The sequence below is a fragment of the Psychrobacter proteolyticus genome (assembly GCF_038155145.1).
GTDB classification, from domain to species: domain Bacteria; phylum Pseudomonadota; class Gammaproteobacteria; order Pseudomonadales; family Moraxellaceae; genus Psychrobacter; species Psychrobacter proteolyticus_B.
Map to the genome: position 1 here is coordinate 1 of NZ_JBAKAY010000004.1, position 115,343 is coordinate 115,343.

At 43.1% G+C, this 115,343-nt stretch carries 88 protein-coding genes, 5 tRNA genes and 1 other RNA gene (1 of these 94 running past the window's edge); 34 read left to right on the forward strand and 60 right to left on the reverse strand.

Translation table 11 applies throughout. The annotated features are described in order from the left end of the window. Positions 1 to 312 precede the first annotated feature (312 nt). From V6252_RS05965 to V6252_RS06010, 10 genes are all read right to left on the reverse strand, one after another. A complete protein-coding gene (locus tag V6252_RS05965; protein ID WP_227673252.1) occupies positions 313 to 630 on the reverse strand; it encodes a DUF6122 family protein in 318 nt (105 codons plus the stop codon). Positions 631 to 839: 209 nt separating this feature from the next. After that, positions 840 to 914 (reverse strand) — tRNA-Thr (locus tag V6252_RS05970). A gap of 103 nt (positions 915 to 1,017) precedes the next feature. Continuing rightward, positions 1,018 to 1,091: transfer RNA gene (locus V6252_RS05975), tRNA-Gly, on the reverse strand. An 84-nt stretch (positions 1,092 to 1,175) separates the two neighbouring features. Beyond that, positions 1,176 to 1,259: transfer RNA gene (locus V6252_RS05980), tRNA-Tyr, on the reverse strand. Positions 1,260 to 1,326: 67 nt separating this feature from the next. Further along, positions 1,327 to 1,402, reverse strand: a tRNA-Thr gene (locus V6252_RS05985). A 192-nt stretch (positions 1,403 to 1,594) separates the two neighbouring features. Then, a complete protein-coding gene (trpE, locus tag V6252_RS05990) occupies positions 1,595 to 3,091 on the reverse strand; it encodes an anthranilate synthase component I (protein ID WP_341609739.1) in 1,497 nt (498 codons plus the stop codon). Positions 3,092 to 3,265: 174 nt separating this feature from the next. Next, positions 3,266 to 4,582 (reverse strand): FHA domain-containing protein, encoded by a 1,317-nt coding sequence (locus V6252_RS05995; protein WP_341609740.1) that lies wholly within the window; start codon positions 4,580 to 4,582, stop codon positions 3,266 to 3,268. A 157-nt stretch (positions 4,583 to 4,739) separates the two neighbouring features. Next, the gene (locus V6252_RS06000; RefSeq protein ID WP_341609741.1) at positions 4,740 to 5,591 is read right to left on the reverse strand and encodes an RsiV family protein; all 852 of its coding nucleotides are present in this window, start codon (positions 5,589 to 5,591) and stop codon (positions 4,740 to 4,742) included. Between the two features lie 202 nt (positions 5,592 to 5,793). Then, a complete protein-coding gene (locus V6252_RS06005) occupies positions 5,794 to 7,389 on the reverse strand; it encodes a peptide chain release factor 3 (protein WP_057758477.1) in 1,596 nt (531 codons plus the stop codon). 205 nt (positions 7,390 to 7,594) lie between these two features. After that, entirely contained in the window at positions 7,595 to 8,497 is a 903-nt protein-coding gene (locus tag V6252_RS06010; RefSeq protein WP_341609742.1) for a hypothetical protein, read from the reverse strand. A gap of 268 nt (positions 8,498 to 8,765) precedes the next feature. On the opposite strand from V6252_RS06010, the gene V6252_RS06015 reads away from it, so the two are divergent. From V6252_RS06015 to V6252_RS06030, 4 genes are all read left to right on the forward strand, one after another. After that, positions 8,766 to 9,179 carry an Ohr family peroxiredoxin gene (locus tag V6252_RS06015; protein WP_057758473.1) on the forward strand — a complete coding sequence of 138 codons (414 nt, stop codon included), beginning with the start codon at positions 8,766 to 8,768 and terminating at the stop codon, positions 9,177 to 9,179. A gap of 266 nt (positions 9,180 to 9,445) precedes the next feature. Beyond that, complete coding sequence (gene polA, locus V6252_RS06020) at positions 9,446 to 12,424, forward strand: DNA polymerase I (protein ID WP_341609743.1); 2,979 nt, start codon at positions 9,446 to 9,448, stop codon at positions 12,422 to 12,424. Between the two features lie 364 nt (positions 12,425 to 12,788). Beyond that, positions 12,789 to 13,247, forward strand: a complete 459-nt coding sequence (locus V6252_RS06025) for a hypothetical protein (protein ID WP_341609744.1) — start codon at positions 12,789 to 12,791, stop codon at positions 13,245 to 13,247. A gap of 296 nt (positions 13,248 to 13,543) precedes the next feature. After that, entirely contained in the window at positions 13,544 to 13,927 is a 384-nt protein-coding gene (locus V6252_RS06030) for a hypothetical protein (protein ID WP_341609745.1), read from the forward strand. 114 nt (positions 13,928 to 14,041) lie between these two features. Here the strand turns inward: V6252_RS06030 and hemH are convergent, their stop codons facing one another. Next, complete coding sequence (hemH, locus tag V6252_RS06035; protein ID WP_341609746.1) at positions 14,042 to 15,061, reverse strand: ferrochelatase; 1,020 nt, start codon at positions 15,059 to 15,061, stop codon at positions 14,042 to 14,044. Positions 15,062 to 15,556: 495 nt separating this feature from the next. On the opposite strand from hemH, the gene metX reads away from it, so the two are divergent. From metX to V6252_RS06055, 4 genes are all read left to right on the forward strand, one after another. Beyond that, entirely contained in the window at positions 15,557 to 16,900 is a 1,344-nt protein-coding gene (gene metX, locus V6252_RS06040; protein WP_341609909.1) for a homoserine O-acetyltransferase MetX, read from the forward strand. Beyond that, positions 16,897 to 17,505, forward strand: a complete 609-nt coding sequence (metW, locus tag V6252_RS06045) for a methionine biosynthesis protein MetW (RefSeq protein WP_057758464.1) — start codon at positions 16,897 to 16,899, stop codon at positions 17,503 to 17,505. Before metX ends, metW begins: the two co-directional genes overlap by 4 nt. A gap of 413 nt (positions 17,506 to 17,918) precedes the next feature. Beyond that, the gene (locus V6252_RS06050) at positions 17,919 to 18,500 is read left to right on the forward strand and encodes a tetratricopeptide repeat protein (protein ID WP_057758462.1); all 582 of its coding nucleotides are present in this window, start codon (positions 17,919 to 17,921) and stop codon (positions 18,498 to 18,500) included. 228 nt (positions 18,501 to 18,728) lie between these two features. Beyond that, positions 18,729 to 19,802: a rhodanese-related sulfurtransferase gene (locus tag V6252_RS06055; RefSeq protein ID WP_425355859.1), complete on the forward strand. Its 1,074-nt coding sequence runs from the start codon at positions 18,729 to 18,731 to the stop codon at positions 19,800 to 19,802. A 133-nt stretch (positions 19,803 to 19,935) separates the two neighbouring features. Here V6252_RS06055 and serA read toward each other — a convergent pair whose 3' ends face one another. Further along, positions 19,936 to 21,162 (reverse strand): phosphoglycerate dehydrogenase, encoded by a 1,227-nt coding sequence (gene serA, locus V6252_RS06060; RefSeq protein ID WP_341609747.1) that lies wholly within the window; start codon positions 21,160 to 21,162, stop codon positions 19,936 to 19,938. A 336-nt stretch (positions 21,163 to 21,498) separates the two neighbouring features. On the opposite strand from serA, the gene V6252_RS06065 reads away from it, so the two are divergent. Continuing rightward, positions 21,499 to 22,935 carry an FAD-binding oxidoreductase gene (locus tag V6252_RS06065; protein WP_341609748.1) on the forward strand — a complete coding sequence of 479 codons (1,437 nt, stop codon included), beginning with the start codon at positions 21,499 to 21,501 and terminating at the stop codon, positions 22,933 to 22,935. A 92-nt stretch (positions 22,936 to 23,027) separates the two neighbouring features. Here the strand turns inward: V6252_RS06065 and V6252_RS06070 are convergent, their stop codons facing one another. Further along, positions 23,028 to 23,657, reverse strand: coding sequence for a BLUF domain-containing protein (locus V6252_RS06070; RefSeq protein WP_201568524.1), 630 nt, complete (start codon positions 23,655 to 23,657; stop codon positions 23,028 to 23,030). A 537-nt stretch (positions 23,658 to 24,194) separates the two neighbouring features. Between V6252_RS06070 and V6252_RS06075 the strand changes: the two genes are divergently transcribed. The 4 genes from V6252_RS06075 (at position 24,195) to lspA (ending at position 30,528) form a co-directional block, all read left to right on the forward strand. Further along, positions 24,195 to 25,832: a carbon-nitrogen hydrolase family protein gene (locus V6252_RS06075; RefSeq protein WP_102094613.1), complete on the forward strand. Its 1,638-nt coding sequence runs from the start codon at positions 24,195 to 24,197 to the stop codon at positions 25,830 to 25,832. A gap of 186 nt (positions 25,833 to 26,018) precedes the next feature. After that, positions 26,019 to 26,567, forward strand: a complete 549-nt coding sequence (locus V6252_RS06080; RefSeq protein ID WP_341609749.1) for a protein disulfide oxidoreductase — start codon at positions 26,019 to 26,021, stop codon at positions 26,565 to 26,567. Positions 26,568 to 27,017: 450 nt separating this feature from the next. Next, on the forward strand, positions 27,018 to 29,879 hold the full coding sequence (gene ileS / locus V6252_RS06085; RefSeq protein ID WP_341609750.1) for an isoleucine--tRNA ligase: 2,862 nt from the start codon (positions 27,018 to 27,020) through the stop codon (positions 29,877 to 29,879). Continuing rightward, a complete protein-coding gene (lspA, locus tag V6252_RS06090) occupies positions 29,872 to 30,528 on the forward strand; it encodes a signal peptidase II (RefSeq protein WP_341609751.1) in 657 nt (218 codons plus the stop codon). Before ileS ends, lspA begins: the two co-directional genes overlap by 8 nt. A gap of 137 nt (positions 30,529 to 30,665) precedes the next feature. Here the strand turns inward: lspA and V6252_RS06095 are convergent, their stop codons facing one another. Next, a complete protein-coding gene (locus tag V6252_RS06095) occupies positions 30,666 to 31,334 on the reverse strand; it encodes a cold shock and DUF1294 domain-containing protein (RefSeq protein ID WP_341609752.1) in 669 nt (222 codons plus the stop codon). Positions 31,335 to 31,517: 183 nt separating this feature from the next. Here V6252_RS06095 and V6252_RS06100 point away from each other — a divergent pair, with 183 nt between their 5' ends. Beyond that, on the forward strand, positions 31,518 to 32,015 hold the full coding sequence (locus tag V6252_RS06100) for an FKBP-type peptidyl-prolyl cis-trans isomerase (protein ID WP_057758447.1): 498 nt from the start codon (positions 31,518 to 31,520) through the stop codon (positions 32,013 to 32,015). A gap of 65 nt (positions 32,016 to 32,080) precedes the next feature. Then, a complete protein-coding gene (locus tag V6252_RS06105) occupies positions 32,081 to 33,121 on the forward strand; it encodes an aldo/keto reductase (RefSeq protein ID WP_341609753.1) in 1,041 nt (346 codons plus the stop codon). Positions 33,122 to 33,294: 173 nt separating this feature from the next. Here the strand turns inward: V6252_RS06105 and V6252_RS06110 are convergent, their stop codons facing one another. Then, positions 33,295 to 34,095 (reverse strand): lysophospholipid acyltransferase family protein, encoded by an 801-nt coding sequence (locus V6252_RS06110; protein WP_201578967.1) that lies wholly within the window; start codon positions 34,093 to 34,095, stop codon positions 33,295 to 33,297. A 306-nt stretch (positions 34,096 to 34,401) separates the two neighbouring features. On the opposite strand from V6252_RS06110, the gene hflX reads away from it, so the two are divergent. The 4 genes from hflX to V6252_RS06130 all read left to right on the forward strand — a co-directional run bounded on the left by hflX (position 34,402) and on the right by V6252_RS06130 (position 38,638). Further along, on the forward strand, positions 34,402 to 35,829 hold the full coding sequence (gene hflX, locus V6252_RS06115; protein WP_057758442.1) for a ribosome rescue GTPase HflX: 1,428 nt from the start codon (positions 34,402 to 34,404) through the stop codon (positions 35,827 to 35,829). A 375-nt stretch (positions 35,830 to 36,204) separates the two neighbouring features. Then, entirely contained in the window at positions 36,205 to 36,639 is a 435-nt protein-coding gene (locus V6252_RS06120; RefSeq protein ID WP_057758440.1) for a hypothetical protein, read from the forward strand. A 16-nt stretch (positions 36,640 to 36,655) separates the two neighbouring features. Continuing rightward, positions 36,656 to 37,345, forward strand: coding sequence for an LrgB family protein (locus V6252_RS06125; RefSeq protein WP_101204237.1), 690 nt, complete (start codon positions 36,656 to 36,658; stop codon positions 37,343 to 37,345). Positions 37,346 to 37,831: 486 nt separating this feature from the next. Beyond that, on the forward strand, positions 37,832 to 38,638 hold the full coding sequence (locus tag V6252_RS06130) for a lytic transglycosylase domain-containing protein (RefSeq protein WP_179799031.1): 807 nt from the start codon (positions 37,832 to 37,834) through the stop codon (positions 38,636 to 38,638). Between the two features lie 171 nt (positions 38,639 to 38,809). On the opposite strand, the gene tsf is transcribed toward V6252_RS06130, so the two are convergent. The 10 genes from tsf to V6252_RS06180 all read right to left on the reverse strand — a co-directional run bounded on the left by tsf (position 38,810) and on the right by V6252_RS06180 (position 52,408). After that, on the reverse strand, positions 38,810 to 39,691 hold the full coding sequence (gene tsf / locus V6252_RS06135; RefSeq protein WP_057758434.1) for a translation elongation factor Ts: 882 nt from the start codon (positions 39,689 to 39,691) through the stop codon (positions 38,810 to 38,812). A 360-nt stretch (positions 39,692 to 40,051) separates the two neighbouring features. Beyond that, a complete protein-coding gene (rpsB, locus tag V6252_RS06140) occupies positions 40,052 to 40,843 on the reverse strand; it encodes a 30S ribosomal protein S2 (protein WP_057758431.1) in 792 nt (263 codons plus the stop codon). 464 nt (positions 40,844 to 41,307) lie between these two features. Beyond that, positions 41,308 to 41,757 (reverse strand): chemotaxis protein CheX, encoded by a 450-nt coding sequence (locus V6252_RS06145; protein ID WP_102091536.1) that lies wholly within the window; start codon positions 41,755 to 41,757, stop codon positions 41,308 to 41,310. 35 nt (positions 41,758 to 41,792) lie between these two features. Beyond that, entirely contained in the window at positions 41,793 to 42,242 is a 450-nt protein-coding gene (locus tag V6252_RS06150) for a chemotaxis protein CheX (RefSeq protein WP_057758427.1), read from the reverse strand. A gap of 30 nt (positions 42,243 to 42,272) precedes the next feature. Continuing rightward, complete coding sequence (locus V6252_RS06155) at positions 42,273 to 42,635, reverse strand: response regulator (protein ID WP_341609754.1); 363 nt, start codon at positions 42,633 to 42,635, stop codon at positions 42,273 to 42,275. Between the two features lie 61 nt (positions 42,636 to 42,696). Continuing rightward, positions 42,697 to 44,883: an ATP-binding protein gene (locus V6252_RS06160; RefSeq protein ID WP_341609755.1), complete on the reverse strand. Its 2,187-nt coding sequence runs from the start codon at positions 44,881 to 44,883 to the stop codon at positions 42,697 to 42,699. A gap of 12 nt (positions 44,884 to 44,895) precedes the next feature. Further along, a complete protein-coding gene (locus tag V6252_RS06165) occupies positions 44,896 to 45,756 on the reverse strand; it encodes a substrate-binding periplasmic protein (protein ID WP_341609756.1) in 861 nt (286 codons plus the stop codon). A 355-nt stretch (positions 45,757 to 46,111) separates the two neighbouring features. After that, a complete protein-coding gene (locus V6252_RS06170) occupies positions 46,112 to 47,371 on the reverse strand; it encodes a multidrug effflux MFS transporter (protein WP_341609757.1) in 1,260 nt (419 codons plus the stop codon). A gap of 356 nt (positions 47,372 to 47,727) precedes the next feature. After that, positions 47,728 to 48,540, reverse strand: a complete 813-nt coding sequence (locus tag V6252_RS06175) for a crotonase/enoyl-CoA hydratase family protein (RefSeq protein WP_341609758.1) — start codon at positions 48,538 to 48,540, stop codon at positions 47,728 to 47,730. 223 nt (positions 48,541 to 48,763) lie between these two features. Then, the gene (locus tag V6252_RS06180) at positions 48,764 to 52,408 is read right to left on the reverse strand and encodes a hybrid sensor histidine kinase/response regulator (protein ID WP_341609759.1); all 3,645 of its coding nucleotides are present in this window, start codon (positions 52,406 to 52,408) and stop codon (positions 48,764 to 48,766) included. 592 nt (positions 52,409 to 53,000) lie between these two features. Here V6252_RS06180 and cysM point away from each other — a divergent pair. The 6 genes from cysM (at position 53,001) to V6252_RS06210 (ending at position 61,261) form a co-directional block, all read left to right on the forward strand. Beyond that, on the forward strand, positions 53,001 to 53,972 hold the full coding sequence (gene cysM, locus V6252_RS06185) for a cysteine synthase CysM (RefSeq protein ID WP_425355860.1): 972 nt from the start codon (positions 53,001 to 53,003) through the stop codon (positions 53,970 to 53,972). A 142-nt stretch (positions 53,973 to 54,114) separates the two neighbouring features. Further along, positions 54,115 to 54,939, forward strand: coding sequence for a 3'-5' exonuclease (locus V6252_RS06190; protein ID WP_057758412.1), 825 nt, complete (start codon positions 54,115 to 54,117; stop codon positions 54,937 to 54,939). Between the two features lie 62 nt (positions 54,940 to 55,001). Further along, entirely contained in the window at positions 55,002 to 56,573 is a 1,572-nt protein-coding gene (gene rlmD / locus V6252_RS06195; RefSeq protein ID WP_425355861.1) for a 23S rRNA (uracil(1939)-C(5))-methyltransferase RlmD, read from the forward strand. A 423-nt stretch (positions 56,574 to 56,996) separates the two neighbouring features. After that, positions 56,997 to 59,534 carry a bifunctional (p)ppGpp synthetase/guanosine-3',5'-bis(diphosphate) 3'-pyrophosphohydrolase gene (locus V6252_RS06200; protein ID WP_341609760.1) on the forward strand — a complete coding sequence of 846 codons (2,538 nt, stop codon included), beginning with the start codon at positions 56,997 to 56,999 and terminating at the stop codon, positions 59,532 to 59,534. Between the two features lie 55 nt (positions 59,535 to 59,589). Then, positions 59,590 to 60,531 carry a bifunctional DNA-formamidopyrimidine glycosylase/DNA-(apurinic or apyrimidinic site) lyase gene (mutM, locus tag V6252_RS06205; protein ID WP_341609761.1) on the forward strand — a complete coding sequence of 314 codons (942 nt, stop codon included), beginning with the start codon at positions 59,590 to 59,592 and terminating at the stop codon, positions 60,529 to 60,531. A 289-nt stretch (positions 60,532 to 60,820) separates the two neighbouring features. Beyond that, positions 60,821 to 61,261, forward strand: a complete 441-nt coding sequence (locus V6252_RS06210) for a hypothetical protein (protein WP_341609762.1) — start codon at positions 60,821 to 60,823, stop codon at positions 61,259 to 61,261. Positions 61,262 to 61,373: 112 nt separating this feature from the next. On the opposite strand, the gene mscL is transcribed toward V6252_RS06210, so the two are convergent. The 3 genes from mscL to V6252_RS06225 form a co-directional block, all read right to left on the reverse strand. Next, positions 61,374 to 61,829, reverse strand: a complete 456-nt coding sequence (mscL, locus tag V6252_RS06215) for a large conductance mechanosensitive channel protein MscL (RefSeq protein ID WP_179799041.1) — start codon at positions 61,827 to 61,829, stop codon at positions 61,374 to 61,376. A gap of 280 nt (positions 61,830 to 62,109) precedes the next feature. Then, positions 62,110 to 63,960 (reverse strand): translational GTPase TypA, encoded by a 1,851-nt coding sequence (gene typA, locus V6252_RS06220; protein WP_057758402.1) that lies wholly within the window; start codon positions 63,958 to 63,960, stop codon positions 62,110 to 62,112. Positions 63,961 to 64,309: 349 nt separating this feature from the next. After that, positions 64,310 to 65,605, reverse strand: coding sequence for an OmpA family protein (locus tag V6252_RS06225; RefSeq protein WP_341609763.1), 1,296 nt, complete (start codon positions 65,603 to 65,605; stop codon positions 64,310 to 64,312). Between the two features lie 584 nt (positions 65,606 to 66,189). Between V6252_RS06225 and V6252_RS06230 the strand changes: the two genes are divergently transcribed. Continuing rightward, complete coding sequence (locus V6252_RS06230) at positions 66,190 to 66,918, forward strand: GspH/FimT family pseudopilin (RefSeq protein WP_341609764.1); 729 nt, start codon at positions 66,190 to 66,192, stop codon at positions 66,916 to 66,918. A 20-nt stretch (positions 66,919 to 66,938) separates the two neighbouring features. On the opposite strand, the gene V6252_RS06235 is transcribed toward V6252_RS06230, so the two are convergent. The 19 genes from V6252_RS06235 to coaD form a co-directional block, all read right to left on the reverse strand. After that, positions 66,939 to 67,712, reverse strand: a complete 774-nt coding sequence (locus V6252_RS06235) for a pyridoxine 5'-phosphate synthase (RefSeq protein ID WP_341609765.1) — start codon at positions 67,710 to 67,712, stop codon at positions 66,939 to 66,941. A gap of 67 nt (positions 67,713 to 67,779) precedes the next feature. Continuing rightward, positions 67,780 to 68,586, reverse strand: a complete 807-nt coding sequence (gene recO, locus V6252_RS06240) for a DNA repair protein RecO (protein ID WP_341609766.1) — start codon at positions 68,584 to 68,586, stop codon at positions 67,780 to 67,782. A gap of 63 nt (positions 68,587 to 68,649) precedes the next feature. Further along, the gene (gene era / locus V6252_RS06245; RefSeq protein WP_057762330.1) at positions 68,650 to 69,615 is read right to left on the reverse strand and encodes a GTPase Era; all 966 of its coding nucleotides are present in this window, start codon (positions 69,613 to 69,615) and stop codon (positions 68,650 to 68,652) included. 346 nt (positions 69,616 to 69,961) lie between these two features. Continuing rightward, complete coding sequence (rnc, locus tag V6252_RS06250; RefSeq protein ID WP_341609767.1) at positions 69,962 to 70,759, reverse strand: ribonuclease III; 798 nt, start codon at positions 70,757 to 70,759, stop codon at positions 69,962 to 69,964. A 102-nt stretch (positions 70,760 to 70,861) separates the two neighbouring features. After that, positions 70,862 to 71,254: a DUF4845 domain-containing protein gene (locus tag V6252_RS06255; protein WP_341609768.1), complete on the reverse strand. Its 393-nt coding sequence runs from the start codon at positions 71,252 to 71,254 to the stop codon at positions 70,862 to 70,864. 131 nt (positions 71,255 to 71,385) lie between these two features. Next, the gene (lepB, locus tag V6252_RS06260; RefSeq protein WP_341609769.1) at positions 71,386 to 72,288 is read right to left on the reverse strand and encodes a signal peptidase I; all 903 of its coding nucleotides are present in this window, start codon (positions 72,286 to 72,288) and stop codon (positions 71,386 to 71,388) included. A 102-nt stretch (positions 72,289 to 72,390) separates the two neighbouring features. Next, positions 72,391 to 74,190, reverse strand: coding sequence for a translation elongation factor 4 (gene lepA, locus V6252_RS06265; RefSeq protein ID WP_101204270.1), 1,800 nt, complete (start codon positions 74,188 to 74,190; stop codon positions 72,391 to 72,393). A gap of 363 nt (positions 74,191 to 74,553) precedes the next feature. After that, positions 74,554 to 75,795, reverse strand: coding sequence for a capsule biosynthesis protein (locus V6252_RS06270; RefSeq protein ID WP_341609770.1), 1,242 nt, complete (start codon positions 75,793 to 75,795; stop codon positions 74,554 to 74,556). A 145-nt stretch (positions 75,796 to 75,940) separates the two neighbouring features. After that, positions 75,941 to 78,424, reverse strand: coding sequence for a capsular polysaccharide biosynthesis protein (locus tag V6252_RS06275; RefSeq protein ID WP_341609771.1), 2,484 nt, complete (start codon positions 78,422 to 78,424; stop codon positions 75,941 to 75,943). A 75-nt stretch (positions 78,425 to 78,499) separates the two neighbouring features. Further along, positions 78,500 to 80,272 carry a polysaccharide biosynthesis/export family protein gene (locus tag V6252_RS06280; RefSeq protein WP_341609772.1) on the reverse strand — a complete coding sequence of 591 codons (1,773 nt, stop codon included), beginning with the start codon at positions 80,270 to 80,272 and terminating at the stop codon, positions 78,500 to 78,502. A 55-nt stretch (positions 80,273 to 80,327) separates the two neighbouring features. Then, a complete protein-coding gene (locus tag V6252_RS06285; RefSeq protein ID WP_341609773.1) occupies positions 80,328 to 81,443 on the reverse strand; it encodes a capsule biosynthesis protein in 1,116 nt (371 codons plus the stop codon). Beyond that, complete coding sequence (locus tag V6252_RS06290; protein WP_341609774.1) at positions 81,412 to 82,083, reverse strand: ABC transporter ATP-binding protein; 672 nt, start codon at positions 82,081 to 82,083, stop codon at positions 81,412 to 81,414. Before V6252_RS06290 ends, V6252_RS06285 begins: the two co-directional genes overlap by 32 nt. A gap of 14 nt (positions 82,084 to 82,097) precedes the next feature. Beyond that, positions 82,098 to 82,910, reverse strand: a complete 813-nt coding sequence (locus V6252_RS06295) for an ABC transporter permease (RefSeq protein ID WP_341609775.1) — start codon at positions 82,908 to 82,910, stop codon at positions 82,098 to 82,100. 226 nt (positions 82,911 to 83,136) lie between these two features. Then, positions 83,137 to 83,213 (reverse strand) — tRNA-Met (locus V6252_RS06300). A 121-nt stretch (positions 83,214 to 83,334) separates the two neighbouring features. Then, positions 83,335 to 83,701: RNase P RNA component class A (rnpB, locus tag V6252_RS06305), an RNA gene on the reverse strand. 74 nt (positions 83,702 to 83,775) lie between these two features. Further along, positions 83,776 to 84,492: a dethiobiotin synthase gene (bioD, locus tag V6252_RS06310; protein ID WP_341609776.1), complete on the reverse strand. Its 717-nt coding sequence runs from the start codon at positions 84,490 to 84,492 to the stop codon at positions 83,776 to 83,778. Next, on the reverse strand, positions 84,489 to 85,829 hold the full coding sequence (gene bioA, locus V6252_RS06315) for an adenosylmethionine--8-amino-7-oxononanoate transaminase (protein WP_341609777.1): 1,341 nt from the start codon (positions 85,827 to 85,829) through the stop codon (positions 84,489 to 84,491). Before bioA ends, bioD begins: the two co-directional genes overlap by 4 nt. A gap of 55 nt (positions 85,830 to 85,884) precedes the next feature. Beyond that, on the reverse strand, positions 85,885 to 86,133 hold the full coding sequence (locus V6252_RS06320) for a YfhL family 4Fe-4S dicluster ferredoxin (RefSeq protein ID WP_021814308.1): 249 nt from the start codon (positions 86,131 to 86,133) through the stop codon (positions 85,885 to 85,887). A gap of 95 nt (positions 86,134 to 86,228) precedes the next feature. Beyond that, positions 86,229 to 86,747 carry a pantetheine-phosphate adenylyltransferase gene (coaD, locus tag V6252_RS06325; protein WP_102078894.1) on the reverse strand — a complete coding sequence of 173 codons (519 nt, stop codon included), beginning with the start codon at positions 86,745 to 86,747 and terminating at the stop codon, positions 86,229 to 86,231. Positions 86,748 to 86,998: 251 nt separating this feature from the next. Here coaD and smpB point away from each other — a divergent pair, with 251 nt between their 5' ends. Beyond that, positions 86,999 to 87,475: an SsrA-binding protein SmpB gene (gene smpB, locus V6252_RS06330; RefSeq protein WP_057758370.1), complete on the forward strand. Its 477-nt coding sequence runs from the start codon at positions 86,999 to 87,001 to the stop codon at positions 87,473 to 87,475. A 179-nt stretch (positions 87,476 to 87,654) separates the two neighbouring features. Here the strand turns inward: smpB and rarD are convergent, their stop codons facing one another. Continuing rightward, positions 87,655 to 88,668: an EamA family transporter RarD gene (gene rarD, locus V6252_RS06335; protein ID WP_341609778.1), complete on the reverse strand. Its 1,014-nt coding sequence runs from the start codon at positions 88,666 to 88,668 to the stop codon at positions 87,655 to 87,657. A gap of 242 nt (positions 88,669 to 88,910) precedes the next feature. Here rarD and V6252_RS06340 point away from each other — a divergent pair, with 242 nt between their 5' ends. Then, positions 88,911 to 89,378 carry an Lrp/AsnC family transcriptional regulator gene (locus V6252_RS06340; protein WP_101204277.1) on the forward strand — a complete coding sequence of 156 codons (468 nt, stop codon included), beginning with the start codon at positions 88,911 to 88,913 and terminating at the stop codon, positions 89,376 to 89,378. A gap of 162 nt (positions 89,379 to 89,540) precedes the next feature. Continuing rightward, the gene (locus V6252_RS06345; RefSeq protein ID WP_341609779.1) at positions 89,541 to 90,305 is read left to right on the forward strand and encodes a hypothetical protein; all 765 of its coding nucleotides are present in this window, start codon (positions 89,541 to 89,543) and stop codon (positions 90,303 to 90,305) included. Positions 90,306 to 90,439: 134 nt separating this feature from the next. On the opposite strand, the gene V6252_RS06350 is transcribed toward V6252_RS06345, so the two are convergent. Together V6252_RS06350 and V6252_RS06355 are read right to left on the reverse strand one after the other, a co-directional pair. Further along, positions 90,440 to 91,072: a hypothetical protein gene (locus V6252_RS06350; protein WP_341609780.1), complete on the reverse strand. Its 633-nt coding sequence runs from the start codon at positions 91,070 to 91,072 to the stop codon at positions 90,440 to 90,442. A 10-nt stretch (positions 91,073 to 91,082) separates the two neighbouring features. After that, the gene (locus V6252_RS06355; protein ID WP_341609913.1) at positions 91,083 to 92,366 is read right to left on the reverse strand and encodes an ammonium transporter; all 1,284 of its coding nucleotides are present in this window, start codon (positions 92,364 to 92,366) and stop codon (positions 91,083 to 91,085) included. A 648-nt stretch (positions 92,367 to 93,014) separates the two neighbouring features. Here V6252_RS06355 and V6252_RS06360 point away from each other — a divergent pair. From V6252_RS06360 to V6252_RS06370, 3 genes are all read left to right on the forward strand, one after another. Next, complete coding sequence (locus V6252_RS06360) at positions 93,015 to 95,474, forward strand: YgiQ family radical SAM protein (RefSeq protein WP_341609781.1); 2,460 nt, start codon at positions 93,015 to 93,017, stop codon at positions 95,472 to 95,474. Between the two features lie 329 nt (positions 95,475 to 95,803). Beyond that, positions 95,804 to 96,214 (forward strand): hypothetical protein, encoded by a 411-nt coding sequence (locus tag V6252_RS06365; protein WP_134292608.1) that lies wholly within the window; start codon positions 95,804 to 95,806, stop codon positions 96,212 to 96,214. A 436-nt stretch (positions 96,215 to 96,650) separates the two neighbouring features. Then, a complete protein-coding gene (locus V6252_RS06370) occupies positions 96,651 to 97,214 on the forward strand; it encodes a hypothetical protein (RefSeq protein ID WP_341609782.1) in 564 nt (187 codons plus the stop codon). Positions 97,215 to 97,628: 414 nt separating this feature from the next. On the opposite strand, the gene ligA is transcribed toward V6252_RS06370, so the two are convergent. The 6 genes from ligA to V6252_RS06400 form a co-directional block, all read right to left on the reverse strand. After that, positions 97,629 to 99,629 (reverse strand): NAD-dependent DNA ligase LigA, encoded by a 2,001-nt coding sequence (ligA, locus tag V6252_RS06375; RefSeq protein WP_341609914.1) that lies wholly within the window; start codon positions 99,627 to 99,629, stop codon positions 97,629 to 97,631. A gap of 365 nt (positions 99,630 to 99,994) precedes the next feature. Then, positions 99,995 to 101,011: a cell division protein ZipA C-terminal FtsZ-binding domain-containing protein gene (locus V6252_RS06380; RefSeq protein WP_341609783.1), complete on the reverse strand. Its 1,017-nt coding sequence runs from the start codon at positions 101,009 to 101,011 to the stop codon at positions 99,995 to 99,997. Between the two features lie 215 nt (positions 101,012 to 101,226). After that, the gene (locus V6252_RS06385) at positions 101,227 to 105,171 is read right to left on the reverse strand and encodes an AAA family ATPase (RefSeq protein WP_341609784.1); all 3,945 of its coding nucleotides are present in this window, start codon (positions 105,169 to 105,171) and stop codon (positions 101,227 to 101,229) included. Positions 105,172 to 105,237: 66 nt separating this feature from the next. Then, positions 105,238 to 106,179 (reverse strand): hypothetical protein, encoded by a 942-nt coding sequence (locus V6252_RS06390; protein WP_341609785.1) that lies wholly within the window; start codon positions 106,177 to 106,179, stop codon positions 105,238 to 105,240. 36 nt (positions 106,180 to 106,215) lie between these two features. Continuing rightward, positions 106,216 to 107,151: an STM4504/CBY_0614 family protein gene (locus tag V6252_RS06395; protein WP_341609786.1), complete on the reverse strand. Its 936-nt coding sequence runs from the start codon at positions 107,149 to 107,151 to the stop codon at positions 106,216 to 106,218. A 38-nt stretch (positions 107,152 to 107,189) separates the two neighbouring features. Continuing rightward, positions 107,190 to 107,993: a sulfite exporter TauE/SafE family protein gene (locus V6252_RS06400; protein ID WP_341609915.1), complete on the reverse strand. Its 804-nt coding sequence runs from the start codon at positions 107,991 to 107,993 to the stop codon at positions 107,190 to 107,192. Between the two features lie 157 nt (positions 107,994 to 108,150). Between V6252_RS06400 and V6252_RS06405 the strand changes: the two genes are divergently transcribed. Together V6252_RS06405 and V6252_RS06410 are read left to right on the forward strand one after the other, a co-directional pair. Next, a complete protein-coding gene (locus V6252_RS06405) occupies positions 108,151 to 109,092 on the forward strand; it encodes a biotin--[acetyl-CoA-carboxylase] ligase (RefSeq protein ID WP_341609787.1) in 942 nt (313 codons plus the stop codon). A gap of 59 nt (positions 109,093 to 109,151) precedes the next feature. Then, on the forward strand, positions 109,152 to 109,880 hold the full coding sequence (locus tag V6252_RS06410) for a pantothenate kinase (protein WP_341609788.1): 729 nt from the start codon (positions 109,152 to 109,154) through the stop codon (positions 109,878 to 109,880). A 110-nt stretch (positions 109,881 to 109,990) separates the two neighbouring features. Here V6252_RS06410 and V6252_RS06415 read toward each other — a convergent pair whose 3' ends face one another. From V6252_RS06415 to V6252_RS06430, 4 genes are all read right to left on the reverse strand, one after another. Continuing rightward, positions 109,991 to 111,178, reverse strand: a complete 1,188-nt coding sequence (locus V6252_RS06415; RefSeq protein ID WP_341609789.1) for an isovaleryl-CoA dehydrogenase — start codon at positions 111,176 to 111,178, stop codon at positions 109,991 to 109,993. Between the two features lie 205 nt (positions 111,179 to 111,383). Then, positions 111,384 to 112,319 carry a hydroxymethylglutaryl-CoA lyase gene (locus V6252_RS06420; protein WP_341609790.1) on the reverse strand — a complete coding sequence of 312 codons (936 nt, stop codon included), beginning with the start codon at positions 112,317 to 112,319 and terminating at the stop codon, positions 111,384 to 111,386. A 45-nt stretch (positions 112,320 to 112,364) separates the two neighbouring features. Further along, a complete protein-coding gene (locus V6252_RS06425; protein ID WP_341609791.1) occupies positions 112,365 to 114,461 on the reverse strand; it encodes an acetyl/propionyl/methylcrotonyl-CoA carboxylase subunit alpha in 2,097 nt (698 codons plus the stop codon). Positions 114,462 to 114,538: 77 nt separating this feature from the next. After that, on the reverse strand, positions 114,539 to 115,343 hold the 3' portion of the coding sequence (locus V6252_RS06430; RefSeq protein WP_341609792.1) for an enoyl-CoA hydratase/isomerase family protein. Its footprint extends 5 nt past the window's final position; only the last 805 of its 810 coding nucleotides appear in the window; the start codon falls outside the window, past its right edge; it ends in the stop codon at positions 114,539 to 114,541.

The following is a 115,343-nucleotide window of genomic DNA, read 5'->3' on the forward strand; positions in this document are numbered from 1 at the left end:
GTGGCTTGTTACGTTCAAACTTGGCCTTTGCCATGGGTATTTCCTCTTTTTTTGGTGAATGATCAATAAAAAGCTGTTTAATGGCTCATAATAGAATTAAATCATCATAAACCTAGCTATCAACCGCACGAACCACTGCTTAAACAATGCTCCGAACTAATTCTTGTATCCGTTATTATACGCTGACTTGTCTTAAATAGTCATACATCTCTCAATCGATATCAACTTCTCTCTAACTAGTAGATATAAAGCTCGATTGATTATAACCTTTCTTATAACCGTATAATTATCTTGATATGCAAGGTCGCGATATTAGCTGACCGACATCATCAAACAATCCGTAAAATCCGTTAACATATGGAACAACAATCCAATTCCAATGATGTTAAAAGGCTTACGAAGAAAGAGCAAAGCAAAATACACTAGCATCGCATAATAAGTATGTAACGGATGAAAATTAATGCTACATCTATTTGCCTGAAATATTGGGTTTGCTACCAGATGATCTATATCAACTAACATGGTCGCAAGCAAAATCAGATATGCTTTTTTCCACTCTTTTCTAAAAAACGCAATCGCGATAAAAAGAGGAAAACCAAAGTGCAAAAAATAATGTATTAATGTCTGCATACTGACCTATTAGCTTTAGTCTTCTTTATATAAGACCATCAAAACCAATATTTATTAATATACTGACAGCACTAAAAGGCAACACCTCAGTGTCACCTTTGAATCATTGTCTACCGCACTACTGTTATATATTTCAATATTCTATAATTTCGATATCGACGCAAAGTTATATAAATAGCAAAACAAGCATAAAAGGTATAAACAATAAATGGAGCTCATATCGAGAATTGAACTCGAGACCTCTCCCTTACCAAGGGAGTGCTCTACCGCTGAGCTATATGAGCGTATGTTAAAACCTTTGAACTGCACTAAAAAAAATATCACGATGCAGCAATAATTACTGACTCTCGTGATGATTTATTGTTATGCTTTGCGATGGTGTATATATGGAGCGGGTGGCGGGAATCGAACCCGCGTCATTAGCTTGGAAGGCTAAGGTGTTACCATTATACCACACCCGCATTTACTCTTATTCAGGATAACTCTAATCGAGAGTTATGAGATATAGAGAGTATGCTTGGCGCTATGACAAACTTTAGAAAATATGGTGGTGGGGGAAGGATTCGAACCTTCGAAGCTTTCGCGACAGATTTACAGTCTGTTGGGTTTGACCGCTCCCCAACCCCACCTTAGGTTGCTTTGAACAAAAATGACTTACATTTAAGACAAATTCATAAAAAGCTACTTTAAGAGAGATGGTGCCGACTGCCGGGATCGAACTGGCGACCTACTGATTACAAGTCAGTTGCTCTACCAACTGAGCTAAGTCGGCTTGTTCTCTTAAAGTGGTGGCTATTCTATCAAATTTTTTGAGATGCGCAAGTACTTTTTCATCTTTTTTTAAATTAATTTGATATAAATATTTAAGTTACTGATTAAGCTGGTTTTTTTATAAATAAAAATATGACGATAAATTGGCTTTTTACTTGCAGCCTTTGTTTTTGCCATATCACCGGCCATTTAATTAGCGAATACGCAAGCCATTACAGGCCATTTCTACCGCTTTTATTAATGCTAATGCTTTTTTATTGGTTTCATCCCATTCTTTTTCTGGAACAGAATCAGCAACAACCCCTGCTCCAGCTTGAATATGTATCTCACCACGGCGCATCACCGCAGTACGGATAGCAATGGCCGTGTCCATATTACCATTCCAACCTAAATAACCTACTGAACCGCCAAACACCGTTCGACGTACTGGTTCTATCTCATCGATAATTTGCATAGCGCGGATTTTGGGTGCACCCGATAACGTCCCAGCTGGGAAAGTGGCACAAAATACATCTAGTGCATCCTTATCAGCTCGTATCGTACCTTCAACGTTAGATGCGATATGCATTACTTGTGAGTAGCGCTCTATAAACATTTTTTCTGTGACCTTGACACTGCCATACTCGCAAACGCGGCCAATATCATTGCGACCTAAATCAATGAGCATCAAATGCTCGGCCGTTTCCTTCTCATCATTTAACAGCTCTTGCTCAAGCGCTAGGTCTTCAGCCTCATCTCGGCCACGTTGCCGTGTCCCTGCCAGCGGCCTTACCGTCACTTTTCCATTTTCGATACGGGATAGGATTTCAGGAGAAGCACCGATAATATCAAAGCGTTTGTGATCGTCGAGTGTATAACCATGCACCAAAAACAGATACGGTGATGGGTTTAGATAGCGGAGCGCGCGATAGACGGCTAGAGAGTCGCCTGTATAGTCCGCTGTCAAGCGCTGCGCTGGCACTACCTGCATGACGTCACCTGCGGCGATGTAATCCTTTATTTTATTGACATCACTACAGTATTTTTCAGCACCTGTTTGCGATATAAATTTAGGCGTAGGCATTATAGGTGCGCGCAAATTGGACGGCTCAGCTAGCTTTTCCTCGATTTGTTCTAGCTCACGGATAGCTGAACTGTAGCCATCCTCAGACTGGCAATCAGCATAGACGATGATTGACAGCGTATTCTCTAAATTATCAAATACGATCACGCTCATCGAAAGCATCAGCCACATATCTGGCATAGACATTGGATTGGCCGCATCAGATAAACCAACACTTGGCTCAATAATGCGCACCATATCGTATCCAAAGTAACCGACTAGACCGCCGCTAAAGCTCGGCATCGTCGGCACATCTTCAGCGGTTGGCATATGATATTGTGCCATCAGCTCACGCAGGTAATCAAAGGGATTTTCTACTGACTCTGTATCGATATGATCGTTTCGTTTGGTCGTCATATTGCCATCAGCGTACTGCAAAATCAGATCGCTACCCAATCCAATCATAGAGTATCGTGCCCAGCGCTCACCGCCTACTACAGACTCAAATAGATAGGCAGAGCCGTTTAGATCACGTACTTTGGAGAATACAGATACGGGAGTCTGCGCATCCATCAGACGCTTTTTTACTAGCGGTGCGTGACTAAAGCATCTATCTCTAAAAGCTTGATATTCTTCAAAAGTCATCATAATAGCGCTCTCTTAGCAGCTTATAGGCAGTAATAAACTATAAGCTGCTCTATAAAATATAGCGCCAATATTCGCTAAAATATCGACGCTATAATGAGTCATTTGTTTAAAAAACGGTACGCATAACAAGGCTCTCTATCAAAAATTAAGACAAAGAACTAGTGTAGAATTGAATTACGCACCGCCCATATTAAACAACCATAAGGCCAAACCGATAATTAGAATGGTCACAAATACCCATATAAACCAGCCGCCGCTCGCTTTTTTCTCTACATGACCTGCATGAGCAGGGTTGCTGATTTCTTGATCCATCGCATTATTGCCTTCGGTACCAAGATCGCGCGGCTGCCCTAAATTAGCCGTGCCTGAAAACTGTGCACTAGCTGCTTGTTTGGCTTTTAAAACTTCAGGGTCAGCTTCTTCTTGTAACTCTGTTTTTGTCGTTTTGTCGTGTTCGTCTTGGACTGCTGGCTCTTCATGCATTACTGGCTCTTCATGCACTGCTGGCTGCTCTTCTACCACTGGCGCGCTATCAGTAGATGCTGTCTGTGGTGGCTCTGTAGTCGTCACAGCCTCTGTTTCAGTTGCCGTTGGTACAGATGCATCAGCTACTACTTCTGTAGCAACTGGCATGTCTTCTACTGGCGTAGGCGATGCTGCATCCGCGTCAGACAGTACTTCATCAATCCCTGTTTCTTTGACAACTGGCTCTGTAGCAACGGCTTCTTCAGTAGCTAGCTCTTCAGTAGCTAGCTCTTCAGTAGCTAGCTCTTCAACAGCTGGTTCTTCAACAGCCGGTTCTTCAACAGCCGGTTCTTCAACAACTGGTTCAACGGTTTCGTGCGTAGGGGTTACTGATTCTTCGGTCATATCTGAGCCAGTATCGACAGGTAAAGGTTCTACAGGTACAGTATCATCTGTAGCAGGTAACATTTCTTCGATACCAGTTTCTTTAATCACGGGCTCATTAGCTGTTTGCTCTTTGATTGGATCTTCCTCAAGAACGCTTTCCTCAACTACTTGCTCTTCGGTCACAGGCTCACTAGTAGGAGTGTCTGTAACGGCAGCTGTATCATCATTCTCATGTATATCTGATACTGGTTCTTCTGTGGTCACTGGCGCTAGCGTTTCACTCTCTGACGTCGTCCCAGGTGCAGTAGATGCCTGTACTTGAAAGCTAAAACTTGCAAAGCCAAGTGTGTCGTCTGTTTTTAGATGACTAGATTCATTACCTGCAATACGTTGCTCATTGATAAACGTGCCATTAGAAGAATCTAAGTCTTTTACGTACAGCTGACCGTCCAACACACTGAGCACTGCATGGTTGCGAGAAACCTGCTTGCTACCTAGCACTACGTCGTTATCACTACCACGACCTATAGATAAGCTATCACTAACTGTCAGTGTCAGGTCACCTAGCGCTTCGGTCAGTGCATTTAGCTGCCAAGTTGTACTTGCTGCCGTATTCATACTATCTGTCTCGTTTGTCATGTTATAACTCCTTATTTTTCTATTGAATATCCAATGATGCTAAAAATAATAACTCTAAAATATTACTGCCAATTTATGATAAGTATTGTCGCTATTTCTTTAATAAAATTTGCCTAGGGCGATTTATTAATTACTTTCCTCAAACACCATACAGCATTTACTTTGGTATAAAGCGAGGTTTTATAACTTTTTCGAGCTTGCTATACGGTATATTAAGGACAGGCATACCGTAAGCATATGGACCAATAGAATAATGCTGATAACGAATGCTAACGCCTGTATCAGTCAAGGTCACATTATCGCTCAACGTAAATGGCCAGTTTTTCTCATAACTGCTCACGTCTTCGGCAACCGTTTTGACCCATACTTTATACGCATCATAGGCAAGTGCCTCAAAACGAGGTTTTTTACCTGAGATAAGCATGTCATCAAGCGTGACTTGCTTTTTGGTACTTGGGTCAAATACTAGGTACTCGCTATAAGGCATGCCGTGTGCACCGCCAGTATAGACATAGGAACTAATCTCAAACAGTTCAAAGTCATCGACATGACCTAAGTAATTAGGCGTTATCATTAGGTTATAACCCCACGACACATCATCAGGCATATCTTGAAATTGCGGGCTCACAAAGCTATCAAGAGCATCCGTAACTTCTTTTTCGCTGCTTTTACCCTTGATAGGTACTGATTCTGTCATCTGACTATTGACGACTAAGTTATCGATACGGGCATTGGTAATCTCATCTATCCAGTTTTGGCTGCTTTTGAGATATTTAACTTCAATCTCTGGACAGTTATCACGCTTGTCACACGTCTCTTGTATATTACTGGGTAGTTGATACGGTAGATATTCAGTGCTGCTAATAAAACTTCCTGCATTTACCGACATACTAACGGCACTTAACAGTAAGCTGCCAGTCAACATAGCAATTGAACGTCTCTGGCTTACCTTCATCGAAAATAGATCAGCCGATATAGATTTATCATCAGTTTGAGTCGTAGTGTGCATATGTCCTCTTCTACAAATATAAAATGCCATTTAATATTCTACCGTAACAATTGCAATGTATTGTAGGAAGACTGTTCACGTTTTTGAGGTGGTGTAAGCGAACGGTTATCTGACTCTGACTATTTGAGTCGTAAACACAGGCAATAAAAAAGACACGGCTGGCGTGTCTTAATCAATAAACGATACAAGCGTATAAATAAATTTAATGTTCGCGAGTGCTACTAAAGGTCACTTCTGGATAGCGGTCTTGCATCAGCTGTAAATTGACACGTGATGGCGCAAGGTAAGTCAGATAACCACCACCATCTAATGATAATTGATCATGGGCTTTTTTCTTGAACTTCGCCAATGCTACTTCATCATCGCAATGAATCCAGCGTACTGTAGCTATCGATACTGGCTCAAAGGTACATTGAACTTTGTACTCTTCTTTTAGACGATGCGCGACTACTTCAAACTGTAGTACACCAACCGCACCCAAAACCAAATCATTATTAATTTGTGGCATAAAGACCTGCGTTGCGCCCTCTTCACTTAATTGTTGAAGACCTTTTTGCAGGGCTTTTGATTTAAGCGGATCTTTTAGTACCACACGGCGGAACAATTCAGGAGCAAAATGCGGAATACCTGTAAAGCTTAACTCTTCGCCTTCAGTGAAGCTGTCACCGATGGAGATGGTGCCATGGTTATGCAAGCCAATGATATCACCTGGATAGGCTTCTTCTAGTGCCTCGCGGTCACCTGCTAAAAAGGTCAAAGCATCAGCAATACGTACGTCTTTACCCAGACGCACATGTTTCATTTTCATACCCTTCTCGTACTTACCAGAGCACACTCGCAAGAACGCAATACGGTCACGATGACGTGGATCCATATTGGCCTGAATCTTAAAGACGAAGCCCGTAAAATCTGTCTCGGTGGCTGAGACTTCACGCTCAGTCGTTGGATGGGCTTTTGGCGGCGGGGCATATTTGACCAAGGTATCAAGTACCATGTTCACCCCAAAGTTACCCAATGCCGTGCCAAACAATACTGGCGTCATCTCGCCAGCCAAAAATGCTTCAACACTGAACTCTTCTAGCGCCATCTGTACCAGCTCAAGCGACTCTTCAAAAGCGTCAAACATCAGTTGTCCTAGACGCTCACGGATATCTGGATAATCGTAGCCTTCACGAGTCTCAGAGACCGTCATCTTGCCGCCATTACCTTTTTCATAAAAGTAAGTTTTATTTTCAGTCAAATGATAAACGCCAATGAAGTCTTGACCCATACCGATAGGCCAAGTCACTGGGATACATTTGATTTTCAACACTGCTTCGATTTCGCTAAGCAATTCAAGCGGCTCACGAATCTGACGATCTAGCTTGTTGACGAATGAGATGATAGGCGTATCGCGCATACGACATACTTCCATCAGCTTGATGGTTCGTTCTTCGACACCTTTTGCACCATCGACCATCATCAGCGCACTATCTACTGCAGTCAAAGTACGGTAAGTATCTTCACTAAAGTCGGCGTGACCTGGGGTATCTAGTAGGTTGACCATATGGTCTTTATACGGAAACTGCATGACAGACGTCGTAATCGAGATACCACGCTCTTGCTCCATGCTCATCCAATCTGAAGTTGCATGACGATCTGTTTTACGGCCTTTTACTTCGCCCACTACCTGAATCGCTTGTCCCCACAACAGGAGCTTTTCGGTCATGGTGGTCTTACCAGCATCGGGATGCGAGATAATGGCAAAGGTGCGGCGCTTAGCAACTTCTTTGTTTAATTTCTTTGGATCTACGCTCATAATTTTCAGCTTCAACAGTTATGTGATTTAGAAGTGACTCTAAATAAATAAAATAAATAATGGGCGTATTGTAGCGGATTTAGCATCAGGGTGCAGAATTAGCGTATAAAAAAACACGGCCCGTTATTTAAACGAAGCGTGTTTTTAGGCTTTTAAATTGCGATTATCATGCTGGAATAGCACGACTAATAGCCATCAATTCATCTCAATAGTAGCGTTCGATTTGCTCAGCTAAGAAGTCGCCAGCCACCTCATTGACGATTGTACAATCGACTACGTCAAAACGACTGTCTGTGTTCGGATCGGTGCTACCTTTGGCGACATAGTTTGCCTCATAGACGTCCTTTCCGTACTCAACACCGCTATATTCATAAGCAGGCTGATCATCGTATTCAAAAAACATGACTTGTGCGGCTTGCTGCTGATTGCCTATGCCCACTCCGAACTGAGAAGTTCTATGATCTCTATCTGCACTAAAGCGGGTTTTGGCCACTTCAATCCATCTCTCTATTGAAGCGTATCCAGTCTTGTTTTTCTCATTAAATGCCAAAAACGAACGCTCACTGGTTACCACAGGGATATAACAAACCGACCCTTCAGGAAAAGCAACGTTGGTCGGAATTTCAGAATAGTTATTTAAGTCGGTAATAATACCGTATCTATTGTTCACGTTTGTACTAGCAACATAGCTGTTAGCACGCAAACCTGACAAATTGAGCGTCTTATAAGTGGTTTGGTAATCTAGCTGGTTGTTGGTGTTTTTTTCATAAATGGGGCGTTTGACCGTCCGATTATTAACCTCGATGTCTTTATTTTCAAGTCGACCCTCGAAGTCATCTCCCAGTACGGTTCTGTCTAAATCATTCAGGCTTTGATTGCTATAACTGTTGATGAGATTGGTTGTTTTGATCTCGCGCGCACCAGTACGATACGTTTCATCAATTCGCGCAATCGCCGTAGCGTTGGCTTTGCTATCATAACTATTAGCAAAACTTGTCAATGTAATCTCGCTACTAGCCGTCCCATAAGCGCCGTCTTCTTCCTCGCATCCTATCAAAGCAAGCGTCGTCAAAAAACAAACACTAGGTATCGCAATCCATCTATTCATCAAACAATGTCCTTATGATTCAGATTTCTATTATCCGTACTGATAACCTATATATGGCTCATTACCGCTATTGTACCTCTTCGACGGCTGTACGATAAGCTTGTAAATCTAAAAACGAATAAAACTGAGCCCGAAATCTCATTTACAAACTAGCAGTATATATTTACTCTCTATGCACTGAGCTGCGTGAGCGATTTGTTATGCTAGGTTTCACATTAAGATTTACCACTTAAATATAAACATAAAAACTCACAACAAAGGATATGTCATGAAATCTTTATACTCTACCAAATCTACTGTTACTGGCGGCCGCATGGGTACAGCAACCTTAAGCGATAGCGATCTTGAAATCAATATGGTACCACCAGGCGGTAATGAAAAAGGTAATAATCCTGAGCAATTACTCGCTATGGGTTATGGCGCTTGTTTTGATGGTGCTTTAGGCGTAGTCAAAAAAATGGAAAGCGCCACATTTGGCTCAACTGTTGAGACCTCTGTAGACCTACTACAAGGTGACAATCACGAATATAAGCTTGCCGTAAAAATCCATGTCATCGCTGATAATACAGACCTATCTGCTGACGAGATCCAAAAATTGGTCGAAAAAGCGCATGAAGTATGCCCATATTCGAAAGCGACCAGCGGTAACATCGATGTCGAAGTCTCTTCAGAAGTAAAATAACGTATTTAGAGACTCGTTATCAACATCTACCAAATAACAAATAGTCGATAGTCATCCAATACCAAAAGAACTCAGATTATCTGGGTTCTTTTTTTGTCTTTAGCAATCTATTTATCCTAGACATGAGATATCGAAAACTCAGTATAGATTTCAATAAAAAAGAACATGATAGAACATCTCGTAACGGTTAAGCAGTTCGGCACGCGCTGATTTTATAGTTATAATAAGCGTATATATTTTTATCTAATAGCTGATAAGTGACTTTTATGACTGATGACATAGCTGACAATACCACCGATAACGACCACAACTCTCACCAAGCGCTTGACCCCAAAGCATTACCAAACTTCGATACCATGCCTAACGTGGCGCTGATGGATACCAGTCATGTAGACAAAGATCAGCCGCCTTTTATTTTGGTTGATGGCTCTTATTATCTGTTCCGCACTTATCACGCCTTGCCAAAAACCATGCAAAACTCGCAGGGCCTAATCACCAATGCGATACGCGGTACACTCAACGCACTACTAAAGCTGATGCGTCGCTATCATCCTACCCATATGGCTGTATGCTTCGACACCAAATCACCGACTTTTCGCCATCATATGTCTGCTGATTACAAAGCCGCTCGTCCACCCATCGATGTCGAGCTGGTAGAGCAAATTCCTTATATTCATCGTTTGGTCACTGCATTAGGTATTCCGCTGTTGCGTATCGAAGGTGCAGAAGCGGATGATATCATCGGTACACTTGCCCATCGTGCTGTCGAGCAAGGCCATCATGTGGTCATCTCAACGGGTGATAAAGACATGATGCAGCTGGTCAATGACTGCGTGATACTAGAAGACAGCTTTACAGGTAAAGTCACGGATACGCCAGCGGTAATCGATAAATTCGGTATTAACCCAAACCAAATGATCGATTTCTTAACGCTAATGGGTGATGCCTCTGACGGTATCAAAGGCGTACCTGGTATCGGCAAAAAGACTGCTAAAGACTTGCTCGTTGAGTATGGTGATATCGAAAATATGCTCAAACATATTGGCTTTATCAAAGGTCGAGGGGCGAAAGGTCTGATTGAACATGCCGACGATATTCCTTTTAACAGAAAGCTTGCTACCATCGTCACTAACTTAGCCATCGGCCAAAATTGGAATGATCTAAAAATCAATACTGATCCTTGTGCGCATATAGATGAATTGCGCGACTTATACAATGAGCTTGAGTTTAGAAATGAGCTGGCATCGCTTGATCATCCCAATCACCCTGCCAATGGTTCTAAAAGTGTTGCTGATAGCCAAGCCAATACTGAGTCACAAGCACAGGTGGCAAAATCACTCCAATCAACCAAGAGCGACAACATCAAAGACAGCGCTAACCATGATAAAGCATGGCACACTGTACTCGATGAGCCAGCGTTTGATAGCTTGGTCGAGTTGTTAGAAGCTGCTCCGCATTTTGTCATTGATACCGAAACCACTAGCGTTCATTGGCGTAATGCACAAATCGTTGGTTTATCCTTTGCGTTGCAAGCACATGAAGCGTATTACATTCCGCTTACGCATAGCCTAGAAGGTGATGAGCTAACTGCTAAGCAGCTTGATCGCGATACAGTATTAGCTCGCTTAAAACCTGTCTTAGAGAATCCTAATATCGGTAAAATCGGTCAGCATCTAAAGTACGATGCGCATATCCTCGCTCACTATGATACCGACCTAGTTGGCGCCATACATGAGCAGCCAAATAACTGGGCAATGGACACCATGCTTGCCAGCTATGTCATCAATGCAGCAGCCACTCGCCACGGCATGGACGATTTGGCACGTCATTATCTGCAAACGCAAACCATCAGTTTCGAAGATGTGGCAGGTAAAGGCGCTAAGCAAGTTACTTTTGATCAAGTGGCTATCGATATCGCGAGCGATTATGCGTGTGAAGATGCTGATATCACCTATCAATTATTTGACGTGTTCAGCGTTGAGCTGGCTAACGATGCCAATAATGCCAAATTACTACACGAGCTAGAAATCCCAACGGCAGAGATACTTTGCCAAATGGAAGCGCATGGTATTTTGATTAAACGTTCATTCTTAAACGAGCTATCAAAACGCTTCGATGAAGAAATCATCGCTCTAGAGAAGCGCGCCTATGAAGTGGCAGGTGAAGAGTTTAACTTAGGCTCTCCTAAGCAGCTCGGTGAGATGCTGTTTGAAAAGCTAGGCGTCGCTGGTGGCAAAAAAACCAAGTCTGGTCAATACTCGACTGGTGAGGCGGTACTATCAAAAATTGATCATCCATTGGTCGATATTACACTAGAGTATCGTGGATTATCTAAGCTTAAAAGCACTTATACTGATGCGCTGGATAATGTTGCAGATAGTGAGACGGATCGCGTACATACTAGCTACCATCAGGCGTTAACGAGCACTGGGCGTTTGTCATCGACAGATCCTAACTTACAAAATATCCCAATTCGTACTGCGACTGGTCGTCTCATTCGTCAAGCCTTTATCGCACCAGAAGGTCGCGTTATTTTGGCCGCGGATTATTCACAAATTGAATTACGTTTAATGGCGCATTTCTCAGGTGATAAGAACCTAACCCACGCCTTTAACGAAGGGTTAGATATTCACGCGGCCACCGCTGCCGAAGTACTTGGTAAGGATGTCGCAGACGTCACTTCAACCGAGCGCCGTAACGCTAAAGCTATTAACTTTGGTCTGCTATACGGGATGAGTGCCTTTGGACTTGCCAAGCAGCTACAGATGAGCCGCGGCGAGGCACAAGACTATATCGATATGTACTTTGAGCGCTATCCAGGCGTCAAAAACTATATGATCAATACTCGTGCAAGCGCTTATGAGCAAGGTTATGTCGAAACAATATTGGGCCGTAAGCTCTATACGCCTGATATCAATCACAGCAATCGTATGGTCAAGCAAGGTGCTGAGCGCGCTGCGATTAACGCCCCACTACAAGGCTCTGCTGCTGATCTAATCAAGCTTGCTATGATTGCCGTTGATAAAGTGCTGCCAAAAGAGCAAGCTAAAATGCTGCTACAAGTTCACGATGAATTGGTGTTCGAAGTGGATGCCGATAAAGTAGACGAAGTTAGCCAGCTGATTACTGATGCTATGCAAGATGTATTGACGACTACAGCAGTAGAAAAAGGCTGGAATGTCGACTTTGCAGTGCCATTATTGGTCGAGACTGATAGCGGTCAAAACTGGGATGAGGCACACTAATCACTCACTGCCATTTTATCAAATATGTAAGGTATGATTATTCGTGTACCTTACAGATATGAGAGCTTTTGATAACTGTTACTACAATAATTCATTATATATTGTTTATATTAACAATCACTTATGACCAGTTAGTTATATTTCATAACAGTAATATCTAGGTATGGGGTTTATAATAGGACATCTGTTAAACCCTAACTATTCGATATTTTTGCTTTAAAGTGAGCCTTTGGGCTCACTTTTTTGTTTTTGACACATTCTTTTTGATACGCAGGAGCCAGTTATTTTGAGTTCAGATGGCATCATTGAAATCCCTGGCATTATACTTTTGATAATATGCCTATTGCGCAGTTCACAATATGTTATGAAAAGTCATGTCAGACAGATTAAGGCTTTTTGGCTGGCAGCCGTACTTATATTTGTCTCTGTCATTCGTCGAGAGTTGAACTATCTACCAGACTTACTGGTTCCAAGCGATTTTTCGATGCTTGGTCAGTCTTATGACTGGTGGGAGGACAGCGTCCTTACCGTTATCTATCTCGTCGCGCTTGGTTTGCTGGTCTACTCAAGGCATTACCTATGGGCAGTGCTAAAAAACGTGCCAGTTTCGCTCTATCTTAGCGTTACTGTACTGGCTATCATTCAGTACATGGGCGAGAACGCTATTATGTTCCCGCATACATTTGGTGAAATTGTCGAAGAGCTGGCTGAGACTGCCATTTATGGTATCGCCTTGACCTATTTATGGCGATTTAAACTGGCTGACTATCAGTCATGTCTAGTACAGAAGTTAAACTACAAGTTTGACCACGCCAATAATTAACACTATAAGTTTTATTATTTATATAGCGACTTTGCGACTTTGCTATCTTACAAAGATTTAGCACAAATTTTATAAACAATTACGGCTACTCATTTTGAGTAGCCGTTTTGCGTTCTAGTCATTGTCTTACATTTTTTGAACATCCTGTCACACCTTACTACTAGTGAAAAATTGATTAAGCGTACAAACTGAGAAGCATATAATCTACATTGCAATGAGCAATGCTTTAACAAGCTAGCGCGATATTTTTACTTCTAATGATGGCAACATCTAATAACTACAATAAGGAATTATTCATGGAAAACTCAAAAAACCCATTACCAGAAGAGATGGATCATATTGACGGTAATCGTCGTGACAATAATGACAGCGTCGATAATTTAGATAACTTAGATAGCAGCAATCAGGATGAACAAAACAACCAATTGGTCGATTTGGACAATCCTATGCTGCATACCATTGATAACGATGATGTGATTGATAATAGTGCGGGATTTAATAACTCAGAAGTCGGTAGTGATGCGACCCAAGGACTAACACCTGCGCATCGTCAAAATATCGATGAGTCTCGTGTCGATGAGATTTTAGTTCAGGATAACCTTGATGACAGCGATTATCCAGATGCGATGGACATTGTGGATAGAGAAGCGGCTGAACGTAGCAACGATGATGATTTTTAGAACTTAATACGATTGTTGATCTACCTCTCTAAACCAAAAAAGCACGCTTAACTATATTAAGCGTGCTTTTTTCATTCTACTATTCAACTTACTAAAACAGCGACTTTCGTCTGTCTAAACCCAGCCATCTAGCGTGCCAGCCCAACCTTTTACTAGAGGCAAGCTCAATGCTTCAAGCAATTCAATATGTGTCTCATCAAGGTTTAATGCAGGGATATAATGATACTCTTGCCCGCCAGCATTAAGGAAGTTATCACGGTTTTCAATGGCCAACTCCTCTAATGTCTCTAGACAATCTGCTGAAAACGCCGGACTGATCACCTGTATCGAGCGCACACCTGACTTACCCCAGTCTTCCAACACCACATCGGTGTACGGCTTAACCCACTCTTGCTTACCAAAGCGTGACTGGAAACTGATAATCCATTCGTCATCGTTCAGGCCAAGCTCATGTGCCACTTGCGCAGCCGTACATTTACAGCGCTTAGGATACGGATCACCTTTATCAGCATAAGGCTGCGGGATACCATGAAAACTAAACATCAATTTTTCAGGCTTGCCATGCTTCTCTTGAAAACGGCGTATAGAGTTGGCCAAAGCTTGAATATATAGCGGATGGGCAAAGTAGTCTTTGACAATCGTATAATTTGGCAAGTTGCGTTGCTTGAGCGTCCACTTCGTCAGCGCATCATATACGGCACCGCCTGAAGAGGCAGAGTACTGTGGAAACAACGGCAGTATGACAAAGTGATCAACCCCTTCACCACGTAGCGCGTCCATGACATCAGGCAAACCAGGATTACCATAGCTCATCGCAGGATGCACAGAGACACGAAAAGGTGCCACACTATCGGCCAAACGTGGTTCTAATAGCTCAACTTGGCTTTTTAGTATTTTACGAATCGGTGAATCACCTTCCCAGATACTGGCGTAAGCCTTTGCTACGCGCTTAGGACGACTTGGTAAGACAAATAGATTCAGAATAATAGCCCATAGGAATTTGGGAATCTCGATTACTCGTGGATCTGACAAAAACTGTTTGAGGTAGCGACGTACGGCTGGTGCCGTTGGCTCATCTGGGGTACCAAGATTCACTAACAAAACGGCAATACGTGGGGGCAATTTAGGTTTCATAGCAGCACTTTATTAGCAGTAAGTTATTAAGGGTGAGGTCAAAATAATAAGAGACGATACTGTTAAGACACAGTTGAATAGACACCTCATTAGTGTAGCATTTTATCTATTAATGACGCGGGCTAAAAGCGCACCTATACAATTTGATACGCAGTTGCTATTTATTAACTCTTGATTACTTGATGCTGGCGGCTTACTCGTTATTCATTTCTAGCGCACCTTCTATAAAAACTATGATCGATGCGCTCGAAAGGCGCGCTCGATGGTTGTACTCCAACGCGCATCACCATACAATAGGCAGGCCCAGTTTATAAAAACCGTGTAGGTAAAATAGCCTGTTAGCAACGTGCCATTTTGCTTTTATTTTATTGATGATTGTAGTCTTGCGAGGTAGCTTTGAACGCACGCTCTGATAATACCAGTGACCAGCATCCTAATTCACAACCTCACTCTAATAGCTCAGCCAATACCAACAGTGATTTAGGGTCTGTAGGTATCGTTACGCCTCAGAATTTTCATTTCGCTGAGCCCTTAACGTTAGAATGCAACCGTACCCTACCCTCGTTTGACTTGATGGTAGAGACTTACGGTACGCTCAATAGCGACAAATCAAATGCGATTCTGATTTGCCACGCGTTATCTGGCAATCATCATGCAGCTGGCTTCCATAGTGCTGATGACAAAAAAGCAGGCTGGTGGGACAATATGATTGGCCCCAATAAAGCAATTGATACCAATCAGTTCTATGTGGTGTGTGTCAATAATATCGGCAGCTGTTTTGGTTCAACAGGGCCTACCACTATTAACCCTGATAGCGTTGGTTCGGATAGTGTTAGTTCGGACAGCCTTGATTCAGATAGCAGCGATGAGCCGCAAGTGTATGGCCCTGATTTTCCGCTGATCACCATCAAAGACTGGGTAAAAACCCAAGCAATGCTCTCAGATCGTCTAGGCATCGACGTTTGGCACGCCATTGTCGGCGGCTCAATGGGCGGTATGCAAGCGCTACAATGGTCTGTTGATTATCCAGATCGATTAAAGCGCTGTGTGGTCATCGCCAGTACGCCAAAGCTATCTGCTCAAAATATCGCCTTTAACGAAGTGGCGCGCCAATCTATATTATCCGATCCTGACTTTAAAGATGGTCGCTATATACAAGAAGGCACTTATCCTCGTCGCGGACTGATACTGGCGCGTATGGTTGGACATATCACCTATTTAACTGATGACGCGATGAAAGCAAAATTCGGTCGTGATTTAAAATCAGGTAAATTCATGTATGGCTACGATGTCGAGTTTCAGGTCGAAAGCTATCTACGCTATCAAGGCGAGCGCTTTAGTGAAAACTTCGATGCCAATACTTATCTGCTCATGACCAAAGCCTTAGATTACTTTGATCCAACGCGCGACTACCCATCAACCGTAGTAAAAGACACTACAGAGTCGGCAGTGCAAATAGAAGACTCAATCGCGGCGTCAGTCGAGTCTAGCAAAGCTAATGCACAAAATGAGTTAGAAGATGCGGTAGCGACGATTGAAGATATTGAGTCTGATCGTCAGCAAGAGCTTTCTGCGCTCAAAGCGGCCTTTGCCCATACGCAATGCCAATATCTGGTCGTTTCATTTACCACTGACTGGCGTTTTGCACCTGAGCGCTCGCAAGAGATTGTCGATGCGCTAATGGCCACTGGCAAACCAGTCAGCTATATCAATATTGACGCGCCGCACGGACATGACTCATTCTTATTTGATATTCCTCGCTACATGGGTGCGGTTAAAGGATTTTTGACTGCACCATTTATCACCCCTAGCCGCCCAGCCGCAGGAGAACGCTCATGAGAATGGATCACCAACTGGCAGAGCGCTGGATTGCGCCGCAAGCACATGTACTGGACTTAGGTTGTGGCAATGGTGAGCTGCTTGCCCACTTACAGCAAAAACTAGGCGTAACAGGTTACGGACTAGAGATTGATGAAGACAAAATCAATGAGGCAATTGGCAATGGCTTGTCAATTGTCGAGCAGGACCTCAACGATGGTCTAGCGCGCTTTGCTGATAACAGCTTTGACACGGTCGTCATGGCACGTGCCCTACAAGCAGTAAAAGCACCTGACGAGTTGTTGCTTGATATGCTGAGAGTTGCCCGTGAAGCAGTCATTACCTTCCCTAACTTTGCGCATTGGCAAAACCGCATTCATTTAGGGCTTAAAGGTATGATGCCTGTCTCTGAAGCGCTGCCTTACGAATGGTACAACACGCCAAACATTCATCTATGTACCTTTAAAGATTTTGAACTATTATGTGCGCAGCATGATATTCATATTATTAATCGTTTTGCGGTTAGCGATTCTGAAAAGGGCCATACACCTTTGATGAAGGCGTTAATAAGACAAGCCCCTAACTTATTAGCAGACGTCGCTATCTACCGAGTAACCAAAAAATAACCGCTAAATTCTCAGCTATCTTTGTATTTTATAGAGTGCTAAACAGTGCTTTACGAGCTAGTATCAACCTTAATAGATTGTTAACTTAATATAATTTTTTAGTAACTGTCTGATTTTGTTAAGGACAATCAAGTACAAACGTCTATTAGACCTTGTAATTAGTATTTGAGTTTCGTAAGTTTGGGTGTTAAGCTAGCAAAATATTGTCAGCCACCCCACTATTACGACCGTTTGTCTAATCAGTTAGGGTGAAATCTCTGATCTAGAAATGACAACCCCCTTTTGCTAATGATTAGGTAAGTTCATATCGCAAGATTCCACCTAATTGTTATCGCCGTCTGACTGTCTTTAGCGAGACAATGTTTAGCGGTACAATTTTTTTTGCTTATTAACTGCCTAATTTTGGAGCTGCTATGAAATTATTAAAAGCTGCGTTGTTTACTGCATTATTTTCTTGTGCTGGTTTAGCCAATGCTGAGTTAATATCAAACGTACCGCTTGATACCTCACGTTTTGAGCTTATGCCTGTGAGCGAGTTGTCTAGTCGTGCCGCCCAAGGTAACGACCACGCTCAGTTCTATCTGGCCAAGCGTTTGCAAAAAGGTGAAGGAATTGCGCAAAATACCCAACAAGCAATCCAGTGGTATACCAAAGCCGCTCAGCAAGGCGTTGCCCCTGCTCAGTTGAATCTTGCCATCATGTATTTGCGCGGCGAAGGCGTACAGCCTAACTTACAACAAGCCCGTCTGTGGTTAGAAAAAGCTGCGATGCGTGGCGATAATCGTGCCAGTTACACGCTTGCACTATTGGATGAAAAGCAAAAAAATCTGGTCGATGCCTATAAATGGTATGACTTGGCTGCCCGTGATGGCATGCTAGACGAAAAAGTCCGTAACAAGGCACGTGGTAAAATTGGTCAGTTGGCATTGAACTTATCAAGTGATGATATCGCTAGTGCTCGTAGCAAAGCGGATACTTGGTTCCAGAGTAAGTAATATTTAATCTTACGTTACGTATTGAATATCTAAAAAGCTCAGTATTTTACTGGGCTTTTTTGTTTTTTATAACATCAAGCCAAGCATTACAAACTATTCAAAACTCTAGCAAAATTTGCTACACTACGCGCGCATTAATCAATTCCACAATTTTGTTAATGCTTTAAACTGAAAAGTTACTTTAACCCCAACGCACTAGGTTTGCGACCTAGCCAGCAGGAGAAAGACATGAGCACCTCTCAAGATAGTAATATCAAAGAAACCGCGATAACTGACAACAATTCAGCCCCTGTATACGATAGTGTGACTAATAATATCGTCGTTGCCGCACTATATAAGTTTACGCGCTTTGCTGATTTTGAACAGTATCGTGAGCCTATCCTCAACACTATGCTCGATCACGATGTAAAAGGTACGTTGTTACTTGCAAGCGAAGGCATTAACGGTACGATTTCTGGTACGCGTCAAGGTATCGATACCGTACTTGACTACCTACGTAGTATTGAGGCAATTGGTACGTTTACTTTTAAAGAATCCTATACTGACGCACAGCCTTTTTATCGCACTAAGGTGAAGCTAAAAAAAGAAATCGTTACCATGGGTGTCGAGAATATCGATCCATTGGAGTCCGTTGGTCGCTATGTAAAGCCAAGCGAGTGGAATGCGTTGATCTCAGATCCTGAAGTTACCTTAATCGACACGCGTAACGACTATGAAGTGCAAATTGGTACATTCCAAAATGCAGTCAACCCAAACACTGAAACGTTCCGCGAGTTTCCAGAATACGTCTCAAAAGAGCTTGATCCAACCAAGCATAAAAAAGTGGCGATGTTCTGTACAGGCGGTATCCGCTGCGAGAAGTCGACTGCCTATTTACGCGAGCAAGGGTTTGAAGAGGTCTATCATCTAGAAGGTGGCATCCTAAAATACCTCGAAGAAGTCCCTGCTAGTGATTCTATGTGGCAAGGTGACTGCTTTGTTTTTGACAACCGTGTGTCAGTAAACCATAACTTAGAAAAAGGCAGCTACGAGCAGTGTTTTGCTTGCCGTATGCCGATCACTGTCGATGACATGCAAAGCCCTGCCTATATCAAAGGCGAATCTTGCCCACACTGTATCGACAAGGCAACCGATGAGCAAAAAGCCCGTTTCCGTGAGCGCGAGCACCAAATGCAGCTAGCCAAGAAGCGTGGCGAAGCCCATATCGGTAGCGACGTGATGGATGTAATCGAAAAACGTAAAGCCGCCAAAACGGAAGCGCGTCTACAGGCAGAAGCTGCAAACAATACTAAAGCCAACTAAACTTAGCATTAGTACAATAAAAAAGAGAGGCTCTAATCAATAGAGCCTCTCTTTTTTTATGACAAATCTTCAATGTGTATCAAAACTGTTAGCACTGATATAATTAATCCAATTTGAAAGCGGATTGACTATATTAAAATAAGATACGTACGCGGATAGTCTCTTCTACATCTTTTAATTGGTCTAGTGCAGCGGTCGAATCATTGTAATCGACATCCATCACTAGATAACCAACATCACCTTCTGTCATCAGGCTCTGCGCTAGGATGTTAATGCCAGCTTCAGCAAATAAGCGGTTAATCTGAGACAGTACGCCTGGCACGTTTTTGTGAATGTGTAGTAGACGATGCGAGTTTTCTTTGAACGGAATAGAAACTTCTGGGAAGTTAACCGCAGTCGCCGTATCACCTTGGTCAGAGTATCTAACAAACTTATCTGCTACTTCTAGTCCGATATTGGCCTGTGCTTCTTGTGTTGAACCACCGATATGCGGCGTCAAAATCACATTATCAAACTTACGTAGTGGTGACTCAAACTCTTCGTCAGCTGATTTTGGCTCTTTTGGGAACACATCGATGGCCGCACCCAAAATTTTACCAGACTCAAGCGCATCCGCCAGATCATCAATCTCGACGCACGTACCGCGAGCCGCATTGATAAAGTAGCTGCCTTGTTTCATTTGAGCGAACTGCTCAGCTTTCATCATATAGCGAGTGCTTGGTACATCAGGTACATGCAATGTCACGATATCAGCCGTTGATAGTAGCTCTTCTAGGCTACCAACTTGTACCGCGTTGCCTAGTGGCAATTTGGTCACAGCATCATGATAAATGACTTTCATACCGAAGCTTTCTGCTAACACAGACAGCTGCGAGCCGATAGAGCCATAACCGACGATACCGATAGTCTTGCCGCGCACTTCATGTGAGTTGGCCGCAGACTTACCCCAGCCGCCGCGATGTACGGTTGCATTCTTTTCGGGAATACCGCGGTACAGCATGATGGCTTCGGCCAATACTAGCTCAGCTACCGAACGGGTGTTCGAGAATGGCGCGTTAAAGACAGGGATACCAAGATCACGAGCGGCGTCTAGATCTACTTGGTTGGTACCAATACAAAAGCAACCAATGCCGATAAGCTTGTGTGCGTGCTCAAGTACTTCACGCGTCAACTGAGTGCGCGAACGAATACCGATAAAGTGAGCATCTTTGATCTTTTCGATCAGCTCGTCTTGATCTAAGGCGTGACTGATATTCTCGATGTTGTGGTAACCAGCGCCTTCTAGTACTTTTAGGGCATTGTCATGTAGACCTTCAAGCAATAAAAACCGGATTTTGTCTTTTTGTAGTGATAACGCCATATGAGAACTGTCCTATAATTGTTTTATAAGATTACCTGTTGGATAATCTATGATGGAGGAAACGAAAACAGTCCCGATATCTTACACAAAATTTGAGGTCGATGTTAGCAGATTAGATGAATTATTGGTTATCAAGCCTGAAAAATTTTTATGCTATAGTGAATTATTCTGTTTGAAACCGATCGAATCAATTATTTATTACTTACCTCTTCTTATAGGTAAAAATTATCATCCACTTATTACCTCTACGAGCTGACTCACCACTGAATTTATAGTTATTTCGCTATATAATAAGCAGTCCCAGCATCGTGCTTACGCCAATATTGAGATTTGACCATGACGCCAACTACCGCTCAGAACACATCCGAAACCAATGCCGTGCAAACCATCTTGAGCACGCTTACTAATACCCATGACTTCGATCCCAGCCAAATCAAAACTGACGCTGAGAGTTTAGAGCATTGGGGCAAAGACTGGACCAAACACTTTGCGCCTGCTGCTGCTGCCATCGTCTTTCCGAAAACTACCGAGCAAGTGCAATCTATCGTCCTACTTGCCAATGAACACAACGTCGTCCTAACGCCAAGTGGTGGTCGTACAGGCCTGTCTGCTGGTGCAGTCGCAGCCAATGGTGAAATTGTCGTCAGCATGGATAAAATGAACCGTATCGGACAGTTTTATCCTGCCGATCGTATGGTCGAGATTGAGGCCGGTGTGGTTACTCAGCAGTTGCAAGAATTCGCTGAATCAAAAGACCTATACTACCCTGTCGACTTTGCCTCAGCAGGCTCTAGTCAAATCGGCGGCAACATCGGTACCAATGCTGGCGGTATCAAAGTCATTCGTTATGGCATGACTCGTCAATGGATTATGGGTCTGACTGTTGTCACGGGTAAAGGTGATATCTTGCAGCTGAATCGCGGCATGGTAAAGAACGCCACTGGTTATGACCTGCGCCAACTATTCATCGGTAGTGAAGGCACGCTTGGCCTTGTTACTCATGCGCAAATCAAGCTTGAACGTCAGCCCCAAGATTTAAACGTCATGGTACTTGGCATGGACAGCTTCAATGACGTCATGAACGTACTCTCTGCTTTTCAGGCACAGATTGATTTAACAGCGTTTGAGTTCTTTGACGATGTAGCGATTGATAAGCTAATGGCACATGGTCAAGTACAAGAGCCGTTTGAATCACGTACCAAGTTCTATACGCTATTAGAATTTGAAGCACCTTATGAGCCAATCATGGACAAAGCCATGGCCATATTTGAACATTGTATGGAGCAAGGTTGGGTCGTCGATGGGGTGATGAGCCAAAACCTCACACAAGCAGCAGAGCTATGGAAGCTACGTGAGTATATCTCAGAGACCATCTCAGTATTTACCCCTTATAAAAACGATGTATCGGTGCTAATAAGCCACGTACCGACCTTTATCGAAGAGATTGATCATATTGTCAGCAGCAACTATCCTGACTTTGAAGTTTGCTGGTTCGGTCATATCGGTGATGGTAATTTGCATCTGAATATATTAAAACCTGAAAACATGAGCAAAGATGATTTCTTTGCTGAGTGTCAGGTCGTCAATAAATATGTGTTTGAGACAGTGCAGAAATATGGTGGTTCAGTGTCTGCTGAGCATGGGGTTGGTATGACAAAGAAGCCGTACTTGCACTATAGCCGCAGCGAGACTGAGATTGAATACTTAAAAGAAGTCAAAAAAGTCTTTGATCCAAACAACATTATGAACCGTGGTAAAATTTTTGATATGTGAAGAACACTCTAAACGCTTATCGCAAATAAAAAGACGTTAAACCGAGAGGCTAGCGTCTTTTTTATTAATTTATAATTCGCAAAAACTACAATCTATAAATATAACAGTATCAATGCGACGACCAGTAGTATGCTCAAAAACCCTTGAATAATCAGAAATGCCTGATGCGGTGCCGCGATATGACGCACCATATTACCCAATGCATTATAAGTAATACCTGCCGCCTTAATATGGGGTGGACTATCGAAAGTTTTGATGATTTGCAAAAACTGCTCAGTTCGATCAGACGACCAACCATGCGGCGCAAATGGTAAAAACGGAGATAATTGTACGGCCTGTTTCTTGGTCGCGGGTGACCATAACCAACGCTCCAAAAACAGCAAGCGCATACGCCAGTCGGCAAAGCTGCGATGATTGATGACTTGTAATAGCAACACTTCTACATTTTTATGACGACTATCGACGAAGATTCGCTCTTGCAGAGCAAATACGTCTGACTTTTTACCTTCAATACATTGCAGAAAATGACCATTGCCGTAGCATAGCGTGCCTGTGATGTTATGCTGCTGATTGTAGTTACGTGCGTGACCTTCTACTTCATCAAAAATAGAGGTGCTCAAACGCGAGCCAAGAGTCAGCGTACTGACATAAACCAACTGAACCAAAGCGGAGTCATCTATGTCATCCCACTTCATGATTCTATTGGTATGATTTAAAGGCATAATAAAATAATCCTAAGAAGCCGATAAAATACGGCTAAATGAAACAAGCAACACAATACTATGCCTGAGTTGAACCAAAAAATTGACTCACAAAAACGTAGCAAATATTTACTACGTGAGACTGTTATTACCGTTACAGCTTGCTATGATAACAAGCAAAACAAAAGGTGCTGATAGATATTATTTAGATTCTATATTGAGATAATAAATAGTAAGACAGTTGTAGGTACAATGATAATGCAGAGTTAGGCGCTTATCGGTGTTCACAAACCTAATAGATATAAAGCGATATAGAATGCGGCAGTCACTATCCTTTAGCCTTTTACGTTAGTCAAAAACAGTACTAAACAGAGTGAGTAAAATGGTCTAAGATATCAACATAACCTATTGTAAATATGGCAATAAATTATTGTAACGACAATATCTTCCTATTGGAATGTTTTTATTACTTTTTTGCACAAAAATCGGCACATCAATGTGCTATGACCCCATTATTTGATACCCCTACATTCAATAGCTATTTAAAACAGGAAACTTATGAGTAAGATGGAAAAATTAGATGATTTTCACCTCACGATTGCTGAGATTAAGAAAAAAGATTACCCACAATTAAAAGCCTTGATGGATCGTGTCTATGTAAACTTGGGTGGCGCATGGTCAAAGACAACCATTCATACTTTGATTGACGCGTTCCCTGAAGGTCAGATTGCCTTGTTTGATCATGATCAGCTGATTGGTATCGTGCTCTCTATGCGCGTTGACTATGCTAAGTTTTCAAACCCGCACACTTATGACGATTTGATTGGGCAAAAAGAAATCATCAGAGACAATCCAGAAGGTGATGCAATTTATGGTTTAGATGCGCTCATCGACCCTGATTATCGTGGCTACCGCCTCGGTCGTCGTCTTTATGATGCACGCAAGGAGTTATGCCGACAGCTGAACTTCCGCGCTATATTAGCCGGTGGACGCATACCTAACTATCATAACCATAAAGATCTGACTCCAGGCGAATATATTGATGCCGTTGAAAGCCGTGAAATTCATGACTCAGCTTTGTCATTCCAGCTGTCTAATGGCTTTATTGTTAAACGTATTTTGACCGCTTATCTGCCAGATGATAAGCAATCAAAGGGCTTTGCTACCTTGCTTGAGTGGGCAAATATTTATTATGAGCCTAAAGACTATAAGCCTAACACTCGCAAGTCTGAAGTGCGTATCGGTGGTATTCAGTGGCAGATGCGTGAAGTCGAATCACCTGAAGAATTACTGCAACAGGTTGAGTTCTTTGTCGATATCATGGCTGACTACAACTCAGACTTTGCCTGCTTACCTGAATTTTTCAATGCGCCATTGATGGGTCTGTGCGAAGAAACCGATCAAAATATTGCCATTCGATTTTTGGCGGGTTATACCGAGTGGTTCAAAAATGAAATCTCGCATTTAGCCGTCAGCTATAACGTCAACGTCATTACTGGTTCGATGCCGTTATTGGACGAAGACGATACCTTATACAACGTCAGCTACTTATGTCGCCGCGATGGCACCGTTGAAGAGCAACGCAAAATTCATATTACTCCGCATGAGCGCAGCGCTTGGGTAATCGAAGGTGGCGATGAAGTCAAAGTATTCGACACGGATGCGGGTCGTATCGGCATCTTGGTCTGCTACGATGTTGAGTTCCCTGAGCTTGCACGTCTAATGGCACTTGATGACATGGATATCTTGTTTGTGCCCTTCTGGACTGATACCAAAAACGGATATCTACGTGTCCGTCATTGCGCACAAGCCCGTGCTATCGAAAACGAATGCTATGTGATGATTTGTGGTTCAGTCGGTAACTTACCGCAAGTTGAGAGTTTGGATATTCAGTACGCTCAGTCGTCGATTTTTTCACCATCAGACTTTGCGTTCCCGCATGATGCGATTATGGCAGAGACCACTGCCAACACGGAGATGGTGTTCTTTTCTGATGTAAACTTAGACAAGCTTACTCACGTTCGTCATGAAGGCTCAGTACATAACTTAATCGACCGCCGTGATGATTTGTTCAGCTTAAAATGGAAGCGCAAAGCCAAAGTGCCAGCGAGCAAGTTGAGTGATGAGCAGCGCCGTGAAAATTCAGGTAGCGTACTGATTGGTGATCCATTACAAAACCGAGCACAAAAGCCATAATAGGTTGACATCGCACACTTATAGTAGACTTTATAAATAATACGGCTGATTTTCAGCCGTTTATTTTTATCTGCTGTCTACTCTTTGTGCAATGACCATATAGGCAATTACGATAAGATAAGCAGTAACGATAAGCCATCATTTGAAAATAACTGAAAACAGTATGCAAACTAAAAAGCGGATGTCATGACGACTGATATTGAGAAAAAAGAAGTAAAGCCAAAGAAGCAGTCGAAGCGAAAGATAGTTTCGATACTTAAAACGATAATGTTATATGGTCTCATGTTTGTTGTAATCTATAGCGTGGTCAATTGGTGGCGACAGCCTGTCATGCCTGCCAATCCTCAGTTGCAACTGACCGACTATCAAGGGCAAACTATCGATCTAGCAGCGATGAGTCACGAGCGGCCTACGCTGGTATACTTTTGGGGTACGTGGTGTTCAGTCTGTAGTTTTACTTCGCCCACCATCAATAAGTTAGCAGCAGATAACTATCCTGTTGTCACTGTGTCCGTACAGTCAGGCTCAAACCAAGAGTTACGCGGCTACCTCGATCAGCATAAGTTTGATTTCACCACCATAAATGATCAACAAGGTAATATCTTTGCAGATTGGCAAGGACAAGTCACACCGTCTTATGTGGTATTAGAGAATGGCGAGATGACACAAGGACTAACAGGTATTCAGCCATTATGGTCATTGAAACTGCGCTTATGGTTGGCGTCTGTTTTTTAGCACTTGAGTCGTACTTTAAGCTTTAATAAATAAGCATTCAAGGAGCTTATAGCTACGTCCGTGCTGAGGATATACAACACAGATAAGCGATTGATATTGGACAAAATTGGGTTAGCCTCGCACAGCTCTTTTTACCCCACCCTTTTTGTCATATAATAGCTGCCGATCTAAATATTTTTTTGAATTATTTTTGCTAGCGTATTTTATGTTGCAATCGTCTCGTTACCATTTATTATTGACGTAACTATTTGCGGACTAATGAGCGACAATGGGTATTTATTGACATGATGGTTGATAAACCGACTATGATGAGCAATATACCTACTATTAGTAATTAAGCATTATCAATACCGCGTGACCCTCAGTACTATATTGAACTACATTGAACATCGAGCCTTGTATCCGGTTTTGAACCGACACACAAACCTACCTTTTAAAAAGATACCTTCTATGACTGATAAAAGCACTGACACACCAAGCCAAGATTACAAAGACACGCTAAACCTTGCGGATACGCCATTTGCGATGCGCGCAAACCTTGCCAAACGCGAGCCAGATTGGTTAGCTGCTTGGGAAGCGGATGACGTCTACGGTAAAATTCGTCAGGCGCGTGCTGGTGCAACCAAGTATATTTTGCACGATGGCCCTCCATACGCCAACGGTCAGATTCACTTGGGTCATGCGGTCAATAAAGTACTAAAAGACATTATTGTAAAATCAAAAACCTTGTCAGGATTTGATGCGCCTTATGTCCCTGGTTGGGATTGTCATGGTCTGCCAATCGAACAAAAAGTCGAAGCTAAGGTTGGTAAAGTGGGTCAAAAAGTGTCTGCGACCGAATTCCGTGGTCTATGCCGCGAATATGCGAGCACTCAGATTGAATTGCAAAAAGCAGACTTCAAGCGTCTAGGTGTGTTTGGTGATTGGGACAATCCTTATCTGACGATGAACTTTCATCAAGAAGCCAACATCGTGCGTGCGCTTGCCAAAATCTATGACAATGGTCATGTGACTCGCGGTATGAAGCCGGTCAACTGGTGCTTGGACTGTAGCTCTGCCCTAGCAGAAGCAGAAGTAGAATATCAAGACAAAGTCTCTGACGCGATCTATGTCAGCTTTGATGTGCTCGGTACGGATAAAGTAGCCGCACTGGCTGATATCGCAGATAATATCGCTGCTGTTATTTGGACAACTACGCCATGGACCCTGCCTGCCAACCAAGCTATCTCAGTACATCCTGAGCATAACTATAGCGTAGTCGCTACCGAAAAAGGTAATCTGTTACTCGCAGCGGATCTTGTAGAGACTGCGCTAAACGAACTTAAACTAGAAAATAACGGCATCCTAGCGACCGTATCAGGCAGCGAGCTTGAAGGTCTACATGCCCAGCATCCACTGATTGAAGACCGTCAAGTGCCACTCATTTTGGGCGATCATGTGACTACTGATAGTGGTACTGGTCTGGTGCATACTGCACCTGGTCATGGTTTAGACGATTATATTGTTGGTCTAAAATACAACTTACCAGTAGAAAACCCAGTAAGCGGTACGGGCGTTTATTTAGATAGCGCTGCTGTATTTGCAGGCGAGCACATCTATAAAGCCAATCCAAAAATCATCGCTGCACTACATGAAAACGGCCATCTAATCAGCCATACTAAAATTGAGCATAGCTATCCGCATTGCTGGCGTCATAAGTCACCAATCATTTTCCGTGCTACGCCTCAGTGGTTTATCAACATGGAAACCAAAGGCTTACGTGCTCGCGCGCTTGCTGATATTCCATCAGTAAGTTGGACCCCAGCGTGGGGACAAAACCGTATCGAATCAATGATGACGGGTCGTCCTGATTGGTGTATCTCGCGTCAGCGTACGTGGGGCGTGCCGATTACTTTCTTTACGCATAAAGAAACAGGCGAGCTGCATCCAAACACGCTTGAGCTGATGGAAACTGCAGCTCAAAAAATCAATGAAGGCGGCGTAGAAGCGTGGTTCGATGCTAGCTGTGAAGACTTCTTAGGCAGTGAAGCCGCTGACTATGACAAAGCAACTGACACATTAGACGTTTGGTTTGACTCAGGCACGACGCATTTTGCGGTACTTGATCAACGTGATGAATTGACCAATCCAGCTGATATGTATCTAGAAGGCTCTGACCAGCATCGCGGTTGGTTCCAGACGTCACTGCTAACGTCAGAAGCGATGTATGAGCGCCCACCGTTTAAGCAAGTATTAACGCATGGCTTTGTGGTCGATGAAAACGGACGCAAGATGAGTAAGTCACTTGGCAACATCATCACTCCGCAAGAAGAAATTAATAAAACAGGCGCGGACATGCTGCGTCTGTGGATTGCTTCAAGTGACTATCGTTATGAGATGAGTGCAGGTAAGACGGTCTTTAAAGGTGCGATCGATATGTATCGCCGTATCCGTAATACCTTACGTTTCTTGCTTGCCAATACCGATGACTTCAATCCAGCGACCGACAGCATTGATATCAATGAATTGGTTAGCCTTGATAAATTCATCATTGAGCGCGCACAAACTGTACAAGCACAAATCATTAGCGCTTACGATGCAATGGACTTTCACCAAGTCACTCAGCACGTGACAGCGTTTTGCTCGCAAGATTTGGGTAGCTTCTATCTAGATATCATCAAGGATCGCCAGTACACCACGCAGGCAGATGGTCAGCCTCGTCGCTCTGCGCAGACGGCTATCTACCATATTACTCATGCGCTGATTCGCTGGATTACCCCAATCCTATCATTCACGGCGCAAGAGGCTTGGGAAGTGCTGAACCAACGTGATGCGGATAAAGGCGGCTATGTATTCACTCAAGAGTGGTATGAGTTCCCAGCGTTTGAGCTAAGTGCTATCAGCAAAGATGACTGGCAGCGCATCATGTTCGCAAAAGACATGGTGAACAAACATATCGAAACTGCACGTGGCGAAAAAATCATCAATGCCAACTTGTCTGCTGACGTGAGTCTATACGCTGACGGTGCAATGTATGAGAGCTTAGCCAAGCTTGATGAAGAGCTACGTTTTGTACTAATTACTAGCAACGCTGCACTAAAGCCAATGAGCGAAGCGCCTGCTGATAGCATCGCACAGACAGATGATGTGACCGATACCAATACCGAAGAGGCTGTCGATTTAGTGGTCCAAGTAAGCGCAGCTACTGGTACTAAGTGTGTACGCTGCTGGCACATTCGTGATGACATCGGTACAGATAGCGCACACCCTGAACTATGCGCGCGCTGCGTGACCAATGTCAGTGGCGATGGCGAGGTACGTCACTATGCCTAACCCAACAGACTCACCTGAAAGCCAGCGTGACCAGCAGCCGCAGGTTGAGGTCGATCATTCGCCTAAGCCTGCTCATGCAACCACAGGCAGCTCGACTACACCTAGAAGTCGCCTGACCAAGTCAACAAATAGGACACCAAAGCTGGTGGCCAATGGCAGTCGTGCTTTTGTATGGTATATATTGGCATTGGTTATCGTCGTTATCGATCAGTGGACTAAATGGTTGGCAGAAACTAAGCTGACCTTTCATGATCCAGTGCCGGTGATTGAGCCATTTCTCAATTGGACATTGGCTTATAACTATGGCGCGGCATTTAGCTTTTTGGCAGATGCTGGCGGTTGGCAGAAGTGGTTTTTTTCAGGACTGGCTTTACTAATGTCGTTGTTTCTAACCATCTATCTGCTCAAAGCACCGCGCAAAGCCACGCTGTTATCTTTTGGTCTAGCCTTAGTGTTGGGCGGTGCAGTTGGTAATTTAATCGACCGCTTACTACATGGTCATGTTATTGATTTTATCCATGTGCATTATGCTGATGTTTGGCATTATCCGATTTTTAATATCGCGGATATTGGTATTTCTATCGGTGTATTATTGATTGTCATTGACATGCTGTTTTTGGAAAAAAAGCGTGAAATGCCACGATCATAACCATCTATAGCTAGAGATAATAGTTCAATTTATAAATTGAAAAGGTGGGTTACGCAGTCGTAACCCATCTTTTTTTTCGATCGTTTTAGTGCTTTCGTCAGACACGTAGCAATACTGCTAATCGTGAATGCAATTATTTACAGAAACTCTGATAATAAGTCAGTCACAGTCTCTAAGCCGCCACCTGCTAATAAAAATAGCAAGCCTGCCATGTTCACAACGACGGTCAAATAATAAGTCACTCGAAACTCAGGTTTTTGTGATTTGTGACGTAGATACGTCTGAGCCAATAGCGCGCCTACCCAACCGCCAAGCGCGCTTAGTATATGCAGTGTAGACTCAGGCGTACGCCAGTCGCCACTTTGCGCAGCAGCTTTGTCTTTGGCATACATACCATAAGTAATAATCCCTAGCACGACGTACCAGCTGACCACTAGCCAGCTCAGTTTATCTGTCGCTGCTAATAAAACTAAAACGCCATAAAAAGCTAGTCCAAGAAATGAGCGTTTCTTTTGACCCGCTTCAAACTCTGCCTGATGGCTACGTTTCTGATTGCGCTGACGGATCTGTTGATTTTTTTGTGCCATTTTTTGCTGTACAAACCTAAGCTCTTGTACTTGCTTGGCTCGCTTGCGTCCCTCTGCATCCTGTCCAATGCTAAAGACCACTGCCTCACCGATATTAGGACGGCGCTGAGCCTTAAACTCACTTATATGAAAGAAAACAGACTCGCCTGCTTCAGTTTCAATAAAGCCAAACCCTTTATCGTCCTGCCACTTTTTGACAGTGCCTTGTTGTTTATTCACTACCGACACCTCATATCTTTTAGAATTGCCAATTATAGTACACTATCTGCGTTACATTATTGACGCTTACATCTGGCCTTAGATGGCTTATTATTTCTTACACTATAATACTGCAATTAAAAAGACTGCGATCAAACGCATTATTTTCTATTCTTTTCTTCTAGCAACCGATGGCTTTTTATTATGACTCAATCTCAATTTATTAACCCAAACGAAGACACTCGTATCGCTCATGGTAGCCTCGTTAAGCTGCACTTTGAAGTTTCACTAGAGAACGGCACTATCATCGACTCAACCTTTAATCGTGATGCACCTGTGTCTTTGACCATTGGTGATGAGAGCTTGTTACCTGGTTTTGAGCAAGTACTGATGAACTTGCGCGCCGGTGACACTCGTACCGCACACCTTGAGCCAGAGCAAGCTTTTGGTGAGTGGAATCCTGAAAACATCCAACATTTTAGCCGTACTCAGTTTGCGCTAGTCGCTGACAATCCAGAAATTGGCATGATGGTTGAGTTCGAAGATAAAGGTAAAAACACCTTACCCGGTACGATCAGTGCCATCGATGAAGACCAAGTCGAAGTCGACTTTAACCACCCATTGGCAGGACAAGACGTGTTGTTCAAAGTAAAAATATTTAAAGTCACACCACCCGGTGTCACAGGTATCAAATTGATGTAAACATCAATAAATACAACCCATCTAAAAATAAATATTGATAAAAAACAGTCAAAAGGGAGACTTATATGCAGTATCAAACATTACCGCAACTCGATGAAAAAGTATCTAAAATCTGTCTAGGCACGATGACATGGGGACAGCAAAATACTGAGTCCGAAGCACACGAGCAAATGGACATGGCACTCAGTGAAGGTGTGAACTTTTGGGATACCGCCGAGATGTACCCGTCACCGCCAGATAAAGACAAACAAGGCGATACCGAGCGCTTTATGGGTACTTGGTTTAACAAGACCAAACAGCGTGACAAAGTTATTCTTGCTAGCAAAATATCGCCAATGAACTTTTTGCGTGATGGACAAACACGCTTTAACGCCGAGCACATTAGCAGCGCTATTGATGGGAATTTGGAACGCCTACAAACAGACTATATCGATATCTATCAGCTGCATTGGCCTGAACGCCAAGCCAATTTCTTTGGCCAGCGCGGCTATGACGAAGAGATGGCTTCACAGTCATTAGACGATTTAACGCCATTTCTAGAGACCATTCAGGCTCTAAATGACGAAATCAAAAAAGGTCGTATTCGTGCTTATGGTTTATCGAACGATACCGCATGGGGACTCATGCGCTATCTTTGGGAAGCAGATAAAAATGGCCTAATTCCACCGCTTACCGTGCAAAACCCATATAGCCTATTGAACCGCTTATATGAGGTTGGTATGGCTGAGATAGCCCACCGTGAAAACGTTGGTCTACTTGCGTATTCACCGCTTGGTTTTGGTGTATTGTCTGGCAAATACCTTGATGGTAAACGTCCTACTGGCGCACGTCTGACCATGTATGATCGTTTCGGTCGTTATGTAAATGAGCAGGCCAAATCAGCCACTGAACAATATGCAAAGATAGCTGCTGATGCAGGTTTGGACATGGCGCAGATGTCATTGGCTTTTGTAAACTCTCGTCACTTTGTCACCAGTAACATCATTGGGGCGACGACAACCGAGCAACTTAAGTCGAACATCGATAGTGTCAATGTGGAGCTAACAGCAGATGTATTAGAAGCGATTGAAGCAGTGCATACACAGCAGCCTAATCCATCGCCATAGTTGGTCTTTCATAGAGAGTAAATGTTAATAGAGCCTGCTGAATAAATGACATTATGCTCGCTCTATTAAATCTCTTATAAAAAAGGGCGCAAATCGTTTCGATTTGCGCCCTTTTATTAACTGGCTGAGATTAGCTACACTAGCTCAACTCTAACTAGTTCAACTGTAAATAATCAGTCTTCAACTGGTGTGCTAAGGACTCTTGAGTGCAACTCAGCCAATCCTTCGTTCATGCGTGCTTGCAATAAATTGGTCAGCTCGCTTTTGTTACGACCTTCTGGATCTATAGGCGCGAGTGGCAATACATAAGCGGTCACGTTTTTGCTATCGAGCACTTTTTTCATGCTTTCTTTCATCGTCAGCTTACCATAATATGGCAATGCGTCGCTTAATGTGCCGTCTTTATTGACATAAGCGATGATGATCGGTCTGATAGGCACATCAGCATCTATGGCTGCTTGCAGCAATGTTCCATGAATGCGTTTTACTTTTTTACCACTGGTAGTGGTCGCCTCAGGGAAGAAAATAATCGAAAAACCTTTGGCTAAAAAGTCAGCAATCTGTGCCGATACTGAGCTTGCATCACCGGAGCCGCGCTCGATGAAAAGCGTCCCTGCGGCATGGGCAAGTTTGCCAAATACAGGCCATTCACCGATCTCAGCCTTGGATAAAAAGAACGCTGGGCTCACAGTACCAACGACAGGAATATCCATCCATGACACGTGATTCGATACCCACAAGCCATGGAACTGCTCTACAGGTTCCACTTCTACCACTTTTACCCCAAAAGAGCCTGCCATCTTGCGGCAGAATGTCTGGATATAGCGTGGTAGGGTTTCGCGTGGTGGCTGCTTAAATGCACCGATACGCTTTGCCGCGCGTATGCCGCCGACCATGGTTGTGGTCATACCAGCAACCTGCCTGCCTCGGCTCAACTGTCGTCTGAGTGAAAAGCTTGATTTAGCTTGGCTCATCTTCGCCCTCATGATTAAATAACGGGTGTTTAATAGTCAAAAAACGAGCCCAGTATAACAAAGTTCGCACACTCAGTGATAGCTTGTTCACTCAGTGAGTGCTGACTTTTATACAAATGGGTAATAAAGCAGATTTATAAAAAATTATCCGCAGCAAACGCTGTAACATAAAACCATCGTTAATTATGCTAATACGCTTTAATATCAAGTGATAAGACCATATATAGATAATCATATGAACGCTACGTCAAAGCTTATTGAGCTGATTATGGCGAGACATTTACTTTATTAAATAGGTGATACTCTTTGGATTATTTTGAAAGACATGAAGGTGGCGAACGCGCCATTTTAGTACATTTAGACATCCGCCAAATTCAAGATCCTGACGATCTTAGTGAATTTGAGCTGTTGGCTGATTCAGCAGGTGCCGATCGTTTGGCGCTAGTCACTGGATCACGCTCGCGCCCTGACGCCAAATACTTCGTTGGTAGCGGAAAAGCAGAAGAAATCGCAGAACTAGTGCGTGAACACGAAGCAGACATCGTACTGTTTAACCACAGCCTGTCGCCATCACAAGAGCGTAATATCGAAGCGCTAGTGAAGTGCCGCGTGTTGGATCGTACTGGTTTGATTTTGGATATTTTTGCGCAGCGTGCCCGTACCTACGAAGGTAAGCTGCAAGTAGAGCTGGCTCAGCTTAATCATCTATCAACACGTCTGGTACGTGGTTGGACGCATTTGGAACGTCAAAAAGGTGGTATTGGTCTGCGTGGACCGGGTGAGACTCAGCTTGAGACCGATCGCCGTCTACTACAAACTCGCGTCAATCAGCTAAAAAGCAAACTAGAAAAAGTTCGTCAGACTCGTGCGCAAGGGCGTGCCCGTCGCCAAAAATCAGACGTACCGACCATCTCACTGGTCGGCTATACCAATGCGGGCAAATCTACTTTGTTCAATCGTTTGGTCGATGAAAACATCTACGCTGCTGACAAACTATTTGCGACGCTAGATCCTACTCTACGCCGTTTAGACTGGCAGGGAGTTGGTCGTGTCGTCTTGGTCGATACGGTTGGTTTCGTCCGTCATCTGCCGCATGAGTTGGTTGAGTCTTTTCATGCAACTCTAGAAGAAACGCTAGAAGCAGATTTGTTATTGCACGTCATTGACTCCTCTAGCGAAGATATGCACGAGCAGATTCAGGCGGTCAAAGAAGTATTGGCAGAAATCGATAACGATGTACCTGTGCTCAATGTCTACAACAAGATTGATTTGACTGATGAGCCTGCACATATCGGCTATGCTAGCGAAGGTCAGCCAAACCGCGTCTATGTTTCTTCTAGACAGAACCTAGGCATGGAAGAGCTAACGCTTGCCGTACAGCAACTGTTGACAGGTAAACTGACGACGTTTGATTTGACCTTGCCGTATGATGCTGGACAATTCAAAAACACTCTATATGAATTGGGTGTTATTGAAGAAGAAAGCTATGACGATACAGGTCGTGAATGTCTGACGATTCGTTTGCCAAGTGACCGCTTAAGACAGCTACTCGGTCAAGCCAACTTAAAACCTATCGATGTATTGCCGCTGGCACAAGCAACACTACTGATGCCGGTACTAGAAGAGTTTGAAAAAGTTGATGACGTTGAAGAACCAACCATGACAGAGGCTGAAGAAAAGGCGTTTGACGAGTTTGATGCATTACACTCAGAAACAGCTGATTCAGAAAAATAATAGTCGTTTCTGTAGAATAATAACTACTGTTAAAGTGAGTCATTTGCGGCAGTAATCAAATGAACGTTTGATTCATACTGTTAGACCATAGACCCTTATATAGTACGTTAAAATAGAATAGACGATATCCATTGATATCGTCTATTTTTTTGGATATGACCAGTCACGGTGCATAGGCTTTATTAGTTGCCTCACTCTCTATATAATCGCCTGTTATACATTCAACAAATATTGATAGATAGCGTTAATACTTTAAAAGTGAATCATTGCTACTATCAGTATTTATAGCATCATTTTCTACGTTGTATTCTTGGTGCGATCACGCATTTTGTTTTGTACACCATCCATTTATATCTGATTTGGCCAGAATTGCTTATGAAGCCTGCTCACTCTCCCCATCTCCCACTATGGCTTGCGTTAATTCTAACGTTGACCATGGTCATCGTTGTTCGAGAAACGGCGGTTGTTCTCTGTCAAATGGCAGGCATCGAAAAAGCGGCCAATATTGTCGGTTTGGTTGCGATGTTTGTCATTTTGATGGCGTGGCGACTGCTCAAGGGGTTACCGAGCTGGCTCACACAGGCCAGTAATACATTGCTAGTCGATAGTGGTTTTGCCTTCTTACCAGTTTCTGCTGGTGCAGGCTTGTTGCTATTTGCTCTAGGAGATGAGCTATTGGGTGTGATGATAACGATGATCGTTAGTACGCTCATACCGCTGTGGGGACTAGCATTATTGGCCAATCGTTGGCTCAATCACGCTGCAAACACTGATAGTACGACTACCACTGAGCAAAAGGGACAGCCGTGAGCTGCGGAGAAATATTATGACTTTTGACAGCGTATTTATGGCAACCCTAGCCGCAATATTATTGACATTAGCAGCACACGTAATTGCACGTGTATTGGCACGTAAATTATCATGGCTACCGATGGTCATTACCGCACTTGTCCTAGTACTTGTTTTCCTATTTGTACTGCAATGGGATTACAACAACTATTACAGCGCGGCAAAACCTGTATTTGACCATCTGTTGGGATATGTGACAGTACTTCTAGCTGTGCCATTGGCGGCGATGAATTTTAAAGGCTTACCAGTCAAAAAACTCACTCTAATTGTCGCTATTGCTAGTGTCGTTGGCGCATTATTGCCTATGTCACTGGCTTATTTATTTTCGCTCAGTCATGAGACCCTATTGGCTTTCGCTACCCGTTCTGTGACTACGCCTATTGGCTTGAGTGTCGCAGATTTAATCAAAGCACCATTGGCAATGGCTAACCTAATTATCATCGTCTCAGGTCTGATAGGTGGTACGGTCGCGCGATTTTTGTTCCGTGGTATCAATGATGACCGTGCTAAAGGTCTAGCACTGGGGCTAGCGGCTCACGCGTTTGGTACTGTAGAAGCATGGCAAATCAGTCATACAGCAGGACGTTATGCAGCATTTGGCTTGGCAGTGAACGGGTTGGTTACTGCGGTTTGGGTGCCTATCTTTATCAGCGCTATTGGTATCTAGTCATCACTAAAACCCTACCTAAACTATTCTTATATTTTTAAAAACCTAACCATTAATAGGCTTATCTATTGTTAATTTCAGATTGAATATTACCTCGACTATTCAAATGTCATTATTATTTCTTAAAAAATTGAGAAACTTTATTTATATGAATTCATAAGCGCAAAAAGCCCACTACAAATGGCTCATTAAGTCACTTAGAAAAGTTAGTATATTGATTTATCTAAGGTTATTTAATAATAGAAATCTGATTTTACAACTTAGTTTGTCAATCTGATGCGCCAAAAAGTTATTATATGTTATAGTAAGCAACTATTATTTTTTGTATCTATTGCAAGTGGTTCCTTATTGAAAGTGATAATTGCTAAGCTGCTGTCCTCACAGTGAGCTAAATAATTCTGCAAAATCAGTAACCGCTTAAGCGCCTAAATCAACGCATATGTAGGCAAAACAATTTGCTGTTATTCGATAAAAAGTGATTTTACTATGATAAATACGGCTACTTTGATGACTCGCTGCTTATCTCCCCTTTTACTAAGTGCCATTGCTCTTTCGACCTTTTCTGTCGCTGCCAATGCAGGTAACATGTATATCTACAAAGACAAAGGTGGACAAGTACTGTTGACCAACGTCAATCCTAGTGGAAATTTTGATAAGTTTACGAAAAAAGTAAAAGTAACTTATTATAAAGACTCTAAGATGTATGACGGAAGCAGCGATAGCTATGGTAGCAGCGCCGCTAGCAATAGCGGAAGTCGCAACTCTTACGACAGCTACATTCGTGCGTCCGCTGAGCGCAACGGTGTGGACCCTGCCCTAATGAAAGCAATGATGCATACCGAATCAGCTTTTAATCCAAATGCACGCTCACCAGTAGGCGCACAAGGCCTGATGCAGTTAATGCCAGCGACTGCGCGCCGATTCAATGTGAGCAATCCTTGGAACCCTGCAGATAATATCGAAGGATCAGCCAAGTATATCGCGTGGCTCATGCGCCGCTTCAATAACAATGTCGAACATGCTGTCGCAGGCTACAATGCTGGTGAAGGCAATGTCGATAAATACGGTGGCATTCCTCCGTTCAAAGAAACACGTAACTATGTTCAAAGAGTGATGAGCCGTTATCATAGCTTGTATAAGAACGATGCAGGACTGTTTGGTGCAAGTATCAGTGCTAACAATCAAACCAGTAGCACCAGTACAAGTAGTGGCTTACAAAATGTCAGTTATGGCACTAGCAGCAATGTTAATAGTGCCAGCTATGCCAACTCAGCCTATGCTGCTTTACGCTAAGCCAATTACCTAAAATCCAAACACAAAAAAGCCCATTAACGGATTAATGGGCTTTTTTGTGTTTGGATGCTTTATATCGTGATGCTTTATATCTTGATGCATTAAGAGTAATAAAGCCAAACTGTGAGCCACAATTAAAGACTCACAGCCTTATCCAACACTATTTGATACTTACTTGTTAGCAGCCTGAGTTGCAGCAACTTCAGCAGCGAAGTCTTCTTGCTTCTTCTCGATGCCTTCACCAACTTCTAGACGTTTGAAGCCAAGTACTTTTACGCCTTCAGCTTTTAGGACTTCGCCAACTTTCTTGTCGTTGTCCATAACGTATGGCTGACGTAGTAAAGTTACTTCGTCTAGGTACTTACGTAGGCCACCTTCGATCATTTTTTCAACGATGTTGTCAGGCTTGCCAGACTCACGAGCTTTTGCTTCGATGATGTCTTTTTCGCGTGCCAATACGTCAGCAGCAACATCTTCGTCATCTACAGCAACAGGGTTGAATGCAGCGATATGCATAGCAAGGTTTTTGCCAGTGTCAGCGTCGCCACCTTCAAAAGATACAACTACACCGATACGTAGACCATGACGGTATGCAGCGATGTTAGCACCTTCAAGTGTTTCAACACGGCGAATCTGGATGTTTTCACCGATTTTCTGTACTAGTGATACACGTGCTTCTTCAACAGTCTGACCTTCGCCATAAGACAGTTCAGAGATAGCAGCAACGTCAGTTACGTTGTTTTCTAGCGCAAGGTTAGCAACTTTTTCTGCAAATGCAGTGAAGCTGTCATCTTTTGCAACGAAGTCAGTCTGACAGTTAACTTCTAACAAGAATGCTTTGTTTTCGCCTTGAGCGATGATGATAGCGCCGTCAGCTGCGATGTTACCCGCTTTTTTAGCTGCTTTAGCTTGACCAGATTTACGTAGGTTATCAATGGCAACTTCAACATCACCGTTTGATTCTTCTAACGCTTTTTTACATTCCATCATGCCAAGACCAGTACGGTCACGCAATTCTTTTACCATTTTGGCAGATACTTTTACTTCCGTCATAAGAGTCACCTTAGTATAGTTATGTATAGGAGTGCTGTATTTCTATTCGATATCTTGGTACTACTTAAAATCTAGCAGACAGCTCGTTTTGAACGATTACTAATATAGCCATCAATGATGTCAAACAAATAACATCTCTACAATATAGCGATATGACCAGTAGGAACGATAATACTCGCTCAATAGCTGCTCGCTTATACGCATGGCATTATTAATAAGGCTTTATTCAATAACAAGGCATGACGAGTAAAACTACATCATGCCTATTATGAGCTTATACGCTGTTCAAAACATTATATGGATGCTGATAGATACACTATCAAGGCATCCTTACAAAGTTAAACTTTTTAAGTCAGCTACTTATTCTGCTGGAGTTGCAGCAGCTTCTTCTGCAGCTGGTGCTTCTTCAGTTGCAGCAGGTGCTTGCTCAGCTTTACCACCAGCTTGAGTTTGTGCGTATTCTTTACCAGCGATGATAGCATCAGCCATAGAAGTTACGTACAAAGTCACAGCACGGATAGCATCATCGTTAGCTGGGATGATGTAGTCAACATTGTCTGGGCTAGAGTTAGTATCAACGATACCGATAACTGGGATACCCAAGTTCTTGGCTTCTTTAATAGCGATAGCTTCGTGATCTACGTCTACTACGAAGATAGCGTCAGGTAGGCCGCCCATGTCTTTGATACCACCTAGTGAACGCTCAAGTTTTTCCATATCGCGAGTACGCTCTAGCGCTTCACGTTTAGTTAGCTTAGCGAAAGTACCGTCTTCTGCTTGCTTTTCTAGCTCTTTTAGACGGTTGATTGACTGGCGTAGAGTTTTCCAGTTAGTCAACATACCACCTAACCAGCGATGGTCAACGTATGGCATGCCAGCGCGAGCTGCTTGCTCACGTACGATACCGCTTGCAGCGCGTTTAGTACCAACAAATAATACTTTGTTCTTCTTAGCAGCTAGGCCGTTTACGTAAGTCAACGCTTCGTTGAACGCTTTTACGGTGTGCTCTAAGTTGATGATATGGATTTTGTTACGTGCGCCAAAGATGTATGGACCCATTTTTGGGTTCCAAAAACGTGTTTGGTGACCAAAGTGAGCGCCTGCTTGTAATAAGTCGCGCATTTCGATTTTGGTTGGATTCTTTGTAGCCATGAGAATATATCCTATTGGTTGGGTTATGCCTCCACATCACAAAAACAGCCTATTTAGCGACACGCATCTGCTACCGGTTAGTTTTCATTAGTAAAGCACTAACAGATCACAAATTAATCAAGTCGCCAAACACCCAGCAATTTTTTGCCATGATGTGTGTGTCATTGGTTGGTTTAAAAAAAGAAGCCATCGCTAGATTGAAGCAAATGCTCAAATCTAAACTATAAAGTGAATTATAAAAAATAGCTGCGCTGTATTTTATCACATAACGCTTCAGAATCTCCAGCAGTTTGTTCGTAGCGTATCAATAAGATAAAAACAAAATATGGCGATAATAAAACAAAAAAAAGCGACACATTTGCATCGCTTTTTTTATGATTATTTTTTAATAACTATTTTTCACACAAGGTTAATGCTGTCGCTCTTTTATAGTTATCACTCGTTTATGGAGGATTGACTATAACTTATGCAATGCAAATACCAATGACCGCCTTGTAACCACGCCACGTAAATGGTGTGATATAGCTTTGACGATCTTTAGGCAAATAAGACACGCTTGGCGCACTCTCAACAATGTGCGGCGGAGAGATAATAAACTCTGAACCAAACTCTGTACGAGCGTTACCTGAGATTGTATTGGCCATTTCACCCAACAAATCTTTCATCATAGTGATTGAAGAGTCAGGCTCGCCCATCACTTTGATGACTTCTCGCAACATCGCGCTTGGTGCACTGACATAGACGCAACCTTCTAAAGGACCCGATATCTTGATGACACCGCTATAATCAAAGCCAATCGCGCTTTTGTTGTTGTTCAAGTAAGGGGTATCAATTGACACTTCCGAGCCATCGATTTGCGCAAAAAACGCATTGATCGAGCTTAGAAATACACCCAATTTTTCTACTTTAACCATAATATATTAATATCCATCTGTATTACGTGGCAGCATTAGTCTTGCAAACAAACCACAATCTCGCCTACTTGAGAATGCCAAGTGATGGGGATGATAAAAGAACGCTCATCGTTCGGCAATACAATACTTTGCGGTGCACCTTTGAACACAAATGGTACAGAGATATGAAACTCTGAGCCAAACTCTTTGCGTGCATTGCCTGCGATGGTATTAGCCACTTCCCCAGCCAGATCTACATAGTTCTCTTCACTTTTATCGGTTTCGCCCATGCTGTCTAAGATTGAAGACAGCAAGTCACGCGTCGCCGAGAAATACACCACGCCTTTTTGGCCACCAGATATACCAATCACGCCCGTGTAATCATGGACTTTTGGCTGTTTGTTCTCTAGTAAGTAAGGGGTATCAGCAATAAGCTCTTCTCCACCAAACTGGTCAAAATAATTACTAATAATACTTAAAAAAATCTGTAGCTTTTGCTCTTTCATAATGACATCTGCTTTGGTCGATGAATGGTATTAGTCTTGCATCAGCTCATACAAAGACTCTACAAGCTCCTCTTCCGAAAAAGGCTTGCACAAAAATCCGCTAGCACCTAACGACAGTGCTTCAATGCCGGTGGCTTTGTCCGATAACGCTGATACCACTAAAATGCGTACTTCAGGATCGATCGCGATGATTTTTTCAATACACTCTAGCCCATCCATTTGTGGCATGGTTAGGTCCATAGTGACCACATCAGGACGATGGACATTGAACTTTTCGATGGCTTGAACACCGCTAGTCGCTGTCGCAACTAACATGAATTTTCCTGAATCGTATGCGCGCTGAATACGGTTTCTAATAATATTTGAATCATCAACAATCATTAACTTATGCATAACTTATCTACTACCTTTAATGAAGTGCTTGTCGTCCCTGACAATATAATTACTATTTTGATTAAGCTTTAGGTAAAGTAATGACAAACCGTGTCATCTGACCTAGCTCGCTATTTACGTTAAGCTTGCCATCATACTCTTTTACTTTTGCTTTGATGATATCAAGTCCGACACCGCGACCACCGTCTTCATCTGCATGCTCTTTGGTAGAGAATCCAGAAGAGAACAGCTGTTTGAGCAAGTCACCTTTGCTAAGCTGATTTGCCTCTTCCGTACCGAAACGACCTTCTTCAATCAGTTTATTACGGATGTTGTCATAGTTGATACCTTGTCCATCGTCTTGCACAACCAGCATAAAGTTTGAACCGTTGTCTTGCACTTCCAAGTCAATAGTCCCAACGTCAGTTTTGCCAGTAGTATGACGCACACTTGGCGACTCGATACCATGGACTACCGCATTACGCAGCAACTGAATACTGATTTCTTTGATTGGCTTTGCCAGATTTTCCGGAATGCTGGTTTGGGTTAGCGTCGTACTTTTTAGCTGTACTTGCTTGCCCTGTCTTGCAGCAATTTCTTTTGTAAATTCATTATAAAAAGACAATAAATCGTCATCTGCTTCATTGTCTAAGTCGATATCTAGCCCACCATCGAAGTCAGCATTGCCAGCTGTATGGTCTGCTACTGGATTTTGAGTAGCGACTGGTGCTTGTACGGTTGACGACTTAGCTGCTGTCGGTGCTGAGCGGTTGATACGCTCACCCAACGTCGCAATCGTGTTCGATAAGCTGAGTAAGTCATCCAAATGTACTGCCAATGGTAAGAAGTCATTACCAGACAACTGACCTTGGTTTTGCAATGCATGCAACTTGTCTTCAGCATCAGAAGCAATCTTCGTAAAGCTGTGTAGTTTTAGTGCTGATGCTTCACCTTTTAAGCTGTGCATTTCACGATAAATAGCTTTTAATTTTCCTTCAAGCTCATATTGTGAGCTACCAGGATTTTTCAAGATGTTATTCATCTTCTCGATATGCGCTTGGGTATTACCAATAAACTCATTAATAATCTTTGGATTTACATTCAAGATAGTCGTTAACATCTCAATCTGCATATCGTTTTGCGAACGCTCTTTTTCTAGGCGCTGTTCTAAGTAGACTGCATCTGATACATCATTCACGTTGACCAAGATACGGGCAATGTCTTTATTGTCATAAACACGTGAGAATTTAAAATCTAAGAAGCGGTTATCAAGATTTTTGTCTTCAGACAAATTATGCAGCATGACTTTATTTAATGGATTAAGTGAGTCTACCAGCTTTTCTTTAACGCGAGGGTTATAGAGCTGCTCAATGAATTGCTGTGTGGTCTTGAGGTCTTTATCAGAAATACGACCGCGCAAGACATTGGTAAAGTTTTCCCCTGCTAAGCTATCAGAGCCGATGATATTGTTCAACGCTCGAGAATGCTGTTGACCAATATTCAAGTCCTTATCAAGTAGGAAAAGACCCGTGTTTACTGTTTCCATAATTTCTTGCGTTTCTTGGCGAGCGGCAAGTGCTTCAGCATCCGTCTCACGTAGACGACGTACAAAGAAAAATACGAAGATTAAGAAGTACGCAAAGATAGCGGCAACACCAAGTACCTGAATAAGACGAATGGTGTTCGCTTCACGTTCTGCGCTGTTGAATACGTCATCAGTAAGATTATCTAATGAATCGTTAATTAACAGACTTGATGTCTTCGCCTGCTCTACCGCTTGGGTCAAAGCATCTGCAGAAGGCACCAAAATGTTATCAGCGTCTTTGAGGTAGGCTTGAACCTTAGGCTCTAGCGCTTCCCATTGCACTTTAGCCGCAGCAATATTCGCTTGTGCGTTACTATCAATACTAGGCAAATCATGACTATGGCCTTCGCCTTCGCCTTCAATATCTGTACCACCTTGCTCAATAGCAGCAATAGAATTGGTGATCAAGTCTGTATTTTTTTCTAAGCGCTCTAACACACGTTGTATGTGTGGAGATCTGGTATCCTCACCATAACTAGCATCTAAATCAAAAAGATCTTTGATTACCGCCTGTGCACTGTTCGCAACTTGGTTGGTTTGGTCAATTAAAGCGGTGTTTTTTTCTAATAAACTTGAAGTGTAAAACGTAAACGCTAGCAAGGCACCAATCAAAGATAGGAATAGTGCAATTGAAATAATCAGACCTTGATAGCGCTTATTGTCAACATTGGGTGTGGTTGCCATCTTCAGAATTCCTTAGTTCAATTGCTTAGTATTAGTGTCAGAATCGCTTGTTTCACTAGAGCCTAACCAGCGTCCTTCTATCTCTTTAAAAGTGCCCTTTGTTTTAAGCTTTGTGATACCTTCATTCACTTTACCAATCAGCTCTTTATTACTTTTCGCCATCAATATGACTTGCTGCGCTGATGGGTTGCTTTCATCTTCGTAAGGTACGATGACGACTTTGTGCTCAGGATGATTGGCTGCCGTATATCGCAACAAAGGTAAATCTTGAACAATGGCATCGACTTTACCTTGGATAAGGTCTTCAAATAATAAAAAGGTAGTAACAGTAGTAGAGAGTTCGCTATACCCGCCTGCCTCTTTTACTTGTTCAACCTGTTTACTTCCGTCCATACCAGCGACGTGCAAACCTTTTAGGTCACCCAAGCTTTTGATATTTAGGTTGCTTTTAGCATACATAACAGCAGAAGGATTGAAGAAATAAGAGTTTGAAAGACCATATCTAGCAGCACGATCATCTTTATAAGAGATACCTGAAATTGCTAAATCTCGGCTACCTGATTCCACACTATCGAACATATCTTGCCAAGTTTCTTTATAAAACTCGACCTTAAACCCCTGTTCTTCGCCAATAGCACGGATTGAGTCAATATCAATGCCTTGCATATTGCCATAATCATCTTGGAACGAGAACGGTGGCATCGTACCTGTTGTGGCCACCTTTATGGTTGGCGCCGAAGCAGGCAGCTTGCTCACAAAGCTATCTGTGTTTTCCGTTACTGTTGCGCTTGCATTTTCTTGAGTGGTGGAGTTACCACAGCCGAATAGGCCGACACTCAATAGAATTGGTAACGCTCGATATAACTGCATCATAATCTATCCTTGAAACCTAACGTTGTTTTACATCTTAGTGAATGACAATCTAGCAATGTTAAGCAATGTCTATACATATTTGCTTACAGAAAGTTACGTTAGATAATACTTGTCTAATTTTATGATTGCAATAATTATGTTTGGTCATTATCTATGATTAATTATATATAGCAAAGTATGCATATACTTTTGAACAACATATACTCGTTTATAATCAATAAATTCCATTATATAAGGTGCCTATAAAATTTAATTTTGCTCTGAAAAAAATAAATAAAGCGTACAAAAAAGCACTCATACGCTGTGAACGTATAAGTGCTTTTTAAAATACAGCTAACTTAAAACAGAGATGCTTTTACTCTGCATCATCCAAATTGAGATTACGATCAATTTTCCAAATCAGGAAGGAACCGAGACTCATTAGTGAGAACAGGGCAATACCAACCTTGAGGACTGGATTGACTGGAAACAGGTTCAATAACAAACCACCAAAGATACCGACTGAAAACATTAGCGAGCCTTGTAGTGCGCTTGCCATACCAGCACGGCGCTTCTGAAAAGCGAGCGCAATTGCAGAAGCATTGGGCTGGGTCAGACCCAGTCCTGCGATACAAAAGAAAATACAAGCCAACACCAGCGGCAACCAAGCATCTGTCCCTAAAAGCAAGCCAATCACAAATAGCACGCCCGCAGAGATAACCTGCATAATTGCTCCAAATCGCAAAATACTTAGTATTCGAAAGCGATTGGTAAGCCATTGGTTCAACTGAGTCAAACCTACAAAACCTGCCGCATTCATTCCGAACAACCAAGCGAAATGTGTCGCTGAGACGCCATAAGTATCCATGATTAGCTCTGAAGCGGAGCTGATATAGACAAACATTGCTCCCATTAACAATCCGCCACCAATTGCTGGGTAATTAAAAGTCGGATCTTTTAACAAATCCCAATATTGACTGAGCACTTCTCTTGCAGGGCGTACATTGCGATTTTCCTCGGTTAAAGTTTCAAAAAAGAAAAACTTAGTAAGTAGCAAGTTTAGAGCGCCAAATGCAGCTAAGAACCAAAAGATAGAGTGCCAATCAAAAAACTGTAAGAATAGCGCGCCAAGCGATGGTGCCAATATGGGTGCTAAGCCCATCACTAAAATCATGATGGAAAAAGCTTTTGCCGTTTGTTTGGCAGTGAGGCGATCTCGAATCGCAGCGCGAGTAACTACTGCACCCACACACGCTCCCAATGCTTGTAAAGTACGGCCTGCAAACAGTACGTACTCATTATCAGTGGTCGCACAAAGGATAGAAGCGATAACGTATAACGTCATACCTATATATAAAGGTTTGACACGGCCGACACGGTCACTGAATGGGCCGTAAAATAGCTGCCCAAATACCAAACCTAAAAAGTATGCAGGAACAGAGTTGGCCATAAAGGCCGTTGAAACACCGAAATCATCGGCCATCGATGGCAATGCTGGCAGATACATATCAATCGATAATGGCCCTACCGCAACCATCAGCCCAAGCATCATAATCCATGCAACAGGCAAATCAGCAGAGCGCACTCGCTCAGAAGCGATAGGTTTGTTTGGAAGGGAGGGTTTTGAAGCAGACATATTTAGACCGTTTTATATAGTGGCTATTATTTTTAATATTTTATTTTTCGACGTTTAATTGCTTGTACGTGTTGTTAGGTAGGCTTTCGTCATTTTACTGGCTTATCCAGTAATCAAAATAGACACCTTTCACAACAATAGTGCATCTTTACCCACATCGGTGCAAGCAGACAATGCTATATCGTGCTATCTGCTTGCATTTCAATGGCTATAAGATATTGGCGAAACAACCGCTAACAATTAAAACTCGTCGAAAGAACTTATCAAAATATGTCTGGTATTCTTAGGGAGCAACCTCTTCTATTAAAGCGAGTCAAATAAAAAACAGAACTAGCAAAGTTGCTAGTAGGAAAAATTTAGCGGAATTGACGTTTGCCAAATAAGGTGCTGGCCTGCTTTGCTTTTCTGAGGGCAAGCTTACGATTACGACCAAGCATCATTTTAAGCTGCCATGCTTTTTCTTTATATAAAGTCTTAGCAGGCTGATCGTACATCGCATTTATCACACGTTTACTTGCTAGCACCGCATCAGGAGAGCGCTCTGCAAACTCGGCAGCAAGCTTTTGTGCTTGTTCAAGAGGCGCTTCACTACAGTGGCTAATCAAGCCTAACTCTTTGCCTTCATTAGCATCGATGATACGGGCGCTCATGGCGAGCTCTTTTAGAGTATCTTCTCGTAGGACCCCAAATGCTGACTGGGTCAGTCCCATGTCTGGCACTAACCCCCATTTAGCTTCCATAATAGATAGTTGACAGTCAGGGTGACTGACACGTACGTCACAAGCCAATGCCAACTGTAGTCCAGCGCCGATACAATACCCTTCCAATACCGCTATGACAGGTACTGGCAGATCACGCCATACCAAGCATACTCGTTGGAACGCACTTTGCCATGGTTTAATCAATTCCCAAAGCGCAAATGCTGTGTTCTTTGGATGATTTAAGTCTCCTAAATCAATACCTGCACAAAACGTCCCCTCTGCCCCATTTAGAATGACCGCGCGTATGGTTCTGTCCTTGCTAATGCGACCTGCCAGCTTAATCAGCTCATTGATTACCTGAAAACTCATGGCATTTTTTTTATGTGGACGATTTAAGGTAACCGTCAGTATGTTGTCTGTAATACTAACTTGTAAGGTCTCATACTGGTAACTTGCAATCGCGTTCATAACAATCCTTATTAATGAATAAAACAAATATGGTTCTAATATTCACAATATTAGCAGGCTTGTCTTTGTTGTACCGTAGTAATAACTGACTGCCACGATACTATAGTCAGTTTCATATACAGCAGACACAGATTGTTCAGCTAATAGCAATAAGCAAATCTAACGAGGTTACTTATCGATCTCTGAACCTGAATGATTTTATCTATTTTACCTTACCGTCAACTTATATCATTTTCCACGTCATGTCATTTTCGCTTAAGCGATGATAATTAAGCTGCGGATAAGAAGATAAATCCACCTTTTGTAAGTTGTCTAGCGCCGTTAATAATGCCTCATAATATGGCTCAATCATTGCAAATTGCACAGGTGTCGTATGCTGTACATTCAGCAGGCACTTATCTTCCAAATCTTGGCTAGCCTGACGCAATTGTGGTACACCTGTATATCGACTACCGCCCAGTATACGATGGGCAATTTGTGCCAGCATATTGCGGTCGTGCGCTTCCCATGCCTGAATAAGCGCCTGTTTTTCATCATTGATAGTATCAATCATCATGATAATAAGCTTGGCCGCCAATTCAGGTTTATTCGCTGAACGAGTGAGCGCATCTTGCCAATCTAAAATGTTTGAGGTATCGCTTTTGCTTATATTATTGTTGCTAAGGTCATTATTGATTTGCTCGTGTAAAGTCGAGTTAGCATTAGCTGTCCTATCTTGAGAACTACTATCTTGAGAACTACTATCTTGAAAGCTTTTATCTTGAGAGCTATCGATAGACTTTGTTGTTGATTGTAGTAGTGGCGACTGACCTTGTTTTTGTAGGCGTAAGCTCTCATAGCGTGGCTGAATATCACGCGCAGTATCCCGTCTATAGCCTTCACGAGGCTGGCTATCACGCAAATAATCATCACGGATTTTTTTCAGGGATAGTGGACGAGTGATTTTTGGCTCGCTACTGACAGAAGTGCTGCTACGATCTACCCCGTCTCCTCTTATTATTGGATAAGTAGTGGTTAATGTATCTGAAGACATATCTGAACTGGCTTGAGTCTCCTGCCCATTTACATTGTTGGAGAGCAAGTCGTTCGATAAATCATTATCATTAATTGAGTAACCGCGCAGCGAGTCAATAGCAGTTAGCTCAGCTTCTGATGAGTCGGTACTTTTTACGTTAGCACCTTGTACATTAGCACCTTGTAAGTTATCACCCTGTAAATCTGGATGCTGTAAACCAAAGCTCTGCAAATCTGTATCGGGCAATGCGGTCAATTGTGGTGTGGTACTCTTGCGACCAAGCCATTTCTGTAGCACTTGCAATAACTGCGGTTGGCTAATAGGTTTGCCAACATAGTCGTTGATACCACTGGCTATAAGTTTGTCACGTTCATCTGCCAACCCATGCGCGGTCAGAGCGATAATAGGGATACGACTATCCGCATTTTCGATATTTCGAATCTGCTTAGCCGCCTCATGTCCTGACATACGCGGCATTTGAATATCCATAAATATCAAATCAATATTGTCTTTGTCTTGCGTAGCCGCCTTATCGTCAGCGCTCGTGTCCTCATGATAGAACGCGCTATTTGTTTTCTTGTTTATCTCATCACGTGTTTCTGCTTTAGAAAGTTGCGTTTTATTCGATAGGCTTTGTTTATCGCTCTTGGCAGTTTTGATGTTTTTGGTTTGTTGTTTACTGATAATTTCGATAGCATCAAACCCACTGCTCGCAGTAACTACCTGAATCCCTAACTCACTCAATAGAGCATCAAGCACTAGTAAATTAGGCAAATGGTCGTCAACTGCCAGCACCGTGACCCCTTTCCAGCGTGGTTCCTGCAGGCTTTGCGGCGTACTACGGCTTTGGGTATCGAGCATCGCGTACAGCTGTCTTTTGTCTAATGGTTCATAAAGTATGTTGGCATGATAGCGGTTGAGTAGCGCTTGATCGGCAGCTACTTGGTAGCCGAATACAGCAAGCTTGCCTTGATAATGCAGACGAATTTGCTTGAGGAGCGCCATCATATCGTCTTGGGTATCATCATCAACGATGACCCAATCCCAATAATTACCGTGCTCTTTTAATGACTCAAGCACACCCGGTAATGAGTTGGCTTGAGTCAGCTTAATCGGTAAGTACTGCAAGCTAGCCTTGAGTACTTGTATCGAAGCGGTATGATTGATCCAAACCAACACATTAAATTCATCGGTCTCGCTCGCCAGTGGCGCTAATACTGGTAATTCGATCGTCTGCCCTGTGGCCGCCTCTAGCACGTCGACATGGGCTGGCATGCGAAACCAAAATGTCGCGCCTTGGTTGGCAATATTCTCTTGAGCATTATCATGAAAACCAATATCACCGCCCATTAAGCGCGTTAACTGTTTAGAGATGACCAGACCTAACCCTGTACCACCATACTGACGCGTGATTGATGGGTCGCCTTGGCTAAAGCTTTGGAACAGCATCTTTTGATCTGCAAGAGAAATGCCTTTTCCGCTATCTTGCACGCTAATCATCAGATAATTATCACGGTGGTCATCTAAACTCACACGCACCACCACATCACCACTATCCGTAAATTTAATGGCATTACCAACGATATTGGTCAATACTTGCTTAAGACGTAACGCATCGCCATTGATGCGCATCGGCACATCATTGTAAAACAGCACTGCCATGCGCAAACCCTTCTCCGCAGAGACAGGAGATAGCATATCGACTACATCATAAATGGTGTCATAGAGATCGAACTCATGGCGATCCAATACCAGCTTACCTGCCTCAATTTTAGAAAAATCTAAGACATCATTTACCAAAGCGAGCAAATGTGCTGAGGACTTACGTATGGTCTGTACATACAAGTCCTGCTCAGGATTAAGCTCACCGTGACGTGCCAGCAAGTTAATAAAGCCATCGATACTGTTCAATGGTGTGCGCAGTTCATGACTGATATTGGCTAAAAACGCAGATTTTGCTTGGCTGGTTGAAATCGCTGCATCACGTGCATTTCGAATAGAAATGTTTTGCATCTCCATCTCATCGAATGCCAACCGTAAATCATCCTCAGTTTGCTCGGCATGATCTTTTAGCTCTTGAAAGCTTCTATGTAAGCGGCGCAATGTTCTGACTAGATCTTGCTGTAATAAATTCAGTTCGCCATCTGACTCTACTGGTACAGGTTGGTATAAATTATCAACATGGGTACGCTGCAACTGCAACCGTAGCTCATAAATGGGAGCAATCCAACGTTTCGAATAGATATTTAGGCTCAGTAGTAGAATCAGGATAGTAAATAAACCAGTAATCACTAACGCCATCGCAATACGGTAGCGTGCAATGTAGAGCGGCTCATTATCCATATCCACGAGCAACCACAATGTCTGCCCTTCAAACTCTCCCAATACACTGCCATACGCTGTGCCTACAGGCGTTGGTCGTTGTGACAAAAAGCTTGCGGAATCACTGATTAGCGGCCATTCTTCATTGAGACCATAACCGACGGTTGCTAATATTTGGTTGCCTTCATTAATAATAGCAATGCGCTGTACATGCTGCTCAGACTGCATACGTCCAAGCTTATCTTGGATACCTTCTAGCGTCGTCATTGCCGCTTGCTGGGTCCTCTCTGCACTACTCCCTACTCGCTGGCGCTCTTGTTCTAGCAGCTCAGGAATCAGTTCAGCTATGACTGGCGTATAACGAATAAGTACCGCTTCAGCCAATACTTCTTGCTCCGAGTCGCTCGCACGCATGGTTTCGTGAAATACCAAAATGCCGCCAACTGCTGCCAACACACAGATAGGCAAAAACACCAATATGATCAGCTGACCATAAGCACTACTGGTATCGAAACGTTTTTTATATGCCATGCTAGGTCTACTCTCTACTAAGGTTCTTGCCGTGAATTTTTGTGATAATGTCAGTGTTAATGTTACTTGCAGCGCGTCATATCAGAGCATCTGGGTAAGGCGCTACTCTTAATGAAGCCACTAATTGTTAATAAAGTAACTGATTTTGACGAGGCAACTACTATACAGCTCAAGATTATCTTAACAGGATTCTATAAGTTCTGGTTAGGCATTCCATATGATGAATAACGTTATAATTAGAGTACCAACCACTCTGTATCAAAGAAAAAATGGCTTTAAGCGAACAGTTCTACTTTTGCAATCCTCAACGTAACATTGACATTGACCTGATACAGTGACTATTAATCTTTGATGCGATAAGCGCAGCTGAAAACAAAATGATATAATAAAGCCACTTTTTATTTACCACAATATATCGCTCATAGTCATAACATATGAGAGCGCACTCTAATGCCTTTCGTTTTTAGCTCGCTTATCACCGTAAACCTATAACCCAAGCGACTGTCTAAAATTATGATCAAACAATAAAAACAGCGCTTCTATCAAAAACAAGCCATTAAAAACATATTTAAAAAATAGAAAAGGATACTTTATGTCCACTACGGCCATGTCAAATGCTAACTTTATTACTCAAATCACTACCCTCGCTGATTGCGTTGGTCAAACGCCGCTGGTAAAACTTCAACGCCTGCCTGAGCAAGAGCACATTGCCAATGGTGCCACGGTGTTAGCTAAGCTTGAAGGCAATAATCCAGCGGGCTCTGTAAAGGATCGCCCTGCTTTTAATATGATTTATCAAGCAGAACAGCGCGGTGATATCAAGCCTGGTGATATGTTGATTGAAGCCACTAGTGGCAATACTGGTATTGCATTGGCCATGGTCGCTGCGATGCGTGGCTACCCGATAACATTGCTGATGCCGACCAACTCTACCCAAGAGCGTAAAGATGCCATGATTGCTTATGGCGCAACGCTGATTGAAGTAGACGAAGGTATGGAAGCTGCGCGTGATTTGGCATTGCAGATGCAAGCAGATGGCAAAGGGGTTGTATTGGATCAGTTTAATAATCCTGACAATAGCCAAGCACATTACCTGACTACAGGCCCTGAGCTATGGGCACAGACCGACCGTAAAATTACGCATTTTATTAGCTCGATGGGCACAACAGGTACGATTACCGGTGTGTCACGCTACCTAAAAGAGCAAAATCCAGACGTCAAAATCATTGGCCTACAGCCTGACGAAGAAGCTTCGATTGCTGGTATTCGCCGTTGGCCAGCGGCTTATATGCCAGGTATTTTTGATGCAGACTTGATTGATGAAGTGATGGATATCGATCAGCGTATTGCCGAAGTCTATATGCGTAAATTGGCGAAGACTGAAGGTATTTTTGCTGGGGTATCTTCGGGCGCAGCTGCATGGGCAGCGACCCAAGTGGCAAAAGAAAATCCTAATGCTGTTATTGCCTTTATTGTCTGCGATCGTGGCGATCGTTATTTATCAACGGGTTTATATAACGTTGACGATAGCAATACGGATAACAGCAGCGCAGAAGTTAATTAATGCATAAGACATACCATTTAGTATCGTTAATTTAAAAGAAGTGCAGAGCAGCCAAGTGCAGATGCAATACTTCAAGCAAGGTTAATGTTGTCATTCTTTCATAATGAATTAACTATAAGCTCATAAATAGTCAGGATTATCTATGTCACAAGCGCTACCATCCGACCCTATATTGGTTTTTGATATCGAGACTGTCGCCGATGTCGATGCAGCACGCCGTATCTATCCGCAATTGGCCGATCTTAATGATGCGGATGCGTTAAGTGCGCTGACAGCGATACGTACACAAGAGGCAGGGCATGATTTTATGCGCTTGCCACTACAGCGTATCGTCTGTATCTCAGCTCTGTATATCAAAGATGGTAAGTTATCGCTATTTTCTTTGACTGCCGATAAATTTAGTGAAAAAGAAATCCTAGCCAAATTCTTTAGAGCATTTAACGACATTGAGACACTGCCGCAACTTATTAGCTGGAATGGCTCAGGCTTTGACATACCTGTACTGATATATCGTGCCATGCAATATGATTTGTCAGCACCATGGCTGTTCGAAGAAGGCGAGCGTATTAAAAACATGCGCTTTGATAACTATGTTAATCGTTTTCATACACGTCATCTAGACTTGATGGATCGGTTTAGCCAGTATGGTGCTAGTCGCCGCGAAGCCATGGATATCGTCGCAAGTCTGTACGGATTACCCGGTAAAACTGACGTGGATGGAAGCATGGTTGGCGCGCTTGTTAGTAGCGGTGACTGGCAGACCCTATCTATATACTGTGAGTCTGATGTTATGAACACTTGGCTTATTTATTTACGCTGGTTACGTCTAACAGGACAGTTGTCTTCACAAGATTTTGATGCTTGGCAGCAGCAGAGCTATGACTATCTGGCAAAGTATACCCAAGCGGATGGTAGTCCGCGACATCAAGAGTTTATCGCTGACTGGTCATCGGCACCCGAATTATAGAAATCGCATTATTAGTAGTTTTTTATTCCCCTCTTCTAGTTATTTATTATTAAGGCAGGTTTATGCAACCCACCGATTCAAAAACATCTACAGCATCTGATATGGCAGCGCAAAACAGTAACGCTCAAACGAATGAAGCTCAAACAAACGACACCCAAACGATTGTCATTCCGCCTAGTAAGAAAAAATCGAAGCCATCATCAAAGACACGTCGTCGCCTAAAAGATGCAGAGCCAATTCCATTTAATATTGATGGCTTGTCACATGATGGTCGCGGTGTTGCTGTCTATGGTAATGGTTTTGACGTTGCGGAAGGCCATGCTGAAGACAAACACGGCAAAAAAATCTTTGTTAGCTTTGCTCTACCAGGTGAAAGCGCCTTAGTAAAAATAACCAACAGCCGTGCTAGCTTTGAAGAAGGCGATGCCATTAGTATCACTGCCAACCCAAACCCTGAACGTGCTGTGCCACCCTGCCCGCATTTCGGTACTTGCGGCGGTTGTAACTTGCAGCACTGGCAGCCAGATGGACAAATAAACTTTAAACAGTCAGTACTGTCTGAAATGCTAATGCATCAAGCCAACGCGGAACCTGACAATTGGCTCCCTCCTGTGGTCGGCGATCGTCTTGGTTATCGTACCAAAGCACGTTTGGGCGTACGCTATGTCGTCAAAAAAGAAACCGCGCTTGTCGGCTTCCGTGAGCGTTCAAGTAATTTCTTAGCAGAGCTAAATGAGTGTCATATCTTAGATCCACGTATTGGTTTCGAGATTGAAAACCTAAAAACGCTTATTAGTACCCTAGAGAGTCGTGACAAGATTGCCCAGCTTGAGCTTGCAATGGGTGAGCAACTGCCAGAACTACCTGATGGCAATCAGCCAGTTGCGCTCATCGTACGTAATTTAGAACCGTTGTCAGACGCTGATATAGACAAACTAAAAGTATTTTTCGCAGCGCGTAATTGGCAGCTATATTTGCAGTCGAAAGGTGTTGATAGCATCCAACGTATTGCGTTGACAGACGCTGATGATTTGAGCGAGCAATTTGGGCGTTTATATTATCAATTGCCAGAGTATGATCTGACTTTTGAATTTATCCCTACTGACTTTACTCAAGTAAACTTATCGGTGAACCGTCAGATGACCAAGCTTGCCTGTGACTTATTGGACTTAAAAGCAGGTGAACGCGTACTAGATTTATTCAGTGGTTTGGGTAACTTTAGCTTACCGCTAGCGCGTCTCGTTGGCGAGACAGGCTCAGTAGTCGGTGTCGAAGGCAGTGAAGCCATGACCGAACGTGCTGCTGACAACGCTCGTCGCAACGGTATCAACAATACTGAGTTTTACAGTCAAGATTTGACTCAAGACTGTACTGATAAGCCATGGGCCAACCAAGGTTTTGATGCACTATTGATTGATCCGCCGCGCTCTGGTGCTTGGGAAATTATGCAATATTTGCCAAAATTCAATGCTGAACGCATTGTTTATGTCTCTTGTAATCCAGCGACCCTTGCTCGTGATACAAAAGCATTGTTAGAACAAGGCTATCGTCTGACTCATGCTGGCGTGATGGATATGTTCTGCCATACGGGCCATGTTGAATCTATCGCTCGCTTTGAAAAAGTAGCGGTTTAACATTGTTAATCTTCAAAAATGATTAATAGTTAATAACAACTGATAGTTGAACCTAATTAAAGAGACAATTAAGCGTTATTATAATTATCTAAGATAACTCAAAGCTTTGATAAATTTGTGCTAATAAGTAGCCATTATTTAGCGTAATTGACCACAGCCGTACAGAGGCTCGCTTGATTTGTCACTTTAAAATGAGATAATAGTAAACAATCTTCCTATGTTTTTGATGATGTTTCCAATCGCTACATAGCAAGCATTTGCACTCATAGCTTTATATATTTTACGCGCATTTTATAGCTGCTAAAAATAACATTTTTAGCAGTTGTATTGGTTTATAGCTGACACTTTATGGATCGTTAATTCAGAGTGTGTGCATAGTAGATGAGGTTATAATCAATTCAAAATAGCTAAGAGGAGTCGGCTATGGTAAAAATTCGTGAAGGATTACCGCTGGTGGATGGACAGACCACGCAGGCCGATAGTGCAACACTTGCGGCGCAACTGGTGGCGAGCCAACGCTCTCACCAGTCAGCCAATAGCTATGCCCAAATTCCCCTCGACATCAAATACCAGTTAGCGACTCACAAGTTACATACTACTTTTGATCGCTCAGCTGCACACACTTATCATTTGCATGATCCTCACACTGAAGACGAGTATTTGGATGATACCAATGCGCTATCAAACGAAGAGCTTGAGGCGGTCGACTTAGACCAAGCCAACATCGACGTACCTACTTGGCTAGATAATGTGGCCAAACGTATTGGACAAGAGTCAGTACCCAACCTAAGTGCAGCTTGCGAATTTATTCGCAGTCATATGAATACTAGTGAATCTGAGCGCTCAGGCGCTTATGTGACCGGTATTGGTATGACCGATATTCTGACCTATCTTTATCAAGATGAAGATGCGCTGGTCGCAGCCATGTTGTATCGCAGTGCGCGCAAATCAATCATCAGTCTCGCTGAAGTTGAAAAAAACTTTGGTCCAGATATTTTGACACTTGTCAAAGATACCCTTGCAATGGGTAAGCTGTCGGAGATTATCGAGAGTAACAAGCGCTTAGAAGACCATTTCGTCAATAATCAGCGTGATCAGCTATCAAATATTTATAGTATGCTCATCTCTGTTACTAACGATGTGCGCGTAGTTCTTATAAAACTGGCTGAACGTACTTTTGCCATGCGTGAGTTGACGTTTTCTAGGCCAGAGCGTCAAGCTCGTGTCGCACGTGAGGTCATGACTATTTATGCACCATTAGCGCATCGCCTAGGTATTGCACAGCTAAAATGGGAGCTCGAAGATCTGGCTTTCCGTTATTTAGCACCTGATCGCTATAAAGAAATTGCAAAGCTACTGTCAGAAAAACGTAGCGAACGCGAGTCTTATATTCAGCGCGTACAAGATAAATTAAATGAATCATTAGCAGATGCCAGTATTGAAGGCGAAGTATCTGGGCGCGTCAAGCATATCTACTCTATTTATCGAAAAATGAAGCTTAAAGGTCTATCCTTTGATCAGCTTTATGACATTCGTGCCTTGCGTGTGTTGGTCAATAGCCCTTCTGACTGTTATCACGTTTTAGGCCTAGTACATGGCTTATGGCGTTATATTCCTGAGCAGTTTGATGACTATATTACTAACCCTAAGTCCAATGGCTATCGCTCACTACATACTGCTGTAATCGCGGAAAACAAGTCACTAGAAGTCCAGATTCGTACTCATGAGATGCACTTTGAGGCCGAACTTGGCATGTGCGCGCACGTTAATTACAAAGAAGGGCTAAAGAATAAGAAAGACAATTATCTGAATCAAAGAATCAGCTCATTACGCCAATTATTATCTATCAACAATGAAACACGCAATCAGCCACGCTCAGCTGTGGTAGCGGGCGAAGAGATAGACGATATCGAGTTTGATGAAGAAGAGCAACTCGTTGATTTTGATGAGCTAGAACGTATTTATATCTTTAGTCGTGATGGCGACATTACCGAACTACCAAAAGGCGCGACCGTTCTCGATTTTGCCTACTATGTGCATACTCAAGTTGGCAACCGCGCACAGGCAGCCCGCGTCAATCAGCGCTATGTGCCACTGACTTATCAGTTGAAAACAGGTGAGCAAGTTGAGATTATTACTAAAGCATCGCGTGAGCCCAATCGTGATTGGTTGGTAGCATCGCTAGGTTATATTCATACCAACCGGGCCCGTTCAAAACTGCGCCAGTGGTTTAACAAGCAAGACCGTGATAAGAATATTGAAATAGGTCGCCAAATGCTTAGCAAAGAGCTTGAGCGCCTATCTGTTCATCCTAATAGTATTGATCTGAACGACTATATTCAACATTTTCATGTCAATACGACCGACGATATTATCGTGGGTCTAGTGACAGGTGATATTGGCCTGAATCAGTTGACCAGTCATATCTCTCGTCAGCTACACCTTGAACCTGAGATACCACCAGAGAGCTTTGTACCGCATGTAGATAACCGAGATACAGGTAAGCTCGATGCGTATAAAATCCATATCGATGGTTTGGATAATATTGAAATCAATTTGGCAGGTTGTTGTCATCCTGTGCATGGCGAACCGATTGCTGGCTACATCACTTTATCGCGTGGCGTTAGCGTGCATAATCGAGGCTGCCCAGAGTACTTACGTTTGGTCGAGCGTGACCCTGAGCGCAAGATAGAAGCCGCTTGGCAAGTACAGACGGGGCGTTATCAGCCCGTTGATATTCATGTCGAAGCATATGACCGACGTGGTTTGCTACGTGATTTGACACAGATAATTGATAAAGAAAACGTCAATATTCGCCAAGTTCAAACGTTAAGCAATGACGACAATATTGCTTTTTTAAAGTTCCATATTGAAGTCTCAGGCTTAGCACATCTATCTAAGTTGCTTGCAAAATTAGAGCAGCAACATGGTATTTTGCACGCGCGCCGTGCAGTCGTGTAAATAAAACCTTAAGTCAGTCGTTGTTTATTCTACAATAGAGTTGTCAAAAAATACTATGCCTGAATTACCTGAAGTAGAAACCACTAAAGCCAGTCTTGCTCCATTGTTTGGGCAACAGGTCGTTGATGTTAAAGTATTTCAACCAAAGCTGCGATGGATGATGCCAGATAACTTGAACGAGCTGGTTAATTACACATTAGAGAGTGTTGAGCGCCGAGCAAAGTATCTGATTCTTAATTTTCTGCCAGTAGCTGCACAGAATAACGCTCCTATGTCAGCCAGTAAAGTTGAATCACGTCAGCTTCTTATTCACTTAGGAATGTCAGGTAGCTTACAACAGCACAGCTATGGTACTGATAAGCGTAAACATGATCATCTGGTCGTCGTTTTTAATGATACTGATAATGAAAAGTCTCAGCTACACTATTACGATCCGAGACGCTTTGGTTCAGTACTATGGCATGAAGATTACGGCAATAAACTACTAGATCATCTAGGTCCTGAACCGCTTTCAAAAGATTTTACCGCAGACTATTTGTACAGTTTAATCCAGCGTATAGATTTATCTAGTCAAGATAGCAATGGGTCATCGTCAGATGATACTAACACGAATAAGCGACTAAAACCCATTACTCGGGCTATTAAATCTGTCATCATGGAACAAGAGGTCGTAGTGGGGGTTGGCAATATTTATGCGACTGAAAGCCTGTATTTATCCGGCATCCATCCTGCTACGCCGGCCAGTCAGCTTTCGCGCGATCAGATTATTACCTTGGTTAATCATATTAAAGAAATTTTAAAGAAAGCGATAAAATTGGGCGGTTCGACACTACGAGATTTCACAGTAGCAAGTGGTCAGACTGGTTACTTTCAGCAAACTCTAAATGTGTATGGTAGACAAGGAGAAAGCTGTCTACATTGCAGTATGACACTAGAAAACATCAAGCTTACTGGTAGAGCCAGTGTTTATTGTCCAAATTGTCAGCCGTTAAAATAGCTAATAACTGATACCCGCTTACTTGTGCTGCGTTTAGATTAAATGAAGACAATATTTGAACAGAGTATTTATTCTAAAAGAATTAAATATTGCCAAAGCTATAGCTAGATTGTTCTCATTTTTGTTGCTTATTAGCGCACATCTTGCTTTAATAGTGCTAGCGCTTACATAAATAGTGCGTATCATTTATTTTTCTGTAATATTTAGACTAACTATTGTTGCCGCAAGATTCCTGTGTGAAGATAGCAGCAGCCATTAATCATACTACTATGAGTTTCAGGATATCGTTATGACTGTTAAAGCAAAAACCCAACGCACAGTTAAGCAGAGATTTTTTACTGTATTGGCAACTTTAGGATTGGTAGTTGTGACCATTCAGCCTACTTTTGCAGCTATAGAAATTGATGAAACTGATTTCGGTCCTTCATACGAGACGATGGTAGTCGATACGATTGTTGGCAAGCCACTGCAACTTGTAAATGCTGTAGCTGGTACAGCAGCTTATATCGTAAGCCTACCTTTCTCACTTATTGGTGGTAATGCAGATCAAGCACAGCAGAAACTGTTCGTTGAACCTTGGGATGCGATGGGACGCTGTTTAGGCTGTACAGTTGCAGAAGACAACTATTACAAATCTCAAGTTATTGATAATAACGTAGTACGTATCGTTGTCGATCAACCATCAGAAATTTTAATTAATACCAATGACTATGTAGTGGTCACTCCATAACAATTTGCTTTTAGTAGGTACATCAAATAGTTCACAAAAAATGACTGTGACTATTTCATAGCAAAAAGGCTAACGAGGAGTTAGCCTTTTTTATTGTCGAAAAGTCGATAATTTATTTCGTAATACTAGTATTACTTAATTTGGCACTGATTTCACGTAGCAATTTCACTTCCTCTGATGGCTCTTCTACTGCTTCTTCTATAACTTCCTCTACTTCTTCAGCACGGCGCATTTTATTGACACCTCTAACCATCATGAAGATGATGAAAGCTAAAATTAAGAAGTTAATAAGTACGGTAATAAAACTACCGTAAGCCAATACAGGAACACCTGCTTCTTTGAGCGCATCATAAGTCAGAGCAATACCATCAGGTGCATCACCTAAAACTAAGAACATATTTTCAAAATTAATCTCGCCGCCAAAAATAAAAGCGACAATCGGCATAATAATATCATCTACCAAAGATTTTGTGATGGTAGCAAAAGCCCCACCGATGATGACACCGACTGCCAAATCCATCACATTACCCTTGACAGCGAACTCTTTAAACTCTGAAACCATACTCATTGTTTTTTCCTCAAAATTTATCTATAAACAAATAGATATTTATATAATTAGTGTCACATTTAGCTTTTATGCTGATAATTGAATACATTAATGCCACTATTCATTCTGTCTGTATTTTTCCAAGATTACAACACAAAAAAAAGCAGTATAAAGTGAACCACTAATAGTTCATCTTATACTGCTCATTTTTGAATCACTCAGTGCCCGTAGAAACTACTGACACTAAGTGTTCGCGTCAAACATCAATATTATGAATTACTAAGTAACTCACTGATTGATATTAAGCACCTTTCTTACCACGGCCATGACGCTTACGCTCACTTTCAGTCAAGTAGCGCTTACGAATACGTACCGCTTTTGGCGTTACTTCGACTAGCTCATCGTCTTGAATAAATTCAAGCGCTTGCTCAAGAGTGAACTTCACTGCTGGCGTCAACGTCAATGCTTCGTCAGTACCACTAGCACGTACGTTGGTTAACTGTTTAGCAGTCGTTGGGTTAACAGTCATATCATCGTTACGAGAGTTAAGACCAACAATCATGCCTTCATAAACTTCAAGCTGTGGTTCAGCAAATAACTTACCACGTTTCTGTAGGTTAAATAGAGCAAAACCTAGACAAGTACCATTTGCCATAGAAACCAATACGCCGTTAGAACGACCACCAACATCACCGATCTTCTGTGGACCGTAATGTGAGAAGCTCGAGGTCATGATACCACTACCTGAAGTAAGGGTTAGGAACTCAGAACGGAAACCGATTAAGCCACGCGCTGGTATGGTTGCCTCGATACGCATACGGCCTTTACCGTCCAGCTCCATGTTAGTCATCTCGCCTTTGCGTAGACCAACTTGCTCCATGATAGAACCTTGATGCTCTTCTTCGATATCGAAGACAACGTTTTCATACGGCTCTTGTAGCTTACCATCAACTTCTTTAACGATAACTTCTGGACCAGAAACACCTAGCTCAAAACCTTCACGGCGCATGTTTTCGATAAGTACTGATAAATGAAGCTCACCACGGCCTGATACTTTGAATTTATCAGGAGACTCAGTGTCTTCTACACGCAATGCTACGTTATGAATCAATTCACGCTCAAGACGCTCACGAATGTTACGTGAAGTCACAAACTTACCTTCACGACCAGCAAATGGTGAATTATTTACTTGGAAGTTCATAGATACTGTAGGTTGATCTACCGTTAGTGCTGGTAATGCTTCAACGTTGTTAGGATCACAAATAGTATCAGAAATGTTTAGTGCATCGATACCTGTGATACAAACGATATCACCTGCTTGTGCATCTTCAACGTCAATACGATCAAGACCATGGTAACCCATGATTTTTAGAATACGGCCGTTACGCGTCTTACCATGCTTATCAATAACAGTCACTGGCGTGTTAAGTTTAACTTTACCACGTTGAATACGACCAATACCGATTACACCAACAAAGCTGTTGTAGTCAAGGCTTGAGATTTGCATACGGAACGGAGCGTCAGCATCAACCTGTGGAGGCTGAACAACGTCAACGATAGTTTTGAACAATGGAGTCATATCATCAGCTAAATCATCTGCTTCTAGACCTGCAATACCGTTCAATGCTGAAGCATAAACAACTGGGAAATCAAGCTGCTCATCGTTTGCACCTAGGTTATCAAACAAATCAAAGATTTGATCCATTACCCAATCAGGACGTGAGCCAGGACGGTCGATTTTGTTAATAACAACGATCGGCTTTAGACCTTGTTCGAATGCTTTTTGCGTCACAAAACGAGTCTGAGGCATTGGGCCATCAACAGCGTCAACAACCAAAAGTACGCAGTCAACCATAGACATTACACGCTCAACTTCACCACCGAAATCGGCGTGACCCGGGGTATCTACAATGTTGATACGGTATTCGGTTTCTGAAGTTTTATCTGTCCAGCGGATAGCTGTGTTTTTAGCCAAAATGGTAATACCACGTTCTTGCTCAATATCACCTGAGTCCATTGCACGCTCAGCAATGTTTGCACGGTCGCCAAAAGTACCAGACTGATGTAATAACTTATCAACCAAAGTTGTCTTACCGTGGTCAACGTGGGCAATAATTGCAATGTTACGCAGGTGTTTGATATCGTTCGCCATATAAAATGCTCGTTTCGTCTTAAAAAAATGCAGTAGCAGTAAGCGCTGCTGAATAAACTTTCATCATCAATCAGATAGATATTGAGTCTAAGATGATGCAAAAAAGAATGCTATCAAATAAAAAAGTTCAATACAATCAAATATCTATACTGACGAATTCATCATACAGATTGCTATGCTAATGTACATACTGTTAATTTACAGAATGTTTGGGTGGCTAGTATAACATTATTGATTCATAAATTTATGTAATAACTCACTTTTCTCAATACATAAATAAAAAAAAGCCACCCATTGGGTGGCTTTTTTTGTAACTGTATATTTTACTATACGGTTATTTTGCTAATACTTACTGAACAACCATATCTTTAGTTTGTTCAACAGTCATTGTTTTGTCACCAGTGATGATGGCATAAACACGACGGTTCATAGCACGACCTTCTTCAGTGTCGTTTGAAGCGATTGGGTTGTTGTAACCATAGCCTACAGTTGATAGACGGTTTGGAGCGATACCGAATTCGTTAGTTAGCATAGATTTAACAGCAACGGCACGAGCTTCAGATAGACGTTGGTTATAACGTGCTGAAGGACCAGTCTTAGAAGCATGACCTTCTACACGAGCTGTAGAGTTAGGATACTCACGCATCTTCTCTGCTACTTTAGCGATTTCTGGCTTGTACTGGTTTTTGATAGCTGACTTGTCGTTATCAAAGAATACACGTAGTTCCATTTTCAGTTCGTCAGTAATGTCTACTGGTACTGGGCAACCGCGCTCATCAACTACAACGTTCATTGGAGTGCCTGGGCATGCATCGATGCTATCAGGTACGCCATCACCGTCAGAATCAAGATCAGCTTCAACAACAACTACTGGAGTGTTGTCAACTACTGGCTCTTGCATAGGTGGTACTGCTACTGTAGGTGCTAAATGGCCACCTAGTACTACTTCTAGACCGGCCAAAGCCATGCCTTCCCACCAGTTGTTATCAAAGTTATGAATCGCACGAGCTTCACCACGTAGGCTTAGCGCGTCATTGATGCGATACATAGCACCTAGACCTAGGTTACCGATAGTATCTTTAGAGTTTGATACTTCAGTACCAGCAGCAACTACTTCACCGTTAGAATTAGTATACTGCTCTTGGTTTTCTACTTTAATCTTAGACTGACCAGCACCTACTAGTACATATGGCTTAAGTGCGCTATCAGTGTAACCAGTAAATTCTTCAGTACCGATCAAGAAGTTACCAGAAATCATTTCTTGTTCGATATCAAAGCGGTTAACGCCTGCATCAGCTGAATCTTCAGAAGCTTCGCCGTTTGCATCAGATACGCCATATTCTACTTGGAACTGAGTAGAAGGAGTAAGTTCGATACCTAAAGCTGCACCAGTATATAGGCTGCTTTCTTTGGCTACGCCACCATTGCTGTTACCACGGCTACCATCACCAATAACATCATCATTGGCATTCAAGTAAAGGTCTTTACCAGTAGTAAGAACTTCACGCTGTTTGTCAGAGGTATCACTGAATTCTTCAGTCATGTGATAACCAAGTAACAATGGGCTAATAGTAACACCAGCATTAGCTGCCATCGGTGCAGCTGCTACAGCAACAAGGGCTAGAGCTATTTTGTTCAATTTCATGGACTTCCTCCAAAGGATAATTTTAGTGATGCATTAAGCAAAACCGATTCTCAAGACGTACTAAGATTGACATCTCTTACACATTTTAAGTTACAAAGCAAAACCAATTAAGGAGTAGCTTAGCGATTATTAATTCAGTTTACAACTTTTTTCGTTAACGAGCTACACATTATTACACGATAATGTTGTAACTAAAACACAATAAACAGTCTAAGTTACCCAGAACTAACACACCTTACGCTTCTTATCTTTTACACATCGGTTTGCGATAGATGTATAGTCTATTGATAGCTATTTTCTTGAAGCATTTTATTACAATTAGAATTTTTTCTCTATTGCTAATGTCATTCTTTCACTAATTGAAACATTTTTTGACAGTCGCTATATATTACATATATATTGTAAAAAACCAATATTCTTCTGAAAATCAAGTAATTAGGTGTTGTATGTGTTTTACATACAGTGGAATAAGAGAAAGTTTAAAGAATTTGGACAATTGGTTTGCTTAAAAGATAGTCAACACAAGGATGTGTGAGACGTTGTTTTTTACTTGAATGACAAACAGCTATAGGATGCAGCGCTTTATGAACTTACTTAATAAGGTACTAGCCAGTTATAGAAGAATAGTAACTTTTGTTCTTTATATATCTATTCGCAGAAAAGACACATATAGAGTTGGTAAGTTTTTAACCATTGCATATAGGTTACTTGATGAACTATTGAAGTTAGTCAGTTATAGGAAATCAACCCTTCAAAACAATAATATTTTAAATGCTAAGCAATCAAATGGCTTTACTCTCGTTGAGCTAACTGTGACGACAATGGTATTAGGAATTATCGCAGCTATTGCAGCGCCAAGTATCTTAACGCACTTAGCACGAATGGAAGCCCAACGGGTCAAGCATCAACTAGAGAACACCTTATCCTTAGCAAAGGCCGAAAGCTATATAAGTCGGCAGGATGTCTTGGTTTGTTTGTCGAATGATGCACAGCAATGTCATAGGAACAGTGATAAAACGCTTCTGCTATTCGTAGATAAAAACAACAATAAGCATTTTGATTCTCAAGTAGATACCTTATTAACTCAGCAATCCTTAAACCTAAGATATAGTACAGTGAAGTTAAGAGTTGGCGGTAGGCGCCACTATACTAAATTTTGGGGCGATAGCGGCAGACCGCGAGGACATTTTGGCCATATAAAATACTGCCCCACCTCTTCTTATAACAAGTCAATGTACCAAATTTCTTTTAACCAATCCGGTATCGTCAAACATAAACTTAATGCAGACCACCCTACGAAATGTAATGGGTAATAGATGCCGTATATGCAAACCTATTTATACATGGCCTCTTTCATCATTGTCACAGCATTTTCTAACCCTACAAACACCGCATCTGCAATAAGTGCATGACCAATATTTAACTCATAAATACCATCAATCTTTGCAATGGCATTAACATTGTCACACGTTAAGCCATGACCTGCGTTAATAAGCAATTTATCGTCTAGGCTCTGTGCTGTAGCTACTGCTTGTTCAATTCTTTTAAGTTCAGCCAGCTGTGCATCAGTATCATTTGCTAAGCCTGCTTCAGCATAAGCACCTGTATGCAATTCTATCGCGTCTGCACCACACTCTATTGCGGCTGCAATCTGCTTGTCATCAGGATCAATAAACAAAGAAACCTTAATATTAGAGTCTTGTAGCTTATGAACATATTCTTTCAAAGACGTGACTTGCCCTGCAACATCAAGACCACCTTCTGTCGTTAACTCTGCACGCTTCTCAGGTACTAGACATACCCAAAAAGGTTTAATTTCGCAGGCAATTGCAAGCATCTCATCAGTTGCGGCCATCTCTAGATTCATTCTCGTCGACAACTGGCCTGCCATTTCATAAACATCCGCATCTTGTATATGACGACGATCTTCGCGTAAATGTATAGTGATACCATCTGCCCCTGCCTTTTCGCACAGTAATGCAGCAGCTAGAGGACTCGGATAATTCACACCGCGCGCTTGACGCAATGTTGCCACGTGATCAATATTCACGCCTAACAAAGGTTTTTTTGAATTGCTTTCAGATGAGGTAGATACAGAGATACTCATAAAAAATCCTTTGGGCAATTAAGCCTAACTTATATAGTTGATACTACGATGATATTTGAGAATGCAGTTATTGATAACGCTGCTGTTGCTGCCATAACAGACGACTTTGTAGCGGCTGATAATCAAGCAAATGATCAATAAGATGTCGATGTAGCTTTGACCAATAGCTCAGCGTCTGTTCAGTAATACCTAAACGTGCCATTTCTATGATATCCGCACCCTTAAAAACATTCTGTCCAGACTCACTGGCTAAATGCTCAGACTCTTCATTATGTACTAATACAGGGAGCAAACCGACATCCGGTAAAAAACGGTAAGTACAATCAGACTCGATGGGGTCTTCAACATTGTCATGCGTTAACGTTAAAGTGAATCCTAATTCGGTAAATAGATACTGCTCAAACTGACGTAGACAGAGACGAAGCTCGCTATTACTTAAGGGCTGCTTGAGTTGTTGTAAACTAATTTGATAATGCTGCCACAATACTGGCATTGGGTCTTCAGTAGGTAATAGCCGCCACAGAATCTCGTTTATATATAGTGCGGCATACTGATGTTGGCCGCTGATATTAGCGTAAGGTACGGCTTCTAAGACAGCAGGTGTACTACCTTTTTGAACACTGTCTTTTTGAATACTGTCTTTTTGAACGCTATCAGCTTGGGCTATATCTTGCGAAGCAATATTAATTTGACTAAAGGTTTTTAAGTCGCGTTTACCAGTAGCAAAAAGCTGTAACGGCTTAAATAGCGGCGCGCCTTTTTTCCCAACACCATGTATTACACCATGTTGTTGAGAAAAAAGATAATACAAAGCGCGCTTTTCCTGATAAGGACGCTGATGCAATAAATACCCGACGAGCGCTTCATTACGCATTTTTTATTACCTAAATAGCTAAAAGGCAGATAGTGCTTTTGAAGCGTTCGTTCTTAACCGCTATCAATAGCCCAAACTGGTCAACGCACGCTCGTCATCAGACCAGCCACGTTTCACTTTGACCCACAAAGTTAACATGATTTTCTTACCAAACAACTGCTCCATATCTTTACGAGCATCCATACCAACTTGTTTGATACGCTGGCCTTTATCACCGATAACGATGGCTTTTTGACCACCACGTTCAACATAGATAGTCGCATCGATGAAAGTACAAGCTTTGCGCGGACGCCCTGTTTTTGGATCAGTATGTGCAGGTTCGTCTTTAAACTCATCAATCTGTACGGTTAAATCATATGGCACTTCATCACCCGCACTACGCATGATTTTTTCGCGAATAATTTCACTGGCCAAAAATCGCTCAGAGCGATCAGTGATTTGCTCTGTATCATAAATAGGAGCGGCGACTGGTAAATGCGAAGCAATCACTTCTTGCAAACGATCTAAGTTTTGATTTTTTAGTGCAGATACAGGAACGATATCAGCAAAATCGAAACTATCGTTGAAAGTTTCGATAAGCGGTAGCACGCTGCCTTTATCTTTTAGAGTATCTGACTTATTAATAACCAATACGACTGTTAGATTGGTCTCACCGAGCTTTTGCAAGGTCAATAAATCATCGTCACGCCATTGATCTGAATCAACAACAAACAGTACTAAATCCACATCTACTAACGCCGATACCGCCGCTTTATTCATACGTTCGTTAATAGCACGTACTTCGTTACGGTGAATACCTGGTGTATCAACAAACACCGCTTGCATTTCATGGTTTGACAAAATTCCATGAATACGATGACGGGTGGTTTGTGGTTTGCGTGAAGTAATAGACAGCTTTTGACCCAATAAGTGATTCATCAAAGTTGACTTGCCCACATTTGGACGTCCAACAATGGCCACATAACCTGCTCTAAAATCATCAGCCATACGAGCATTGCCACTCGGTGCAAAAAACTCTTCAATAGCCATATCATTGTCTAATGCAATATCTTCTGCATCAGTAGCATGAATCTCTTTGGTAACTTCGATATTGTTTTGGCTTGAATCAATATCTGTATTCTTACCCAAATTTTGGGTGCTGTCTTCATTGTTTGATGGCAAATCAGTATGATTGCTCATAAGTTAATCCTATAGGGTTTGTGTCTAGCCGAACAGTCGTTGATGCTAAATTTATTTAGTCACCATTAAAAACGGGCTAGAGACATTTAAAGTTTTAAAATAAATAATATGTGAGGTAGTTTTAATGTATGTTTGCCAAGTTATAAACCAATCTAAACCGATACTATGCATCTAAAAATGCGTTTATGGATATCGGCTATACACGTTTTTTGGCAGATCCTGGCAATTTATGTAGTTGGTTAATCATAAGCTCTGCTGCTTTCTGTTCAGCGATACGGCGGCTCTCACCAGATTCAGTAATATCAGGACAGTTATTGATATTTACATGGCAACGTACAACGAAAATTTGATGCGGTGCATTACCACGCGTTTCCATGAGTTCGTAGTTGGGCAAGTCAAACTGCTTAGATTGTAGCCACTCTTGTAACCGACTCTTAGCATCCTTCAGCGCTTTTTGGTCATTGACATTATCAATCAGATCACCATACCAAGAGAGAACACATTTGCGAGTAATATCCATATCTTGGCTGTCTAAATAGATAGCACCAATTAGAGACTCTACGGCATCGGCCAGTATAGAAGCACGATTGCGACCGCCACCTTTTCGCTCACCTACTCCTAATATAAGATGGTTAGACAGCTCTAGGTTTTGGGCGATAATTACCAATGACTCTTGGCGCACCAGTGTTGCACGCATACGCGTTAGGCGCCCTTCATTTTGACTAGGATAACGATGATATAAAGCTTCACCCACAATCATCCCTAAAAGTGCATCACCTAAAAACTCTAGGCGCTCATAGTTTTTTTTGCTATCAAATGAGCGATGCGTTAACGCAAGTTTAGGTAGACTCAAGTCATTGAACTCGTAGCCTAACTTACGCGTTAATACTGCTAACCGCTGAATAAATTCCGAGCTAACAACAAGCGTGTCAACAGATGTACTATTTTTTTGGGAAGTAGAAGCCGCTTGGGAATGGTGCAAAGTTGGTTTCATGCGAGGTTTGTGGTTATCCCTTCTGCTTGACAGATTTAGTTTAATAATATTATTTGATATATCTTATGAAATAATGAAGGTGCTATGTCGTACTATTGCGACTTACTCTGCTGTTGCCATTTCGACGTCACCCTCGAAACGGTTAATAATATCAACATTGCTAAAAAAGTTATTAGTTATTGCATATTCTTTATGAATAGCCAATTGACCTGTTTTTTTATCAGTAAAGGTAAATACGTCTTCGGCTTTAGTATCGTAATCTGCGTTAATTGATAACTGCTTATCAACACGCTCAACGAATTGCTTAGCTGTTTCGTTATTACTATTGGCTTCTTTTAGCTGTGCACTCAAAAGCTTTGTCAATTGGTAGTCACCAATTTGAGCTGGTACGATAGCTACTGTCAATTTGGTCGCAATACCCAAAAGCATAATAATGAGAACAATGTTTGTCACACTGGCACCGCGCTGCGTAGCCAAACCAGATAATTGCTGCATTATAAGATCCTTCTAAAGATAAACGACTATTTTGAATAAGTGTATAAATAATAAATAGCTATTTATTAGATAGCAATGATATTAGCATAAAACTATTATAGATAAATCAATCGCTAAGCAATCACATTGCCTTAATTGATAGTACCATTACGTTCAAAGGTTGGTAGATTAAGACCAGGTGGTTTATGCATCCAAATATAAACTGCCTTACCTGCTAGGTTTTCATCCGGAACGAAGCCCCAAAATCTACCGTCTGCACTGCGATCGCGGTTATCACCCATCACAAAATACTGACCCTCTGGCACGTCAATGCGCCACTCAGTACCCTCTGACTCAACCACCTCTGGTGATTGTTGCTGCAAAAATAGCGCGTACTGTGAACTGTTCATACCGTCTAAATAGCGCACGAGGTGCTTGTTGTCACCTTGTACTTCTTCAAAATATTGTGCCGCATCTTCTTCTTGCTGACCCATTGCAGAAGCACTCTCCTCAGTCAGCACTTGACCTGGACCAACCTGACCTGGTAAGTATAGCTGTGAAGTCAATTCAGCATTTGCCGCGAAATCTACAGACTTAGTCTCAACAGGTACATCATTGATAGATAACGTGCCTTGACTATAGCTTACGGTGTCACCAGGCAAACCGATAACGCGTTTAATATAATAAATGCTCGGGTTTTCAGGATAGCGAAACACTGCCACATCACCATGCTCAGGTTCACCAGTATCTAGCACCTTATTGTAGGTTAACGGCAGGCGCACGCCATATGCATACTTATTGACAGCAATAAAGTCACCCGTATATAGCGTCGGCACCATAGACGATGATGGGATATTAAATGGCTCAATTAAAAATGAGCGTACTATCAATACCACTGCTAACACAGGGAAAAAGTCATAAGCCCAGCGAACTAGTAAGCCTTCTTGACCTCGACCACGAGTTTTGCGCTGTTTGAGCGCTAACTTGTCTAACAGCCAAACAATTCCTAGGACTATAGTTAACGGCACTAAAATTAAATTAAAATCAAAATCCATACCAAATTGCCTATTAACGAGCGGCTTATCTAACACCTTTACGATAAGACTCACTACATTTGACTGTTATCTACAATGTCTATCTTAGGTTACGTTTAGCGATTAGCTATCAACTTGCAACACAGCTAAGAAGGCTTCTTGTGGAATTTCCACGTTACCTACTTGCTTCATACGTTTTTTACCAGCTTTTTGCTTAGACAATAGCTTTTTCTTACGTGACACATCGCCACCATAGCATTTTGCTAATACGTCTTTACGCATGGCTTTTACCGTACTACGACCAATGATTTGGCTACCGATAGCGGCTTGAATGGCAACATCAAACATTTGACGTGGAATCAACTCTTTCATCTTAGTAACTAGGGCATTACCACGATAACGTGATTGGGTTTCGTGCACGATCATCGCTAAGGCATCAACTTTATCGCCATTGATTAGTACATCAACTCTCACCAACTTATCGGCTTGATAACGTTCAAAATTATAGTCTAGCGATGCAAAACCACGTGAGACTGACTTTAGGCGATCAAAGAAATCCATGACCACTTCGCCCATTGGGATATCAAATATCAGCTGTACTTGTCGACCCATAAAACGCATATCAACCTGAACGCCACGACGCTCAATACATAGCGTCATTACATTGCCTAAGAATTCTTGCGGTACTAAAATCTGACAGCGGGCAATTGGCTCACGGAACTCTTCAATATTGTTTGGCTCAGGTAGATGTGATGGATTATCTACATAGATTACATCACCGTTCTTTTTCTCAATTTCGTAAATAACTGAAGGCGCTGTAGTAATCAAATCTAGATCATATTCACGCTCTAGACGCTCTTGGATAATCTCCATGTGCAACATACCCAAGAAGCCACAGCGGAAACCAAAGCCAAGCGCATCCGACGTATCTGGCTCAAAAAACAGCGAAGCATCGTTAATTTGCAGTTTTTGCAAAGCTTCACGGAATTTTTCGAAATCACTCGAATCTACTGGGAACATACCAGAATAGACTTGTGGCGTGACTTGTTTAAAGCCTGGGATACGATCCACATCAGGGGTCTTAGCATGAGTGATAGTATCGCCTACTGGTGCTCCGGCAATATCCTTAATACCCGCAATAACAAAGCCGACTTCCCCTGCTTCTAAAACACCCGTATCTACAGGTTTAGGGGTAAAGACACCAATCGAGCCAACTAGATGTGCCTCTTGAGTCGATTTGATATATAACTTGTCACCTTTACGTATAGTACCTTCACGCACCCGTACCAATGAGACCACGCCCAAATAATTATCGAACCAAGAATCAATAATTAGTGCTTGCAGTGGTGCTTCACGATCACCAGTTGGTGCCGGAATAAACTCTACTAGCGCTTCTAGCAGCTTATCAACACCAAGACCAGATTTGGCTGATACTCGCGGTGCATCAACGGCATCGATACCGATAATATCTTCAATTTCTTGAATGACGCGCTCAGGCTCAACTTGCGGTAAATCAATCTTATTTAACACCGCCATGACTTCTAAGCCTTGATCAACGGCTGTATAGCAATTGGCCACTGACTGCGCTTCTACGCCTTGAGCGGCATCAACAACCAATAGCGCACCTTCACAAGCTGCTAATGAACGCGAAACTTCATATGAAAAATCGACGTGACCAGGGGTATCAATGAAATTAAGCTGATAACGCTCACCATTTGGATGATCATAAAACAGTGTTACTGACTGTGCTTTAATAGTGATACCGCGCTCACGCTCAATATCCATTGAGTCGAGCACCTGCGCCTGCATCTCGCGATCTTGCAAGGCACCGCACATTTGAATAAAACGATCGGCAAGGGTCGACTTGCCATGATCAATGTGGGCAATGATTGAAAAGTTACGAATATTGGCTAATGCAGTCACAAAGCGCCTACTAAATTAAGGGTGATAGAATAATAAAACTAAAAAATAAATACTGTCAGATACAATTGATAAGATGCTTGTACTTCTTTGAAGGTTAACCGTTATAACAAGCCGATTCGGCTAATAGTACCGTCTAAAACCCATAGCCAAGCACATTAACTCTTATGCGCAGACATAAAAGAGTATTCTAGCAGTTTTCCACTGCAAAGTAAGGCGATTTTGTTAGAAGAGATGTGACTTGCAGATGAAATGACAAGCTAAAAAAGGATAACGCAACAATCGTTACACTTGTTGAACTTCGTTTCTTTATATAGATACCATTATAGTTACTATAACTTTTTAGAAACAAAAGCAAACAAATGACTAGGGTAAATTGGTTTTAGACATATCTACGTCTGTCGTTTCACTGCCAGTTTGGTACAGATACTTATACATCCATGGCGATCTACCATAAAAAGCACCATTTATTTGAGTTTGCTCTATCAGGTACTCACGAAATCTCAAATAAAATTCATTATCTGGGCCTTTAGGCTGCTGCCAAAAATCATCAAGCGGCTTTTGATCTGTTAGCTTAGGAATATCATAAATTGCACGACCCATAACCTTAGTGGGTTTCTTATGATAAACCGACTGCAAGCCTGTCGTACTGTTAATAGTCACCATGCCAATACTGTATTTCATCAAAGTTGGCAGGTGCATATCACAGCCATAGAAAACACGATGAGATACTTGATAGCGCTCTGCTAGGCTGGCTACCAGCTCCCGATAGTCTCTATGACCACGATCTAATGGATGATGCTTAAACACGAGTAGCTGTTTTTGATTAGCAAATTTTGCAAAGCTTGCGATAGACTCGTCAATGAACTGTACCACATCACGATAATCACTATGATGGGTAATCTGTGAGTCATTATGTACTTGCAAACTGATCAAAAAGTAATTGTTACTTTCTTGCTTGGTCAGTTTATTTTGCAGGTGTTTATCTGGCAAATATCCTCGTAGCTTCCGCCACGGTGCTTTTAACCAAGCGATGGCCTCTTGCCAAGCGGTCATACCACGATAATGCGAATAATGTGGATAACGGCTTTTATAAAGCCAAGCAATAATGTAATAGACGATGGCTGCGATACTGAGGCGATAAAATCGATTATGTGTATATAAAGGCTGATCATTGGCTTTCTTAAGTGCTTTAATCTCAGCAGTGTTTAGACGTGAATAGCCATTAATCCCATGCTCTTGTAAGGTAATGTAATCAGGACGCAAGTACCCTTCTTCAAAGACAAAAAATGAAATACCCAGCTTCTCACTGATACACGCCGCTTGAGTATGATGCGGTCGACAATCGCCAAAGCATACAATCGCATCAATATCATGCTCTTGGATAAACACCTGTAACCAAGAGGAAAATTGCGCTAATGTATTGGTATATTCGTAGGTATTGTCGTGATGGTAAAAAAAGGCATCGCCTGCATTAAAATTGATTTTGCTTACTTTAATGTCTTGAGTTTGCAAGAATGACGAAAAGCGATTAAAAAACCCACCCATTTTCCCTTGTAGTAGCAAGACGTGTCGATGAGTAAGCAAGTGAGACATCGAAGCTGCCATAATACAGGGCTACCATTAAATGAGAAAATAAGAAATAAAAATGAGAAAGGTCGTACAACCGTGTAAAAACAAATAGCGTAAAATTGATTATACCGAAAAAGCACCTATTTGTCGCAATGCAATTATATGGTGCTACTCTAATAAATCAACGAGACATTTTACGCAATTTCTGTTGCCATCGATGACGTTGCTGCATAAAACGTATAGTCGCGTGACGTTTCAATTTTGTAGATAAAGACGAGGCCACAGTCTTAGATGAACTATTTAAAGTACTAGCCATTTTAGATTGCGATTCTTCATTACTCGCAAGCAGCTGTGAGTCTTTGAGAGGATACAAATAATCAATCACCTGCTCTACTTGTGCCAGCCCATAGCCGTCAGGTAGACGATACAACGGGTAACATATAAGTGCGCCATATATTAGCTGCTGAAGAGTCAAAGCTATATCTCGTTGACGTCTTTTTAAGTAGGTGGCTTTCGGTAAAGACTGCTCGTCAATATCTGTGGTCAATCCCCAACCTGCATAAAATGGTAATCCATAGCAGGTGACGTCCAATCCACGCAGCAAGGCTTCAAAACCAGTCAGTGAGCTGATCGTATGAACCTCATCCACCCATTCTAAGCAATCAGGCATCGCAGTATCGTAGGCAACCGCTTGAACTTGTCGTAGATGGGCTTCTGATACTTTACCTGCTCGCAATCCTGCTTCAACATCGGGATGCGGCTTATAAATCAAATAAGCGTCTGGGTTATCTTGTCGTACACGTTCGATCAGACCACTGTTTGTCTTTATTGTGGAGCCGCAGTACTGTACTGACAAATCGTCCTCTACCTGACCGATAATGAGAACGCGTCGTCTTCCAGATATTTTGGCATCCTGCATCCACGAGTTATTTTGAATACTAGAAACATCTATACCAACCCCAACATTGTATTTACTTACCCGCTGATTCAGCAGTTTGTCTTGCAGTTTGTTTACGCGAAGACGCTGTTCAGAACTCAGTGGCTGACAATTTTGCAGCAATGTTTCTAAGTCTGAAGGCTGGGTCGCATCGTAATAAATACCTTGCTTATCTATCACAACAGACAGTGGTGCCAATAAAGTAGCACCTAAACCATTTGATCGGATAAACCCATCTTCCATACAATAAATAGCTGGCATATCTAAAATTTGCTCAACAAGTTTACTCTGTAGTTTCTTCTGTACTTGCTGACGTTTGGCCAAACCCCATACCAATAAAGGCTGTTGGTAGTTGACACGGAAATGGTCTGGATGTAGAAGGTTTTTTAGACGCGGTTTCGGTTTAACGAACAATGTCGTACGCGGTAGGTCTGTAAAGGCTTTGACAAATGGCAACTTCCAACGACTAAATTCATATATCGTCAAATCACCTTCAAGGCGCGCTTGCCATCGCCGATTGGTCATCAACCACTCAATGGCGGTATCGATATCACAAGCTTGTTTCGTTGCTGGATCTACATAACGACTATAATCAATATAAGCACTATAAAATAATGTTTCTAATGACGTTTCAAGCGTTTTATGTGACGTCGCAGGAAACAATGCTGAGTTTGACAAACCTCTATTACTGAGAAGTATCTTAGCTGACTCTAAACGACGTTTTTGAACTGTTTTAAGTAGGTTTTTAGGTGCGTTAGCGTCATCGGTCAGCCCCCAGCCGCTATACCAGCTGACTCCAAAGCAATGTACTCTTTTACCTAGCATTAATGCTTCAAAGCCCATATGTGAGCTGACGGTATAGACATCACTTACTTGCTTAAGCAGTTCAATAGGATTGAGAGACTCTGTCAATAACCTAACGTTTTTAGGCAGTTTTAAGTTGGATAAGTAGCCTGATTTTGATGCAGGATGAGCCTTTATCCAAATATAGGCGTTAGGATGGTTGTGGCATGCAGATTTTAGCATCTTCTTAAATTGACGTTTATTCGCACCAGCGCCTTTAACAGAGGCATCACCTGCTACTTGGTCAATCAATAGGATATGTGATTGTGAAACATTTTCCTTTTCGTTAATATTTTCTTCATTAATCAATTTATCCAACGACGGACAATCGATTATGGAATTATATTTACTCAGGTTTTCTTCGCATATACGTGCCATCAGATGACGAGCACGTGCCTCGCCTGCTGCGCGATCATTGCTAGTACTCTTGGTACGCTCAACAATCAACTGCTCGAGGCGTGAGTGGTGCGTCATATCAAAGTAGATGCCAATGTCATCGACAACCACGCTTAAGCCATGGCGACTACTAATACCTGAATCCAATGAACGCAAAAATCCATCTTCAATACTTAAGGTATTCACGTCCTGACGAGTGGCAGCTTTATCAGCTCGTTGAAAGCTTTTCTTGTGCCCCCATCCAATAAATGCCTCAGGTTGTGGTTTTTTCTTGTGATTTATTAAGCTTTGTTGCAAACCTGACCACGGATACCAGCGCTGGATATCAGCTTGCAACACTTGCGAGAGTAGCAAGTTATTGCGACACATACCTTTACCAACTACTGCCAACTGCTTTGGTGATTGATACTGTGACGAAGGCGAAAGTAGCGTATGATCAGAGGTAGATATAGTAGATACCTTGACTTCATTCGCTACTTCTTTTGCCATATCTTTGATACCTTTACTCGTTAATTTTGGTTAAATCTTTTCAACAGTCATCATTAAGTCATGACTGGCTAACCGTTATAGATCTAGAACAACCTTGGCAGCAATTGCTAACTGATAAACAATCTGTGATAGACCGCGCGCAATCTCCACACGCTTAGTTTTAACTTTCGGTAATACCATAATCTCGTCACCCTGCTGGATACGATACGCAGTATTGACCACTTGGCTCGCTCCATTTTGATGAATAATTAAGATATCTTTTGTATCAGCGTTATCAGAGAAACCACCAGAGTTAGCCACATAATCGCCAACGGTGTAGTCTGGATTAAAGGTAAGTGCGCCTTGTGCTCGTACTTGACCATTGACTGTAATGACTGATGTTTGTGCTGGTATCTCAATGATGTCGCCTTGTTGCAGAATAATATCTTGCCATGAATTTGGCACAACAACGATTTGACCATCCGTCTGAACATTGCGAGCTTTGGCAACGAACTGTTTAACCAATGCTGCATCATCTTGACGCAATGCGGCTTCTTCACGAGTCGTTGACTGGGTAGCAAGCGTTAGCTCTTCTAGACGGTCGAGCGACTCGTTAATCATGCGTTTTTGTTGCTCAGCAACAGATTCACGATAGATGGTTAGATGCGTTAATTTTGCCAGCGGACTTGGCTGTAATTGTGGCACGATATCTTTTAGACGCGCACCATATGGCACAACCATTGCGCCATTACCAGTATGTGCACCTTTTACCTGCACAGCGATGGTACCTGCGTAACGATCTGATGTTACTACCATTTGGTCGCCGTTATAGACAGGAACGTTTTGGGCTTCACTTAATGAGTAGTACTCTGCCGTTTGTGCACGTCCTGCACTGCGAGTGATACTGACATTAGTAGCATTGGCTGCTGGATTAGACACTTGCAACACATCACCAATAGTCAGATCATTCACATCAAACTCAAAGGTATATTCGTTTTGAACTTGACCGCTTACCACAAACGTCTTTTTCTGCGGTGCCACGGTGATGACATCACCATCACGGAATGAAAATGCCTGTAATTTACCTGCTAGCAAAAAGTCATATAAATTGACTTGCTGTAGCATTTGACCGTTACGTTTGATTTGGATATCGATATAACTACCGCGTGTTGGGTCAACGCCGCCTGCTCTATCTAAATAAGACAATACCGAGTCTGCTGCTAGACCACCGTAATAGCCCGGCTGTTTAACAAAACCTGTGACGAACACCTTAACTGGCTGCGCCTGCTCTAATGAAGCATAAACCCCTACATTCGAGCGGTAAATACGACTGACAGCATTCTTGACCACGTTTTGTAAGCTGCCATTTTGTACACCAGAGACACGTACTGGCCCAACGTTCGGCAAGAAAATATTACCTTGTGGATCGACGGTCATGGTAGCAGCATACTGGTAAGCGCCCCACATTCTTACTTGGACGTTATCGCCAGGGTTAATCACATAACTGTCATTAAAGGTCGAACCTGAAGTTGTCGAAAATGCTCCACGGAATAATTGCTCACCGAACATCATATCTTGAGTTTTAATATCTTGATAAGGACGTGTGGTATTGATAACTGATTGACTTGGTAAGCTTGCTGCATTGACCGCTTCTTGAGTCGTTGCTTGCCCTGGCACTGCCCCAGAAAATGCTTGGGTAGACACGTTAATATTGCTCTGGTTCTGAGATTGGCTCATGTTATTGTTGCTTGTGCCAAAGCCTGAACCCGATATTTGATCTGCATAACTGCTTGCAGCTGTTGCAGACATACTAGTCGCCGCCATTGCCAAGCTTGTCGCTATCACGATAGAACGTGGTTTCATATTCATGAGTTATATTCCTTTCCTGATCTATCGATCATTACTGATATCTGGTTTTTCAAGATTAGCTACGGTGATCACGGACCACGGCCATTACCAAACGTACAAATCCGTATAGCATTAAGAGCAATGCAAGCGATGTCCAAATAAGATACGCTTGGCGCGGATAAGTTGCATCTTCAGCTTCATAGGGCGTCGAGATCACAATCAAGTTTTTCATTTTCTTGAATGCTTCTAGTCTTGATTTTTCAAGCGATGACAACGACAATTTATACAACTCGGTAGCAAAATCCACATCTGCCTTGATGGTCTCAAACTGTACCGCTTGACGGTTTAATTTGGTTGTATTTGGTGATGTCAATTTGGTTTGTTCTTGAGTGATTTGCTCTTCAACAGCCTTTATCTGGCTTCTTAGTGAAACCACTTGCGGCGCATCTGGATTTAGATAACTGAGTAGCTGACGCTCTTCTGTACGCAATGAGCTTAATTGCGCTTGCAAGCTGCCAATTAACTGATTGACGATTTGCGCATTGGCTTGTGGGTCATAGATTTCGTTTTCATTCTGATAGTTTAATAGCTGCTCTTTGGCATCGTTTAAACGCTCTTCTGATTCGTCTAACTGAGTCTCTGCAAACGCCAATTGATCACGAGCCACTTCTTGTGAAATGCGGTTCACAAAACGCTCAGATTCTCCTAAGATAGCTTTGTTCAGCTCGAAAGCATATTTTGAGTCAAAGCCTTCTGTTGATACCGAAAGCACATAGCTCTGTTCGTCAAGATCAATGTGAACCCGTTTTTTGAAGTATTCGAGCAAATCTTCTTGGGTCGCATCAGGGTCGATTTCATAAATAGGGTCTGAACCATCAACATAGTAAGCTTCACGGAACTTAAACTTATTATCGAGTCGCTTCACCATATCATTTGACAAAATATACTCTGTCAAATAGGTCGCGTCTTCTTTACTGGTACTATTTACGCCCAATAGAGCTGATAGTCCACCACCAGATGGTACGCTCGAATCACTGACTTGCTTCACTACCACGTCAGCAGTCGAAACGAAACGCGGATGCGCCAGTGTCATTACATAGTATATAACGAGTAACCAAGGAAGAATGACCAAGCCGATAAACAGCGAGAAGTTAATTATCTTACTTTTTTGCTTTGTGGATATGCTTTTCATAAACCTCAATCGCTTCTGTTGTATCGTCAAACACGTGTGCTGTTTGATCCATTAGTACAATACCAATATCGCAGTTTCGTTTGATATCGCCAATATTGTGCGACACTATTAAAAATCCTGCTTGTGCGCGGCGGGCCGCTAAAATCTCTTCACTACGCTTACGGAATGCTGCATCACCAACAGCACCCGCTTCATCGAGCATATAGTAATCAAAATCAAAGGCCAAGCTTAAACCGAACGTTAAGCGGGCTCTCATTCCTGATGAATAGCTTTTTACTGGCATATCAAAGTAATTACCAATGTCAGCAAACTCTTCGACAAAACGAATTTTTTCATCAATATAAGGGCCGCTCGAATATAAGCGGCAAACAAATCGGACATTTTGACGACCTGTTAGGCTACCTTGAAAGCCACCTGCGACCCCGACAGGCCAAGAAATAGTCGAGTTGGTAATAATCTCTCCATGATCTGGCTTATCTAGTCCACATATAATGCGTAACAGTGTTGATTTCCCAGCACCATTACGACCAAGCAAGCCCACACTTTTTTTATCACCAATAGTCAGATTCAAATCTTTGAATAGATAATGCCGACCTTTTTTGGTCATAAATGATTTAGAGACGTTCCTAATTTCAATCATTCATTTACCTGCTATTACTTCGAACGAATAAGGTCTTTTTCGACTGCTTTATACATCAATAAACCTAGAAAATTAACACCTACCATCCACTTTAAAAAATATCCTATATCAATATGATATGCAGGATAAGTAGGAGATAGTGCATTTCTCATTAGCTCAATATTATGGACAAATGGAATATATAACAAATAAGTTAGATATGGCTCAGGAATAATATGAATGGAATACATAATTCCAGATACAAAGTATAAAATAGTAAAAATTAAGCCAATAACTTTGCTAATTTCACCACCATAATAACCAACCACCATCATTATCATTGCTAGCCCAAAACCAAATATAAACAGGGTTAGCCAGCAAAATAACACCACGTGAAGATTAGCAAAACTAATAGGAATACCGATAAAAGCCAGTATGGTTAGTAATAGTACAAATGTAAAAAAGTAAATCACTAACTCTAGAAATGAACGTGCAATAATGACATCAATATGACGTACCGAACGGTACATTAGAAGTCCTTGATTGGCTTCTACTGCCCCTAGTGATCGTGTTGCTATTGTACTCATCATACGAAATGGTACTAAACCTGCAACCAAAAATAGCATGTAATCCATTCCAGGCAACACACGAGTCATGATAGCGCCAAATATTATTAGGTAAATGGCAACTTGAAACATGATTTCTAAAGGCGCCCAAAGGTAGCCTAAACGATATCCACCAAAGCGAGTCTGTAGCTCGCGCATGATCAGTGCATGAAATGCTGCACCCATGACTTTAAGGCCACTGCGATGCTTGATAGGACGATAAGGAGGTAGTTGTACAGACATGGCGTTACAGGACTTTACCGAAAACAGCCCCTATGATAAGTAAGCGCGACATAAGTTACAAGAATTAATCTGTACATATCCTGATAAACCTATGATTTAGTAAGAAATCTGTAAGTAAATCACACTTAAAAATCTATGTATCAATTGCTTCTAGTTTATAAAACCATTTATTTTGGGCAAAAAAAAACCAATCTCAATAGATTGGTTTCTTTAGTACTGCTATATATGGTGGCGATGAAGAGACTTGAACTCTTGACCTCACGATTATGAGTCATGCGCTCTAACCAGCTGAGCTACATCGCCGTTTTAGGCTGCACATTATGCCCAAGCTATTGACTGTCGTCAACCCCTAATAAGCATTTTTTGCAAAAAAACGAATTTAATTCAGATTAATTGCAACTATTACTACAACAAACAATAAAAAAGGTTTGGTAAACCGATAAGCCGGGTTCTGTCGTGGACGATCATTCCTCTAGGCGTATCATCGCTAATACGCTCAAGCAACCTACCCGCATCGAACGCGGGCCGCGCCATGCCGATGCCTATTTGGTCTTGCTACGCGTGGAGTTTACCATGCCGTGAACTGTTGCCAGCCACGCGGTGCGCTCTTACCGCACCCTTTCACCCTTACCGATAATATCCTAAGATACTAAAGGCGGTCTACTCTCTGCTGCACTGGTCGTCAAGTTACCCTGCCCAGCCGTTAGCTGGCACGCTGCCCTATGTAGCCCGGACTTTCCTCCCCTGCTCATCTGTTGCCAGTGTGCAGCGGCGATCGCCTAGTCTACCAAGCGCGCTAGTATAGCAAACTTATGACTGCCTGCGCATGTCTTTTGGATTTATTTTTAAGGAAAACACAAATAAGCTAAACAAAATTTTCTGGCAGTGTTTCAATATTACCGACCACATTACCTTTTAGATATGGAATCTGTAACCAATGCGCTTTGGGATAATGATTGTCCAAATATTTTCGTAGAAACTCAATAGTGCTATTTGCGATCTCAGTATCCGTTTGCTCAGCATCATCATGAATATGATTATAAATTACGCTATGTACCATCAATCCGCGCGATTTTATAGCTTCTAAACTCAGCAACGTATGATTGATGCTGCCCAATCGACCAGAGGTGACCAAAATAACTGGATTGCCTTGCTCGGCAATATAATCTAATATCAGTAGATTCTCTGTGATCGGTACAAGTAAGCCACCTGCACCTTCTAGTAGTACCAGCTCATACTCAGATTGCAGTCGCTTAGTAGCATTGGTAATCATATCAGGATCAAGTGTTTCCCCTGATAATTTAGTAGCCAAATGAGGAGACGCAGGCTTTTTATAACGATGAGCACAAGTCGTAAAATCGAGGTCACATTGCTGCAGAGGTATGTCCATTAATTGACGATGAATGATGATATCATCAGCGATATTCATCTCACCATTACTTGGATTAATCGATACACCCGTTTGTACCAGCTTTTGAGTGATGACACTCACACCTTGTTGCATAAGTGCTTTGGCAAGTAGTCCAGTGGCATAGGTTTTACCAATATCGGTATCGATACCAGAAACAAATAGAACACTCATGGTTGACCTCGGTTTTCTAAATACGTATGCACTACTTTTAACAGTGATTGGCATAAGGTAGTCAGCTCATCATCAGTAATCACGTAGGGTGGCATAATATACACCAGCTTACCAAATGGTCTGACCCAGATACCGTTATCAATCAGTAAAGACTGAAATACAGGCATATCAACCGCTTCATGCAGCTCAATTACAGCGACCGCACCCAAGCAGCGCACTTCAGCAACGCCTTCTAATAACGCGGCTGGTGCTAGCTGCTGCTCCATAATGCGTTGCATATTTGCGGTACGCGCTTCAATATCATAAGACATAATCAAATCAATCGATGCACACGCAACTGCACAAGCCAGTGGATTGCCCATAAAAGTTGGGCCATGCATCAGCGCTGGATAGTCACTATTATGGATGGTATCGGCAATTTTGCGGGTACATAGCGTTGCAGCAAAAGTCATATAGCCACCTGTCAGCGCCTTGCCAATGGTCATGATATTAGGGCTGATAGCTGCATGCTCACACGCAAATAATTTACCACTACGCCCAAACCCAGTAGCGATTTCATCCGCAATCAATAGTACATCATGCTCATCACACAGTTGACGCAGCAATTGCAGATATTCAGGACTATAAAAACGCATCCCGCCTGCGCCCTGAATAATCGGCTCAATGATAAAACCCGCCAGCTGCTCACCATACTCAACAAAAAACTGAGCTAATGATTCACGCTCATCTACTGTCAATGCGCGATCAAAGCCAAGTGGCGGCGCAGGGACGAAATGCTGCATCGGTAACTGTTTGCCATATAAGCTGTGCATACCATTGACCGGATCGCAGACACTCATGGCGTGCCACGTGTCTCCATAATACCCTGAATGGGTTGATGCAAACTGCTGCTTGTTTGGACGCTTGGCAGCCACTTGATATTGCAGCGCCATTTTCAGTGCCACTTCTACCGCGATACTGCCACTGTCCGCATAAAAAATCGCATCGAGACTAGCAGGTACAATGTCGAGCAGTTTTTTGCCCAAATCTATCGCTGGCTGATGAGTCAATCCACCAAACATGACATGCGCCATTTTACCCAATTGCTGGGTCAGTGCGTCATTCAATTTTGGATGGTTATAACCATGAACGCTCGCCCACCATGACGACATACCATCGATCAGGCGCGTGCCATCTTCGGTGATGATATAAATACCTTCAGCGCGATCGATTACGATATTAGAATAAGTGGGTGGCAGGCTAGCATAAGGATGCCAAAGGTGTTGCTGATCGAAGTCATTTACGACTTGGATGGATTGCGTGGTTGTTGTTTGCGTGGTTACTTTTTCCATGGTCATTGTGTTGTCCCTAAAACGTTGTAAATCCAAACGTCATCAATCGCTTATAAGTACTCTATTGACCCGTAATACGTTTGTATTTAGACAGCAGGTCGCTTTCAGTCTCGACATGATTGGGATCGTGAGGAATACAGTCAACTGGACAAATCACAACGCATTGTGGCTCGTCAAAATGTCCAACACATTCTGTACATAGATCAGGGTCGATGACATAGATATCATCCCCTTCTGAGATGGCTTCATTGGGGCAAGCAGGCTCGCACACATCACAGTTGATGCACTCATCAGTGATTAATAGTGCCATGAACTGTTCCTTATATTTTTGCTTATATCAGTCCTATATGGCTGCTCCTTACTGTTTTAGCAAGTGCTAGCAGCATATCTTTGATACAGCATCTTTTATTTGATATTTAACTTTTTGTCGAATGCTTGCAAAACACAGGGTGGAACGAATTTATTGACGTCACCGCCAAGCTTAGCAATTTCGCGAATCATGGTAGATGAAATAAATGAGTAGTTTTGAGAGGGGGTCAAAAATACCGCCTCAAAGTTTTCATCAAGCTCACGATTCATATTGGCTAGCTGAAACTCATACTCAAAATCTGACATCGCTCGCAAGCCACGTAAAACTGCCGTGGCGTTTTTTTCACGCATAAAGTCAACAAGCAGCCCTTCAAAACCAATTACAGATACTTGCGGTAAATCTGCAAATACGGTTTCGACCAAAGCAACGCGCTCTTCAAAATTGAACAAGGGTTTTTTATGATGGCCTGAGGCAACCGCGATAACGACCTCATCAAATAGCTTGACGGCGCGTGTGACCAAATCTACATGACCATTGGTAATAGGATCAAAGGTACCAGGGTATAGAATTTTGGTATGTAGCTTTGAGGAATTGGGAGAAATAGAGTGGCTCATAGCATGACTGATATAATCGGTGATATTAGGCCATATGCTAGCAAATTTTGCTCAAACTTAATACTTATCTGCTACATTTGTCCTAACAGCTGATTTACCTTTTCATCAGAGGCTTTGATACAATAGGCAGTTCGACTCATCCATCTCATAATCGAAATAAAAAACAAGACCAGTTATTGGATTAGGATGAGGAATTAGTGGGACTGATTAAATAAGGAGCCTGTGTTTTAGGTCATCCTTATGGAGAAATTATGTCAAAAAAATCAAAAAAGCCAGATAATCAGATTTGCGCCAATAAAAAGGCGCGTCATGAGTATTTTATCGAAGAAACCTTTGAGGCAGGGCTGGCATTACAAGGTTGGGAAGTCAAAGCCATTCGCGCAGGAAAAATGACGATTACTGAAGCGTACGTCATATTCCGCAATAACGAAGCCTTTCTGTTTGGGGCACACATTCAGCCATTGTTATCGAGCTCAACGCACGTTAGCCCAGACAGTATTCGTACCCGTAAACTGCTGCTGAACCGTCGTGAAATCGAGAAACTATCTGGGGCAATCAACCAGAAAGGTTACGCTTGCGTACCGCTGTCTTGCTACTGGAAAAACTCACTGGTGAAATGCCAAATTGGCCTAGCATTGGGTAAAAAGCAGCATGATAAACGTAAAACGCTAAAAGATCGTGACTGGGAACGTGATAAGCAGCGCGGTTTCAAACAGCATTTAGATTAAGCGTTATTTAATCTATGTCAAAAAGGACGGCTCAATATTTACTGAGCCGTCCTTTTTGTTGTCTATCACATTTTATAAAAATCATTTTAAACGTTAGTTGGCAAAAATAGGCTTTGTAAAGTAGTAGTTTTATAAAATAGAAACCTTTATAACATCTAGCCAGTGGCCTTCTATGCCACTTACTCTTCTAAAGACGATGCTGTCTTTCTACTAGCCTGACGCAATTGCCTAACACCATGAGCAATCAAACACGCAATACCTAACCAAATCAGACCGTAGCTATAAATCATCGCTGACTCAAATGGGTTACCTAGTACGGTCACTGCCAAAATAAATAGCAACGCAGGTTCCAAATAGCTCATCATGCCATAGACGTTGACTGGTAGCATTTGACTGGCGTCAATATTGGTCTTCATCGCCAAGACACTGAGCACACCCAAACCTACTAGCATCATGATAAAGAAACCAGAGCCGCTAACTAGCGCCAAACTACTTGGGGCAAAGAAGAACAAGTAAGCCAGCGCAAAAGGCGCAAATATCGTTAAATCAACCAATAACCCAGTTACTGCGCCAATTCCCTGCAGTCGGCGTAAAATGTAGTAAACGGGATACGTACCGCATACCCATAGCGTCGCCCAAGAGACACTTTGCGTACGGATAACTTCACTACCCACGCCCAATGCAGCAAAGGCCACTGCCAACCATTGCAAACGGCTTAGTTTTTCTCCAAAGAGGACACAACCAAACACTACCATCATTAACGGGAATAAGAAGTATCCCATTGCGGTTTGCACACCTTGTCCATTAACTGGCGCCCACATAAATAACCAAAACTGGCTGAGAAATATCGGTGTAGGTAATAGCAGCCACGCCCACTGTTTAGCGCCTTTTAACACTTTTAATTTATCAATGTGCAGTCCCAGACGTCCACTGACCATTAAGTATCCGACCAACGCTGCCCACATCGCGAGCATGCGCCATATAAAAACCTGCGTCCCTGATAATGGCGACAAAAAACTGCTATAGGCATAGAGTACGCCAAATAGCACATTGGACAATATGGCAAAAGACACCCCTAATATCAGAGTGCGTTGTTGTGCGCTACCTGTCGTCCAAATCGCAGGTAGTGGCAAACGTGCAGCAGTCGTTGCTAGCGTATTAGCGAATACATTGGAGAGCATTGAGATAGACATGATAAGCACCGTAGATATTAATAGATGGTAGAAAACCAATAGGTAGCTCTTTTTTTGAAGTAGCTCTGATTGGTACGGTCTATTTTACTAGGGTGCTTTGATATATTATCTCTATATAGACGTATTTATGAATAATATTATCAAAGTAATATCATATAAATAGCTATTTTCTTATATTAAAATTTTTAGTGATAATATTTATAAAAAGCGATAGAAAACTCTGCTATTAAGGATGTCCTGATATGAGCCATACTTTAGATAATATTGATAAAGCTATTTTAAATTTGCTGCAAGATGATGCGACATTACCGCTTAAAACTGTCGCAGAGCGAGTGCATGTATCCATTGCGACGGCGCAGCGGCGTATACAAGCGCTCATAGATAGTGACGTGATTACCAAACAAGTAGCCATCGTCAATCCTGACAAAGTGGGCTATGGCCTGACAGCAGTGGTAATGATAGAAATGGAGCGCTCTAACACTTCAATGCAACATCGATTTGAGCGCCTGATGGACGCGCAATCGCGAATCATGAGCTGCTATGAAGTATCAGGTGATTTTGATTTTATGCTCATGGTCAATGCAAAGAATATGAGCGACTATCATCAGTTCACGCGCAGCTTACTGACTTACGAAAATAATGTGCGCAATTTCAAAAGCCAGTTTGTGATGAACTTTACCAAGAGTGGAACCAAAATCACGCTAGATTAATTATAATTAATCCGTCTAAGCTGAAGTTGCCTACCCTATGACAATGGGTGATGAGTGACTAAATTGCCTCTAACCCCTGTACGATATCACCAAATATCTGATGGAAATTAAACTCTAATCAACCATTTCGTAAGCCTATTTTTTGGACAAGGAAGCCTAATCATGACTGACCATACAAACGCTGCTAAGAAGAATATGAAAGCGTCACTAAAACCATTAAACCTAAAACCGTTAAATTCAAAAAAGATAATAGCAGGCGCTCTGTTTGCTACGGTACTCGTCAGCTCAGGCTGTGCGACTAGCTCATTGTTAGACAATAGCGGACATGTCACTACCAGCACGACGAAGCAAGTCCTGTCTGAAGATCAAATTGTTGCTTTTGGTCGTCCTGCTCAGGCGTTACCAAAAATGCCAAACGCGTCGATGGTTATCGTAGGAGAGAAGAACAGCTACGTCCTCACCCAAGGTGGGACAGAGATGGTGAACTTACTGAGTAACCTCACGCAAAAAAATATTCAAGTGGATAACGACATGAGCTTTCATGTACCCAATAATGATGGGTACTTCCAAGGTGAAATGAAACTGTCTTATGCCAAATTAAAAGATGAGTTTGGGCGCTCAGATTATCAGTTCTTTTTGCAAAATAACGGTAAAGAGTGCACCTCAGCGAGTGATCAACGTATCAATGCTCAGCGCTTTTGTTTTAACGTTCCTGTCAAAGGCGCTATCTATCCGCAAGTTAGTAATTTGGGTTTGATTCAGTCAAACTATCGCGCACTGACCAAGCCATATACGGTGAGCTTCTATACACAGACTCAGCAAGATGTCGTCACTCGTAGCGGTCCAAATGGCGCACAAAAACTGGTCTTGCTCCCCTTTGCCCTCGCCTTTGACGTGGTTACTTTCCCACTTCAGCTATTAGATTAGATCGTTAAACTACTAGACCGCTCATCGTCTAGTATTAAGGTACGTTATGAAAGCTACGTTATAAAAGCCCTTTTATATAAGGCACGTTATCGAAAGGTATTCCATTCTCAATCGTAACGTGCCCACTCAACATTTTAGAATAACTTTTCAACCAATGTTTTCGGGTAGTTTTGTTTTGCCTTCTCTGCCGCTCGAAACATCATCTCATCTGCTTCGACAGGGCCTGCAACATCGCATAAGCATACATAAGCCAGCTGCATCAAATTATTTAACAGGTGCTCATTATCAGGTACAGACGGGCGATTGCCTTCTAAAAACTGACTGATGTTAAGACTATGCCCTTTGAAGGTGCGCTCTTGCGAAACAGTTTGGTGCATGGTCAGAAATAGGTTGCGACTTTCTGTTTCTGATAGCTGACTGCGCAGCGCTTCCATGACAGTATAAAATGCCAAAACCAACTCAGAGACAGGGACTGACGCTTTGACTGTTTCATTATGGCTATTGTGACTGTCAGCCTTGACTGTCTGCTGACTCCCCGCTTGCAACGTAGCCCAAAAACCTTTCCTAATATCAGACTTATAAGCTTGCAGCTCAGGATAGCGCCGTGTCGCGTCCAAGACGCACTGCTGCATCATTTTTACAGAGACAGTCGAGTATCGCTGCCACTGTGATTTAAGCAGTCGCACCTCTTCAGGATGTAGATAATCGGCAAGCACTTCTGCCATCGCAGTCACAGCTTGGTCTACGGATTGAGTATCAATATTCATCAGCTCTCTCCTATAAATGCCGCTCAGTTAAACTCTTGGAATCAAACATTTGCTTCTGAAACTCAGGGTAACCAAGCTCTGCATGCTCAGTATAATCAAGGCCGCGCTGCTCATGTAAGCGGCTGGCTTTTAACCCGAAGCTTAGATCGATAAGCTTATACATCACTAACCCCAATCCCAGTCCCCAACCTAACGCCACGCCGACGCCCAGCGCTTGTACACCAAGACGCGATAAGTTAAACAAATCTCCTGTATAAAACAATCCTGCTGCGAGCGTACCCCATGCACCGCCAAAGCCATGTACTGCCACTGCCGAGACCACATCGTCTACTTTGAATTTTAATAACGCTTGCGATGATAAGATATAAACCACGGAAGCGACCGCACCAATAATAATGGCAAAGACAGGCGTCGTGGTCGCGCAACCTGCGGTAATCGATACGAGACCAATCAAGCTGGCATTGACACTATCGCTCAGTAAAATGGCTTTGTTGAGCGATCGGGAGATAAGCATATAACTCACCACCGCACTGACTGCAGCGACAAAAGTATTGACTGCGATTAGACCAATATTGCCAGTGATAGACAATGTCGATCCAGCATTGAAGCCGAACCAGCCGAACCATAAGATAAATCCGCCAAGCGCTAGCAACGTCATGTTATGCCCTGCGATGAGTCTTGGCGTGCCATCAGGTGCAAAGCGGCCTAGCCTTGGGCCAATGACCAAAATACCTGCCAATGCCAACCAGCCACCGATAGAATGCACGACGGTAGACCCAGCAAAATCAATAAAACCAAGCTCAGCTAGCCAACCTGTACCGCCGAAATATCCGCCCCACACCCAACTGGCGAATACAGGATAGATAAACAAACAAATCAAACAGGCGGCGACTGCATAGCCGATGAACGAGACGCGCTCTGCCATCGCACCACTCGCAATCGTCACCGCTGTCGCTGCAAACATCATCTGAAAGAACATGAGTGCCCAGTCCATATTAGAAAGCGCTGTTGGCATAAAATGGTCTGTACCGACAAAGCCTGAGTGATTGGTACCCATCATCAGCCCAAAGCCAACCAAGTAGAACGCTAGACCGCCGATACACATGTCAGTGTAATTTTTCATCATCACGTTTACCGCATTTTTCGCGCGTACTGATCCACTCTCCAGTAGCGCAAAACCTGCCTGCATAAAGAACACCAATACCCCGCCCCAGATAATCCAAGCGATATTTTGATATTCGAGCAGCTGTGCCACGGTCAATGTGTCGGCCTCAGCAGCTTGGGCGCTACCCATTGCTGCAAACAATACTGTACTTAGCACCAGCCTATTACTTAGCGATAGTTTTGATGATTGTAATAGTTTTAATAATGTCTTTATCGTGTCCAGTCCACCAGATGATGTTCTCATTTTATCTCCAAACACTTATCTATCCGTTCAAATTTTATCGGTGCACTATTTTTACTCATTAATGCACACAAATAAGCCCTAATAAGGGTGGAGCAAAACCTGTGCCAAAACCTATTATTAGAAATTAAAGAAACTTATCAATATGAGAAAACAAATGACCAGTATTAGCCAAGTCGGTATTTTGACTATTACGTTTGCGAGAATGTAGCTATAAATTGAACTAGGGTAGAGATTAATTATTAAAAGGAAGTTTTATAGAGCTAATAATGACCTATATAAAATTAGGGATGAAACTAATAGCGTGACAGTTATAGCTAAGCTATTTTTACTATTATCTTGTTGCGCTAGCAGCTTACTTTGCATGAGCAGTTTATCTCACGCTATCAATAACTTATCGGCAATCGCCCCTCATAGAATAGGTCGCATAGTGAAGGCGATTCATGTTAAAATGAGCGCTTTTAAATTCGCCTTTATTATCATTGGGTAATAAGGGCTGTATTTTTAGTGCCATTTTTCTAATTAACAGGTCCGCCCATGTCTGCCGATACCATCGCCCGCACTGCCTTTAAACAAGGCACCAAGCCACTTTATGATTATGACAAACACTGGGCGAGCTGCTACGAGCCGGCGCCTTATCTGCCGATGAGCCGCAAAGAGATGGACGATCTGGGCTGGGATGCTTGTGACGTCATCATCATCTCAGGTGATGCCTATGTCGATCATCCAAGCTTTGGTATGGCCATCATCGGTCGTCTATTAGAGTCGCAAGGCTTCCGTGTTGGTATCATCGCTCAGCCAGATTGGAAGAGCAAAGACGCTTTTATGGAATTGGGCAAACCTGTCTATGCTTACGGCGTGACCGCGGGCAACATGGACAGCATGATCAACCGCTATACTGCCGATCGCAAAATCCGTAGCGATGACGCTTATTCTCCGGGCAACGTGGCAAACAAACGCCCTGACCGCGCAGCTATCGTCTATAGCCAGCGTTGCCGTGAAGCCTATCCTGATGTGCCTATTATCTTGGGCGGTATCGAAGGTAGCTTACGTCGTATCGCTCATTATGATTATTGGTCAGACAAAGTACGCCGTAGTATCTTGCTGGATGCGCGTGCTGATGTCTTACTATATGGTAATGCTGAGCGTGCGATCGTCGATGTAGTACATGGTCTGTCTAAAGGCTATAGCTTTGAGCAAATGAGCAAACTGCGTGGTACGGCTTACTTATTGACCCCGACTCGTCGTCATTGGCAAGAAGATATGACTGAGGTCGCGAGTAATGATGTCGATACCGTTGGCCGTGTCGATCCAATCATCAACCCTTATGTGATGACTGAAGACGTTGATAGCTGTTCAATTGAGCAGAACAAACCATCGGACTCGCCTGTTGGCCAAGCTATGTCATCGATGTCATCGCAATATCAGGGTTTTGTCGCAGAACCAGTTGCCAATAAAGTTATCAACGCTGAACAAGTCGATGAAGAGACGCAAGTGGTACAAATGCGCGGCTTTGATAAGCCAATGACCGCACGTAAGCATAAGCTAAAAATGCCACCACGCGAAAAGACAGTGATTCGTCTGCCTGACTACGAGCACGTCAAATCTGACCCTGTGCTTTATGCTCATGCAAGTCGTATCCTGCATCTAGAAACCAATCCAGGTAACGCCCGTGCGCTTGTACAGCGTCATAGTAGCGGTGCTGGTAACTCGCATACCTCTATCGACGTTTGGCTCAATCCGCCACCAGTGCCACTCTCAACTGAAGAGATGGATTATGTGTTTGACTTGCCGTATGCACGCCTGCCGCATCCAAGCTATGGCGATGCGCGCATCCCTGCTTATGACATGATTAAGTTTTCGGTCAATATCATGCGTGGCTGTTTTGGTGGTTGTACTTTCTGCTCGATCACTGAGCATGAAGGCCGCATTATCCAAAGCCGTTCAGAAGACTCAATCTTGCGCGAAGTAGAAGCGATTCGTGATACTGCCCCGAACTTTACTGGTGTGATATCTGACCTTGGTGGCCCGACTGCCAATATGTATCGCCTCAGCTGTAAAGACGAGACCATTGAGAAGAACTGCCGTAAGCCGTCTTGTGTCTATCCTGACGTCTGCGAAAACCTGATTACCGATCATAGTAATTTGACCAAGCTATATCGCAAAGCCCGTGATATAAAAGGCGTGAAAAAGATCCTGATTGCTTCAGGCTTACGTTATGACTTGGCAGTAAAAGATCCTGAATATGTGAAAGAGTTGGTCAGTCATCACGTCGGTGGTTACCTCAAGATTGCGCCTGAGCACTCTGAAGAAGGCGTGCTATCGAAGATGATGAAGCCGGGCATGGGCAGCTATGATCAATTCAAAGCCATGTTTGAACAGTTCAGCCAAGAAGCGGGCAAAGAGCAATATCTGATTCCTTACTTCATCGCCGCCCATCCGGGTACCAAAGATGAAGATATGATGAACCTTGCGCTTTGGCTCAAAAGTAATGGCTACCGTGCTGACCAAGTACAGGCGTTTTATCCAAGCCCAATGGCGACCGCGACTACCATGTATCACACGCACAAAGACCCACTACATAAGGTCAGCCGTGATGAAGGTGACATGGATATCGTCAAGTCTGGTAAGCAGCGCAAACTGCATAAAGCGTTCTTGCGCTATCATGATCCAAAAAACTGGGTATTACTACGTAAAGCGCTACAAGACATGGGTCGTAGTGACTTGATTGGTAAAAATCGTGGTTGCTTGATTCCACCATTTAACGCCAGTTTAGAAGGGCGTGATGCCGCGCAAGATACTTATCAGTCAGCACGCAAAAAGAATAGCCGTGTTGGCAATGACTCAGTGAAGCGTAGTAATGGCTCGTCAAACAACAGTGCTTCAGCTAAAGGTGCAGCAGGTAAAAATACTGTCGGTAAAAACAGTAAGAAAAAAGTCAGCAAAGGCAATTTCCAGACTCAGCATACTGGTCTACCACCACGTAAAACCAAGTAGTATTCATAGCAAATAGTGTTCATAGTATAAAAATGCATGCTCAATATAGAGCGTGTTAAGTAAAACAAAAAATCGCCTATCAGCCACTCGTTGATAGGCGTTTTTTTATGCGCTAAGTTTATAGTCACAGATTTCATAATTAATCCGGCTTACTTTTCACCATGTCTCAGATTACAAGTTACATTAGACAGCGGTTGGGTAACGAAGCTAACAGGTAACGAACAATTTCTAACATTGAAATGGTTCGTTTTCGCTACTATAACCCTCATATGCTAAACGCATCATTAAGAACAAGTAAATGACATCAGCGAAAAGCTTTGGAGAGCACTATGAAAATGATAACTAAAATTGCGACTACCCTACCAGTCCTTGCCCTATTGAGCGCTTGTGCCACTACCGCACCAACTACCCCAGATGCAACTGATACGCCAGTTCCAGAGAAAGTAACCGCTGCCTATGATCGTATGGCACCAGCACCATACACCTGTACCGATGACAGCAAAATCATGGCAAAGCAATCTATCAACAAAGAACAAGTGATGCTCAACGCTACCCTACCAAAAGTAAAATGGGCCGAGCAGCCAATCATCCTAAACGGTAAAGTGAAAGGCGAAGTCGCAAGCTATGTGAATGACTCAAACCCAGAAGTCGTCTATGCATGGCACATGAAAGGTGACAAAGGTATCTTTGCGATGAAATGGGCTGACGGTAAAGAATACCAAGTAAACTGCCAAATCTAATCAATTAAAGATAAGCTCATATCGTAATAGACAAATAGTCGCAACAGAAAAAAAGCAGTCATTAAATAGTGGCTGCTTTTTTATGCGTGTTCGTTTGATACGTGCATAAAGACGGCTATAAAAACCAGTCTCAAATAGACGGTTTTATAGTCAGTTCAATATAATTTCGATACAAGGAAACCGAGTGCAAGTTATACATTAGTATGCTTAGCGAGGATGACGATGTAGCGGATTTATATAGACTTGACTATATAGTTGATTCAATTTAAGAGTAGTATAAGGCAGCCGAGCGCAGATATAACTGTGATACTGCAAGCGAGGTTAACTTTGTCATTCTTTTATAGAGGATTAGACTATATCAAAACTTACCATCTGATGTATTTCGCTAGAGAAGCACAAAGAAAGCTGTCAAAATAGCAGATAGAGCAAATCAATTATGACCAACAATCAAAAGGGTAACTCGATGGCAAAGCGTCTCATAAGTATGATGGTAATTGCAACGGCAAGCATGTGGGCGCTGACAGGCTGCGATAACGCTACCGATTCTGTCGATGCCACTGAGCAAACTGCGGAGACAGCAGCAGATCCATCTGCACCAGCAGCCGACACCATCGACTGGTCACTGGTAGATAGCGGTGAAAAGCCTGCTGACCCTACCAACTATAAGTATCCATTTGCCATCGATAGTCAAAACGTCCGAGACTATGCAGATTACTTCAAAGTGGACGCCGCGACCGCTCAGCACAATCTGACAGTGAGCATGGCAAGTAACGAAGCACTATCGAAAGCATTAGATCAACTCAGCGAAACCTATGTCTCACATGAGCTAACCGATGGCAATGAGATGACGCTTATCATCCATACCACGCCTGATGTCGCTGCCAGTCGCTATGACTATGTACTGTCTGATGACTTTGCTAAAGGGTTAGTATTACCTATCGTGATTCAGCCAGATGGTAAGAAAGGTGATGCAAAAGCACATAGTGAGATGGTGGAGTAATTTCATTTGTAGAGTGCGCTGGGCACACCCTACTCAAAAATGTGCAAAATGCTTACTCTGGCGCGAATGAATAAAGTAACCGTAACTCTCTACTAAAGCAAAAGACGAAAACTGTACGCGAGGGACGAGCGCCGAGTAAACCATTAAAGAAAGACGGCTCATGACCCGCATATTTGCCCACTATTAAAGTAAGCGATGCTGAAGCCATGCTTTTAAATCTTTATCTTTTGCTCTTACGCTAGGGACGAGCGAGTTATTAAAGTATGACCTAACCAGAAAATCCCCTTTAAGGGATTTTCACTTGCGAACCTGAGAAGGCATAAGCAAAACACTGTTTTGCCTGACGCAAGACAAGAGCTATTGCTCGCAGTTAGCAGTTAGCAGTTAGCAGTTAGCAGTTAGCAGGGCAATTTTTTAACGGCTCTCATCCCCAACCATCGCCAAAAACTCTTCCTCACCCACGATTTTAACGCCCAATTTTTCCGCTTTGGTCAGTTTAGAGCCAGCCTTATCACCTGCCAGTAGCGCAGTGGTTTTTGCCGAGATGCTGCCTGATACTTTTGCACCCAACGCTTGTAGTTTGGCTTTGGCTTCATCACGCGCCATACTATCGAGCGCACCTGTGATGACCCACGTTTGCCCATCGAGTGGTAGACCTTCTGAGGCGACCTGCTCGACCTTATCCCAATAAACGCCAGCTTCAAGCAATGAGTTAATCACTTCGATATTATGCGGCGCACGGAAGAACTTATAAGTCAGCTCGGCAGTGATTTCTCCAACATCTGGTGTTTTTATCAAAGTCTCAATACTGGCTGCCATCAGACTATCTAAATCACCAAAATGCTGAGCAAAATTTTGTGCTGTCCCTTCACCAACACCACGAATACCAAGCGCATAGATAAAGCGAGCCAATGTCGTATGCTTGCTAGCTTCGATAGCGTTGATGATATTCTGGACCGATTTTTCACCCAGTTTCTCAAAAGTAACCATCTCATCCGCATGATTGTGCAACTGATAGATATCAGCGACCGTCTTGACCAGACCATGCTCAAAGAAGCTAATCAGCCAACTTGAGCCAAGCCCATCGATATCCATCGCACGGCGCGAGACAAAATGAATAAGTGCTTCTTGCTGCTGCGCTGGGCAAAATAATCCACCCGTGCAGCGCGCCAATGCTTCATCTTCTGGCAGCACGACGGGAGAGTCGCAGACAGGGCAAGTCGAAGGTAGCGTGACTGGCTCGCTATCAGCTGGGCGCTGATCGTGCCAGACACGAGTGACTTTTGGGATGACATCGCCCGCCCGATGGACGCTGACCGTGTCGCCTGCGCGCACATCTAAACGCTGAATCTCGCCAAAGTTATGCAAGGTGACATTGCTGACAGTGACGCCGCCAACTTTGACAGGTTCAAGCTTACCGACTGGGGTGATTTGACCCGTACGGCCGACTTGCCATTCGATATCGTTGAGACGTGTCATTACCGTTTCGGCAGGGAATTTATAGGCAGTTGCCCAGCGTGGCTCGCGTGATAGGTAGCCAAGCTGCTGCTGTAACGCAAGGCTGTTTACCTTAATTACCATGCCATCGATTTCAAAAGGCAAACTGGCACGGCTCTCAATCACTGACTCATAATAGGTCTGCGCGGCGCGTGGATTTGCTACCACTTCTACGGCGCTGACCGTAAATCCAAGCTCAGTAAGCCATGCCAACGCTCCTGACTGCGTGTCGATAGTATCTGGCAATCCTTGATTGACCGAATAGCCATAGAATGCCAGTGGACGACTTGCTGCTATCGCTGGATCTAGCTGACGTAAGCTACCAGCAGCGGCATTGCGCGGATTGGCAAAGGTTTTGCCCTCATTCTCTTCTGCCAATCGATTAAGACGTTCAAACCCTGCCTTGGGCATCAATACTTCACCGCGCACTTCTAACAGCTCGATATCAGCAGCATCAGCTATCCATAGTGGCAGGTTACGAATGGTTTTAGCATTTTGGGTAATATCTTCACCTGTCTGCCCATCACCGCGCGTGACCGCTTGGACAAATTTGCCATGCTCATATTTCAGTGAGACGGCCAGTCCATCGAGCTTTAGCTCCATCTCATATTTAGGGTTTTGCTGTGAGTCGCTGAGGCGGTCATTGACACGGCGCATAAAATCGCGCAAATCATCATATTCAAAGACGTTGCCTAACGACAGCATCGGAATATCATGGGTGACTTGGGTAAAGGCCGATAGCGGCATATCGCCGACTTGATTGATTGGACTGTCTGGCTGCACTAAATCTGGATATTCTTCTTCAACCTCAAGCAACGAGCGACGCAATTGGTCGTACTCGCTGTCTTCTAATATCGGATTATCGAGCACATAATAGGCATAGTTATGCGTTTTGATCGCTTCAATAAGCGCACGCATTTTTGAGACAATCTCTGCACTATTATTGGTACTACTGTCGGTCGGACTGGATGTATTAGATGTGGCAGGCGCTTGGTTTTCTACTTGAGCAGATGGTTTTTTAGAATTATTTGATGAGGTAGAGTCAGTCATAGTCGGCGTCTTTTTTGCAATTCAAGATGTCGATATGATAACAAGTTTGTAGGAAGCTCGGTATAGTCAATCCTATATAAATCAAATACTATGTCAGGCTTGCTCAGTCTACTATGGTTAGCACTTTGCAGAAACTATAGCCCAATAAAAAGGGCAAATAACGTTAATCGCTATTTGCCCTTTTTATGATTTCTGCTATTAATCAGCTTTTAACTTTCGTAGCTTTTAAACCGTTAGCCCTCATAATCACGGACTTGGTTGCGTAGCTGCTGCTTGTATTCAGGCGTGATTGGTTCGTTCTCTTCATCAAGCATAATCGCGTCAAGGTCGCTTGCCATCATATAAGCAATGCTCATCATACTATCAAAGCTGCGTACGGCTTGTGGATGCGGAAGTGATAAGAATACGACGACACCGTTATAAGTGTTGGTCGCGACACTATGCGGATCAAACGGCGCGATACCGCTATCAGTGATGCCCATCATACTAAACCACAACATACCCGTACCGTCTTTTTGCTCGTAGCGATGGAACATATTCATCGCGCCATAACGTAGACCATATTTATCAATCAACGCTAATAGGTCACGACCACGGATAATCGCCGCTGGGCGGTCACGATATTGGTGCGGCAAGATGGTGATATTGATATTGTCTTTGGCATTAATCAACGGGCCGTTTTGCGCATCATCACCTGACTCTGATAGATGCTGATCCAGTATCGGGCTATTGTCATCGAAGCTTGGCTCTTCTGCCGTATCGATAGTTGGCATCAGGCTATCGGTCGCTGACATTAGGCTAGAGAACGCATCAGGCTCTTGCTCGATATGCATCTGATCGGCGACTTCTACAAACTCAGCACTATCGGCACGGCGTTGCTCTTCTTGCCAGCGAGCGTAGTCGGCTTCATCGATGACGTCATGATCGTCAGCTGCTACATGGTCACGCTCAGCCATTAGTTGAGCATCAACGTTGGTATGCGCTTGCGTCAATGGCTCTTCTTCAACCACAGCATCCAAGTAGCTACGATCTAGACCGATGCTCGTCTCGCCTGCGACTGTATCATCAAGGTCTGGCTGATCGACGATGTTGCGCTCGTGACGCGGTATGATGGGAATACCATTTTTATCATAATTGACCGCAGCAGCTTCGGTAGCACCGCGGCGCTTAAAGCTACGAATGACCATAAACAGCCCTGAGAGCACGATAAACGCGGCAATGGCAATCAATATAAACTGAATAACGGTCATGATAAATACATCCTAGTATATATAACAAAAGGGAATACACAAACGAGCATAAATGGCAATATTCTAGCATGGCTGACCTATATCGTCACCACATTGTGTACTTTATAACCAGTATGCTGGACTGAGGTCAAGCTTATTTGCATTTATGCCAATTGATTGATTATATTTGCATCGCGCTGATTCTCATAGCACTTTTAATGTCGGCTATTTCACACTTAGCTCTCTACGTAACGCGCAGCTTCATCGAGTGACACACTGACTAGTGTAGAAATGCCTGCACTTGGCATGGTAATACCTTTTAGCTCATCAGCAATTTGCATCGTCAATTTATTATGGCTGATAAAAATAAATTGCAAATCATCTGCTAACTCATGAATGAGACTGGTAAAGCGCGCGACGTTGGCATCATCAAGCGGTGCATCAACTTCATCAAGGACACAGAACGGTGCAGGATGCTGCTTAAATATCGCAAAAATCAAACTTAGCGCGGTAAGGGTTTTTTCACCGCCCGATAGTACCGCTAAGCGACTGTTACGTTTACCCTTCGGCTGCGCCATCAAGGTAAGCCCTGCCCGCCACTGCTCCGACTTTGGCGTATTGGCTGGCATCTCGTCAGTGTTCAACGTCAGGCTAGCTTGTCCACCGCCAAAGACTTTGGCAAATAAATTGGCCAGCTCATTATTGACCGCATCAAGTGTCTGCATAAACAGTGTCTTGGTCGTCTCATCAATAGAGGCAATCGCTTCGGTCAATGTCTGCATACTGGCCGCGATATCTGCCGTCTGCTGTGCGAGTGGTTCTAGGCGCTCGTTTACCTCGGCCAACTCTGCGACCGCTGCTAGATTCACTGGCCCAATCTTGCTCAACTGCTGGGTCAACTTAGCGCGCTCAGATTCAAGCTCAGCGATTTTGTCTGGACGGACGCGGCGATCATGAGCGATAAAATCTGCTAGCAAGTTTGAGACGCTCATGCTTTGTTGAGGTTGCTCAGCTTGGGCTTTATATTTATGACTTACACGATAGTAGGCATCTAAAGCGCTCTGCGTGTGCGCGCTAGCATCTTCCAAGCGCGCTGCACTTAGTGCCAATTCAGTAGCATGACGGGCAAGCTCGCTTTGCTGCGTTTGTAACGTATTTTGCAATGTATCAAATGCTGTCTGCTGCTCAGCGTACGTTTGTTTTAGTGCTGTTAGCGCAGTATCACGCTCGTTCAATAGCACTTGCTGCTCATCTCGCGTTACCTGTGCAGACTGCAAAGCTGCTTGTAGCTCTAGCAACTTGGCCTGCTGCTGATCGTGACACATCTGTAGACTTTGCTCATTCTCTAACGAGTTGTCGTGTTGCTCAGTTGCACGAGCCAGACGGCTAACACTATGTTCCAAGCGCATCTCATACTGCTGAATACGCAGCTGCAATGCTTGCCAAGCATCATCATCAGCTTGACGCGCACGGTTTAGCTCGCTGCGCTCAGCTTGCAGTTGCTGAGTTGTCGCTCGTGCTTCTACTATTTGCGGCGTTAGCGTAGCAATCTCGCTTTCAATGTGCTGTTGTTCTTGCTCAAGAGTTTGTTGCTCTTGTGCCAGTTCTTGCTTTTCCTGCTCAAGCGTTGCTTTATCAGCGTTCAGGCGTTGGCTATCCGCTTGCAAGCGCTCAGCGTTGGCGCGCTCGGTCGTCAGTTGCTGCTGGTATTTATGCTTATCACGGGTTAACTGCTCAGCTTGCGCGCGCGTTTCTTCCAAACTGACCATCAACGCATCATAATCGCGCTGATTTTTTGCAATAGATTTTTGCTGATGGTGTATTTTGGTTTCAAACTCATCAAGCAAGTCTTCTAACGCTTGCAAACGAGTGCGCTGCTGCAAACGCTGCGTGAGAAATTGACTGCTGCTATCACTTTGACTATCTTGCGCACCAGCGAATTTGATTAAATTAATCGTTCCATGACGACTGATCAGCCAACCATCTTCGGTAAGTAAAATAGCGGACGATGGTAATGACTTTAGTACATTAGCAAGAGTATCAATCTCATGCTGCTCACTGGTCTCAAACTGCGCTGTATATATATAACATTGCTGCCAAAGCGCTAATGTAGGCTGTTTAATCAACTGCGATAACGGCAATACTTTATCAATCAAACTGTCTGGCAATTCGCTGACAAAATTATGGTCACTGATGCTATTTTGCGCAGTAGGCAACCATAAGCTATGACCCGTCTCTACTAGAGTTTTATCTTTTGCACTGGCAGACGTATTTTGTGCTGTTTGATAAGTTAGTAAATCTGCAACGTCATGCTCAAGAGCTTGCCACAAGCTAACGGCTCTTTGAGAAACGCCAGTAGCATTATTAGCGTCTGATTGCTTGGTTTGATTAGCTTGTTGATTAGCAGCCAGCACATGGCTATCTAGCCACAATGCTAGGATACTATCGAGTAGCGGTGCATACTCCTGCCCCTTCGCACTTAGCTCAATCTGCTCACGTAGCGTTGCAATGGCTAACGGCTGATGATGTATACCATCGTTATCTACATTATCTGTCGCGGTAACTTTCGACTTTGCTGATTGCTGTTTTATAGGTTTCGGATGCAATATCTGATGCAGGGTATCGTATTCGCCTGCCAGTAGCGCATGACGCTTTTCATAATCGCTCAACTTACTCTGTTGTGTGTTTAGTCTCTGCTGCAAACTATGCGCTTGCGGTTGTATCTCGGACAAGCGTTCATCGACGGCTTCGTATTGACGCTCAACCTGCTGCAACTGCATGCTTAGCTCAGTGACTTGCTGTTCTAGCATCTGACTGAGATCTTGCACCTTATCCGTCTTACTCACATCAGTACTGTCAGATGCAGATGGCGCTATAGACTGCTGTAATTGCAGCCACAGGTTTTGCCAGTTTTGCTCGCGGCGTTGCCATTTATCATGGCTTTGCTGATGGCGTTTCTGTGCTTGAGCATTAATGGCTTGCTGCTGTTCAAGCGAACGGGCTTTATCTTGTAAGCGTGACAGATTGTTTTGCGCTTCATGCCACGCACGTTGTAGTGGCTGCTCATTACGCTTATAGTTATTGCGTTTATCTGTCAGCTCAGTCAGCTGCGGACGTAACGCTTCTAACGCTTGATTCTGCTCAGCTTGTTCAGCGTTGAGCCGCTCGATATCAGCGAGTGATTGCACACGCTGCTGAGCCAAGCCTGACAGTTGCTGCTCGATAGTAGTCAGCTGTGACTTAGCATCGCTCAATTGATGTTCCGCTTGTTGATAGCCGAGCTGCTGCTGATAGTGAGCGCTTTGAGCATCGTCTTTGAGCCATTGCTCTTGATTGATACGCGCAGTGAGCTTGTCCTGCTGAGCTTTTAGCGTGTCGTAGTCAGCCTGTAGTGACGACACCTCAGTAGCACTACGTTCATGCGCTATTTTTTGCTGTTGATGGGTTTGCTTGGCTTGATAGAGTTGCTGGATGGCGAGCTGCTGTTCGATATCAGCACGCGTTAAGGCCAATTCTTCGTAACGCTGCGCACTGGCCGCCTGCTTAGACAGTGTTTTCTGCTGGCGTAGTAATTCGCTTTGCATATCGTGTAGACGCGCTAGATTGTCTTTCGTCTTCTCTAACTTCTTTTGCGTTTCTTCACGGCGCGCCTGATAGCGTGAGACGCCTGCCGCCTCTTCGATAAACTCACGCAGCTGCACGGGGCTGGACTCAACAATCCGCCCAATCATGCCTTGCTCAATCACCGCATAACTGCGCGCGCCAAGCCCTGTACCTAAAAACACATCGACCACATCACGGCGACGACAACGCGTACCATTGATAAAATAATCTGAGCGGCCATCCTTATTTACCTGACGGCGAACCGATAGCTCTTGGTACAAGTTAAACTCGTGGCGAATACCAGTCTGCTCATCTTGGGTATGCTCAAAGGTCAGCTCGACACTGGCGACACTTTTGGCTGTTTTATCTTGCGTACCGGCAAAGATAACATCGCTCATGGCCCCGCCGCGCAACTGCTTGGCAGAGGTTTCGCCCAGTACCCAACGGATGGCATCAATCACATTGGATTTGCCACAGCCGTTCGGCCCGACGATGGCGGTGATACCATGACGAAAAGTAAAAGTGGTTGGATTGGCAAAGGATTTGAAGCCTGCCAGCTTTAGAGATTTTAAACGCATGAAGAGTCAATAAACTTAGCAAAAACAGGCGGCTATTCTACCTGAAATTGTAGTAGGTTTTTAGGGTTAAACGGCTAAGTGCATAAACGATTTTGATTCAAGGCTTTGATGGAACCCTCGCAGCAGTTTTTGCTCCACTTGGCAGACGTTATTTTCTGCTAAGTAGCGACTATTAAACTCGATAAAGGCTGCCCAAGAGATACTTGCCACTTCCAAATGATCGACTATTTCTAACAGCTCTGGCCTTAGCAAATGCTGATATTTCCTTGGCCGTTTATGACACAGAGCCAGCTCCCGATCTACGAGCGTTTGCTTGTTTTGCTTTAGCGCGTCACCACCGATAAACAACAGCAAAAATTTTGCCCCTTTCTCGATAAAGCCTTTTTCTAATAAGTGCTCATACATCAAGCAGTACTTTAGGATTGGGTCTGGGTTTTTCCGACCAGCGAGTTTTAACTCATTCGCTATCAATACATTGGCCTGATGGTTATAGGCTAGGTTGTCCATATACATTGCCTTTAGCTCTGTACTGTTTTCAAACATGCCGCTATTACCATGTGTCGACCATGATCCACTTGGCTCAAAGCTAATAAACTGCTGATAAAACAAGTTCAGATAAACATCACTGCACAAACTCAAAAAAATATCGAATTCTTTATTTAGATAGTCTTCAGAAAAGAACGTTACGCGGCGCACGGCTTCTCTCGCATTACAGATACCCATCGTTTGCGTTGAATACGTCTCTAGCTGCTCAGTTTCATTCATTTTTGTATTGAGCTTTTTGATGACTGATTGCTCAATCTCTTCTATATTTTTATCTTTCAAATCTGGGTGAGCGACCCACTCAATGATTTGGCGTACGTATTGCTTTTTAGTGATGCCTAAAATACGCTGGGGCTCCCATGCCAAAAACTCTACCATATTAGAGAGACCCGTCGTCCACGATAACTGGTCTTTTAGATGATTCATTGAGCCGAAAACACGGCGGTATTTTTCTGCAGCTTTCATACTAATAATGTCTCATGGTTTACACACTAGCTTTAATCAATCTAATGACTCTTCAGCTTTAATTAAAAATACGATTGTAGATGCGGTCATATGTAGGACATACTGAATAAGATGTTCAGGAACTTCTATTTCATCGTTACCTTTACCATGACCACTCAATTTATTTCGAGGTGTACCGATACTTGAAGTAAGTATATTGCTTAACGAGTTAAACTGGTCAGTCCAAAATTTGGGTATCAATTCATTAGCGAGACAACAATCAACAAGCCTTTTTGAAGTTGCATTTTTATCACATACCCAACTTCTCTTGTGGATTATGATTTTCATGGTACTTTCAAAAGATTTAAGGCAGTCTGTTAGAGCAGCATCGTAACGACTATGACGATAATGTTCGTGAGCTTTTAGAAACTCTTCTTGCGCACCTTTATACATTGGATTACTTAGTAGCTGTAAAGCAGGCTTAACTGCTTCAGCGTGGATAAATTCAGAGTCCACTCTAACGATTTGATCACTCTCATATTGGTAACCTACTCCATGTTCGCGAAAACGCTGATTAAGTTCAGATATTACATCTGTAATTTTTATTGTATTATTATGCCTTTTGATGAAAGAATGAATGATTTTTAACATTAATTCGATGACGCTCAGTATTTTTTCAATATCACTTTCTTTTAAAAAATATAGAGAAATACTTTTAAAATAGAGAATATGCATTTCATTATCTCTATCATCTCTATTAAGTTTAAAAACACCTAACTCTTTACATAAAATATTATGGCACTTTTGCAAATATTCACGATTCAAACTATTAGAACGCCGATTATTATATACAGAGTCTTCACCTATCGTTTCATTCCAAATATGTATTATCTGGATTTTCAGCGTTTCTGGTAACTCTTCGTATTGATAGATATCAGGATACTCACCCCGTAATTGCTTTTGCCGCTTAAAATATAAATCGTGCATTACCATTACTTACTCCTTAAAGTTAAACACTTTAAAATTCAAATCTAAATCACCCCAATCCCGCTCAACAACAACTGTCCTCCAGCAAATATCAACAACACGCCAAACGCACGCTTAAGCATTAGTGCAGGTAAGACATGGGCAAGCTTGGCACCGACTTTTGCCATCGCAAAGCTGGCGACTGAAATAAACAAAAATCCTGTGACATGGACAAACCCTATCGTACCTTCAGGCAGGTTGACCACGTCTTGACCGAACCAAGCAAAGCCCGCTGCTCCAGCCAAAGCAATTGGTAGACCGCATGCCGCTGATGTGCCGACTGATTGTTTCATCGGAAGCCCTGCCCAGTTCAAGAACGGCACGGTCAAGCTGCCGCCGCCAATGCCAAAAATAGATGACGCCATACCAATGCCAGTACCGGCACCAAACTGTACACCAGCCGATGGTAACGGTTTACCCACTTGTTCTTTATTCGAAAAGAACAGCATTTTTAAGGCGACCAATAGCGCACCGAAACCAATAATAGCCTGTAGAGCCTGCCCATCAATCATATCTGCGATACCAGCACCGACTAAACTACCAATGACCAATCCCAGCGCCATTTTGCGCCATACTTCCCAGCGGACACCGCCGCGCTTATTATGTGCAGTCAGTGAGCTGATTGAGGTCACTACAATGGTCGCCAGTGAAGTACCGATGGCCAAATGGGTGATCACTTCTGGCGAAAAGTCATAAGCGGTAAAAATCCAGACCAATGCGGGCACGATAATCATGCCACCGCCGACGCCAAACAAGCCCGCGCTAACACCGGCAAACGCGCCTGCAATCACAAACCACACATATAACATCATAGAACGAACCTTTTATAATACTGACTAGCGCTTAGGCGTGCTTAATTGTATTTGCCAAATCTCAGCGTGACCTTTATGCTGTTTACTCGGTACTGTCTGACCGCAACAATCGCTCAGTATATCAAAGTTTCCTTTAACCACATCGACTAAACTTATGCCGCCACTCACTAGTTTTTCTACCTATTTATCCGAGCTAAATCACCGTCATGTGGCTAGTAGCGCCTCGACCAATAGCGAGCTAATAGAAGCCTTGCAAAACGGGGCGTTAGATGTCGCCACCGTACACGTTTTGACCGCGGAAACCCAAAGCGCAGGTCGAGGTCAGCATGGGCGCTCGTGGCAATCACCGCGCGGCAATGTCTATCTGTCGCTATATCATCCCGTGCATATGCCAATCAGTGGCTTACTATCGCTCATCATTGGTCTTGAACTGGCAAAAATGCCCGTCATTCAAACGCTGAACGAGCAACTACAAGCACAAGGACTGACGCCAATTGGGGTGAAGTGGGCAAATGACTTGGGGTTTTATCCCACTCAAGAGGCTCATCTTGTACCATCGGATAACGCCGCCGCGAATCAGCGTACACTACCCTTTAATAAACTGGCTGGGATTTTGATAGAGCCAGTGACGAAAGCTGGCAGGCTGGTCGGTGTGGTGCTAGGCATTGGCTTAAACGTACAAGCAGCACCAAAGCTCACCACACAAACGTCTGAAGGTATGAGCTACCAAGCGATTAGCTTACAAGACATTAATGAGAGGCTGCCTTTAGAGTCACGGTCTGCGAGCCTACCAGATCTACCAATGCTCTATCAGCAGATGAGCAAAGCATTGATGGCGGCGATGACACGCTTTGAGCACTTGGGCATAGAACAGCCAACGGGTCATACTTATTATTTGGATAGTTTTTTGGAGCAGTTTGCGATGATGGATGCGCTATCAGGTCTTCGCTTACGCGTCACGCAAGACTATAATAACGAAGAAAAAGTCATAACGGGAATCGCTTGCGGTGTCGACACACATGGCTGTTTGCAATTGCGCCAAGATAGCGGTAAGATTTCTACGCTTTTTACTGGACGCATCGACGTTATTTATTAGGCTTAGACAACTATATTGATGAACACCATCATTAACGAGCACTATATAAAGGGACTTTTATGCTCTGGCTTGATCTTGGAAATACCCGCCTAAAATACTGGCTAACCGATGATATCGGACAAATAGTCGCGCATGATGCTAAGCAGCATTTGCAAGCGCCTGCCGAACTACTTATGGGTCTGACAGATCGTTTTGAGCGTTATGCGCCTGACTTTATTGGTATCTCATCAGTATTGGGTGACAATCTCAATGCCAAAGTATCAGAGACACTCAGTCGTTTGAATATTCCGTTTGAGTTTGTCCATGTCGATGCCGCACATACTCTGATGAAAAGTGCTTACAGTGATCAGCAGCTCGGCTGTGATCGCTGGCTACAGATGCTGGGCGCGGTCGATAAGAAAAAACGTCAATGTGTGATTGGTTGCGGTACAGCAGTGACCATTGATTTGATTGATCATGCTGAGCATTTGGGTGGTTATATCTTTCCCAGCATCTACCTGCAACGTGAATCACTGTTCTCTGGTACTAAGCAAATCACTATCTCGAACGGTACTTTTGATAGCGTCAACCAAGGCTTGACCACTCAAGACGCGGTACATCGCGGTATTTTGCTCTCTATCGTCGGCGCGATTAATGAGATTAGCCATCGTCACCCTAATTTTGAATTGATTATGACAGGTGGTGATGCATCCATTATCTCCCAGCACGTTAATCGCCCAGTGCGCTTACGTGATGATTTATTATTAAATGGTTTGGCAAGATACTTTGATTATCGCAATAAGTCTTAACCGCTTATAGATAATTCGGTTTGACGTTGACATGAAAAAAGCAGCACGTTTTGAACGTACTGCTTTTTTATTTTATATTAGAAAATAGCTAAGGCGTCATTAGCTGTCTCTTATTTGGTCTCGTTAAACAGCTCGCGACCGACTAGCATACGGCGGATTTCACTGGTACCTGCGCCAATCTCATACAGCTTGGCATCGCGCCAGTAGCGACCGAGTGGATACTCATTGGTATAGCCATTACCGCCAAATATTTGAATGCCCTCGCCTGCCATCCACGTCGCTTTTTCAGCACACCATAGAATCACACTGGCGCAATCTTTACGTACTTCTCGACTATGACCGGCACCGCGCGCGTCCAACATATCGAGGTTTTTACCCACGGTATATAAGAAGCTACGACCTGCTTGCAGTATCGTATACATGTCCGCAACTTTACCTTGGATAAGCTGGAACTCACCGATCGCTTGACCAAACTGTTTACGATCGTGGATATAAGGCACAACATTGTCCATCACTGCTTGCATGATGCCTATAGGACCTGCGGCCAATACAGCGCGCTCGTAATCTAGGCCGCTCATCAAGACCTTAACGCCTTCATTGAGACCGCCTAAAATATTTTCACTTGGTACTTTTACATTATTAAAAGTCATCTCGCCAGTATGGCTACCGCGCATGCCGAGCTTGTCTAGCTTTTGCGCGGTACCAAAACCTTCCATACCTTTTTCAACGATAAAGGCCGTCATGCCTTTTGCACCCATCTCAGGATTGGTCTTCGCATAGACCACCATTACGTCCGCATCAGGACCATTGGTAATCCACATCTTGCTACCATTTAAAATGTAGCTGCCGTCTTTTTCTTCGGCTTTTAGCTTCATACTAACCACATCTGAGCCAGCGCCTGTCTCGCTCATCGCCAATGCACCGATGAACTCACCGCTGATTAGTTTCGGCAGATATTTCTGCTTTTGTGCCTCAGAGCCGTTACGTTTGATTTGGTTAATACATAGATTAGAGTGTGCACCGTAGCTAAGCGCGACTGATGCCGAAGCTCGGCTAATCTCTTCCATCGCGACCATATGGGCAACATAGCCCATGTTAGAGCCGCCGTACTCTTCTGGAACGGTAATGCCATGTAGACCGAGGTCACCCATCTTCTGCCACAAATCCATTGGGAACTCATCACTGCTATCAATCTCGGCAGCACGTGGCGCGATTTCGTTTGCTGCAAACTGCTGTACGACATCACGTAGGGCGTCAATATCTTCGCCAAGTTGAAAATTTAATCCAGGTAAACTCATAACCATTCCTTGTATTTTAATATTTAATTTTCGAATTTTAATCTGTTTTTTAAAGCCAATGTAACTGTATTTTTGGTACTGTTTTTAATGTCATAGTCAACTTAATGTGAAACTGTGACAAGGCAACCGAGTGTAGATGTATATCAAATACTTCAAGCGAGGTTAACGCTGTTGTCATACCTTCACAGTGGATTGACTATACTATTTAAGACTGACGTTTATTTATTAGAGCACGTGCCACATTTGAACCATTCGGACGCTTTAAAAATTCACTGATACGTTCACCTGCCACGACCAATTTTTCCAAATCGATACCCGTGCTGATACCCATACCATGCAGCATATATACCACATCTTCAGTCGCGACATTGCCCGTTGCACCTTTGGCATAAGGACAACCACCTAGGCCAGCGACGGAGGTATCAAACTCACTAACACCCATTTGTAGTGCGACTAGCGTATTGCTCAATGCTTGACCATAAGTGTCATGAAAATGACCCGATAGCATAGAGATATCAGCATACTCAAGTGCAGCTTGTAACGCTCGTTGTACTTTGAGCGGTGTACCCACACCGATCGTATCGGCAATACCAATTTGCTCTGAGCCAATCTCTATTAGACGCTTGGTGACATAGGCTACTTGGCTTGGGTCAATCTCGCCTTCATAGGGACAACCAACCGTACAAGAGATCACGCCTCGTACCTTGATACCTTGTGCTTTTGCTGCCGCAGCCACTGGTGCAAAACGCTCAATACTCTCATCGATACTACAGTTGATGTTTTTTTGGCTAAAGGTTTCGCTGGCTGAGCCAAAGATGACGATTTCATCAGGACGATGCACGATAGCGTTTTCAAAGCCGCGCATATTGGGCACCAGTACTGAGTAGCAAACGTCCGTCTGCCGCGTCGGTGCTAGTGCGTCAAGCAACGCGCTGTTATCACCCATTTGTGGCACCCACTTTGGCGAGACAAAACTGGTCGCTTCCAGCTTTTTGACACCCGCCGCGATTAAATCATTAATGAGCGTTTGCTTAACCTCAGTCGGCACCGTCATGGATTCGTTTTGTAGTCCATCACGTGGACTGACATCAACGATGGTGACCTGTTCAGGGTACGAATGTTCTGGATACGAATGGCTCATACTTGTCATCCTTCTTATTACTCGGCGGCTAATTGTCAGCCTTTATTAGCCTTCAGCATCAATGCGCAGTAGCTCATCACCATCAGCGACCAAATCACCTGCTGCAAATAATAGCTCTGCTACCACACCATCTGTCGGTGCGGTAATGGTATGTTCGATTTTCATGGCTTCAATGACGGCTAATGGCTCGCCTTTTTTCACAGTATCACCAACAGCTACTTTGAATGCAACCACTTGTCCTGGCATTGGTGACTTCAAACTGCCAATCGCCGCTGTGTCTTCGCCTACATGTGCCATCACATCGACAAGCGTAATTTCATCACGTCCGCTATCTGTGAATACGTAGACTGTCTCGTTATTTACCCAGCTTTGGGCACTGATACGTGCACCATCTAACCATAAAGTATGATTGTGCGCGTCACTGCTATCATAGCTGATCTGACCTTCATAAACCGTTTCGGTCTGAGCAGCCACATTGATATTGCTATCATCCTGCGTATTCGCGATTTCTTGACCAATGACGAGCGTAAAGCTACTGAGATTATCGCCGCTCTTTTTGCTATCAGAGCAACTCGCATTATGCCAATTACTGATGCGAGCACTGTAGGCTTGCTCATCATAAACCAAGCTAAATGAACGAGTATAATCACTATAAGCACGGAAACCCGTTGGCTTGTTGAATGGATCTGAGCCCTGCGTGGTCGCTTCACTCGCAAGTTGCTGGGCAATAGCAGTTACCACAAGCGTCGATAACTCAAGAGGATGCTGATCAAAAAGCTTATCCTGCTCACGCTCTATCAATGCCGTATCGAGATTGGCTTTGCTAAATGAATCGGTATTTAAAATATAACGCAAAAATGCCACGTTGTTTGGCAGACCAACGATACGCGTCTGTGCCAATGCACGATCTAGTCTAGCCAACGCTTGCTCGCGCGTAGGAGCATGGACGATAAGCTTAGCAATCATAGAGTCGTAAAAAGGACTGATCACATCACCCTCACGTACGCCATCGTCAATACGTACATCAGTAATGTTAAAGGTACTATGCTCAGGCTTTTGATAAGTGAATAAAGTCCCAGTCGCTGGCAAGAAATTGTTGTCAGGGTTTTCAGCACAAATACGTGCCTCAATTGCATGACCGTTGATAGCCAGATCGTCTTGCGTTTTCGGTAATGGCTGACCTGCAGCAACCAACAGCTGCCACTCGACCAAATCGACGCCAGTAATCGCTTCACTAACGGGATGCTCAACTTGCAAGCGTGTATTCATTTCCATGAAATAAAAATTCATAGAGTCTTCGCGCTGCTCCACGATGAATTCAACAGTACCTGCACCAACGTAATCAACCGCACGTGCTGCTTCGATTGCCGCTGTACCCATCGCTTCACGCATGGCAGTATCGACACCGGGCGCTGGCGCTTCTTCTAATACTTTTTGATGGCGACGCTGTACTGAGCAATCACGCTCAAACAGATGCACATAATTGCCATGCGTATCACCAAATACTTGGATTTCGATATGACGTGGTTTTAGCGCATATTTTTCGACCAACACTTGATCATTACCAAAACTGGTAATCGCTTCGCGGCGACATGAGTCTAACAGGTCAATAAAATCGCTACTTTTTTCAACGATACGCATGCCTTTACCGCCGCCACCTGCACTTGCTTTAATCAAGACAGGATAGCCAATACTATCTGCCTGCTGCTGCAAAAACTGTGCATCTTGGTTATCACCATGATAGCCCGGTATCAGCGGCACGCCAGCCGATTCCATCAAGCGCTTAGACTCAGACTTGCCGCCCATAGCACGAATAGCATCCGCCGATGGGCCAATAAACACCAAGCCAGCATCTTGGCAAGCCTGCGCAAAGTCTGCATTTTCGCTTAAAAACCCATATCCTGGGTGAATCGCCTGAGCACCCGTTTGCTTAGCGATAGCAATAATAGCATCGCCTCTTAGATAACTGTCTTTCGGTGCCGAACCACCCAAATAGATAGCCTCATCACAGACAGCCACATGCTTGGCCTCACGATCCGCATCAGAATAAACAGCAACGGTACTGACGCCAAGACGCTTAGCAGTCGCGGCCACTCGGCAAGCAATTTCACCACGGTTGGCGATTAGAATTTTAGAAAACATAACTATCCCTGTGTCTTGTCGTTATTATTTGACGTCTTGTCTATTTACCCATTTGCCTATCATTGTTCTGCTACTAGTTAGTCTACTGTCAGCCAATCAGGTTTACGCTTTTGCAAAAACGCTTGTACACCCTCGCGACCTTGCTTTGATGAGCGGATATCAGCGATACCTTTGACCGTGTCAGCAATCAGCTCATCTGTAATAGGTGCACCAGCGACATCGTGTAATAGCTGCTTGCAGGTTTTGACTGCGTCAGGGCTGTTTTTGACGACCTTGTTACAGAACGCAGCCACTTCATCGGCCAGCCCTTCTTCGCTAACACGCTCATGTATAAAGCCAAGCTGACGCGCCTTTTTGGCATCAAATACTTCAGCACTTAAGAAATAACGCTGCGATGCTCTAGCACCTAGCGCTCGGATAACATAAGGACTGATAGTGGCAGGCGCCAAACCTAAACGCACTTCACTGAGGCAGAAATTAGCAATTTTGACCGCAATGGCTACGTCACAAGCAGCGACCAGACCCATGCCACCTGCGTACACATCGCCTTGAATAGCCGCAACTGTCGGCTTAGGACATTCATAAATAGTCTTAAGCATTTGCGCCAATTTATCAGCATCCGCTAGATTCTCTTCATAGCTATAATCTGCCATGGCACGCATCCAATTGAGGTCAGCACCTGCACAAAACGCTTTGCCAGCAGCGGCTAGCACAATGACACGTACCTCATCATCAGCACCAAGCGTACTGAATGCATCGGTTAGCTCAGCAATCATTTCATCGTTAAAGGCATTACGTATCTCAGGGCGGTTTAATGTCACTGTCGCCACGTGCTGCTCAACGTTAACCAATAGGCTTTTATAATTTTTATCACTGTCTTTT

Coding starts and splice junctions, on each gene's coding strand:
- V6252_RS05965 (WP_227673252.1), bottom strand. CDS start 630: ATGCAGACATTAATACATTATTTTTTGCACTTTGGTTTTCCTCTTTTT.
- trpE (WP_341609739.1), bottom strand. CDS start 3,091: ATGATGACTTTTGAAGAATATCAAGCTTTTAGAGATAGATGCTTTAGT.
- V6252_RS05995 (WP_341609740.1), bottom strand. CDS start 4,582: ATGACAAACGAGACAGATAGTATGAATACGGCAGCAAGTACAACTTGG.
- V6252_RS06000 (WP_341609741.1), bottom strand. CDS start 5,591: ATGCACACTACGACTCAAACTGATGATAAATCTATATCGGCTGATCTA.
- V6252_RS06005 (WP_057758477.1), bottom strand. CDS start 7,389: ATGAGCGTAGATCCAAAGAAATTAAACAAAGAAGTTGCTAAGCGCCGC.
- V6252_RS06010 (WP_341609742.1), bottom strand. CDS start 8,497: ATGAATAGATGGATTGCGATACCTAGTGTTTGTTTTTTGACGACGCTT.
- V6252_RS06015 (WP_057758473.1), top strand. CDS start 8,766: ATGAAATCTTTATACTCTACCAAATCTACTGTTACTGGCGGCCGCATG.
- polA (WP_341609743.1), top strand. CDS start 9,446: ATGACTGATGACATAGCTGACAATACCACCGATAACGACCACAACTCT.
- V6252_RS06025 (WP_341609744.1), top strand. CDS start 12,789: ATGAAAAGTCATGTCAGACAGATTAAGGCTTTTTGGCTGGCAGCCGTA.
- V6252_RS06030 (WP_341609745.1), top strand. CDS start 13,544: ATGGAAAACTCAAAAAACCCATTACCAGAAGAGATGGATCATATTGAC.
- hemH (WP_341609746.1), bottom strand. CDS start 15,061: ATGAAACCTAAATTGCCCCCACGTATTGCCGTTTTGTTAGTGAATCTT.
- metW (WP_057758464.1), top strand. CDS start 16,897: ATGAGAATGGATCACCAACTGGCAGAGCGCTGGATTGCGCCGCAAGCA.
- V6252_RS06050 (WP_057758462.1), top strand. CDS start 17,919: ATGAAATTATTAAAAGCTGCGTTGTTTACTGCATTATTTTCTTGTGCT.
- V6252_RS06055 (WP_425355859.1), top strand. CDS start 18,729: ATGAGCACCTCTCAAGATAGTAATATCAAAGAAACCGCGATAACTGAC.
- serA (WP_341609747.1), bottom strand. CDS start 21,162: ATGGCGTTATCACTACAAAAAGACAAAATCCGGTTTTTATTGCTTGAA.
- V6252_RS06065 (WP_341609748.1), top strand. CDS start 21,499: ATGACGCCAACTACCGCTCAGAACACATCCGAAACCAATGCCGTGCAA.
- V6252_RS06070 (WP_201568524.1), bottom strand. CDS start 23,657: ATGCCTTTAAATCATACCAATAGAATCATGAAGTGGGATGACATAGAT.
- V6252_RS06075 (WP_102094613.1), top strand. CDS start 24,195: ATGAGTAAGATGGAAAAATTAGATGATTTTCACCTCACGATTGCTGAG.
- V6252_RS06080 (WP_341609749.1), top strand. CDS start 26,019: ATGACGACTGATATTGAGAAAAAAGAAGTAAAGCCAAAGAAGCAGTCG.
- ileS (WP_341609750.1), top strand. CDS start 27,018: ATGACTGATAAAAGCACTGACACACCAAGCCAAGATTACAAAGACACG.
- lspA (WP_341609751.1), top strand. CDS start 29,872: ATGCCTAACCCAACAGACTCACCTGAAAGCCAGCGTGACCAGCAGCCG.
- V6252_RS06100 (WP_057758447.1), top strand. CDS start 31,518: ATGACTCAATCTCAATTTATTAACCCAAACGAAGACACTCGTATCGCT.
- V6252_RS06105 (WP_341609753.1), top strand. CDS start 32,081: ATGCAGTATCAAACATTACCGCAACTCGATGAAAAAGTATCTAAAATC.
- V6252_RS06110 (WP_201578967.1), bottom strand. CDS start 34,095: ATGAGCCAAGCTAAATCAAGCTTTTCACTCAGACGACAGTTGAGCCGA.
- V6252_RS06120 (WP_057758440.1), top strand. CDS start 36,205: ATGAAGCCTGCTCACTCTCCCCATCTCCCACTATGGCTTGCGTTAATT.
- V6252_RS06125 (WP_101204237.1), top strand. CDS start 36,656: ATGACTTTTGACAGCGTATTTATGGCAACCCTAGCCGCAATATTATTG.
- V6252_RS06130 (WP_179799031.1), top strand. CDS start 37,832: ATGATAAATACGGCTACTTTGATGACTCGCTGCTTATCTCCCCTTTTA.
- tsf (WP_057758434.1), bottom strand. CDS start 39,691: ATGACGGAAGTAAAAGTATCTGCCAAAATGGTAAAAGAATTGCGTGAC.
- rpsB (WP_057758431.1), bottom strand. CDS start 40,843: ATGGCTACAAAGAATCCAACCAAAATCGAAATGCGCGACTTATTACAA.
- V6252_RS06145 (WP_102091536.1), bottom strand. CDS start 41,757: ATGGTTAAAGTAGAAAAATTGGGTGTATTTCTAAGCTCGATCAATGCG.
- V6252_RS06150 (WP_057758427.1), bottom strand. CDS start 42,242: ATGAAAGAGCAAAAGCTACAGATTTTTTTAAGTATTATTAGTAATTAT.
- V6252_RS06155 (WP_341609754.1), bottom strand. CDS start 42,635: ATGCATAAGTTAATGATTGTTGATGATTCAAATATTATTAGAAACCGT.
- V6252_RS06160 (WP_341609755.1), bottom strand. CDS start 44,883: ATGGCAACCACACCCAATGTTGACAATAAGCGCTATCAAGGTCTGATT.
- V6252_RS06165 (WP_341609756.1), bottom strand. CDS start 45,756: ATGATGCAGTTATATCGAGCGTTACCAATTCTATTGAGTGTCGGCCTA.
- V6252_RS06170 (WP_341609757.1), bottom strand. CDS start 47,371: ATGTCTGCTTCAAAACCCTCCCTTCCAAACAAACCTATCGCTTCTGAG.
- V6252_RS06175 (WP_341609758.1), bottom strand. CDS start 48,540: ATGAACGCGATTGCAAGTTACCAGTATGAGACCTTACAAGTTAGTATT.
- V6252_RS06180 (WP_341609759.1), bottom strand. CDS start 52,408: ATGGCATATAAAAAACGTTTCGATACCAGTAGTGCTTATGGTCAGCTG.
- cysM (WP_425355860.1), top strand. CDS start 53,001: ATGTCCACTACGGCCATGTCAAATGCTAACTTTATTACTCAAATCACT.
- V6252_RS06190 (WP_057758412.1), top strand. CDS start 54,115: ATGTCACAAGCGCTACCATCCGACCCTATATTGGTTTTTGATATCGAG.
- rlmD (WP_425355861.1), top strand. CDS start 55,002: ATGCAACCCACCGATTCAAAAACATCTACAGCATCTGATATGGCAGCG.
- V6252_RS06200 (WP_341609760.1), top strand. CDS start 56,997: ATGGTAAAAATTCGTGAAGGATTACCGCTGGTGGATGGACAGACCACG.
- mutM (WP_341609761.1), top strand. CDS start 59,590: ATGCCTGAATTACCTGAAGTAGAAACCACTAAAGCCAGTCTTGCTCCA.
- V6252_RS06210 (WP_341609762.1), top strand. CDS start 60,821: ATGACTGTTAAAGCAAAAACCCAACGCACAGTTAAGCAGAGATTTTTT.
- mscL (WP_179799041.1), bottom strand. CDS start 61,829: ATGAGTATGGTTTCAGAGTTTAAAGAGTTCGCTGTCAAGGGTAATGTG.
- typA (WP_057758402.1), bottom strand. CDS start 63,960: ATGGCGAACGATATCAAACACCTGCGTAACATTGCAATTATTGCCCAC.
- V6252_RS06225 (WP_341609763.1), bottom strand. CDS start 65,605: ATGAAATTGAACAAAATAGCTCTAGCCCTTGTTGCTGTAGCAGCTGCA.
- V6252_RS06230 (WP_341609764.1), top strand. CDS start 66,190: ATGAACTTACTTAATAAGGTACTAGCCAGTTATAGAAGAATAGTAACT.
- V6252_RS06235 (WP_341609765.1), bottom strand. CDS start 67,712: ATGAGTATCTCTGTATCTACCTCATCTGAAAGCAATTCAAAAAAACCT.
- recO (WP_341609766.1), bottom strand. CDS start 68,586: ATGCGTAATGAAGCGCTCGTCGGGTATTTATTGCATCAGCGTCCTTAT.
- era (WP_057762330.1), bottom strand. CDS start 69,615: ATGGCTATTGAAGAGTTTTTTGCACCGAGTGGCAATGCTCGTATGGCT.
- rnc (WP_341609767.1), bottom strand. CDS start 70,759: ATGAAACCAACTTTGCACCATTCCCAAGCGGCTTCTACTTCCCAAAAA.
- V6252_RS06255 (WP_341609768.1), bottom strand. CDS start 71,254: ATGCAGCAATTATCTGGTTTGGCTACGCAGCGCGGTGCCAGTGTGACA.
- lepB (WP_341609769.1), bottom strand. CDS start 72,288: ATGGATTTTGATTTTAATTTAATTTTAGTGCCGTTAACTATAGTCCTA.
- V6252_RS06270 (WP_341609770.1), bottom strand. CDS start 75,795: ATGGCAGCTTCGATGTCTCACTTGCTTACTCATCGACACGTCTTGCTA.
- V6252_RS06275 (WP_341609771.1), bottom strand. CDS start 78,424: ATGGCAAAAGAAGTAGCGAATGAAGTCAAGGTATCTACTATATCTACC.
- V6252_RS06280 (WP_341609772.1), bottom strand. CDS start 80,272: ATGAATATGAAACCACGTTCTATCGTGATAGCGACAAGCTTGGCAATG.
- V6252_RS06285 (WP_341609773.1), bottom strand. CDS start 81,443: ATGAAAAGCATATCCACAAAGCAAAAAAGTAAGATAATTAACTTCTCG.
- V6252_RS06290 (WP_341609774.1), bottom strand. CDS start 82,083: ATGATTGAAATTAGGAACGTCTCTAAATCATTTATGACCAAAAAAGGT.
- V6252_RS06295 (WP_341609775.1), bottom strand. CDS start 82,910: ATGTCTGTACAACTACCTCCTTATCGTCCTATCAAGCATCGCAGTGGC.
- bioD (WP_341609776.1), bottom strand. CDS start 84,492: ATGAGTGTTCTATTTGTTTCTGGTATCGATACCGATATTGGTAAAACC.
- bioA (WP_341609777.1), bottom strand. CDS start 85,829: ATGACCATGGAAAAAGTAACCACGCAAACAACAACCACGCAATCCATC.
- V6252_RS06320 (WP_021814308.1), bottom strand. CDS start 86,133: ATGGCACTATTAATCACTGATGAGTGCATCAACTGTGATGTGTGCGAG.
- coaD (WP_102078894.1), bottom strand. CDS start 86,747: ATGAGCCACTCTATTTCTCCCAATTCCTCAAAGCTACATACCAAAATT.
- smpB (WP_057758370.1), top strand. CDS start 86,999: ATGTCAAAAAAATCAAAAAAGCCAGATAATCAGATTTGCGCCAATAAA.
- rarD (WP_341609778.1), bottom strand. CDS start 88,668: ATGTCTATCTCAATGCTCTCCAATGTATTCGCTAATACGCTAGCAACG.
- V6252_RS06340 (WP_101204277.1), top strand. CDS start 88,911: ATGAGCCATACTTTAGATAATATTGATAAAGCTATTTTAAATTTGCTG.
- V6252_RS06345 (WP_341609779.1), top strand. CDS start 89,541: ATGACTGACCATACAAACGCTGCTAAGAAGAATATGAAAGCGTCACTA.
- V6252_RS06350 (WP_341609780.1), bottom strand. CDS start 91,072: ATGAATATTGATACTCAATCCGTAGACCAAGCTGTGACTGCGATGGCA.
- V6252_RS06355 (WP_341609913.1), bottom strand. CDS start 92,366: ATGGGTAGCGCCCAAGCTGCTGAGGCCGACACATTGACCGTGGCACAG.
- V6252_RS06360 (WP_341609781.1), top strand. CDS start 93,015: ATGTCTGCCGATACCATCGCCCGCACTGCCTTTAAACAAGGCACCAAG.
- V6252_RS06365 (WP_134292608.1), top strand. CDS start 95,804: ATGAAAATGATAACTAAAATTGCGACTACCCTACCAGTCCTTGCCCTA.
- V6252_RS06370 (WP_341609782.1), top strand. CDS start 96,651: ATGACCAACAATCAAAAGGGTAACTCGATGGCAAAGCGTCTCATAAGT.
- ligA (WP_341609914.1), bottom strand. CDS start 99,629: ATGCGTGCGCTTATTGAAGCGATCAAAACGCATAACTATGCCTATTAT.
- V6252_RS06380 (WP_341609783.1), bottom strand. CDS start 101,011: ATGACCGTTATTCAGTTTATATTGATTGCCATTGCCGCGTTTATCGTG.
- V6252_RS06385 (WP_341609784.1), bottom strand. CDS start 105,171: ATGCGTTTAAAATCTCTAAAGCTGGCAGGCTTCAAATCCTTTGCCAAT.
- V6252_RS06390 (WP_341609785.1), bottom strand. CDS start 106,179: ATGAAAGCTGCAGAAAAATACCGCCGTGTTTTCGGCTCAATGAATCAT.
- V6252_RS06395 (WP_341609786.1), bottom strand. CDS start 107,151: ATGGTAATGCACGATTTATATTTTAAGCGGCAAAAGCAATTACGGGGT.
- V6252_RS06400 (WP_341609915.1), bottom strand. CDS start 107,993: ATGTTATATGTGTGGTTTGTGATTGCAGGCGCGTTTGCCGGTGTTAGC.
- V6252_RS06405 (WP_341609787.1), top strand. CDS start 108,151: ATGCCGCCACTCACTAGTTTTTCTACCTATTTATCCGAGCTAAATCAC.
- V6252_RS06410 (WP_341609788.1), top strand. CDS start 109,152: ATGCTCTGGCTTGATCTTGGAAATACCCGCCTAAAATACTGGCTAACC.
- V6252_RS06415 (WP_341609789.1), bottom strand. CDS start 111,178: ATGAGTTTACCTGGATTAAATTTTCAACTTGGCGAAGATATTGACGCC.
- V6252_RS06420 (WP_341609790.1), bottom strand. CDS start 112,319: ATGAGCCATTCGTATCCAGAACATTCGTACCCTGAACAGGTCACCATC.
- V6252_RS06425 (WP_341609791.1), bottom strand. CDS start 114,461: ATGTTTTCTAAAATTCTAATCGCCAACCGTGGTGAAATTGCTTGCCGA.